The organism is Rhodococcus sp. ACPA4 (assembly GCF_002300185.1).
Classification (GTDB): domain Bacteria; phylum Actinomycetota; class Actinomycetes; order Mycobacteriales; family Mycobacteriaceae; genus Rhodococcus_F; species Rhodococcus_F globerula.
The window spans coordinates 760019-874391 of record NZ_NSDY01000002.1; the positions used below are offsets into that span (position 1 = coordinate 760019).

General features: G+C 61.8%; 115 protein-coding genes and 1 tRNA gene (2 of these 116 cut by a window edge). 54 read left to right on the plus strand and 62 right to left on the minus strand.

All coding sequences use genetic code 11. The features are described from left to right. The 4 genes in view from mgrA to CJ178_RS26795 are tightly spaced (at most 37 nt apart) and all read right to left on the minus strand, a layout consistent with a single transcriptional unit that may run on beyond the window. Positions 1-505: the 5' portion of an L-glyceraldehyde 3-phosphate reductase gene (gene mgrA, locus CJ178_RS26780; RefSeq protein ID WP_095888388.1), read on the minus strand. The gene continues 527 nt to the left of window position 1, outside the view; 505 of the gene's 1032 nt are visible here — the first part of the coding sequence; its start codon is at positions 503-505; its stop codon lies beyond the left edge, outside the window. Between the two features lie 16 nt (positions 506-521). Then, complete coding sequence (locus tag CJ178_RS26785; RefSeq protein WP_033234119.1) at positions 522-1865, minus strand: sensor histidine kinase; 1344 nt, start codon at positions 1863-1865, stop codon at positions 522-524. Further along, positions 1862-2566 (minus strand): response regulator transcription factor, encoded by a 705-nt coding sequence (locus tag CJ178_RS26790; RefSeq protein WP_033234120.1) that lies wholly within the window; start codon positions 2564-2566, stop codon positions 1862-1864. The genes CJ178_RS26785 and CJ178_RS26790 overlap by 4 nt, the downstream gene beginning before the upstream one ends. Before the next feature lie 37 nt (positions 2567-2603). Continuing rightward, entirely contained in the window at positions 2604-3179 is a 576-nt protein-coding gene (locus CJ178_RS26795; protein ID WP_033234121.1) for a TetR/AcrR family transcriptional regulator, read from the minus strand. Positions 3180-3268: 89 nt separating this feature from the next. Between CJ178_RS26795 and CJ178_RS26800 the strand changes: the two genes are divergently transcribed. Continuing rightward, entirely contained in the window at positions 3269-4264 is a 996-nt protein-coding gene (locus tag CJ178_RS26800; protein ID WP_095888702.1) for a hypothetical protein, read from the plus strand. On the opposite strand, the gene CJ178_RS26805 is transcribed toward CJ178_RS26800, so the two are convergent. Continuing rightward, complete coding sequence (locus CJ178_RS26805) at positions 4261-4638, minus strand: DUF952 domain-containing protein (protein WP_095888389.1); 378 nt, start codon at positions 4636-4638, stop codon at positions 4261-4263. The genes CJ178_RS26800 and CJ178_RS26805 overlap by 4 nt on opposite strands. Before the next feature lie 76 nt (positions 4639-4714). On the opposite strand from CJ178_RS26805, the gene CJ178_RS26810 reads away from it, so the two are divergent. Next, positions 4715-5302 (plus strand): TetR/AcrR family transcriptional regulator, encoded by a 588-nt coding sequence (locus CJ178_RS26810; protein ID WP_095888704.1) that lies wholly within the window; start codon positions 4715-4717, stop codon positions 5300-5302. Between the two features lie 10 nt (positions 5303-5312). Then, positions 5313-6662: a cryptochrome/photolyase family protein gene (locus CJ178_RS26815; protein WP_095888703.1), complete on the plus strand. Its 1350-nt coding sequence runs from the start codon at positions 5313-5315 to the stop codon at positions 6660-6662. A gap of 62 nt (positions 6663-6724) precedes the next feature. Here CJ178_RS26815 and CJ178_RS26820 read toward each other — a convergent pair whose 3' ends face one another. After that, entirely contained in the window at positions 6725-7945 is a 1221-nt protein-coding gene (locus tag CJ178_RS26820) for an MFS transporter (protein WP_095888390.1), read from the minus strand. Between the two features lie 111 nt (positions 7946-8056). On the opposite strand from CJ178_RS26820, the gene CJ178_RS26825 reads away from it, so the two are divergent. Beyond that, on the plus strand, positions 8057-8644 hold the full coding sequence (locus CJ178_RS26825; protein WP_095888391.1) for a TetR/AcrR family transcriptional regulator: 588 nt from the start codon (positions 8057-8059) through the stop codon (positions 8642-8644). A gap of 28 nt (positions 8645-8672) precedes the next feature. On the opposite strand, the gene CJ178_RS26830 is transcribed toward CJ178_RS26825, so the two are convergent. Further along, positions 8673-9254, minus strand: a complete 582-nt coding sequence (locus CJ178_RS26830) for a TetR/AcrR family transcriptional regulator (protein WP_095888392.1) — start codon at positions 9252-9254, stop codon at positions 8673-8675. Positions 9255-9339: 85 nt separating this feature from the next. Between CJ178_RS26830 and CJ178_RS26835 the strand changes: the two genes are divergently transcribed. Beyond that, positions 9340-9726, plus strand: coding sequence for a DUF1304 domain-containing protein (locus CJ178_RS26835; RefSeq protein WP_033234126.1), 387 nt, complete (start codon positions 9340-9342; stop codon positions 9724-9726). 307 nt (positions 9727-10033) lie between these two features. Here the strand turns inward: CJ178_RS26835 and CJ178_RS26840 are convergent, their stop codons facing one another. From CJ178_RS26840 to CJ178_RS26875, 8 genes are all read right to left on the minus strand, one after another. After that, positions 10034-10879: a mycofactocin-coupled SDR family oxidoreductase gene (locus CJ178_RS26840; RefSeq protein WP_092806641.1), complete on the minus strand. Its 846-nt coding sequence runs from the start codon at positions 10877-10879 to the stop codon at positions 10034-10036. Between the two features lie 92 nt (positions 10880-10971). Continuing rightward, positions 10972-12888 carry a propionyl-CoA synthetase gene (locus CJ178_RS26845; protein ID WP_095888393.1) on the minus strand — a complete coding sequence of 639 codons (1917 nt, stop codon included), beginning with the start codon at positions 12886-12888 and terminating at the stop codon, positions 10972-10974. 127 nt (positions 12889-13015) lie between these two features. Beyond that, positions 13016-14080 carry a hypothetical protein gene (locus CJ178_RS26850; RefSeq protein ID WP_095888394.1) on the minus strand — a complete coding sequence of 355 codons (1065 nt, stop codon included), beginning with the start codon at positions 14078-14080 and terminating at the stop codon, positions 13016-13018. Continuing rightward, positions 14077-15564 (minus strand): acetyl-coenzyme A carboxylase carboxyl transferase subunits beta/alpha, encoded by a 1488-nt coding sequence (locus tag CJ178_RS26855; protein ID WP_095888395.1) that lies wholly within the window; start codon positions 15562-15564, stop codon positions 14077-14079. The genes CJ178_RS26850 and CJ178_RS26855 overlap by 4 nt, the downstream gene beginning before the upstream one ends. 75 nt (positions 15565-15639) lie before the next feature. Continuing rightward, a complete protein-coding gene (locus tag CJ178_RS26860) occupies positions 15640-16833 on the minus strand; it encodes an ABC transporter permease (RefSeq protein ID WP_095888396.1) in 1194 nt (397 codons plus the stop codon). Further along, on the minus strand, positions 16830-17726 hold the full coding sequence (locus CJ178_RS26865) for an ABC transporter ATP-binding protein (protein ID WP_033234131.1): 897 nt from the start codon (positions 17724-17726) through the stop codon (positions 16830-16832). The genes CJ178_RS26860 and CJ178_RS26865 overlap by 4 nt, the downstream gene beginning before the upstream one ends. Before the next feature lie 35 nt (positions 17727-17761). After that, positions 17762-18298 carry a hypothetical protein gene (locus CJ178_RS26870; protein ID WP_095888705.1) on the minus strand — a complete coding sequence of 179 codons (537 nt, stop codon included), beginning with the start codon at positions 18296-18298 and terminating at the stop codon, positions 17762-17764. After that, on the minus strand, positions 18291-18602 hold the full coding sequence (locus tag CJ178_RS26875; RefSeq protein WP_033234132.1) for a helix-turn-helix transcriptional regulator: 312 nt from the start codon (positions 18600-18602) through the stop codon (positions 18291-18293). Before CJ178_RS26875 ends, CJ178_RS26870 begins: the two co-directional genes overlap by 8 nt. Before the next feature lie 92 nt (positions 18603-18694). Here CJ178_RS26875 and CJ178_RS26880 point away from each other — a divergent pair, with 92 nt between their 5' ends. From CJ178_RS26880 to CJ178_RS26890, 3 genes are read left to right on the plus strand one after another with little or no spacing between them, the layout of a single operon-like run. After that, a complete protein-coding gene (locus CJ178_RS26880; protein WP_095888397.1) occupies positions 18695-19114 on the plus strand; it encodes a hypothetical protein in 420 nt (139 codons plus the stop codon). Positions 19115-19148: 34 nt separating this feature from the next. Beyond that, the gene (locus tag CJ178_RS26885) at positions 19149-19562 is read left to right on the plus strand and encodes a VOC family protein (protein ID WP_092806655.1); all 414 of its coding nucleotides are present in this window, start codon (positions 19149-19151) and stop codon (positions 19560-19562) included. Then, positions 19563-20138, plus strand: a complete 576-nt coding sequence (locus tag CJ178_RS26890; RefSeq protein ID WP_095888398.1) for a TetR/AcrR family transcriptional regulator — start codon at positions 19563-19565, stop codon at positions 20136-20138. It abuts the gene before it with no gap. Between the two features lie 13 nt (positions 20139-20151). Here the strand turns inward: CJ178_RS26890 and CJ178_RS26895 are convergent, their stop codons facing one another. From CJ178_RS26895 to CJ178_RS26905, 3 genes are all read right to left on the minus strand, one after another. Continuing rightward, the gene (locus tag CJ178_RS26895; RefSeq protein ID WP_033234136.1) at positions 20152-20991 is read right to left on the minus strand and encodes an aldo/keto reductase; all 840 of its coding nucleotides are present in this window, start codon (positions 20989-20991) and stop codon (positions 20152-20154) included. A 132-nt stretch (positions 20992-21123) separates the two neighbouring features. Then, positions 21124-22755: an ABC-F family ATP-binding cassette domain-containing protein gene (locus tag CJ178_RS26900; protein WP_033234137.1), complete on the minus strand. Its 1632-nt coding sequence runs from the start codon at positions 22753-22755 to the stop codon at positions 21124-21126. A gap of 65 nt (positions 22756-22820) precedes the next feature. Next, positions 22821-23417, minus strand: a complete 597-nt coding sequence (locus CJ178_RS26905; RefSeq protein ID WP_033234138.1) for a class I SAM-dependent methyltransferase — start codon at positions 23415-23417, stop codon at positions 22821-22823. Positions 23418-23535: 118 nt separating this feature from the next. Here CJ178_RS26905 and CJ178_RS26910 point away from each other — a divergent pair, with 118 nt between their 5' ends. After that, positions 23536-24384, plus strand: coding sequence for an aldo/keto reductase (locus CJ178_RS26910; protein ID WP_092806665.1), 849 nt, complete (start codon positions 23536-23538; stop codon positions 24382-24384). Between the two features lie 68 nt (positions 24385-24452). Here CJ178_RS26910 and CJ178_RS26915 read toward each other — a convergent pair whose 3' ends face one another. Next, positions 24453-25604, minus strand: coding sequence for an NADH:flavin oxidoreductase (locus tag CJ178_RS26915; RefSeq protein WP_095888399.1), 1152 nt, complete (start codon positions 25602-25604; stop codon positions 24453-24455). 106 nt (positions 25605-25710) lie between these two features. Here CJ178_RS26915 and CJ178_RS26920 point away from each other — a divergent pair, with 106 nt between their 5' ends. Together CJ178_RS26920 and CJ178_RS26925 are read left to right on the plus strand one after the other, a co-directional pair. Beyond that, positions 25711-26175, plus strand: a complete 465-nt coding sequence (locus tag CJ178_RS26920) for a MarR family winged helix-turn-helix transcriptional regulator (protein ID WP_033234140.1) — start codon at positions 25711-25713, stop codon at positions 26173-26175. 20 nt (positions 26176-26195) lie between these two features. Continuing rightward, positions 26196-26585: a DUF5313 family protein gene (locus tag CJ178_RS26925; protein ID WP_371851324.1), complete on the plus strand. Its 390-nt coding sequence runs from the start codon at positions 26196-26198 to the stop codon at positions 26583-26585. A gap of 17 nt (positions 26586-26602) precedes the next feature. On the opposite strand, the gene CJ178_RS26930 is transcribed toward CJ178_RS26925, so the two are convergent. The 6 genes from CJ178_RS26930 to CJ178_RS26955 form a co-directional block, all read right to left on the minus strand. Next, positions 26603-27397 carry an MHYT domain-containing protein gene (locus tag CJ178_RS26930; RefSeq protein ID WP_033234141.1) on the minus strand — a complete coding sequence of 265 codons (795 nt, stop codon included), beginning with the start codon at positions 27395-27397 and terminating at the stop codon, positions 26603-26605. Positions 27398-27430: 33 nt separating this feature from the next. Beyond that, the gene (locus CJ178_RS26935) at positions 27431-28018 is read right to left on the minus strand and encodes a GTP-binding protein (protein WP_033234142.1); all 588 of its coding nucleotides are present in this window, start codon (positions 28016-28018) and stop codon (positions 27431-27433) included. After that, the gene (locus CJ178_RS26940) at positions 27999-28370 is read right to left on the minus strand and encodes a DUF742 domain-containing protein (protein WP_095888400.1); all 372 of its coding nucleotides are present in this window, start codon (positions 28368-28370) and stop codon (positions 27999-28001) included. The genes CJ178_RS26935 and CJ178_RS26940 overlap by 20 nt, the downstream gene beginning before the upstream one ends. A 5-nt stretch (positions 28371-28375) precedes the next feature. Further along, positions 28376-28792: a roadblock/LC7 domain-containing protein gene (locus CJ178_RS26945; RefSeq protein WP_095888401.1), complete on the minus strand. Its 417-nt coding sequence runs from the start codon at positions 28790-28792 to the stop codon at positions 28376-28378. Further along, positions 28789-31626: an ATP-binding protein gene (locus tag CJ178_RS26950; RefSeq protein WP_095888402.1), complete on the minus strand. Its 2838-nt coding sequence runs from the start codon at positions 31624-31626 to the stop codon at positions 28789-28791. The genes CJ178_RS26945 and CJ178_RS26950 overlap by 4 nt, the downstream gene beginning before the upstream one ends. A gap of 222 nt (positions 31627-31848) precedes the next feature. Continuing rightward, a complete protein-coding gene (locus CJ178_RS26955; RefSeq protein ID WP_045069796.1) occupies positions 31849-32955 on the minus strand; it encodes an NAD(P)-binding domain-containing protein in 1107 nt (368 codons plus the stop codon). 115 nt (positions 32956-33070) lie between these two features. Here CJ178_RS26955 and CJ178_RS26960 point away from each other — a divergent pair, with 115 nt between their 5' ends. The 14 genes from CJ178_RS26960 to CJ178_RS27025 all read left to right on the plus strand — a co-directional run bounded on the left by CJ178_RS26960 (position 33071) and on the right by CJ178_RS27025 (position 49405). After that, positions 33071-33802, plus strand: coding sequence for an enoyl-CoA hydratase (locus tag CJ178_RS26960; RefSeq protein ID WP_045069110.1), 732 nt, complete (start codon positions 33071-33073; stop codon positions 33800-33802). A gap of 43 nt (positions 33803-33845) precedes the next feature. After that, a complete protein-coding gene (locus CJ178_RS26965; protein WP_095888403.1) occupies positions 33846-34961 on the plus strand; it encodes an MBL fold metallo-hydrolase in 1116 nt (371 codons plus the stop codon). A 68-nt stretch (positions 34962-35029) separates the two neighbouring features. Continuing rightward, positions 35030-37528 carry an HAD-IC family P-type ATPase gene (locus CJ178_RS26970; RefSeq protein WP_239654774.1) on the plus strand — a complete coding sequence of 833 codons (2499 nt, stop codon included), beginning with the start codon at positions 35030-35032 and terminating at the stop codon, positions 37526-37528. Between the two features lie 115 nt (positions 37529-37643). Further along, a complete protein-coding gene (locus CJ178_RS26975) occupies positions 37644-37835 on the plus strand; it encodes an antitoxin (RefSeq protein ID WP_033234149.1) in 192 nt (63 codons plus the stop codon). A 94-nt stretch (positions 37836-37929) separates the two neighbouring features. Then, positions 37930-39591, plus strand: coding sequence for a Na+/H+ antiporter (locus CJ178_RS26980; protein WP_033234150.1), 1662 nt, complete (start codon positions 37930-37932; stop codon positions 39589-39591). After that, positions 39588-40802: a lipase family protein gene (locus tag CJ178_RS26985; RefSeq protein ID WP_095888404.1), complete on the plus strand. Its 1215-nt coding sequence runs from the start codon at positions 39588-39590 to the stop codon at positions 40800-40802. Before CJ178_RS26980 ends, CJ178_RS26985 begins: the two co-directional genes overlap by 4 nt. Continuing rightward, a complete protein-coding gene (locus CJ178_RS26990; protein ID WP_095888405.1) occupies positions 40803-42020 on the plus strand; it encodes a sensor histidine kinase in 1218 nt (405 codons plus the stop codon). 51 nt (positions 42021-42071) lie between these two features. Then, positions 42072-42863, plus strand: coding sequence for a LytR/AlgR family response regulator transcription factor (locus CJ178_RS26995; RefSeq protein ID WP_092806687.1), 792 nt, complete (start codon positions 42072-42074; stop codon positions 42861-42863). Beyond that, positions 42860-43231 carry a hypothetical protein gene (locus CJ178_RS27000; RefSeq protein WP_033234377.1) on the plus strand — a complete coding sequence of 124 codons (372 nt, stop codon included), beginning with the start codon at positions 42860-42862 and terminating at the stop codon, positions 43229-43231. Before CJ178_RS26995 ends, CJ178_RS27000 begins: the two co-directional genes overlap by 4 nt. A gap of 11 nt (positions 43232-43242) precedes the next feature. Next, entirely contained in the window at positions 43243-44994 is a 1752-nt protein-coding gene (locus CJ178_RS27005) for a sodium/solute symporter (RefSeq protein WP_033234154.1), read from the plus strand. Positions 44995-45144: 150 nt separating this feature from the next. Next, positions 45145-45507: a DUF485 domain-containing protein gene (locus CJ178_RS27010; RefSeq protein ID WP_033234155.1), complete on the plus strand. Its 363-nt coding sequence runs from the start codon at positions 45145-45147 to the stop codon at positions 45505-45507. Continuing rightward, positions 45504-47141 (plus strand): solute symporter family protein, encoded by a 1638-nt coding sequence (locus CJ178_RS27015; protein ID WP_033234156.1) that lies wholly within the window; start codon positions 45504-45506, stop codon positions 47139-47141. Before CJ178_RS27010 ends, CJ178_RS27015 begins: the two co-directional genes overlap by 4 nt. Positions 47142-47211: 70 nt before the next feature. Beyond that, positions 47212-47643, plus strand: a complete 432-nt coding sequence (locus CJ178_RS27020) for a type II toxin-antitoxin system Rv0910 family toxin (RefSeq protein ID WP_095888406.1) — start codon at positions 47212-47214, stop codon at positions 47641-47643. A gap of 166 nt (positions 47644-47809) precedes the next feature. After that, positions 47810-49405 (plus strand): substrate-binding domain-containing protein, encoded by a 1596-nt coding sequence (locus tag CJ178_RS27025; protein WP_233364321.1) that lies wholly within the window; start codon positions 47810-47812, stop codon positions 49403-49405. A 6-nt stretch (positions 49406-49411) separates the two neighbouring features. Here the strand turns inward: CJ178_RS27025 and CJ178_RS27030 are convergent, their stop codons facing one another. Both CJ178_RS27030 and CJ178_RS27035 read right to left on the minus strand, forming a co-directional pair. Then, a complete protein-coding gene (locus CJ178_RS27030; protein WP_095888408.1) occupies positions 49412-50320 on the minus strand; it encodes an ABC transporter substrate-binding protein in 909 nt (302 codons plus the stop codon). A 67-nt stretch (positions 50321-50387) separates the two neighbouring features. Next, positions 50388-50660, minus strand: coding sequence for a WhiB family transcriptional regulator (locus tag CJ178_RS27035; RefSeq protein ID WP_051730469.1), 273 nt, complete (start codon positions 50658-50660; stop codon positions 50388-50390). Between the two features lie 116 nt (positions 50661-50776). Between CJ178_RS27035 and CJ178_RS27040 the strand changes: the two genes are divergently transcribed. Continuing rightward, complete coding sequence (locus CJ178_RS27040) at positions 50777-53047, plus strand: ATP-dependent DNA ligase (RefSeq protein ID WP_095888706.1); 2271 nt, start codon at positions 50777-50779, stop codon at positions 53045-53047. Positions 53048-53056: 9 nt separating this feature from the next. On the opposite strand, the gene CJ178_RS27045 is transcribed toward CJ178_RS27040, so the two are convergent. From CJ178_RS27045 to CJ178_RS27060, 4 genes are all read right to left on the minus strand, one after another. Continuing rightward, positions 53057-53518: a flavin reductase family protein gene (locus CJ178_RS27045; RefSeq protein WP_373557494.1), complete on the minus strand. Its 462-nt coding sequence runs from the start codon at positions 53516-53518 to the stop codon at positions 53057-53059. A gap of 74 nt (positions 53519-53592) precedes the next feature. Further along, on the minus strand, positions 53593-53886 hold the full coding sequence (locus CJ178_RS27050) for a hypothetical protein (RefSeq protein WP_095888409.1): 294 nt from the start codon (positions 53884-53886) through the stop codon (positions 53593-53595). 63 nt (positions 53887-53949) lie between these two features. Then, positions 53950-54132, minus strand: a complete 183-nt coding sequence (locus tag CJ178_RS27055) for a hypothetical protein (protein ID WP_033234380.1) — start codon at positions 54130-54132, stop codon at positions 53950-53952. Between the two features lie 131 nt (positions 54133-54263). Next, positions 54264-55346: an iron-containing redox enzyme family protein gene (locus CJ178_RS27060; protein ID WP_095888410.1), complete on the minus strand. Its 1083-nt coding sequence runs from the start codon at positions 55344-55346 to the stop codon at positions 54264-54266. Here CJ178_RS27060 and CJ178_RS27065 point away from each other — a divergent pair, their 5' ends adjacent. Then, on the plus strand, positions 55347-55568 hold the full coding sequence (locus CJ178_RS27065; protein WP_033234163.1) for a CDGSH iron-sulfur domain-containing protein: 222 nt from the start codon (positions 55347-55349) through the stop codon (positions 55566-55568). It begins immediately after the preceding gene. 95 nt (positions 55569-55663) lie between these two features. On the opposite strand, the gene CJ178_RS32905 is transcribed toward CJ178_RS27065, so the two are convergent. The 5 genes from CJ178_RS32905 to CJ178_RS32910 all read right to left on the minus strand — a co-directional run bounded on the left by CJ178_RS32905 (position 55664) and on the right by CJ178_RS32910 (position 57398). Next, positions 55664-55819 carry a DUF6131 family protein gene (locus tag CJ178_RS32905; protein ID WP_092806704.1) on the minus strand — a complete coding sequence of 52 codons (156 nt, stop codon included), beginning with the start codon at positions 55817-55819 and terminating at the stop codon, positions 55664-55666. An 89-nt stretch (positions 55820-55908) separates the two neighbouring features. Then, positions 55909-56106 (minus strand): CsbD family protein, encoded by a 198-nt coding sequence (locus CJ178_RS27075; protein ID WP_033234164.1) that lies wholly within the window; start codon positions 56104-56106, stop codon positions 55909-55911. Positions 56107-56163: 57 nt separating this feature from the next. Next, positions 56164-56427 carry a GlsB/YeaQ/YmgE family stress response membrane protein gene (locus CJ178_RS27080; RefSeq protein WP_045069132.1) on the minus strand — a complete coding sequence of 88 codons (264 nt, stop codon included), beginning with the start codon at positions 56425-56427 and terminating at the stop codon, positions 56164-56166. A gap of 208 nt (positions 56428-56635) precedes the next feature. Further along, entirely contained in the window at positions 56636-57181 is a 546-nt protein-coding gene (locus CJ178_RS27085; protein ID WP_033234166.1) for a Dps family protein, read from the minus strand. Positions 57182-57254: 73 nt separating this feature from the next. After that, positions 57255-57398: a hypothetical protein gene (locus CJ178_RS32910; protein WP_165826319.1), complete on the minus strand. Its 144-nt coding sequence runs from the start codon at positions 57396-57398 to the stop codon at positions 57255-57257. A 367-nt stretch (positions 57399-57765) separates the two neighbouring features. Between CJ178_RS32910 and CJ178_RS27090 the strand changes: the two genes are divergently transcribed. Continuing rightward, positions 57766-58077: a MerR family transcriptional regulator gene (locus tag CJ178_RS27090; RefSeq protein ID WP_033234167.1), complete on the plus strand. Its 312-nt coding sequence runs from the start codon at positions 57766-57768 to the stop codon at positions 58075-58077. Here the strand turns inward: CJ178_RS27090 and CJ178_RS27095 are convergent. Both CJ178_RS27095 and CJ178_RS27100 read right to left on the minus strand, forming a co-directional pair. Continuing rightward, a complete protein-coding gene (locus CJ178_RS27095) occupies positions 58068-58487 on the minus strand; it encodes a hypothetical protein (RefSeq protein WP_230590124.1) in 420 nt (139 codons plus the stop codon). The genes CJ178_RS27090 and CJ178_RS27095 overlap by 10 nt on opposite strands. Positions 58488-58661: 174 nt before the next feature. Next, a complete protein-coding gene (locus tag CJ178_RS27100; protein WP_095888411.1) occupies positions 58662-59741 on the minus strand; it encodes a serine hydrolase domain-containing protein in 1080 nt (359 codons plus the stop codon). A 265-nt stretch (positions 59742-60006) separates the two neighbouring features. Between CJ178_RS27100 and CJ178_RS27105 the strand changes: the two genes are divergently transcribed. From CJ178_RS27105 to CJ178_RS27120, 4 genes are all read left to right on the plus strand, one after another. Further along, positions 60007-60531, plus strand: a complete 525-nt coding sequence (locus CJ178_RS27105) for an NlpC/P60 family protein (RefSeq protein WP_052683592.1) — start codon at positions 60007-60009, stop codon at positions 60529-60531. A gap of 63 nt (positions 60532-60594) precedes the next feature. Continuing rightward, positions 60595-61272: a response regulator transcription factor gene (locus CJ178_RS27110; protein ID WP_033234170.1), complete on the plus strand. Its 678-nt coding sequence runs from the start codon at positions 60595-60597 to the stop codon at positions 61270-61272. Then, on the plus strand, positions 61269-62264 hold the full coding sequence (locus tag CJ178_RS27115; RefSeq protein WP_033234382.1) for a HAMP domain-containing sensor histidine kinase: 996 nt from the start codon (positions 61269-61271) through the stop codon (positions 62262-62264). Before CJ178_RS27110 ends, CJ178_RS27115 begins: the two co-directional genes overlap by 4 nt. Before the next feature lie 74 nt (positions 62265-62338). Continuing rightward, on the plus strand, positions 62339-63796 hold the full coding sequence (locus tag CJ178_RS27120) for a DUF4153 domain-containing protein (RefSeq protein ID WP_095888412.1): 1458 nt from the start codon (positions 62339-62341) through the stop codon (positions 63794-63796). 63 nt (positions 63797-63859) lie between these two features. Here CJ178_RS27120 and CJ178_RS27125 read toward each other — a convergent pair whose 3' ends face one another. Continuing rightward, on the minus strand, positions 63860-66196 hold the full coding sequence (locus CJ178_RS27125; protein ID WP_092806714.1) for an arylsulfatase: 2337 nt from the start codon (positions 66194-66196) through the stop codon (positions 63860-63862). Between the two features lie 206 nt (positions 66197-66402). Here CJ178_RS27125 and CJ178_RS27130 point away from each other — a divergent pair, with 206 nt between their 5' ends. Beyond that, complete coding sequence (locus CJ178_RS27130) at positions 66403-67080, plus strand: TetR family transcriptional regulator (protein WP_033234383.1); 678 nt, start codon at positions 66403-66405, stop codon at positions 67078-67080. A gap of 20 nt (positions 67081-67100) precedes the next feature. Continuing rightward, the gene (locus CJ178_RS27135; RefSeq protein ID WP_033234173.1) at positions 67101-68018 is read left to right on the plus strand and encodes a TauD/TfdA dioxygenase family protein; all 918 of its coding nucleotides are present in this window, start codon (positions 67101-67103) and stop codon (positions 68016-68018) included. Position 68019: 1 nt separating this feature from the next. On the opposite strand, the gene CJ178_RS27140 is transcribed toward CJ178_RS27135, so the two are convergent. The 4 genes from CJ178_RS27140 to CJ178_RS27155 form a co-directional block, all read right to left on the minus strand. Beyond that, complete coding sequence (locus tag CJ178_RS27140; RefSeq protein WP_095888708.1) at positions 68020-68982, minus strand: formylglycine-generating enzyme family protein; 963 nt, start codon at positions 68980-68982, stop codon at positions 68020-68022. Positions 68983-69179: 197 nt separating this feature from the next. Next, entirely contained in the window at positions 69180-69995 is an 816-nt protein-coding gene (locus CJ178_RS27145; RefSeq protein ID WP_233364313.1) for a CPBP family intramembrane glutamic endopeptidase, read from the minus strand. A gap of 354 nt (positions 69996-70349) precedes the next feature. Further along, positions 70350-70422, minus strand: a tRNA-Arg gene (locus CJ178_RS27150). A gap of 197 nt (positions 70423-70619) precedes the next feature. Continuing rightward, positions 70620-71804, minus strand: coding sequence for an ROK family protein (locus CJ178_RS27155; protein WP_095888413.1), 1185 nt, complete (start codon positions 71802-71804; stop codon positions 70620-70622). A 194-nt stretch (positions 71805-71998) separates the two neighbouring features. Between CJ178_RS27155 and CJ178_RS27160 the strand changes: the two genes are divergently transcribed. From CJ178_RS27160 to CJ178_RS27175, 4 genes are all read left to right on the plus strand, one after another. Further along, positions 71999-72241 (plus strand): DUF3263 domain-containing protein, encoded by a 243-nt coding sequence (locus CJ178_RS27160; protein ID WP_033234176.1) that lies wholly within the window; start codon positions 71999-72001, stop codon positions 72239-72241. 63 nt (positions 72242-72304) lie between these two features. Further along, a complete protein-coding gene (locus tag CJ178_RS27165; protein ID WP_033234177.1) occupies positions 72305-72622 on the plus strand; it encodes a WhiB family transcriptional regulator in 318 nt (105 codons plus the stop codon). A 23-nt stretch (positions 72623-72645) separates the two neighbouring features. After that, positions 72646-74043 carry a xylulokinase gene (xylB, locus tag CJ178_RS27170; protein WP_095888414.1) on the plus strand — a complete coding sequence of 466 codons (1398 nt, stop codon included), beginning with the start codon at positions 72646-72648 and terminating at the stop codon, positions 74041-74043. A 25-nt stretch (positions 74044-74068) separates the two neighbouring features. Next, the gene (locus CJ178_RS27175; RefSeq protein WP_095888415.1) at positions 74069-75550 is read left to right on the plus strand and encodes an FGGY-family carbohydrate kinase; all 1482 of its coding nucleotides are present in this window, start codon (positions 74069-74071) and stop codon (positions 75548-75550) included. Between the two features lie 4 nt (positions 75551-75554). Here the strand turns inward: CJ178_RS27175 and CJ178_RS27180 are convergent, their stop codons facing one another. Further along, entirely contained in the window at positions 75555-76271 is a 717-nt protein-coding gene (locus tag CJ178_RS27180; RefSeq protein ID WP_095888416.1) for an HAD family hydrolase, read from the minus strand. 144 nt (positions 76272-76415) lie between these two features. Between CJ178_RS27180 and cycA the strand changes: the two genes are divergently transcribed. From cycA to CJ178_RS27215, 7 genes are all read left to right on the plus strand, one after another. Beyond that, a complete protein-coding gene (cycA, locus tag CJ178_RS27185; RefSeq protein ID WP_033234181.1) occupies positions 76416-77879 on the plus strand; it encodes a D-serine/D-alanine/glycine transporter in 1464 nt (487 codons plus the stop codon). Between the two features lie 122 nt (positions 77880-78001). Continuing rightward, positions 78002-78790 (plus strand): M23 family metallopeptidase, encoded by a 789-nt coding sequence (locus CJ178_RS27190; RefSeq protein ID WP_033234182.1) that lies wholly within the window; start codon positions 78002-78004, stop codon positions 78788-78790. Between the two features lie 151 nt (positions 78791-78941). Next, positions 78942-80447 (plus strand): glutamate-cysteine ligase family protein, encoded by a 1506-nt coding sequence (locus CJ178_RS27195; RefSeq protein WP_095888417.1) that lies wholly within the window; start codon positions 78942-78944, stop codon positions 80445-80447. Positions 80448-80591: 144 nt separating this feature from the next. After that, a complete protein-coding gene (locus CJ178_RS27200) occupies positions 80592-81485 on the plus strand; it encodes a universal stress protein (RefSeq protein WP_033234184.1) in 894 nt (297 codons plus the stop codon). Positions 81486-81636: 151 nt separating this feature from the next. After that, positions 81637-82677, plus strand: coding sequence for an LLM class F420-dependent oxidoreductase (locus tag CJ178_RS27205; RefSeq protein ID WP_033234185.1), 1041 nt, complete (start codon positions 81637-81639; stop codon positions 82675-82677). 168 nt (positions 82678-82845) lie between these two features. Then, positions 82846-83739, plus strand: a complete 894-nt coding sequence (locus CJ178_RS27210; RefSeq protein WP_033234186.1) for a universal stress protein — start codon at positions 82846-82848, stop codon at positions 83737-83739. Positions 83740-83814: 75 nt separating this feature from the next. Then, entirely contained in the window at positions 83815-84447 is a 633-nt protein-coding gene (locus tag CJ178_RS27215) for a response regulator (RefSeq protein ID WP_033234187.1), read from the plus strand. Between the two features lies 1 nt (position 84448). Here the strand turns inward: CJ178_RS27215 and CJ178_RS27220 are convergent, their stop codons facing one another. From CJ178_RS27220 to CJ178_RS27240, 5 genes are all read right to left on the minus strand, one after another. After that, entirely contained in the window at positions 84449-86116 is a 1668-nt protein-coding gene (locus tag CJ178_RS27220; RefSeq protein ID WP_045069158.1) for a sensor histidine kinase, read from the minus strand. A 27-nt stretch (positions 86117-86143) separates the two neighbouring features. Further along, entirely contained in the window at positions 86144-86839 is a 696-nt protein-coding gene (locus tag CJ178_RS27225) for an SRPBCC family protein (RefSeq protein WP_095888418.1), read from the minus strand. 30 nt (positions 86840-86869) lie between these two features. Then, complete coding sequence (locus CJ178_RS27230; protein ID WP_033234188.1) at positions 86870-87202, minus strand: cupin domain-containing protein; 333 nt, start codon at positions 87200-87202, stop codon at positions 86870-86872. 86 nt (positions 87203-87288) lie between these two features. Next, positions 87289-87780: a dihydrofolate reductase gene (locus CJ178_RS27235; RefSeq protein WP_095888419.1), complete on the minus strand. Its 492-nt coding sequence runs from the start codon at positions 87778-87780 to the stop codon at positions 87289-87291. Positions 87781-87782: 2 nt separating this feature from the next. Beyond that, the gene (locus CJ178_RS27240; RefSeq protein WP_045069164.1) at positions 87783-88583 is read right to left on the minus strand and encodes a thymidylate synthase; all 801 of its coding nucleotides are present in this window, start codon (positions 88581-88583) and stop codon (positions 87783-87785) included. Positions 88584-88620: 37 nt separating this feature from the next. Between CJ178_RS27240 and cobF the strand changes: the two genes are divergently transcribed. The 4 genes from cobF (at position 88621) to CJ178_RS27260 (ending at position 92723) form a co-directional block, all read left to right on the plus strand. After that, a complete protein-coding gene (cobF, locus tag CJ178_RS27245) occupies positions 88621-89361 on the plus strand; it encodes a precorrin-6A synthase (deacetylating) (protein ID WP_045069166.1) in 741 nt (246 codons plus the stop codon). A gap of 77 nt (positions 89362-89438) precedes the next feature. Then, positions 89439-90605 carry a GGDEF domain-containing protein gene (locus CJ178_RS27250; protein ID WP_052683593.1) on the plus strand — a complete coding sequence of 389 codons (1167 nt, stop codon included), beginning with the start codon at positions 89439-89441 and terminating at the stop codon, positions 90603-90605. Positions 90606-90649: 44 nt separating this feature from the next. Then, complete coding sequence (locus tag CJ178_RS27255) at positions 90650-91825, plus strand: GGDEF domain-containing protein (protein WP_095888420.1); 1176 nt, start codon at positions 90650-90652, stop codon at positions 91823-91825. Positions 91826-91856: 31 nt separating this feature from the next. Then, positions 91857-92723 (plus strand): Fpg/Nei family DNA glycosylase, encoded by an 867-nt coding sequence (locus tag CJ178_RS27260; RefSeq protein ID WP_095888421.1) that lies wholly within the window; start codon positions 91857-91859, stop codon positions 92721-92723. Here CJ178_RS27260 and CJ178_RS27265 read toward each other — a convergent pair. After that, positions 92716-93591 (minus strand): LysR family transcriptional regulator, encoded by an 876-nt coding sequence (locus CJ178_RS27265; RefSeq protein WP_095888422.1) that lies wholly within the window; start codon positions 93589-93591, stop codon positions 92716-92718. The two genes, CJ178_RS27260 and CJ178_RS27265, sit on opposite strands and share 8 nt — an antisense overlap. An 82-nt stretch (positions 93592-93673) precedes the next feature. Between CJ178_RS27265 and CJ178_RS27270 the strand changes: the two genes are divergently transcribed. Continuing rightward, on the plus strand, positions 93674-94912 hold the full coding sequence (locus CJ178_RS27270) for an MFS transporter (protein WP_095888423.1): 1239 nt from the start codon (positions 93674-93676) through the stop codon (positions 94910-94912). On the opposite strand, the gene CJ178_RS27275 is transcribed toward CJ178_RS27270, so the two are convergent. The 6 genes from CJ178_RS27275 to CJ178_RS27300 all read right to left on the minus strand — a co-directional run bounded on the left by CJ178_RS27275 (position 94909) and on the right by CJ178_RS27300 (position 102456). Further along, complete coding sequence (locus CJ178_RS27275) at positions 94909-95247, minus strand: YciI family protein (protein WP_033234195.1); 339 nt, start codon at positions 95245-95247, stop codon at positions 94909-94911. The genes CJ178_RS27270 and CJ178_RS27275 overlap by 4 nt on opposite strands. Before the next feature lie 63 nt (positions 95248-95310). Beyond that, the gene (locus CJ178_RS27280) at positions 95311-97056 is read right to left on the minus strand and encodes a DEAD/DEAH box helicase family protein (RefSeq protein WP_095888424.1); all 1746 of its coding nucleotides are present in this window, start codon (positions 97054-97056) and stop codon (positions 95311-95313) included. After that, on the minus strand, positions 97056-97946 hold the full coding sequence (locus CJ178_RS27285) for an SDR family oxidoreductase (RefSeq protein ID WP_051730472.1): 891 nt from the start codon (positions 97944-97946) through the stop codon (positions 97056-97058). The genes CJ178_RS27280 and CJ178_RS27285 overlap by 1 nt, the downstream gene beginning before the upstream one ends. Positions 97947-97989: 43 nt before the next feature. Then, positions 97990-99474 (minus strand): carboxylesterase/lipase family protein, encoded by a 1485-nt coding sequence (locus tag CJ178_RS27290; protein ID WP_095888425.1) that lies wholly within the window; start codon positions 99472-99474, stop codon positions 97990-97992. Then, the gene (locus tag CJ178_RS27295) at positions 99471-101015 is read right to left on the minus strand and encodes a carboxylesterase/lipase family protein (RefSeq protein ID WP_095888426.1); all 1545 of its coding nucleotides are present in this window, start codon (positions 101013-101015) and stop codon (positions 99471-99473) included. The genes CJ178_RS27290 and CJ178_RS27295 overlap by 4 nt, the downstream gene beginning before the upstream one ends. A 31-nt stretch (positions 101016-101046) precedes the next feature. Beyond that, positions 101047-102456: a dihydrolipoyl dehydrogenase family protein gene (locus CJ178_RS27300; protein ID WP_095888427.1), complete on the minus strand. Its 1410-nt coding sequence runs from the start codon at positions 102454-102456 to the stop codon at positions 101047-101049. A 98-nt stretch (positions 102457-102554) separates the two neighbouring features. Between CJ178_RS27300 and CJ178_RS27305 the strand changes: the two genes are divergently transcribed. Then, positions 102555-103307 carry an SDR family oxidoreductase gene (locus CJ178_RS27305; protein WP_095888428.1) on the plus strand — a complete coding sequence of 251 codons (753 nt, stop codon included), beginning with the start codon at positions 102555-102557 and terminating at the stop codon, positions 103305-103307. Continuing rightward, positions 103307-104629 carry an NAD(P)/FAD-dependent oxidoreductase gene (locus tag CJ178_RS27310; protein WP_095888429.1) on the plus strand — a complete coding sequence of 441 codons (1323 nt, stop codon included), beginning with the start codon at positions 103307-103309 and terminating at the stop codon, positions 104627-104629. Before CJ178_RS27305 ends, CJ178_RS27310 begins: the two co-directional genes overlap by 1 nt. Before the next feature lie 21 nt (positions 104630-104650). Here CJ178_RS27310 and CJ178_RS27315 read toward each other — a convergent pair whose 3' ends face one another. The 3 genes from CJ178_RS27315 to CJ178_RS27325 all read right to left on the minus strand — a co-directional run bounded on the left by CJ178_RS27315 (position 104651) and on the right by CJ178_RS27325 (position 107438). Next, the gene (locus CJ178_RS27315) at positions 104651-105154 is read right to left on the minus strand and encodes a COG4315 family predicted lipoprotein (RefSeq protein WP_095888430.1); all 504 of its coding nucleotides are present in this window, start codon (positions 105152-105154) and stop codon (positions 104651-104653) included. 190 nt (positions 105155-105344) lie between these two features. Continuing rightward, entirely contained in the window at positions 105345-105788 is a 444-nt protein-coding gene (locus CJ178_RS27320) for a helix-turn-helix domain-containing protein (protein WP_033234389.1), read from the minus strand. A gap of 381 nt (positions 105789-106169) precedes the next feature. Next, entirely contained in the window at positions 106170-107438 is a 1269-nt protein-coding gene (locus CJ178_RS27325; RefSeq protein WP_257013461.1) for a hypothetical protein, read from the minus strand. Positions 107439-107545: 107 nt separating this feature from the next. Here CJ178_RS27325 and CJ178_RS27330 point away from each other — a divergent pair, with 107 nt between their 5' ends. Further along, positions 107546-108358: an FAD:protein FMN transferase gene (locus CJ178_RS27330; protein WP_045069192.1), complete on the plus strand. Its 813-nt coding sequence runs from the start codon at positions 107546-107548 to the stop codon at positions 108356-108358. A 17-nt stretch (positions 108359-108375) separates the two neighbouring features. On the opposite strand, the gene pgi is transcribed toward CJ178_RS27330, so the two are convergent. Then, positions 108376-110031 carry a glucose-6-phosphate isomerase gene (pgi, locus tag CJ178_RS27335; RefSeq protein WP_172935700.1) on the minus strand — a complete coding sequence of 552 codons (1656 nt, stop codon included), beginning with the start codon at positions 110029-110031 and terminating at the stop codon, positions 108376-108378. Positions 110032-110140: 109 nt separating this feature from the next. Beyond that, entirely contained in the window at positions 110141-110449 is a 309-nt protein-coding gene (locus CJ178_RS27340) for a chorismate mutase (protein ID WP_033234204.1), read from the minus strand. 315 nt (positions 110450-110764) lie between these two features. Here CJ178_RS27340 and pcrA point away from each other — a divergent pair, with 315 nt between their 5' ends. Next, positions 110765-113368 (plus strand): DNA helicase PcrA, encoded by a 2604-nt coding sequence (gene pcrA / locus CJ178_RS27350; RefSeq protein WP_245005961.1) that lies wholly within the window; start codon positions 110765-110767, stop codon positions 113366-113368. 76 nt (positions 113369-113444) lie between these two features. Here the strand turns inward: pcrA and CJ178_RS27355 are convergent, their stop codons facing one another. Beyond that, positions 113445-114373, minus strand: partial view of a M23 family metallopeptidase gene (locus tag CJ178_RS27355; protein WP_033234205.1) — the 3' portion only. Its footprint extends 109 nt past the window's final position; only the last 929 of its 1038 coding nucleotides appear in the window; the start codon falls outside the window, past its right edge; it ends in the stop codon at positions 113445-113447.

Genomic DNA, 114373 nt, shown 5'->3' on the forward strand with positions numbered 1-114373 from the left:
TCCCCGCATACAACGCCTTGCCCTGCTGGACGGCGCTGATGAGAGCTCCGGCAGTCTCCTCGATCGGGGTCTCCGCGTCGGGGCGGTGACTGTAGAAGATGTCGACGTAGTCGACACCGAGGCGGCTCAGCGACTGGTCGAGTGAAGCCAGCAGGTACTTGCGTGAACCGCCGAAACCGTAAGGGCCCGGCCACATGTCCCACCCGGCTTTCGACGAGATAATCAACTCGTCGCGATGGGATGCAAAGTCCTCCCGCAAGATCCGTCCGAAATTGGTTTCGGCACTGCCGTACGGCGGGCCGTAGTTGTTGGCCAGATCGAAGTGGGTGATGCCGAGGTCGAATGCGCGTCGTAGCACGGCCCGTTGGCGGTCGATGGGGACGTCGTCGCCGAAGTTGTGCCACAGGCCCAGTGAAATGGCGGGAAGCTTCAACCCGCTCTTGCCGGTACGACGGTAGGGCATGGTGTTGTAGCGATCGGGCTGCGCGACATACGGTTCGGACATTGTTCCTGCCTTCGATTCAGTGGTGCGTTGACAGATCCTTGAGTTCGATCAGCAGTCGTGCACCGCCCAACGGGCTGTCGTGGAACGATGTGCTGCCGCCGTGTATGGAGGCTTGCTGCGCTACCAGTGCAAGCCCCAACCCGGAACCGGTCTGACTCGCAGTGGACCCGCGGGTGAATCGCCCGAACACTGCTTCGCGCTCGTCTACCGGGATACCTGCCCCGTTGTCGTCGACGGTGATGGTGAACTCGGCGGGTGCGGCGGCCCGATAACTCAGCGTGATACGCACTTCGGTGGCACGGCCGTGCCGCACGGCATTGGTGATGGCATTGTCGAGAATCAGACGAATTCCACCTGGGAGTGCGTGAATGCGATACGGCACAGGCGAATCGGCGGCGTCGACGCTCACGCGCAGATCCGGATACAGGCGCATCGCCTCCTCGGCGGCGATATCGCACACTTCGATCAGATCGGTGTCCTTGAAGTCCTCGGACGTGGACAGTTCGCCCTTCGCAAGTCGCTCGAGGTCTCGCAGGGTCGATTCCACCCGGCCTTGAGCGCGGGCGAGATCAACCAGAATCTCTTGTCTCTGAGACTGGTTCAGATCAAGGGTGGACAGCACTTCGATATCTGTGCGCATTGCTGTCAGCGGAGTGCGTAGCTCGTGTGCGGCAGCGGAGGCAAAGTCGCGGGCAGTTGCCAACGCCGACGTCGTGGCAGCTTGTGCGCTGGCGACGTCCTTGAGCATCGACTCTGCTGCTGCCGCAAGCTCGTCCGCCTCTCGGATGCCGGAAACCTGCGTCGCGAGGTCCGGGTCGCGTCGGGCGATCCGGCGGGTCAATTCCACCAGCGGACGCACAGCGGGGCCGCCGAACAACCACCCAAGGGCGGCGGCAGCGGCCACGGCGCCCAGTCCGAAGAAGGCAACCTGACGTTGCTGTTCGACCGTGATGTCGCGAGCTTCTGCATACGGAACTGCCAGTGAGACAAGAGCGTTGATGCCTTCGGCTTTCGAGGTGTATGCGCGGTACTTGGTTCCGTCGACTTCGACGGTTTCCGAACCCGGCGGCAGTTCCGGCAACCGGGTGGGTGTGCTCGACATGACCGTTCCGTCGGTGGCGGTGCGGATCGTCACCGAGAACGCGCCGGCGTCCCCGAACGCTCCGAGGAACGGGCCGGCCGTCGCAGCGTTGGCCACGAGTACCGTCGACGCGGTTTCGAGGCGACGGTCCAACTGTGCCAGGTTGTTTCGTGCGATGGCCAACGCCACGACAGCCCCGAGTGCGAGGACGATGAACGTGGCCCCCAACGCGGCAGCGGCAGCTACTCGGATTCGGAGTGAGTATTGCCGAGGCTTCACGGATTTTCCCGCAGGACAAAACCGACACCGCGCACGGTGTGCAGCAGTCGCGGCGAGCCGCCCGACTCGAACTTGCGGCGAAGATATCCGATGAACACGTCAACGACGTTGGTGTCCGCGACGAAGTCGTACCCCCACACAAGTTCGAGGAGGCGTTCGCGGGTGAGAACGATTCCGGAATTGTGTGCGAGCACTTCGAGCAACTCGAATTCGCGTTTGGTCAACGGGACCTCACTGCCGTCGACGCGAACGCGTCGTCCGGACAGGTCGATGTCGAGATTGCCGACGCGCAAGGTGTTGGCGCCTTCGCCGCGGTCACTGGCCGGGGCATTGCTCCGCCTCAGCATTGCCCGGATCCGAGCGATCAGTTCGGCGAGGACAAAGGGTTTGACCATGTAGTCGTCGGCTCCGGATTCGAGTCCGGCGATCCTGTCGTCGACAGAATTTCGGGCACTCAGCACACAGATGGGGATTTCGTTGCCTGCAGCGCGTAGCGCGGTGACGACTCCGGTGCCGTCGAGTACCGGCATGTTGATGTCGAGAACCACCGCGTCAGGATGCTTGTTCGCGATCACACGGAGGGCGTCGGCGCCGTCGACCGCCGTCAGGACGGTGAATCCCGTAAGCCTCAATCCGCGTTCGAGGGAAGAGCGGACGTCGGCGTCGTCGTCGACCACGAGGATGAGCGGAGTGTCGGTCACCGCCCTATTGTGCCCGCGGGATTGTCAGATTTGGGGATCAGACCGGTAAATCGGTGCCGTCCGGTCGTAGACCGGCCATGAACACCGCGACCAACCTCGGGACCAGGTTCGGCATGGCCTCGTCGGACAGTTCGATTTGTGGGCGGGTCAGTTTGGCCAGGGCCATGACAAATTCGAGGGGTTGAAGATCGGCGCGGACCAGTCCGGCGCTCTGAGCGGCGCCGATTGTCGCGGTCATCTTCGCTTTCGTCACCTCGCGCACTGCCAGAACTTCGGGGGCCAACTCGGTGAAACTATGTTCCACCAGGGCAGGAATGAGCGCACCCAGGCGCAGTTCCACGAGCCGATCCACCAACGTGTGCCACGCGTTTGTCGGATCGGTTGGCATCGCTGTGAGGGCGATGTCCGCAGCCTCTCGGACGTCGGTCAGCGTCGCGACGGCGACCGCGGTCACCAGGTCCTCGCGCGTCGGAAAATTGCGATAGAGCGTGGCTATCCCCACTTTCGCTAGTTCTGCGACCGCGTCGAGGGGGGCGTCGTGCCCACGCTCGGTGAACACCGCTCGTGCGGCGTCGACTATTGCGTTCCTGCGTTCGCGTGCATCGGCTCGCACATTCACCTCCGGTATTGACAGTTCATCATAACCGGAGGAATATCTTCCACAAATAGTGGAGGAAAAACTTCCACTTAGGGAAGGTGATCATGAACGTCGAAGCTGAAGCACGGGATCGCAAGAAGCTGGTGGCCGTGGTGTTGGGCTTGTCCGCCGTGATCGGGCTGATGCTGCTCGCTTTCGTGCTGCCCTCGGTAAACAGTGGCCCGCACGAACTGAAGTTGGGCATCACCGGTCCAGTCCAGGCAACCACGCAGATCAGCGCCTCGCTCGAGGCGACCAAGCCGGGTGCCTTCGACACCCAGAACTTCGCCGATGTCGACTCCCTTCGCGACGCGATTCGCAATCGAGACGTGGTCGGCGGAATCGCCGTCGACGCGACCGGCCCTCACGTGCTGATCGCGACCGCCGGCGGTACGCCGATCGCTCAAACCCTGACCGGGGTGGCCAACGGCCTCTCGGAGGCTTCGGGGGCACAGGTGCCCGTCGAAGACGTTGTGCCGCTGACGGCGGACGATCCGACTGGTGCTGGGCTCACGGCATTGGCCCTGCCGCTGGTGTTCGGAGGAATCATGCCTGCTGTTGTTCTCGTGCAACTGTTTCCGCGCAGTATCGTCAAGCGAGTGCTGGGCGCCGTCGGCGTCGCGGTTGTCGCTGGTTTTGCACTGACTGCCATTCTGCAGTTCGGCACCAATAGCCTTGACGGAAACTACCTGCTCACCGCCCTAACGCTCACCGTGGGTATTTCGGCTATTTCGCTCCCCATTCTGGGGCTCGAATCGCTGCTCGGGATGAAGGGGTTCGCGTTAGGCGCCGTCACGATGATGTTCGTCGGCAATCCGCTCTCGGGGATGGCGACAACGGCGGCGTGGTTGCCTGCGGGTTGGGGTGCGTTGGGGCAACTGCTCCCGCCGGGCGCCGCAGGGGCATCAGTCCGCTCGATGGCCTTCTTCGACGGCAATGGAGCAGGCACACCACTACTGGTGCTGTTGTGCTGGATTGCTGCGGGGATTGCGCTGTGCGTTGCCGCTGGCCGGAAGAAGTCGTCGACGCCGGTAGCCGAACCAGAGGCTGTGCTGGTCTAGCGTGCGTGGGTTGCGTACGGGGTCAGGTCGGGAATCGGCCAGGCCCCGTCAACGCGTTCCACGGCGAGTTCGGCGACCACAGTGTCCTCGTCCATCGGTAGAGGTCGGAGAATTCGAGGCTTTCCGGCCTCCCGTTCGACGTCGATGCCCGCGGAGGCCAGAGCGTCCTCGTCGATGACGGCGACGATCAGCGGCAGGGTCAGGTCGCCGAACACCAGATCGAGCACCGAAGCGAGTGCGTCCGGGGTGGTTGCGCGGATGAATCCCGCCTCGTCGTAACTGATTCCGCGAGTGGAGACCTCATATTCACCGAAGCGCTTGCACGCTTCCCAATCGTCTGCGATTGCGACGTGGACGAGTCGTTGTCCGGTCATGGGGTGCTCCTGTAAGGTTCTAGTTAATGAAACGTCAACGTAGCATTAATTGCGTGGCACCGTAATGGGGGACTTGATGGAGCAACCTCGCCGACGAGGGAGAACCAGTGACGCCGAGCGCGCTGACCGGCGTAACGAAATCCTCGACGTCGCGGTCGACTCGTTTCGGGAAGTCGGCTTTGCGCGAACGACCATCGATGCGATTGCCACGGCGGCCGGCGTCGCCAAGCGCACCGTGTACAGCTACTTCGGCGACAAGTCTGCGGTGTTTGCAGCTGCCGTCGCACGTCAGCACTCGTACGTCGAGAATGCAGGCAGTGGCCAGTCCGACCTTCTCGCAGCAGCAGTGGATATCGTCGTCGCCTTGCACAGCGAAAATTCGATTGCACTGCACCGCATGATGATCGGTGAGGCATTGCAGTTCCCTGACCTGGCGGCAGCGTTCTACGAATCCGGCCCAGCCAAGTCGATTGCCTTCCTGGAAAAGATATTGCTCGATCAGCACGGTGAGGAGGCTGCGCTGTGCGCGGATCAGCTGTACACCTTGCTGCTCGGTGAGGAACACCGTCGGCGATTGCTCGGGATCGCCTCCGAACCGACACCCGAGAAAGCTGGGCAACTTGCTGCTCGGGCGATGGGGTGCGTTCTGGGATCTGATCGGTAGGCTCGACGGGGTGAGCAACTCTGTGGTCTGGTTTCGACGCGATCTGCGGGTAGGTGACCTTCCTACCCTGAGTGCGGCGTCGGATGCCGGCGGTGAGGTGTTGGGGCTGTTCGTTCTCGACGAGAAACTACTCGGACCGGCAGGCTCACCCCGCCAGGATCAACTGTTCGCCAACTTGACGGCGCTCGATCAGCAACTCGACGGACGATTGATGGTTGTTCGAGGTGATCCGGCGGACGTGGTGCCCCGTGTAGCGGAATCCGTTGGCGCCGAAGAAGTTCACATCAGTGCCGACTACGGACCGTACGGCCGGCGGCGCGACGCTGCAGTGGCGGAGCAGGTGGAGTTGATCGCGACCGGTTCTCCGTACGCCGTAGCGCCCGGACGCGTCACCAAGGCCGACGGTGATCCGTACAAGGTGTTCACGCCGTACTTCCGTCAGTGGATGGAACACGGTTGGCGGGGCCCCGCGTCGACCGATACGCAGACCGTTCGTTGGTTCGATCCGAGCGGCAAGGACGGTGGCCCGCGCCGGGTGAAGATTCCCGTGCCATCCGGCTCCGTCAGTGATTTCGTCGGTGAGGCCGGTGCGCTCGAGCAGTGGAAAGAATACTGCGAGAACGATCTTGACCGGTACGACGACGAACGCAATCGGCCCGATCTCGACACCACCAGCCGGATGTCGATTCCGCTCAAGTACGGCACGATCCATCCGCGAACCATGTTGGCAGATCTTTCCAAGCGACTCGGCGACGGCGCTCAGGCTTATCGTCGCCAGCTGGCCTGGCGAGACTTCTACGCAGACATCCTGTTTCAACGCCCCGACAGTGCACGGAAGAACTACGACAACAAGTTCGACCGCTTACGTCACGACGGTGGAGCCGACGCAGACGCCGTCTTCACTGCCTGGTGTGAGGGCAAGACAGGTTTCCCGATCGTCGATGCGGGCATGCGGCAACTCGCGGCCGAGAACTGGATGCACAATCGGGTGCGAATGATCGTCGCGTCCTTCCTGGTGAAGGACCTGCACATTCCGTGGTGGCGCGGTGCGCGGTTCTTCATGCAACACCTCGTCGACGGTGATCTGGCGTCCAATCAGCACGGCTGGCAATGGACAGCGGGGTCGGGAACCGACGCGTCACCGTTCTTCCGGGTATTCAACCCGATTACCCAGGGCGAGAAATTCGACCCAGACGGGAGCTATGTCCGCCGGTGGGTGCCTGAACTCCGGGATGTGCCTGGCAAGGCAGTTCACTCGTTGAAAGCCATGCGGCCGGCGGACTATCCGGATCCGATTGTCGACCATGCGGTCGAACGTGAAGAAGCCCTGCGGCGTTACGGCGAGATCAAGGTGGAGTGAAACCGTCGATCGATCGCTGCCGAAAGAATCAGCAGGGAGAAAATCTACTCGCGAATGGATGGCTACGAGACTTTGCGTTCTCCGGTCATCAACAGTCCGACCAGCGCGGCGGCCGCGAGAACCATGACAAGTGCCCCATAACCGCGCGTCGTATCCACCAAGCCCACCTTGCCGACCAGATAGCCGGCCAGCAATGCCGGAAGGCTGTTGGCCAGGTATGCGATGACGTACACGGTGGACAACAGACCCGCGCGTTCGTGGTTCTCGGCGAGCGGCATGACAGTGAGGATGGTTCCCTGGAACCCCGCTCCGAACCCGATGCCCGCAACGGCTGTACCGGCCAGAATCAGTACCGCAGAGGATGTTTCAGCGCCGACGAGTGTGACGGCCACCCCGAGCACCAGTGCTGTGGTTCCGATCAGCATCACAGTCCGGCCACCGAGTGCGCGGAAGGTGAGCACTGCGGCCGCTCCGAATCCCGTCAGCGTTGCGACCATGACGGCTCCGATGAGAGAGCTGTGAACCTCGAGTGCGTTGCGCGCCAACGCCGGTCCGAGTGAGAGGTAGAACCCGCCCAACGCCCAAACCGCGATCAGGCACGGTGCGGTCAACGCGATCATCGTTCGTGCTTGGCGGGGAACGGCAAGGGTGGGGCGTAGCGACTGCCAGGCTCCTGGCCGTCCGCCCGAGGTTTCCGGCGCGGCCCATACCCCGAGGATTTCGAGAGCGACCAGTACGAGGAGAACCAGGTAGACAGTGCTCGTTGGTCGGGGGAGGTGCTCACTGATGAGGCTCGAACCCACCGCGCCGACGGCAAGGCCGACTGTCGGAGCGACACTGTTGATGATGGACCCGCGGCCGGGAGTGCGTTCGAGGTCGATCAACGCAGAACCCAAAGCGCTGATTGCTGCGCCGGTGGCGACTCCCTGCACGACGCGGGCGATCAGCAGGATCGCCAAGCCGTCGGCCGAGGCGAACAACACGAGCGAGACTGCCTCGAGAGCGAGCGCTCCGAGCAGGACCGGACGTCGGCCGATGTGATCCGACAAGGACCCGGCGGTCAGGAGTGTGGCGAGTAGTGAGAGGGCGTAGATGCCGAAGACGAGCGTCGACGCGAGCGAGGAGAATCCCCACATCTGTTGGTAGTGCTCGTACAGGGGCGTCGGGGTCGCGGATGCGCCCAGGAACGTGGCGATGATGACGGCGATGAGTGTGAAAGCTGCTCCTCGACCGAGGCGCAGGCGTGAGGTGCTCTCGGTCGGTGATGAAACGGTCGTTGTCATTGTCGTGGCGCTCCCGTGCGGGTGGTGAAGACATAAACGCAAATACTTTGCGTTTGGGACGCTACGCTGGGCGATGTCCTAATGCAACATCTTTGCGTTAGGATTGGATTCATGAGTCCGTCCGCAGGTCCGCGCCCCGGTGGCCGCAGCGCGCGCATCCAACAGGCTGTGCACGCGTCGGCGCGCAAGTTGTTGGAACAGCGCGATCGAGCAGAGATCACGGTGCCGATGATCGCGACTGACGCGGGCGTGACCCCGTCGACCATCTATCGACGGTGGGGCGACATCAACGAAGTCTTTGCGGACGTTTCGATCGAGAGGCTGCGCCCCGATGCCGATCCGCGTGAAACGGGTTCGCTCCGAGGGGATCTGACAGTCTGGGCGCAGGAGTACCTCGAGGAGATGTCCGCGCCGGTCGGTCGTGCGTCGCTGCGAGATGTGCTCATGAGCGACGATCAAACGCACGCACCAGATGGCACCAAGAAATTCAAGTGCGCCTTCTTCTGCCGTACGCAGATCGATGTGATACTCGCGCGTTGGCCGGAAGCTGTTGCAGTGGATGGCGATTCGGTGGTAGATCATGTAGTGGCGCCGATCATCTACCGAATTCTGTTCGACCTCGAACCGGTCTCGCCGCAACGAGTTGCGGAATTGGTAGACCAGGCGCTTGCCCTCGAGGCGCGGGTCGCTACGGAGTGACGCGCGTGAGTGATTTTCGAAGAATCTGCTAACCCCAACCGAGAAGCAAGCGGCGTGCAGATTCCAGTGTTGCGCTTGCCTGTGCGGTATCGACCCGGGCCAGAACGAGCGCGCTTACGGTGCAGGAGAGAAGAATTCGGGATCGATCCGCGAGTGTGGCGGCCGTAGCGCTCGGGAATGAGGCTTGTAGCCCACGGCCGATCGCGTCGGAGAGTTCCTGCCGGTAGCTGCGAATCACAGCCGCGACTGCATCGTCGTGCGCGCCGATTCCCGCTGCTGCGTTGAGTAGCAGGCACCCGCGTCTGGGTGAATCAGGTGTCATGGTCGCGATGGCGCCGCGCAGGGAGATGAGGTAGCTGTCAACGGCGTCGGGCGTCGGATTGTCGGTCAGGCCACGCAGACGCGGGCGGATGACATGTTCGAGATACATCTGCACCGCCGAGTCGAATACGCCGCGCTTGTTTCCGAACGAGTTGTAGAGGCTCGACCGACTCAAGCCGGTTGCCGTTTCGAGGTCGGTGAGCGACGTTCCTTCGTATCCGCGAGCCCAGAACACATCCAGCGCTGCGGCAATCGCGCTGGTGGTATCGAACTCCTGTGACCGGGCCATCAAAAGCCACCCCTTTCTGTATCGTTCGGTCCAGTATATATTGGACCGAACGATACAGAATTCGCCGAAACTCAGGAGTCCACCGATGAACGTCGCCGGCTACATCTTCGCGGCACTGGCCGCAGTTGTGCACGTCTACATTTTTGTCCTCGAATCGATCCTCTGGACGGCGCCGAAGACCCGCGCCACATTCGGTGTGAAGTCGGAGGAAGAAGCGCTGACAACAAAGCCGCTGGCGTTCAACCAGGGCTTCTACAACCTTTTTCTGGCGATCGTCTCGGTGATCGGCATTGTCGTCGCAGCAACAGGTTCGGCGTCAGTGGGAATCGCGCTTGTTCTCGCGGGAACCGGGTCGATGGTTGCGGCGGGTCTTGTCCTGATCCTGTCTTCGCCGGACAAAGCGCGTGCCGCGGTCGTTCAGATGCTGTTCCCGGCTATCGCAGTGATCTTGTTGGTGATCCACCTGCTGTAAGGGTGGGACGGTCGGGATGGGTAAAAGATCCGATCCGGTTCGATAATAGGTGGTGAGAGGCTTGCCGCGTTTGTCCGAATCTGAAAAAATACCGCCGATTGGCGCGCACTTTTCCGAGAATGCTTCTATCCTGGTCTTGGGTTTGTTGCGCATCCCACACAAGAGTTTCCTACTTCAGACGAGGAGCGCCTATGAGGTTGCCGACTACTTGTTCTGTTGCTACGAAGGCTTGATCAAGCCGAGAATTGCCCCTGCCGGATGGTGCTCGAGACCCATCCGGCAGGGGCAATTTTGTGTGCCTAGCCGCCTACCCGCCGGCGAACTTTTCCGACGTGCCCAGGTCGATGGGCAACGCGATACCGGTGATTCCGCGTCCGGCAGGTCCCACCAGATAGAACACCGCGTCGGCGATCACCTCGGGATCCACCCACGGATGCGGCAGGAGATTCAGCTTCGACATGATGGGCGCGGTGTCCTCGAGAACCGGGTTTTCCAGATCTGGCCGGAATGCTCGAACCATGGGTTCGTTGTCGATCATCGTGGTGCGCACGTTGCCCGGGTGCACTGAATTGACCCGGATGTCGGCCCAGCCGAGCTCGTTGGCCAATGACTTCGCCAATCCGCGGACGGCATGTTTGGACGCCGAGTAGTGGGCGATGCCCGGCACGCCCCGCAGGCCCGCCATGGAACTGATCAGCACAATTGATCCGCCTCGGTTGCCACTCATGATGTGGGGGATTGAGACCTTTGTGGTCAACCAGACGCCGGTGACGTTGATGTCCATCAATTCACGGAATTCTTCCGGGCTCAGATCCCACGACAACTTCGCTGATGCGGCAATACCGGCATTGGCGATGACGATGTCGAGTCGGCCGAACTTCTCGACACCGGCATCGACCGCTGCTTTGAGCGCGTCATGATCACGGGTATCGGCGACGGAGGCGGAGATGCGTCGGCCCTGCGCCTCTACCAATTTGACGGTCTGAGCCAGGTCCGCCTCGGTAGCCATGTCGTATCCGGCTGTCGCGACCGGTGAGCACAGATCCACCGCGATGATGTCTGCGCCCTCGGACGCGAGGCGCACGGCGTGTGCGCGGCCCTGACCGCGGGCCGCTCCGGTGATGAATGCGACCTGTCCGTCCAATGTGCCCATGTTGATTCCCCTGCCCGTGTGACTACCTGAAACCTAGAACATGTTCATCTTGCGGGTTCTGGCGGTGCCGGGCAGGGGAACCGGAAAATTTGTTATCCGCGAAGGAGTTTCGTCAGATCTTCGAGGACGGTCGCGTCCTCGATGGTGGATGGCACTGTGTACTCCTCGTTGTCGGCGATCTGGCGCATGGTCTTGCGCAGAATCTTGCCGGAACGAGTCTTCGGTAGGGCGCCCACCACTGTTACGTCGCGGAACGTGGCGACGGCACCGATCTGATCGCGGACCCGGGCGACCAGTTCTTTGCGCAGCGTCTCTGGATCGATGTCGACGCCGGACTTGAGTACGACGTAGCCGCTGGGACGCTGTCCCTTGAGTTCGTCGTGGATGCCGATGACGGCGCATTCCGCGACTGCGGGATGGCCTGCGACAACAGCTTCCATGCTGCCGGTCGAGAGGCGATGGCCCGCAACGTTGATCACGTCGTCACTGCGGCCGAGGACGAATACGTAGTTGTCCTCGTCGATGTAGCCGGAATCGCCGGTGAGGTAGTAACCGTCGAAGGTGGAGAGATAGGACTTGACGTAGCGATCGTCGTCGCGCCACAGTCCGGCGAGTGTGCCGGGAGGCAGGGGGAGCCCGATCACGATGTTGCCCTCGGTGCCCGCCTCGACGAGTTCGCCCTTGCCGTCGACGATTTCGACGCGATAGCCGGGGCACGCGACGGTGGGGGAACCGGCCGTGATCGCCATGGGTTCGAGGCCACGAAGGTTTGCGCAGATCGCCCACCCGGTTTCGGTCTGCCACCAGTGATCGATGACCGGCCGGTCGAGAACGCGGGTCGCCCATTCGTACGTGTCGGGGTCGAGGCGCTCACCGGCGGCAAACAGGGTATCGAGCGACGAGATGTCGTACTTGGCAATCTCTTTCGCGTCGGGATCGGCTTTGCGGACAGCGCGGATTGCTGTTGGAGCGGTGAACAGCGCCGAGACCTTGTACTCGGAAATGATGCGCCAGAACGCGCCGGCATCCGGCGTTCCGACGGGCTTGCCCTCGTACATGACCGTCGTGGCTCCCGCGAGAAGCGGGCCGTAGACGATGTACGAGTGGCCGACCACCCAGCCGACGTCGGACGCGGTCCACCACACCTGGCCAGGGGAGATGTTGTAGAGATTCTTCATCGTCCAGGTCAAGGCAACAGCGTGTCCGCCGTTGTCGCGCACAACGCCCTTGGGCTTACCCGTGGTGCCCGAGGTGTAGAGGATGTAGAGCGGATCGGTAGCGGCGACAGAGACCGGAGCAGCCGGCGTCGTGTCGGAGATCAGCTCGTCCCAGTCGAACCACGCTGCGCCACTGGACTTGTAATCGGCCGCCGAACCCGGAATCTGCTCACGATTTTTCACGATGACGGTGTGCGCCGGTGTCGCGGAAAGCTGCAGAGCCTTCTCCACCATCGGCAGATACTCGATGGTGCGGCCCGGCTCGAGGCCACCAGACGCGGTCACCAGGACAACCGGGCCGGCGTCGTCGATACGAGTTGCGAGTTCCTTCGCGGCAAAACCGCCGAACACCACCGAATGCACTGCGCCGATGCGCGCACAGGCCAGCATCGCAATTGCGGCTTCGGGGATCATCGGCATGTAGATGATGACGCGATCGCCCGCCACAACACCTTGGTCGCGAAGCACACCGGCAAACAGTGACACCTGCTCGAGCAGTTCCGAGTACGTGTACGTGGCCTTGGTGGGGACCATCGCGGAGTCGAAGATCAGTGCGGTCTGATCGCCGCGGCCGTCACGGACGTGGCGATCGAGAGCATTGAAGCTCGTGTTCAGCGACGCACCCGGAAACCAGCGGTAGACGGGCGCCGCGGAATCGTCGAGAGCTGAAGTGGGAGCCACATCCCAGTCGACTGCCTGCGCAGCGTCGAGCCAGAACTTTTCCGGCTGGTCCATGCTCTCGCGGTACGCGTCGGCATAGGTGGTGTGGGACGCCGGCTGGCTCTCGCTCATCGATGTGGGTCCTTTCCTCAACTTCGGAACATCTGTGACGGGAAACACCTTAGGCCAGGTAGGGGACAGATTGGGGCTGAGGATGGCCGGGAAGGTTCCTTTGCGCTGGACGGGCTCGATTTGTCGGTCAGTGGCGGGTTTCGAGCGCGGGGTCAGGAGCCGGCGCGAGTTCTGCCTCCTCGCGTCGAATCGTGACGCGGAGTACGGCGAGCAGGAACAGTGAGAGAACAAATCCGGTGAGGGCGCCGAACTGATCTTGGGCAAACAGGAACACCTGCGTCACGAGAAGGTTGACGACGATGGAAGCCCGCAGCAGTCGCAACGCGCGTAGGTAGCGTCCGCGGAACAGGAACCACACCCCGAGAATGACCAGGATTCCGGCGGTAATACTCGACAGCAGAACCACAAGATCGGAGATGTCCTGCGCGATGATCTCCTCGTCGGTCACAAACGCGACGACGACGCTGATCACTGCGCTGAGTGCGTCCAGGACAAAGATTGCCAGCACGACGCGACGGACTATTCGATGGCCGACAAAGGCGTCGAGGCGGGCCGAGACCGAGTTGCGCCACTGTGTGATCCGCGATTCGATACCGTCGCCGGTGGGGGTGTGTGAGTGCAGACCAGCCCTGATCGACCCGGCCAAGTCGGCAAGCGTGGGGTCGCGGACTCCGTCGAGAACGCGCAGTGCATGGTTGTAATGAACGGTATCCAGTTGTCCGAGAGAAAGATCCGACAGTGCTCGGGCGCCGATGGACAGTCGATGGCGGTCGTTCATGCCGCGCCGGATCACCACTTCACGCGCTACCAGGTAGAACAGAACAAAGACGACGTACATGATGGCAATGGCGGGTTGGTAGAAGTAGTTGACGTCGGACGTGACGAACTTGCCGATCTCGTCGATGAACAACCCGAATCCGATGCCGCCGATCAGCGATGCGCGGTCGCGGATTCGACTGCCTTCCGTGATGGCTGTCATGACGATCGCGACCGCCATCAGTAGTCCGCCCCACAGAACATGCGCGATATGCAGTGCACCGCCGCCGATCTGGGGATATCCCATGGCAGCGAGGTAGGCACGGGTGATGAGCACCGTGGCAATCGAGGCGAAGAGGAACACTTCGAAGCGCGCCAGCGCGGCGCGGTCGTAGCTGTGCGTCAGTACGCTCGGATCGGTCGCCTTCGGATTCACCGGGGTACCCCCAAATTACGATAGCGAGAGATCCGCGCAGAAGTTCTGTCGACGGTGGATTCAGTTGCCAGCAAGGCGAGTTCGTGCGAGATTGCCGCCCCGACGCGTTTGGAGAACTCGACGGGTTCGTCTGCCGCATCGGGCCGTTCGGGGATGATGGCGTCGACGATGCCGTCACGTAGAAGGTCCGACGATCGAATTCCCTGGGCCGCGGCCATCTGCGGAGCGTGGGTGATGTCGCGATGCACGATCGCACTGGCGCCTTCGGGTGGCAGTGGGGCGAGCCAACCGTTCTGTGCGGCCAACACCCGATCGGCCGGCAGAAGCGCCAATGCGCCGCCGCCAGTGCCCTGACCGAGAAGCACCGAAACCGTGGGCGTCTTCAGCATCACGAGATCTGCTATGCAGCGGGCGATTTCGGGAGCCAGTCCGCGTTCTTCAGCCTCCTTGGACAGCGATGCTCCGAGCGTGTCGATCACGAGAACCAAGGGAAGTTGTAGTTCTTCCGCCAGTTTCATGCCGCGTCTCGCCTCACGCAGCGCCGCAGGCCCCATGGTGTTCTGGGTTGACTGCCCACTGCGATCCTGCCCGAGCAGGATGCAGGGGTAACCTCGGAACCTGGCGAGCGAGAGCAGGATCGTCTTGTCGGTCTCACCTTGGCCCGTGCCACTGAGCGGTACCTGTTCGGTGGCAGCATGGCGCAGTAGTTGCCGGATACCCGGACGGTCTGCGCGGCGGGACAGCATCACCGACTGCCAGGCCGGAACGTCGGGGATCTCGGGAACATCTGCGGATTCGGGTGCTGACGGCGCCGGGGGATCGCTGAGAACACACAGTGCCCGATTGACCAGCAGGCGAAGACGTTCGACGGGCACCACACCGTCGATGACGCCGTTGCGGTACAAGTTTTCCGACGTTTGAATGCCCTCGGGGAACTTTTCGCCGTACAGCGACTCGTAGACACGTGGTCCGAGAAAGCCCACCAGTGCGCCGGGTTCGGCAATGGTGATGTGACCAAGCGATCCCCAAGAGGCAAATACGCCACCGGTGGTGGGGTTGCGCAGGTAAACCAGATACGGCAGATGTGCCCCCTTGTGGAGTGCAACAGCCGCAGCGATCTTGACCATCTGCACGAAGGCAACGGTGCCCTCCTGCATCCTGGTTCCGCCGGACGTGGGGGAGGCCAGGAGCGGAAGTTGTTCTGCCGTGGCACGTTCGACGGCCGCCGTGATTCGTTCCGCTGCGGCGACACCGATCGAGCCCGCGAGAAAGCTGAAATCGCAGGCGATTACCGCGACCCGACGCCCACGAACGGTGCCGACGCCGGTATTTACCGACTCGTCGGCACCGCTCTTTTCCCGAGCTTTGGCAAGGTCTGCGGCGTACTCCGGGCCGGGATGGACGTCGAGCGGCGCCACGTCCCAGGAGGCGAAGCTCCCTGGATCGAGTACCTGCGCCAGTAATTCCTCGGCCGAGATTCGCACAACACCCTCCGTATCAGGTAAGCACCTTCGCTGCGGACGAACCTACGGGGCGAAGTGCGTGAGTGTGAAACCGGATCAGCGGCCGAAGGCTTCCTTCCACGAGACGACCTTGCCGATGCGAAGGATGGAGCGCTGGTAGATCTTTGCCGCGATCATCGAGAAGATGACGGTCACAGTCACCATCAGCACGATGGTGCCCACGATCTGGAATGGCGTTGCCACACCCGCAGCGATCCGTAGCGGCATGAGGATGGCGGAGAACGGCGGAATCCAACTGAGAACGTTGCTCAGAGTTCCGTCCGGATTTCCGACGGTGGAGAACGCGATACCGAACATCGCCACGATGAGTATCACCAGTGGTGCGGCTGTGGCATTGACATCTTCCTGCCGCGACACCATGGAACCCGCGGCGGCATAGAGAACGGCAAAGAATGCGAACCCGAGAATGAACCAGCCGATGGTGCCGATCAGCACGCCGATCGCGGTTCCGGTCACAGTCAGAAGCCCGGTTGCCAGGCCCGTGCCAACTCCGGCTATCGCGTACGCGGCCAGCTGGAGTAGTCCCACCGCACCGATTCCGAGTACCTTGCCCCACAACAACTGCAACGGCCGAAGCGTCGAAAGTAGCAGTTCGACAACACGACTCGACTTTTCCTCCACGACACCCATTGCCACGTAGGTGCCGAACAACATGATCTGCATGTACAGCAGCGCCACCGCTGCAACGGACAGCGCGATGCGCTGACCCTGCTCGGGGTCTGGCGGATCGAGAGTATCGACGGTGACCGTGGCGGCTGCCGTGGCGTTGGCAAGCTGCGCCGGATCGACTCCCGCCTCGGTCAGCGCGGTCGATTGCGCTTGCTGGGCAACGGAACTCTCGACTACCACTCGCAGGTTGGTGTCGATTTCCTTGTTCGTGACGACGGTGACGCTACCGCCGTCGCCCGGTACGACTGCGAGGTCGAGGTTTCCGTCCTTCACGTCGGTGCGGGCTGCTTGCTCGTCGCTGTACTCCTTCACCTTGACCGGAGTTCCGATCGCGTCGCCGGTGGTGACAAGAGTCTGCGAGAGCGACTGATCGCCCACCACACCGATCGTGGACTTGCTGTCGTCACCGCCGGAGAACAGCGAGATGCCGATGATGCCACCGACAATCGCGATCAGAATGATGATGTTGCTGATCAGGAAACTCTTTTTGGCTATCTGCGTGGTGAATTCGCGCCGCGCGACCAACCCCACAGCGCGGGCCCCACTCAACTGTGTACTCACGCTGCAACCACCTCGCGGAACAGATCGGTCAACGACGGGCGTCGACGGGTGAATTCGTGAACCGGGCCCGTTTTCAGAGCAGCGTGCAGGATCTGCTGATCGTCAGCGGTGGCGTCGACGCTCAGGAGCGTCCGTCCACCGCCGTGGCTGATTGCCGAGACGCCGATGAGGTGATCGGCCCAGCCGGCGGGAGCGTCGGGCGCATGCACTTCGAGCTGGGCATTTCCCTTACCGCGCAACTCGTTCACTGTTCCGATCTCGCGCATACTGCCCCGGCTGATGATGCCCACACGATCACACAGGCGCTCCACCAGTTCGAGTTGGTGGCTGGAGAATATGACGGGCACGCCCGTGCGCGCCTTTTCGACCAGGACTTCACTCATGACGTCGACAGCTACCGGGTCCAAACCCGAAAAGGGTTCGTCCAGCACCAGTACCGCGGGATCGTGAACCAGTGCGGCGGCGAGTTGCACACGTTGCTGATTGCCCAGCGACAACGAGTCGACGGTGTCCTTGACTCGACCGGCGATGTCCAAGCGTTCCGTCCAGCGCTCTGTCGCCGCCCGTGCGTCAGCCTTGGACAGGCCGTGTAATTCTGCGAGGTAGGACAATTGGGTGCCCACCTTCATTTTCGGATACAGCCCACGTTCTTCCGGCATGTACCCGATGGTGCGGCGCACATCGAGGTCGACAGGTTTGCCGCCGAGCCGGACCTCCCCGGAGTCGGCCGCAAGCACACCGAGGGCGATGCGCATGGTCGTCGTCTTTCCGGCGCCGTTACTGCCGACAAACCCGAAGATCTCCCCTGGATGCACCTCGAAGCTGAGGTTGTCGAGCGCAACGACGTCGCCGTAGCGTTTCGAAATGCCGTCGATCGTGAGGGTGGCTGGCATGGTTCCTTCCCATCGGTCGAAATGTTCTACTGCGGTCAGTCTGTGTCGCCAGGTTCCGGATCGGGTTGCGTCCAGGCAATGATCATCGCCGGTGTACATGCGCCGATCAGCATCGCGGTGATTGCCATCCCACCTCCCGAGTACGCCAGTCTCTCTACATTCCACCCCACTGTCGAGGTGAAAATCAGGAATATCGCGACAATGAAGACCAACGTTTGGGTTACGGTCAGCGCGATCGAGCGGGCACTGTTGCGCTGCTGGATCTCCCATTCGTCCAGCGCATCACGTGGCGCGTCGCCCTGACGCCCTGAGACCACTTGTACAGATGTCCACAGGGGCAGAAATACGAAGGTAAGCGGCACCCAGAGCAAGGGCGCCACGGTGGTGTTGAAAAGAAATGCGACTGCCAAGACGATCATCGCGGTGAATACGACGCCGAGCGCGGTCACGAGCACCCGTCGGCGCCGACGGGTTCGCCACTTCGGCAACCAATGCCGGAAAGTTTCCTCTTGCTGCAGGAACTGTCTGGTGCGGCGCGCCTGGTAGCGGTCGATCAGATTTAGTTCAATCAGATTCGTTTGGGACACTGGTCTTTTCGCTCCCTTCGGTGATCCGGCCCGGTCGGTAGACCTCGGTGGACAGGGGGCCGAACTCCGCGCGGGAGAACACCGCTTCCACCGGGAGGTCGAACACGTCGCAGATGCGGAACGCGAGATCCAGGCTGGGGTAGTGGTCGCCGCGCTCGAGCGCGCCGACGGTCTGGGGATTTACATCGACAAGGTGTGCCAACTGCGCCCGAGTCATCTTTCGCTCGGCACGAAGTACACCGATGCGATTGAAGATGGGGAGCGAGGCTCCCCGCCGGACTGGGCTCATGCATCAAAGTGTTGTAAAAACCCAACGTTTTGTCAAGGATTCTGCATTCAGAAGTCATGCCGGCATGTGTCGATCGGATTAGGGTTTGCGATATGGCTACGGATGAATTGGTGCTCGAGAAGTCACATGTTGTGATTCAGGTGCGCGAGGACGGCAGCTACAGCGTGGGGTCGCAAGGCCGGGGCGAGGTCTGGCACGCGCCGATGGAAAAAGGTGCCGTCGTCGGCATCGGGCAGCACACGCCCGGCGACGTCGAGGGTGAATCGTGGTGGGTGGTGTACGGGCAATCCGATCCGCAGGCCGACGTGACGGTTCGCCTCGAGGACGGTTCCCACGTTCCGGTACTGCGTATCGGCGACATCTTCGTTTGTGAATGGGTGAGTGTGCCGCAGCGGGCGTTGCTATATCGATCGGATCGTCCGGTGGAGTCTCAGCTGACCAACTTGTCGGTGCTCTTTGCCCGTCCGCGGTTCATGCCCAACGCGCCGTTCCCGGAGAACGATCGCCTGTAGAGATTGTTACGGTACGTACTGTACCGTTTAGAAGATGACGTCCTGGCCCGCAGAACTTCCCGTTGTTCAACTGCGCATTGCGCGCCCTACCGATCGGCTTGCCGAGGTAACTGCCTTCTATCGCGATTGTGTGGGCTTTGCCGAGTTGTATCGATTTGCCGGGCATGCGGGATACGACGGCATCATGCTGGGGCTGCCTGATGCGAGTTATCACCTCGAATTCACTACTCACGAGGATGGCAGTCCATGTCCGGCGCCCACCCGCGACAATCTTCTGGTTCTGTATTTCACCGGCGAGTCTGCGATGTACGAGGTGGTGCAGCGGTTGGGTGAGGCCGGGCATGAACCGGTCGAGTCCGAGAATCCGTACTGGATCGAGAACGGCGGCATGACCTTCGAGGATCCCGACGGATGGCGCCTGGTCCTCATGCCGCGGCCGGTGCTCTAAATGGTGCGCACGCGTGACGACCGTATCGACGACGCCGTCATTACCGCAGCTTTGGAGTTGTTGGCAGAGAAGGGTTATGCCGAGCTGTCGATCGGATCCGTCGCATCGAGAGCCGGTATTCACAGGCCCGCGATTTACCGGCGATGGCCGTCCAAGCGGCATCTGGTTGTCGATGTTGTTGTCGGACAGATCGGTATCCATCCGACGCCGGATACCGGCGATCTTCGCGCCGATCTGATCGCCGGCATCACGACTGTGGTTGTGGGACTGCGGGACACCGTTGTCGGCTACGTGCTTCCAGCGCTGGTTGCGGACCTGGCGGCAGACCCGGAACTGGCCAGCACTTTCCGTGAGTCCTTCTTCGAGCCGCGACGCAATTCCACTGCGGCAGTGCTGGAATCGGCGCGCGCTCGGGGCGAGATTCGTGAGGACTTCGACCTGGGTTTTGTGCTCGACGCACTCGCAGCACCAGTCTATTACCGGGCGCTGTTCCGGCATCTACCCCTGGACGTGCACCTTGCGGAGCAGGCGGTCGATACGGTCCTGCTCACATTGGCACCGCGCGAAGAATCGTGATTTCTTTTTCGGCTCAGTTCAATTCGAGCGGATCTGGACCGACACGAGTGTCCGTGTTCAGCGCGTCGATTGCTGCCGACTGATCGGCGCTCAGAGCAAAGTCGAAGATATCGGCGTTGTCGCGCATGCGCTGCGGTGTCACTGTCTTCGACAGTACGGTGTGGCCCTGTTCGATGTGCCAGCGCAAAATGACCTGCGCCGGCGATTTGCCCAGTGCCGCAGCGATGTCGACGATCGTCGGATCATCGAGGATGGTGCCCTGGCCGAGCGGGCTCCACGCCTCGATCTCGATACCGCGGTCTTGTGCATCTTTCCGCGATGTGTGCTGTGCCAGCCTGGGGTGCAGCTCGATCTGGTTGACGGCGGGTGTGATCGAACTGCGCTCTGCCAGTAGATCGAGGTGCTCGGGGAGGAAGTTGGAGACGCCGATTGCTCGGGTACGTCCGGACGCGAGGATTTCCTCGAACGCCGCCCAGGTCTGCGCGATCAGGCCCTTGCCCGGCGCCGGCCAGTGGATCAGGTACAGGTCGACGTAGTCCAGGCCGAGCTTGCTCAAACTGGTGTCGAACGCTGCCAGCGTGCGGTCGCGGCCCTGATCGTCGTTCCACAACTTGGTGGTGACAAACAGTTCTTGTCGGGGGATGTCGGAGCCTGCAATTGCGCGGCCGACGCCGGCTTCGTTTCCGTAGATCGACGCGGTGTCGATGTGGCGATATCCCAGGTCGAGGGCGGTAGCGGTGACATCCTCGGTCTGCTCGTCCGGAACTTGGAACACGCCGTATCCGAGTTGCGGAATGGTGATCGGTTCGCCGGTGGTTCCGTGGGTCAGTGTGCGGTCGGGTATCGACAACATCGTGGGTGCCTTTCGAGACTCGAGGTGCAGTGACGGCCTTCTGGGCCGCAGCGACCTATGCCGCGCATGCAACTATTGCGTGCGCCGGATAAATAGTTGCACACGCGTGTTGTCTGCGCAAGCGCGGGACTGCTACTCCTCGAAAAGTTGCCCGTCGTCCATACGCCACTTCCGGGTGCTGCGAGTGGAACTGAGCATCCGGCGATCGTGAGTGACAAGAAGCAACGTGCCCTCGAAGGATTCCATTGCCTGCTCGAGCTGCTCGATCGCCGGCAGGTCGAGGTGGTTGGTGGGCTCGTCGAGCACGAGCAGGTTGACCCCGCGGGCCTGGAGCAAAGCCAGTGCCGCCCTGGTTCTTTCGCCGGGGGAGAGGGACGCTGCCGACCGCAGCACGTGATGCCCGCGTAGACCGAATTTGGCGAGGAGAGTACGGACGTCGGCGTCGGGCCACTCCGGAACCTGGGCACCGAAAGCCTCGACCACCGGCTGATCACCCTCGAACAGCCCTCTGGCCTGATCGATTTCGCCGATAGCGACACCGGATCCGAGGGAAGCGATTCCCTCGTCGGGAGTGAGTTTGCCGAGCAGGACATTCAACAGGGTGGTCTTACCGGCGCCGTTGGCGCCGGTGATGAGAATGCGGTCACCCCAATCGATTTGCGTCGTGACGGGTCCGAAGGTGAACTGGCCGCGGGTTACCTTGGCGCCGTTGGTGGTTGCGACCACAGATCCGGATCGGGGAGCGGCCGCGATTTCCATGCGCAACTCCCATTCCTTGCGAGGCTCCTCCACCACGTCGAGGCGCTCGATGCGGCGCTGAGTCTGACGGGCTTTGGCCGCTTGCTTTTCTGTCGACTCGGTACGCAATCCGCGGCCGATCTTGTCGTTGTCCTTGGCCTTACGGCGCGCATTGCGTACGCCGTGTTCCATCCAGTTGCGCTGCATCTGGGCGCGATCTTCGAGTTCGGACCTGGTGCCCGCATATTCTTCGAACGCCTCGCGGGCGTGCTGGCGGGCAATCTCACGCTCAGCAAGGTACGACTCGTACCCGCCGTCGTAGACGGCGATATTCTGTTGTGCCAGATCAAGTTCCACGATTCCGGTGACCGTGCGCGAAAGGAACTCGCGGTCGTGGCTCACCACAACAAGGGCCGCTCGCGTTTCTGCGACAAAGCGTTCGAGTTGCTCGAGGCCACGCAGATCGAGATCGTTGGTGGGCTCGTCGAGCAGCAGGATGTCGTAGCGAGAAAGCAGCAGCGACGCGAGGCCGGCGCGAGCCGCCTGACCACCGGACAGCGCCGTCATGTGTGCATCGAGGGGAACTCCGAGGCCCAGTTCGTCGACAACTTTTTCCGCGCGTTCCACCAGGTCTGCGCCGCCGAGTGTGAGCCAGCGCTCGAGCGCCGGCGAGTACAGGTCTTCCGCGGAATCCGCGAGGGTTTCCGCAGCGGCGTTCATGACGTCTTCGGCGTGCGTGACTCCGGTGCGTCGGCCCAAGAATTCGAGAACGGTCTCACCTGCGATGCGGTCGGGTTCCTGCGCCAGGTAGCCAACAGCGGCGTCGGGTGGGCTGAGGGTGATCGACCCCTCCACATCAGCGGTTCCGGTTCCGGCCAGCGCTGTCAGGAGCGTCGACTTGCCCGCGCCGTTGGCGCCGACAAGTCCGATGACGTCGCCGGGGGCGACGGTGAGATCGAGATCGGAGAACAGGGTGCGTTCTCCCCGGGAAGCTGAGAGTCCGCTGATGCGCAGTGTTGCAGTCACAGGTGAAGTATCCCCTGTGCTGTGCGCCTTTCTTAACCGCGGGCGGTGAAGAAAGGCGCACAGCGTCAGCGTCGCACCAGGTGATACCAGCACGGATGGGCCGCACGGGCAGGCAACGGCGCATCGGCCATATCGGCCGGATCACTCGACACCATGGTCCAGCCGTCGAAAGCTCGGGCGACGTCGTCCTTCGACACGCCATGCGGCATCGGCCATCGATGGCCTGGACTGAAGGCGAACATGATCAACGACGCTTCCGGTGCTGTGACGGCATTGACGGACTCCGCGTATTCACCGCGCTCGTGATCGTTCAGGCCGTGGAAGCATCCGATGTCCAGGACCAGCATGTGACCCGGGTCGACTGCAATGTGCAGATCGGTTGCGTCCTCATGCAGGAACCGAATGTTCGAGTGGGCCTCGCGGGCCCGGATCCGTGCTTTGTCCAGAGCTTCCTGCTCGTTGTCGACTCCGGTGACCTGCCAGCCACGCTTTGCCATGTCGATGGAGTGCTTTCCGGTTCCGCATCCGATGTCGAGGGCGCGCCCGTTGTCGGGGACGGGGATAAAGTCGAGTAGAGCGGACAGTTGGGTGTCAAAACCTCGCCGGGTGTGCTCCCACGGAGTCACTCCCACTTTGTAGGCGAGATGGTAGGGAAGATTCATCGCCGTCCCTTTCCCTCGAGGAGATTTCAAGGCGTGTCTTCCAAGGTAGACGGGGTTTTAGGGCAGGACAAGGGGGCATGCGCGGGAACACTCCACCGGTTTGCCGCGTTGACTGGGTATGACCGAACCACAAGACGTGACCACTGTTCCGAGCATTGTGTTGGCCGACGGCAAGGCCATACCCGCTTTGGGATTCGGTGTCTTCCAAGTGCCGGACGACCAAACTCGAGACGCCGTATCAACCGCCTTGCAGGCTGGTTATCGAAGTATCGACACCGCCAAGATCTACGGAAACGAGGCCGGTGTCGGGCAGGCGATTGCCGAGTCCGGTATCAACCGCGAAGACCTATACATCACCACCAAACTGTGGAATGACGATCAGGGATACGAGTCGACGCTGGCGGCATTCGACGCGAGCCTCGAGCGACTCGGCCTCGATTACCTCGACCTCTACCTGATCCACTGGCCGGTGCCGTCGCAGGACCTTTACGTCGACACGTTCAAGGCATTCCAGAAGCTCAAGGCCGATGGTCGGGTGCGGTCGATCGGTGTTTCGAACTTCACCGTCGACAACCTCGAACGGGTGATCGGGGAGACGGGTGAGGTGCCGGTCCTCAACCAGATCGAATTACACCCCAAGTTCAACCAGTCCGAACTTCGCGCCTTCCATACCGGCAAGGGGATTGCCACCGAGGCGTGGAGTCCGCTCGGCCAAGGCACGCTGCTCACGGATCCCGTCATCACCGCGATCGCCGACGCCCATGGCGTGACCGCCGCTCAGGTTGTCATTCGTTGGCATCTGCAGATCGGCAATGTCGTGATTCCCAAGTCGGTGACACCGTCGCGTATCAAGGAGAACTTCGACGTCTTCGGATTTGCATTGACGCCGGACGAGATCAATGCCATTGGATCACTTGATGATCCGGCCGGTCGAATCGGTCCGAACCCGGCGGTGTTCGGGAGCTAGATCAACGAATACTGCAATAAGGCAACGGCACTCCCACTATCGAGTGGGAGTGCCGTTGCCGTGTCGGATCAGTTCAGATGTGTGCGGTGCTCTGCGGTGAAAGCGATGTGTTCATCGGTGCGTCCGGTGCGGAGTTTCTCCACCCACTCGGGGTCGGCGAGAAGTGCGCGCCCGATGGCGACCATGTCGAATTCGCCGTCCTCGTACTGAGCTTCGAGACGCTCCAGTCCGGTGACATCGGATGCCGCGTCGGCGGTGAAGGCCGTGGTGAACACAGAATCGAGCCCGATGGATCCGACTGTGATGGTGGGCAGGCCGGTCAGCTTCTTCGTCCAGCCGGCGAGTCCGAGTTTGCTGTCGTCACCGCCCAGTTCGGCGAACGCCGGCTCCCAGTGTCGCCTCGTCGACGGGTGCAACACATCGACTCCCGCATCGACCAGCGGAGCGAGGATGCGCCCCAGTTCCGCCGGACTCTGGGCGATCCGAGCGTCGTACTGACCGGACTTCCACTGCGAGAAACGGTAGACGATCGCGAACTCGTTTCCGACAGCCTCTCGGATGGCAGCGACAACCTCAGCCGGGAAGCGAGTTCTGGCTTCGAGCGATCCGCCATATGTATCTGTGCGGACATTTGTTCCAGCCCAAAGGAATTCGTCCAGTAGGTAGCCGTGCGCGCCGTGTAGTTCCAGGCCGTCGAATCCGGTGCTCTGTGCGTTGAGGGCGGCATCGACCCAGGCCTGCTTCAGTGTTTCGAGATCAAACGTGGTGAATTCTCGTCCCAAGCGCGTGCCGTCGAGCGCCAATCCGGACGGGCTGACGGTCTCGACCTCGGGATTGAGGCGGGAGTTCTCGCCGCGCTCGACACCCAGATGCCAGAGTTGCGGAATGATGGATCCGCCCTCGGCGTGGACGGCGTCGACAACCGAGCGCCAGCCGTCCAGGCTCGAGTCGCCGTAGATGCGCGGAACTCGGGTATGCGGGCCGGCGGCGGGGTCCGGGATGTACGTGCCTTCGGTGATGATCAGGCCGACACCACCGGCTGCTCGACGACGGTAATACTCGGCTACGTCGGCTCCGGGAATTCCGTCGGGCGAGAACGCGCGGGTCATCGGGGCCATGGCAAAGCGGTTACGCAACGAGAGTGATTTCACCTCGAAGGGCTGGAAGAGGCCGCGCAACGCGGAGGCCTCGGGGGCGTTCGAAGTGGGGGAAAGAGTCACAGGTCTGTTCAACGTGGCGGCCTCGACGACTATTCCGGGTTATGGCAGTCGATATTAGTTAGTGCAGTATTAGTTATCGCACTAACTAATCTGTTACGGTGTACTCATGACCACGCAGGAGTCGCTCACCGATCCGCTGGCACTCGACCGCCAGGTGTGTTTTGCGCTCGCCGTTGCGAACCGGGCCGTGCTGTCCGTATACCGTCCATTGCTCGAGCCGATGGGCCTCACGCATCCCCAGTATCTCGTGATGCTGGCGTTGTGGGGGAAGGCCCCGATGGCGGTCAAGGAAATCGGGCAAGCATTGCAACTCGATTCGCCGACGCTGTCACCGCTGCTCAAGCGTCTCGAGGCGTCCGGGCTGATCACGCGAACGCGGAGCCGGGCTGACGAGCGCCAACTCGACGTCGATCTCACCGAAGCTGGTGCAGCTTTGCGGAGCGAGGCGGAGAAGATTCCGCCGGCAGTGGTGGAGAAGCTTGGTGTGGGACTAGCTGAACTCGAAGAACTTCACACGGTGCTCACGCGTGTCAATGAAGCCGCGTTGCGTGCTGGAGCACTAGACCAATGAAAGGTAAGGATATGTCTACCGTGCCCGCAGGAAAACAGCGCACGTCACCGAATCCTCTTCAGTGGCTTGGCTATTCGTTCGGTCGCAAGTTGCCGGATTCCATGCAGGAATGGGTGCGCAACGATCTGATCGGCGATTGGGCGGTGCCACGTCACCTCGTCCGCAGCATGGTGCCGTTCCTGCCGGTTTTTGCGGTTTTCATGCTGTTCCCGGGCCCGTGGGCGCTGCGAGCGTCCATGGTGCTTCTCGGAGTATTGCTGGCGTTGTTCTATTCCGTTTCCTACATGGCGCAGAACAGGTCTCGTCGACTCGAACGCCACGGCCTGCCCGCGGATCTGGAAAACCCGAAAAAGGTCACGCGTCACGACGCCGAAAAGGCCGCATACGACAAGCTGTACGGCCACAGTTAGTCGGGGCCGTACGAACTTCAGTCCCTAGTTGCGAATTCGCGTGCCTCGAATGCCAGATCGTCTGCAGCGGAATCCATGCGGGCGATCTCGCGATCAGGCACCGTCAGGACGGCGACGATCGGCACTGCCATCGCAAGAAGTCCGATGACAAAGACGGGGAAGAGGAACGCGAACACCTCGAGCCCGACGGGTGCGGGGGCGGACGTGTCGTGGACAACCTGCACCGCTGCCATACCGGTGTAGTGCATGCCGACCACGGCGACACCCATGATCACACCGGCGATCAATCGCATGACGGTGGATTCCATCACCATCGTGAACCACAACGCGGCGGTGCCGGCCACAACGGCGATCACCAGTGACAGTGCGACGAAGTACATGTTGTAGTTGATCTCACCCTGAAATCGCAAGGCCCGCATACCCGTGTAGTGCATGATGTTGACCGCGATGCCGACGAGGAAGCCGGCGGCCAGGAGCCGAGACCAGCGGAATTCTGTGCCGACGATCAACAAGCCGACAAATACTGCGGTCACGGACATCAGCGCCGAAATGATCGTCCAGGTCAGACTGTAGCGAATGGGACTGCCGGGCACGGCAAACCCGAGCATTGCGATGAAGTGCATCAACCAGATACCGACACCGCCGATGGACAGTGCGCCCATGAACAACCAGCGCAAGCGAGCTGCCGGGTGGGTGGCCGCCGCGCCGTGTCGGGTGCATGCCAATCCGATGACCGATCCCGAGACTGCAACGGCGAACGCCAGTCCGAGCAGCCAGATTCCCATCGAGAAATGGTGCATTTCATCCGACATGCCAGTTCCTTAGGTTTGTTGTTGTCAGAGGTGTCAGTACAGTGCTGCGGCCGCGATACGTTCGAGCGCGTACTCGGTGATCGTGATCAAGGCCTGCTTCGCAGATTCCCGGTTACGCGCGTCGATTTCGATCATCGGGACGCGGTTGGGCAGCGCGAGAGCCTGACGAAGATCACTCGCGGCGTGGATCGGAGCTCCGTCAAAACGGTTGACTGCCACGATGAACGGCAATCCGCGTGCTTCGAAGAAGTCGACAGCGGCAAAGCTGTCTTCGAGGCGACGTGTGTCGACGAGGATGACCGCTCCGATGGCGCCGGTGATGAGGTCGTCCCACATGAACCAGAACCGTCGTTGACCCGGTGTGCCGAACAGGTACAGGACCAAATCGTCGGCCAGCGTAATGCGGCCGAAATCCATTGCAACTGTTGTGGTGTCCTTGTTCGGTGTCGCGCCGAGGTGGTCGATGCCGTCACTGGCGTCTGTCACCAATGCTTCGGTGCGCAGCGGCACGATCTCGGAGACCGTCCCGACAAGGGTGGTCTTTCCGACACCGAAGCCGCCGGCGATCACGATTTTCGTCGAGGTGACGCGAGATGATGCGTCAGAGTGCCCGAAGTCCACTGAGGGTCCTTTCGATCAATTCGCGGCGCTCGATCGCAGTCGCATCGCTTCGCAGAGTGGCTTGTACTTCCAATGCCCCGGCGACGATCAGATCCGCCACCAGGACTCGGGCCACCCCGATCGGAACACCAAGGTGTGCACCGATTTCCGCGATGGAGATCCGCTGCTCGCAGAGGGAGACGATCGAGGTGCGAATGTCTTCAGGTGCAAGGCGCCCAGCGACGGCATCCTCCATCGTCGCGACAATCGCTTCGATGGGGAGGTCGATGGACGGCTGAGTCCGACCTTCGGTGAGCGCGTATGGACGAACCAGACTCGGTTCGGGGTCAACGCGTTCGGGGTGATTGGACATGAGTATCAAGAATCCCGACCCGAACGAGCGGCAATGTCCATCGTCGGGCCGACTCGGTCGACCAGAGTTGCCATTTCGTACCCGATCTGACCGATATCGCATCCCGCAACGGCCAGCGCGGCCAGGTAGGCGCCGCTGCCGACGCCCATCAGCAGTAGATAACCGTGCTCCATCTCGACAACTGATTGCAGGACGGCTCCGCCGTCGAACAACCGTGACGCACCGGCGGAGAGACTGGCGAGTCCCGAAGTCACAGCGGCCAATTGGTCAGCTCGATCGAGCGGAAGGTGGGTGCTCGCAGCACTCAACAGTCCGTCGGCCGAGACGATGATCGCGTGGCTCACTCCCGGTACGTCGCGGGCGAAACCCGAAACCAACCAGTCGAGTGAGCGAGGAGTCTCTTGGGCTCCGGCTGAATTCACTGTTCTCCTTCATCGTTGCGCACATTCGCACCACTGGGCGTGGTCGACCCGACAGTATTCTCGGTGCTACGACGCCGTCCGCGACTGACGCCGGACTGGTAGTCGCTCCACCCGCGTCTGACGTTCTCCGGATCCGTGCTCTGGCGGTGAGTGCCCGAGCGCAATGGTGCATTGGTGCCGCCGACAGTGCCGGGAACCAACCTCGCACCACGATCACGGATGGGTAGACCGGAGTCGGCGATTCTGGTGACAGGCAATTCGAACGACGCCCGGGCCGCAAGCCACCCCTGGTCGGCTTCTGTTGTCCAGGCGACTTCACCTGTGGCAGAAGCTGTCCCCGCTGTCGGGTCGACCAGCCACTCGGACACCATGCGGGCGTAGATCGGTGATGCTGCCGGGGGAGCGGAGACGGGCGCATCGGAAGGTTCCGTTGCGCGTGCGCCGGTACGTGGTGGGAAACCGTCGCGCGCTCGAGAGGAGAAGAACGCCGCGGTGTTGGTCGGGGCGGTGGAGTTGAGTCGGTGCCTCGGTGCCGGTTCGGTGATTGGCTCCGGGGCAACAGTTTCCGCCGGAGCGACGAAATGCTCGGCAGGTGATGCACTCGGTTCGGGCGTCGGCGCCGCTGTGACGGGATCGCCGATTCCGGCTGCCCCGCTGGCACCTGGTGTGCGACGCGGCAGCCCGATCGGTTCGACAGGGGCGCTGGCGCCGAGTTGCGCGGTCACAGTTGTGGGAGCGCCTCCGACGGGCGTCGGCAGGACCGCCCTGACGGTGTTACCAGGCTGACGCTGCGGAAGTCCCGCAGCGGACATGGTGGGTGCTTGCGCGCCCATCGAATATGTCTCGGCCACTGTGGGTTCGGGAGCGCGCACAGGCTGAGCCGATAGCGGCGGAGCCTGGACGGGAGCAGCATTCCTGGCCGGGGCACCCTGGTGGGCCGGACTAGTGAACGGTGCAGTCACTGTGTCAGACGGATGCGCTTCGAGCAGTGCCGCGGGCAGGAGGATCGAGGCGGTGATGCCGGCGCGGTCGGGTGCATTGCCGGTGGGCCGCAGTCGAACGGAAATGTTGTGTCGCATACTGATCCGGCTGATGACGAACAGTCCCATGTGCCGGGCAGTGTCCGGCGTCATCTCGCCGCCCGAAGCCAGGCGCCCGTTGGCGTCGACAAGATCCGCGGTGGACATTCCCAGTCCCAGGTCGGCGACCTCCACGAGCATGGAGCCGTCGTTGGTGCGGGCCGCGTTGATGGTCACGGTCGACTCAGGCGGTGAGTATCGCAGCGCGTTGTCGAGGAGTTCGGCGACAATGTGTACGACGTCTGCGCTGGCTTGCCCGCTGATGACGGCGGACGGAATCTGACCGAGCCCGACGCGAAGGTAGTCCTCGACTCCGGAGACGGAGGCGCGCAGAGCGTCGGCAAGCTGGATCGGCGCGGTTCGACCGCGTCGACTTTCGGTGCCGGACAGGATGAGAAGGTTCTCGCCGTTGCGTCGCATTCGGGCCGCGATGTGGTCGAGGCGGAATAGGTTTTCGAGGCGCTTCGGGTCGTCTTCGTCCTGCTCGAGTTGCTCGATCAGGCCGAGTTGCTGTTCGACGAGGGACTTGTTGCGCCGTGACAGCGTTTCGAACATGTCGTTGACCTGGCGTCGCAGGGTTGCCTGTTCGCCTGCCAGGCTGATGGCCTGCCCGTGCATGTCGTCGACTGCGCGGGCAAGCTGTCCGATTTCCTCGTGAGTGTGGACGGGTACACGGGGGATTTCGAGGTCGCTGATCTTTTCGCCGGAGCGGATTCGTTCGATGGCCTCGGGCAGTCCGCGTCGTGATGCTTGCAGTGCCGCGAACCGGAGACGTCGGATGGGATCGACCAACGAGCGACTGATGATCAACGCGACCACGAGTGCGGCGAGGACAGCGGCGAGAACCAGGGCAGTGTCGCGCAGAGCTGCAGTTCGGGCAGTGTTGGATTCGGCGGTCACGCTGGTGCCGAACTGTTCGACGGCTGCGTCGGTGACCTCGTCGTACTGGTCGCTACTGGTTTGCAGTCCGATATCGACCTGACTGCTGAGCGGGGACGAGGACGAGGTGGCGCCGATTTCGGCGATGCGGCTCTGTGCGGACGAACGCAGCGCGTTGACGGCCACTGCGGTCGGTGAGCTGTCCGATTCGTCTGGTGGTAGCACCTTGTCGAGTGCCGCTAGCTCCACGCCGGCGGTGGTGGCAAGCGCGGTGCGTGTTTGTTGATCGAGGCGGCCGGAGCCGAACAGAACGCGCTGATCGGACAATGCCCGACGTGCTTCCCACAGGGACGAGAACTCGCCGCCGCGCTGACGCAGAATGGGGCGCTGGGATGTATTGATGACGTCGGTGAATGCGCTCGAGATGTTGGTGGACACTTCATTGACGAGTGTGACGAGCCGTGCCGGTGCAACTGCGCCCGCTGCCACTTCGTCGACGATGAATGTGCTGTCTTCCAAAGCTCGGGTGACTTTGTCGTTGAGCACGTCGTCGGCCTGGAACGAGCGGCCGGCGGTGACAAGTTCCTGCATCGAATCGTTCACTGCCGTTGTGGCAGTCGTTGTTTCAGTGCCGGAAGAGGATGCGACTGCGAGGTCGTACAGAGCTTCCTCGAGGTGGAGGGCTGCGGGTACTGCGAGCACTCGTTCGGATGAGGAACTGAGCCTGGAGGCCTCGGCCAGTTCGGCCTGGATCCGGAAGGCGCCGAGTACGACGGCGATGAGCATCGGAACGGCAAGGACCGCGACGACCTTCCAACCGAGGCGCCACTCGCCGATCGACCACCAGGAGGTTGCTGTGTGTGCATCGTGTTTCATGCGGACCGCTTCCCCTTCATATTTGCCCCCTCGCCCAGTCCCCCGGATGGGTCACTGCGCGCACTCCTTCGAGCGCACGCAATCGAAGAAAGGTTAGCTGAACGGTAACAGACCGATCCGTGACAGGCTAGGCGTATGCCGGATTCCGGACCTTGGGCCGAAAATGTCCTGTCTGATCAGCTAAAGGACGAATCGGGCAAACGTAGCCAAATGGAAGCTGGATCAGCGAAGTTCGAGAAAGGACGTCAACTCGGCTGCAGCTGCCTGGCCGGCGCGGTTCGCGCCGATCGTCGACGAGGAGGGCCCGTAGCCAACCAGATGCACACGAGGATCGGAAGCCACCTGAGTTGCGAGGCGACCGCTCATCTCGATTCCGCCGCCGGTCCCACGCAGTCGAAGCGGCGCCAGGTGGTCGAGCGAACTCCGAAACCCAGTGCACCACAAGATGACATCGGCATACACGGTTGTGCCGTCGGCCCATCGCACCCCGTCCGGAAGGATCTCCGAGAACATCGGTCGTCGCGTCATCACGCCACGTTCGCGTGCCGCACGAATGGCAGGCGTCACCGGAAGGCCGGTGACCGACACGACCGACCCTGGCGGCAAACCGCGTCGTACTCGGTCCTCGACCATGGCGACGGCATCCCGACCGATCTCCGGGGAAAACGGTTCGTCGCGGAACTCCGGTTCGCGACGCGTCACCCACGTGGTGGTCGTTACCTGTGAAATCTCGTCGAGCAATTGCACCGCGGAGATGCCACCACCGACAACAACAACATGTTTGCCCGCGAACTCGTTGGCCGAGTAGTAGTCCTTGGTGTGTAATTGGCGCCCACGGAACGACGCGGCACCACGGTAGTAAGGAATGAACGGGCGCTCCCAGGTTCCGGTCGCATTGATCAGCCCGCGGGCCGCGTAGACGCCGTGGTCGGTCTCGATCCGCAGACGTTCCTGCCTCGGACACACCACTCGCGTATGGACGGGTCGGTGGACGGGCAATTCGAATTGCTTCTCGTACAACTCGAAGTAATGGGGTACCGCAACCGACGCCGGTACCTGCTCGGCGTCGGTTCCCGTTGTTTCCGCGAACGACATACCCGGGAGATCGTGAACTCCGTTGACGGTGCTCAAGGTCAGGCTCGGCCACCGAAACTGCCAGGCACCGCCGGGACCGGCTGCGTGATCGAGCACGACAAATCCCGATTCGGGTAGAACAGAGAACTTGCGGAGGTAGTACGCCGCGGACAATCCGGCCTGGCCGGCGCCGATCACCACGATGTCGACATCGACGCTCTCGCTGCGTCCCTCGTCACTATCGTTCGTACTCATCGGTAATCTAACCTCCTGATGCGCAGAACTCTGCGGTGAGAGAACTACGTGGTCGGCAAACTGCATTCGGATCAACCCTTGCGCACGAGCCTTCCAGAAAAGAAAGTGAGCGGACATGATCGGGACTTCCCGTGACGGCAATGTCGTGACCATCGAATTGCAGCGTCACGAGCGTCGCAACGCGCTCAGTGCGGAACTCTGCATCGCGATCAAGGACGCAGTGAATGCCGCCGTCGCCGATCGCGCTCACGTCATCGTGATCACCGGCCAGGGGTCCGCATTCTGCGCCGGTGCCGACCTGTCCGGTGACGTGTACATGGAAGGCTTCACCGACCGACTTTTCGAGATGCTCCGCTCGATCGACACGGCGCCGATCCCGGTGATCGCCGCGGTCAACGGTCCGGCCATCGGTGCAGGCACGCAGCTGGCCATTGCCTCCGACCTGCGCGTTGTCGCCCCGGCTGCGCGGTTCGGCATTCCAGCGGCGACGCTGGGTGTGTCTGTCGACAAATGGACGATGCGACGGTTGGCGTCACTCGTCGGCGGTGGCCCCGCTCGCACCGTTCTCCTCGGCATCGAGCAGATCGGCGCCGAAGAAGCATTCAACCGCGGACTTGCCAACAAGATCGGCACCCTCGACGACGCCCAGGAATGGGCGCACCGCATCGCCAACCTCGCACCACTGTCCTTGCGTCATATGAAGATGGTCCTCAACGACGACGGAACGATGGAAGAACAGTCGCCCGAGCAGCTCGACGCACTGCACGCCGCGTGGCTCAGTGACGACGTGCAGGAAGCCCGCGCCGCCCGCATCGAAAACCGCCCACCGGTCTTCAAGGGCAAATAGTCGCGTCCCGCTCCGAAGGCAAATAGTCGCTAGTCTGGGCCCAATGAAGACGACGACGCTTCTCGGTGCTGCCGCGATCACCGCGGCAGCAGGATGGATAGCCCGCGCCGCATGGGGAATCCCGACGCAGATCGGGGCGTCGCGCAATGCGGTGCAACCCTATGCGGCGATGTCACCGCGATATCGGAATCGTCAGTTCCACAATTCGGACCCCAGCAGCGTGCTCGTGCCGGGCACCGATGCCGGGATGGCAAAGTCGTTGCTCACCCGCGGTTCGACGGGTCGGCCTCGCGCGCCCATCCCGTTGGCGACGCCGCTCGCACCGGCTCAGGCCGGGGGAGCAGCTGTCACCTGGTACGGGCATTCGAGTGTCCTCGTCGAGGTCGATGGCTACCGGGTGCTAGCCGATCCCGTGTGGAGTGAGCGTGTATCACCTTCTGCCACAGTCGGTCCCGCGCGTATGCATGCCGCTCCGGTGGCGTTGGCGGACCTCCCGAGCGTGGATGCGATTGTCATCTCCCACGATCATTACGACCACCTCGACATGGAGACGGTCAAGACTCTGACCCGCACCCAGGCGGCGCCCTTTGTGGTGCCGATCGGGATCGGCGCGCATCTGCGGCATTGGAAGGTGCCGGAGAACCGCATCGTCGAATTGGACTGGGACGAGTCGACGACTATCGGTGACCTGGTGCTTACCTGCACCGAAGCTCGACACTTTTCCGGGCGAGGTCTTGTCCGCAACGCGACCCAGTGGGCATCGTGGGTGTTTGCCGGGCCGAAGCGTCGGGTGTTCTTCGGAGGGGACAGCGGATACACACCGCGGTTCGTGGAACTCGGCACCACGTACGGGCCTTTCGACCTGACCCTCCTGCCTGTCGGCGCGTACGACGTGCGGTGGCCGGATATCCACATGAACCCGGAAGAAGCGGTTCAGACCCATGCGGATCTCAACTGCGGCGACCCCACGCGCGGGGTGTTTGTTCCGATTCACTGGGCTACGTTCAATCTGGCATTCCACTCGTGGTCCGAGCCGATCATCCGGTTGACCGAAGCTGCCGCCGATGTCGGCACGACGGTGGCGGTGCCGATGCCGGGTGGACGGATCGATGCGCTGTCCGCGCAACCGCCGACAAAATGGTGGATTCCCCTGGGGTAACCGATCGACTCGAGGCGGCGATCGGAGTCGGACCCGGTTTTGTCTCGGCGAGTGCGTAATCTTTGACCATGGCTCACGAGCACATCGGTTCAGAAGGCACGGCGACCTCGATCGCGACAGACGGTGACGGGGATGCCGTCGACGTTGTCCGGGGCCTGACCGCAGATCAAGTTGCGTCGCGGATCGCGTCGGGGCAGACCAACGACGTACCCGATCGGGCGTCTCGTTCGGTCAAGGACATCGTTCGCGGCAATGTGTTCACGAGGATCAACGCGATCCTGCTGGTGCTGCTGGTGATTGTTCTGGCAACCGGCTCCGTGATCGACGGAATGTTCGGACTGTTGATCATCGCGAACAGCGGTATCGGCATCATTCAGGAGATCCGCGCCAAGAAAACGCTGGACGCCTTGGCGATCGTCAGTCAAGCGAAGCCCATGGTCCGGCGTGACGGTATTGCTGTTGCGTTGGCCCCCAAAGATGTTGTGCTCGATGACATTATCGAATTGGGTTCGGGCGATCAGATTGTCGTCGACGGCGAAGTGGTGTCGTCGTCGGCGCTCGAAGTGGACGAGTCGTTGCTCACCGGCGAAGCCGATCCGGTACACAAGATCGTCGGTGAGTCGATACTCTCGGGCAGTTTTGTCGCCGCGGGCAGCGGCGCGTATCGCGCCACCAAGGTCGGGGGCGACGCGTATGCCGCGAAGCTCGCGGAAGAGGCCAGCAAGTTCACGCTCGTTCATTCGGAACTGCGCAGCGGCATCGACCGCATTCTGAAATTCATCACGTACCTGATGATCCCGGCTGGTGCGCTGATCATCTACAACCAGCTGTTCTCGAGCGGTGAGTCCCTCGGTCCGGCTCTGAACGGCATGGTCGCGGCCCTCGTTCCGATGGTCCCCGAGGGCCTGGTGCTCATGACGTCCATCGCTTTTGCCGTCGGCGTCATTCGATTGGGCAAGCGGCAGTGCCTCGTTCAGGAATTGCCCGCGATCGAGGGGCTCGCTCGCGTCGACGTCGTGTGTGCGGACAAGACGGGAACCCTGACCGAGAACGGTATGCGGCTATCGGAGTTGAAACTCGCCGACGGGTCTGCCGACGAGTCGGTGATCAAGGCCGCGCTCGCCGCGATGGCTGCGTCCGACCCTCGGCCGAACGCCAGTGTTCTGGCGATCCGTGAGTCCCTGACCGACGACGCAGGCTGGGGTGAAGCTACATCGGTGGCACCGTTCTCGTCTGCGAAGAAGTGGAGCGGGCAGTCGTACGGCGTCCACGGCAACTGGGTGCTCGGTGCTCCGGACGTGCTGCTCGATCCGTCGTCGGAGATGGCGCGTCTGGCAGAAGAAGTCGGTTCAAGCGGACTTCGTGTTCTCATGTTGGGCAGCAGCAACCTGCCGGTCGACGACAGCGACGCTCCGGGCGTCGTGACACCGGAAGCCTTGGTTGTCCTGGAGCAGAAAGTTCGCCCGGACGCGCAGGAAACGTTGGAGTACTTCGCAAGTCAACGGGTAGCCGTCAAGGTCATCTCCGGTGACAATGCCGTGTCCGTCGGTGCAGTGGCAGGTTCGCTCGGACTCGAAGGCGGCGATCGACCGATCGATGCGCGTGAGCTTCCGAGCGATCAGGAGAAACTGGCCGACGTACTTGACGGCGCAACCACCTTCGGACGCGTTCGCCCGGATCAGAAGCGAGAGATGGTTGCGGCCTTGCAGTCTCGCGGCCACACCGTCGCGATGACCGGCGACGGGGTCAACGACGTCCTGGCCCTCAAGGACGCCGACATCGGAGTCTCGATGGGATCCGGCAGTCCCGCGACGCGCGCTGTCGCTCAGATCGTGCTGTTGGACAACAAGTTCGCGACGTTGCCGTACGTGGTGGCCGAAGGCCGTCGAGTGATCGGCAATATCGAACGTGTCTCCAACCTGTTCCTGACCAAGACCGTGTACTCGGTGGTTCTCGCTTTCCTGATCGGAATCACCGGTGTGCTGTCGAAGATGCTCGACTTCGAACCGCTGTCGTACCCGTTCCTGCCGCGCCACGTCACCATCGCGGCCTGGTTCACGATCGGTATCCCCGCGTTCATTCTTTCGCTGGCACCGAACAACGAACGGGCCCGTTCCGGCTTCGTGCCACGCGTGATGCGACTGGCTTTGCCGTCGGGAATCATCATCGGCGTCACCACCTTCATCGCGTACGTGCTCGCGCACCGTAATCACGATCTGACACCTGAGCAGGAAGGCACCACTGCTCTGATCACGTTGATCATGATCGCGCTGTGGGTACTGGCCGTCGTTGCGCGACCGTACGTGTGGTGGAAGTTGGTGCTGATCGGTGGTTCAGTCGCCGGCTACCTGATCTTGTTCGCGTTGCCGTTCACCCGTGAGTTCTTCAAGTTGGATCCGAGCAATGTGGCAGCAACTACACTCGCGATCACTCTCGGTGCGGTAGGCGTCGTATTGGTGGAGGTGTCCTGGTGGGTCAGTGCCCGGTTGCACGGTGAGAAGCGAAAGCTGTTCACCACGCCGGACGATCTGCCCGGGGAACACCATCACGCGGAGGCGCAGAAGTAGTTTCCAGCCCCCCACCTTGATGGCGCCACATCGTTCGACCTGTGAGAATCTATGTGTGTGCGGAGGTTCTACTTTCCGCAGCAGGATGTGCATGAGCACCGGGAGAGGACACAAAATGGGTTTCTTGGACAACGTCAAGGGTCTGGTCGAGAAGGGCCAGGAACTTGCCTCGGAGAACTCCGACAAGGTTCACGACGCAATCGACAAGGTCGCCGACATCGCCGATAACAAGACCGGCGGAAAGTACGGCGATCAGATCGACAAGGCAGCCGAGGCTGCCAAGAAGGCTGTTCCCGAAAAGGAGTAGCCCGCCAGCAATCAGGAGCCCACACCTCGACGAGGTTGTGGGCTCCTGTGCGTCCGCTGGGTGACTTGTCAGTCTGGGCGGGCACAATGAACGGGTGAACTTCACCTGGATTCTGCTGGTCGTCATCGCCGCCATCGCAGTGACAGGGCTGGCGAACCGCCGAAATCTTCAGGCGCCTCTGGTTCTGGTAGCTGTGGGTTCGGTCGCGTCGTTCATCCCGGGAATGCCTCGGCCCGAACTCGATCCACACGTCATTCTGGGTGTAGTACTTCCGCCGTTGCTCTATTCGGCTGCGCTGAAATTCTCGGTGGCGACGTTCAAACGCAACCTCGCGGCGATCTTGCGTCTGGGTGTCGGGATGGTCCTCGTGACGGCCTTCGTGGTCGCCTTCTTCGCCGAATGGCTGGTTCCGGAATTCACGATCGGTGCGGCACTGGTGCTCGGCGCGGTGATCGCACCCACCGACGCGGTCAGCGCCGTGGCAGTGGGACAGAAACTCGGATTGCCCAAGCGCGTCATCGCAATTCTCACCGGTGAGGGTCTGGTCAACGACGCTACTGCGTTGACGTTGTTCACCGTCGCCGTCGCCGCGGTGACAGGTACTCGGATCGCCACGGATTCGCCGTTGCTGTTCTTCGCCTACGAAGTGGTCGGCGGAGTAGCAATCGGCCTGGTTCTTGCATTCATCGTGAAATTCGTGCGCGCTCGGATGTACGATTCGCCGCTCGAAACGGGTTTGGGCCTGGTACTTCCGTTTGCCGCGTATCTAGCCGCGGAAGAACTCCATGCGTCGGGTGTTCTCGCGGTTGTGGTCGCGGGCTTGGTGATCGGGCACTATTCGACGGATGCCTCGATCATGACGAGGCTGCAGGAACGGTCCGTCTGGTCGAGCCTCGACACGCTACTCGAGATGTTCGTCTTCGCCTATATGGGCCTGCAGTTGAGCTTCGTGATCGACGATGTCGTCAACGACGGTCTTCCGGCGGTCAACGTAATCCTGTACGGGCTCGCGGTGTTGGCGGTGGTCATCGTGATCCGGCCGCTGTGGTTGTTCCTGAGCTACTCCCGGGTGCGATTCGGAATAACGTTGCGCCGTGGGCAGCGTCAGAAACAGTTGACGTGGAAACAGAACGTAGTCGTGTCCTGGGCCGGGATGCGCGGCGTGGTCACACTTGCCGCGGCCGGCGGTATTCCGTTTGCACTCTCCTCCGGTGAACCGTTTCCCGGCCGCGGTGTCATCCAGGCGATCGCCTTCATCGTTGCGGTGGGAACGCTGCTCCTGCAAGGTTCCACACTGCCGTTCCTGATCCGCAGACTGGACGTTGCCGATCCCTACGAACAGTTGCGCACGCAGGAGCAAATGGAGTTGGCGCGCACCATCTCTCGTCAAGCCGGTGAGAAAGCGCTGGCCGACGTGGTGGCCAGTCCACCGCCAGGCGTCGCCGGCGCCGAACTTCAGGCAATCATCGAACGCGTGCGACGCTCGATGCAGGCCAGACTCCAAGTGCAGGAGACGGACGAGAACAACGATCGCGATACGGCAATGTGGAATGCGGGTGCATTGTTCGACAAGTTTCGGCATCAGTCGTTGCGTACACAGCGCATGGCGTTGATTGCCGCGAGGGACGACGGCGATCTCGACGACGAGGTATTGCGTACCGTGTTGGAGAGTCTTGATCTCGAAGAGGCTGCAGCTGAGGAACGGGTACGGCGCCGCCGCGCTCGCGCGGCGGCCGGAGGGGATGGCACAGCATGAGTGCACGACTGCGGCACGTGATCTGGGGGACGCTCGCGGCGAGTGCCCTTGTGGTGAGTTCGGCCTGTGGATCTGCAGGAACCGAGGAGACAGCGGGAACGCAGACGCAGTCCACCACATCTGTCGCGCAGGCTCTGCCCGCCCCGGTGAGCGCAGCACGCGGCGTTGTCTTCGAGGACCAACCGTTTGCGACAACCGCTGCCGCCGGAGCGAGCGCCCGGAAGATTCTGTACGGCTCCACATCCGGCGTCGACGGTCGTGAAACACAGGTGTCGGGAACGGTATTCACCCCACCCGGAACTCCTCCCGAAGGTGGCTGGCCCATCGTCTCCGTCGGCCACGGCACCACGGGAATCTCGGACGATTGTGCACCGTCAACTTCGCCGACGCTCCTCGGAGCGATGGGGCTGGTGGAGCCGCTGCTGAACGCGGGTTACGTTGTTGCGGTCTCGGATTTCGAGGGGCTCGGGACTCCTGATCCGCACCCGTACCTGCAACCGGATACCGCCGCCTACAACGTGATCGACGCGGTGCGCGCGGCACGCAACATCGTGCCGGACACGTCGGACAGGTGGGCCACGTTGGGACTCTCGCAAGGTGGTCAGGCGTCGTGGGCAGCTGCGGAGAAGGCAGGCGAATACGGGGACGGGCTCGAATTTGTCGGTGCGGCAAATCTTTCGCCCGCGGCCGACATCTCGCCGATCATCACCAGTGGGGCGGATGTGAATCTGTCACTGCCCCAACAATTGTTGCTGCCGTACGTTCTCGAGGGTCTGTCGCTGTCCCATCCGGATCTCGAGCGTGACGACTACGTACACGGAGCGTTTGCGGAGAATTACGAACTGCTGTCGTCGTGCCTCACGGCCAGGGCGCCCGAGAAGTTGTCGTTGGTGGGGAAGGTGACGCCGGCCGATACGCGCCCGGCTACTGACGCCGATGCCGATCGAATTCACGGCTGGCTGAGCGACATCGCGCTGCCGCGTGGGCAAGCGAGCGGCCCGATGTATGTGGTGGTCGGGGCAAACGACAACCTGATTCTCCCCGAGTGGACCGAGGCAGCGGTGGCCCGGGCTTGTTCGGACGGCGACGTGATCGAGTTCGTGTCACGGCCCGGGGAGGGGCATGCCGACGGCCGGGCCGTTCCCGGCGCCGTTCAATGGATTCAGGATCGTTTCAGCGGCGTACCTGCGCCCACTACCTGCGGGGCCTAGATGAGTCCGACGGTCGCGATCCTGTTTGCCTGCGTGGTTGCCCTTCTCAGCGCGGCTCTGGCGGCGGTCTGGATGCGGACCAGACGCGAGGTCACCTCACCCACCGAACGAGCGGTGCACACGGCGCTGCATACGGCTTCCCTTGCCGCGCGGCCACTTCGGCGCGGACTCGACAGTGAATCGGCTGCCGAAGCGGCACCTCACTTGCGTGAATTGACCGGCGCTCGAGGTTTGGGCATCACCGACGCGGCGGGAGTTGTGCTGGCGTGGAACGGGCCGCACGAATCGATGGCCGAACAATTCCACGATGCGGCACTGCGGTCGATCGAAGGTGAGCGCCGAGTACTCGTGACCCATTCGGACCTGGTGCGGGGCAGTCACGATCACGCGGTGCGTGCCTTGATCGCCCAGCCGCTTCTCATCGAGGACAGCGGCGTTGTCGGGGTATTGGGGATCGTGACGACGGAGGACCCATGGCCCGGCATGCTCGGCGCGATCACGGAGGTCGCGCGCTACGCGTGCAGCCAAATCGAACTTGCGGATCTCGATGCGTCGCGGGCGCGTCTCGACCGAGCGGAAGTGCGGGCACTGCGCGCGCAGATCAGCCCACATTTCATCTACAACGCACTCAATACCGTGGCGTCGTTCGTTCGTACCGATCCGCCGCGGGCGCGTGAGCTGATCCTCGAGTTCGCCGATTTCACGCGCTACTCGTTCCGCTCGGCGGGTGAGTTCACCTTGCTTGCCGACGAACTGCGCAACATCGATCGCTACCTGACTCTCGAGCGGGCCAGGTTCGGTGATGCCCTGGACGTGCGACTGCAGGTGGCGCCCGAAGTGCTCAACGTGGTCCTGCCGTTCCTGGCGCTGCAACCACTGGTGGAGAATGCCGTCCGGCACGGTATCTCCGGCAAACCGGAGGGCGGCACCATCAGCATCGTGGCGGCAGACGAAGGCCCGGACTGCGTCATCAGCGTCGAGGACGACGGCGTCGGTATGGACCCGGACATGCTGCGGTTCGGTTCCCTCGACGCCATCGAATCCGGGGCCGGCCGCCCCAGCGCCCGGGAGGCCGCGCACGTGGGTCTGGCCAACGTCGACGATCGCCTGCGTGCGGCGTTCGGCAACGATTACGGCCTGGTGGTGGAGACCGCGCCGGGAGCCGGAACCAAGGTCAGCATGCGCGTGCCCAAGTTCAAGCAGGGCATTCGGGTGTGATCGGCGGCTTTGTGGGTTCGGTGCGGGTAACCGTGGGAATATGGGTGTGCTGTGAATGAGACTGACATAGGTGCCCAACTGACCGTGCTTGCCGTCGACGACGAAAAACCGGCGCTCGACGAGCTGGCTTTCCTGCTGCGCGCGCAAGAATCGGTGGCGCACGTCCACACTGCGTCGGATGCAACGACGGCGCTGCGGATCCTTCGTGACGGTGGCATCGACGGCGTTTTTCTCGACATCAACATGCCAGGACTGGACGGTTTGGAACTGGCCGGGATTCTTTCCAATTTTGCGACACCGCCGCCGGTTGTCTTTGTGACCGCACACGACGATCGGGCAGTGGCCGCCTTTGATCTCGGTGCGGTCGACTACCTTCTCAAGCCGCTGCGCGAAGAGCGGCTGGCGCAGGCGGTGAGCCGAATCGTGGGTCGCGCGGGGCGTAATCAGGCGGGCGCACAAGCCGATGCCGCACCCAGCGACGAAGTGATTCCGGTGGAACTCGGCGGCGTCACGACGCTGGTGCAGCGCTCGGCGGTGGAATGGGTCGAAGCCGACGGAGACTACGCGCGGTTGCATACGGCGGGTAAGTCGCATCTGGTGCGGATCCCGATTTCCACCCTCGAATCCCGTTGGGCCGATGCGGGTTTCCTGAGGGTTCACCGTTCGTACCTGGTGTCCCTTGCCTTGGTGACCGGAATTCGCACCGTCGGGAGTGGTTTGGTGGTGACTCTTCGCCCACACAGCGGTAAGCCGCCGGTGGAGTTGCCGGTGAGCCGTCGGCATACCCGCGAGTTGAAGGATCGGTTGGTGCGCACCCCCAAGCAGAGTTGGTTGTCGCGGTGAGTGGGCACACCGATCCGCCTGCGCGTCAGCGGGTGGTGCTGGCGCAGCGTCACGGCGCCCGCATCGTGCGTACCCGGGTAGAGGTGCAGGAACAGACCGAGGTCGGCGACGCCATGATCCGGGGTCTGGTTCGTGCTCAGTTGGGCCTGGCGATCCGGCTGGCTGTGGTCGTAGCCGGATCATTGTGCGCGATACCGCTGTCGACCATGCTTTTTCCGGCGCTGTCGGATTACTCGGTGTGGGGGATCAGGCTTCCGTGGTTGGTGATGGGCGGCGCCGTGTTGCCCTTGTTGCTGATCACCGGGTGGGTGTTCGTGCGTCGGGCTGAACGCAACGAGCAGGACTTCACCAATCTCGTGGACGACTGAGCGCGGGCGCTGTGGGTGGGCAATCGATTCCGGTGTTGACGGTGTTGGGCATCGTGGCGGCGGCAGTGGCGACGGTTGCGATCGGAATCTACGGAGTGCGGCTTTCTCGCACCACGTCCGACTTTCTGGTTGCCTCCCGCACGGTGGGGCCGCAGTGGAATGCCACGGCGATCTCAGGTGAGTACCTTTCTGCTGCGTCCTTTCTCGGTGTTGCCGGTCTGGTGGCGAAGTACGGGGCGGACGCGTTGTGGTACCCGATCGGGTTCACTGCAGGCTATCTGGCGCTACTGCTTTTCGTAGCAGCACCACTCCGTAGATCGGGCGCGTACACCGTTCCGGACTTCGCTGAATTCCGTTTGGGTTCACCGCGTTTACGTAAACTGGCAATGCTCGTGGTTGCGATGGTGTGCATTCTCTATCTGATTCCGCAGTTCCAAGGGGCCGGTCTGACCCTCAATATCCTTCTCGGCGTGCCGAGTTGGATCGGTGGGGTTGTGGTCGGGGTGATCGTCATCGCCAACGTCGTCGGTGGCGGCATGCGATCGATCACGTTCGTTCAGGCATTCCAATACTGGCTCAAACTGTCTGCGGTGGCGATTCCGGCTGTGGCACTGGCCTTCTACTTCTTTGCTGACGAACATGACGTAGGTGCTCCGGCGCCGCCGACGGTCAGCGAGCAGACCACCGTGGACATCACCACCGATGTTGTGGTGCAGGTGGCCGAACCGGTGACAGTGCAGGGAGGAACGGTGGATGGTCGCTCGGCCACGGGCAGTGTTGTCCTCGAGCCGGGCGAGCACACCCTCGGCGAGGGAATGTCGATGGTTCTGGAAGCCGGTGCAGCCGTTCCGGTGGTAGCCGGGGCGCCGGCGCACAATTCGGATTGGATCACGCCCGGTTGGGGATTCGGCGGTCCGCACCCGACGTATCAGGTGTATTCGCTGATGCTCGCGACCTTTCTCGGGACGCTCGGATTGCCGCACGTACTGGTGCGGTTCTACACCAATCCGGACGGGCGGACGGCGCGACTGACGTCGCTGGCCGTCGTTGGTCTTGTTGGCGTCTTCTACTTTTTTCCGGTCCTGCTCGGAGTGTTCGCTCGGTTGTACGTTCCGCAGTTGCTGATCACCGGAACCTCCGACGCTGCAGTGCTGCTGTTGCCAGGTTCGGTGTTCTCGGGGTGGGGCGGGCAGTTGCTGGCAGCGCTGGTGGCGTCGGGCGCGATTGCCGCGTTCCTCTCCACGTCGTCTGGTCTGCTCGTGAGCATCGCCGGTGTGATCAGCACCGACGTCCTACGAGGCCGGATACGCGATTTCCGGATCGCCGCCCTTCTGGCCGGTGCGATTCCGCTGGCCATGTCACTTGCCGTGGTGTCGGTCGATCTCTCGATCACCGTCGGGTTGGTATTTGCCGTTGCCGCGTCGACGCTCTGCCCGTTGCTCCTGCTCGGCGTCTGGTGGCGCGGATTGACCGCGGTCGGCGCCGGCGCAGGCATGGTGGTGGGCGGCTTTGTAGCCGGGACGGCAGCAACGGTCGCGATCCTCGGCGGATTGTCGGAAACGGTGTTGAGCGGGTGGCCCGCTGCGATCTTCGCGTTTCCGGCCGCCGTCAGCGTGCCGCTCGCGTTCGCCACGATGGTTGTTGTCAGTAAGGCATCGAGCAAGCAGATACCTGCGGATATAGCGCGGATCTTCACTCGTATGCATGCTCCCGAGCGTCTGGACATGGGTTCCGACCGCGAGGACGAGCTGCGTCAGCCCTGATTTCGGCGTGCCGCTGGTCGCGCTTGGACGACCGTTCAGCGCACGACTCGACAGCTCACCGTGTGAGCGCCACCACAGCCATTTCATGTGACTCCGATCTCACTAACGTCTGGACGTAGTTCACTTCACACGCGAGGCGAGGAGCCGGCAGTGTCCACAGCAGAAGTCAGTGAGGGGTCGCCGCAAGAGCGGCGGACCCCGGATGCCCAGGCATTCATAGACATGCAAGCAAGTCCCGAGTTCCAGGAACTCCGGACGCGCCTGCGCAAGTTCGTTTTCCCCATCACTGCATTCTTTCTGCTCTGGTATGCGGTGTACGTCCTTCTGGCGACCTACGCCCACGACTTCATGGCGACCAAGGTCATCGGCAACATCAACCTCGGCATCATTCTCGGCCTCGGACAGTTCGTGACGACGTTCGCGATCACTGCCTGGTACGTGAAGTTCGCCGGCCGCGAACTCGACCCGCGTTCTGCTGCTATCCGTGACGAGCTGGAAGGCCCCGTATCGTGATCACCACACTCGCCGCGTCCGGGACGGATGTGGGAAACCCCGTCTTCAACATCGCGATCTTCCTCGCGTTTGTCGTCGGCACGATGACACTCGTCATTCGCGCCAGCCGCACCACGAAGAAGGCATCCGACTTCTACACCGGTGGCGGGCAGTTCACCGGTCCGCAGAACGGTTTTGCCATCGCCGGTGACTACCTTTCGGCTGCCTCCTTCCTCGGGATCGCCGGGGCCATCGCCGTTTACGGTTACGACGGCTTCCTCTACTCCATCGGCTTCCTTGTCGCGTGGCTCGTGGCCTTGCTTCTGGTCGCCGAATTGCTGCGCAACACCGGCAGATTCACGATGGCCGACGTATTGAGCTTCCGCCTCAAGCAGCGCCCGGTGCGTATGGCCGCGGCGATCTCCACACTTGCTGTCTCGCTCTTCTACCTGTTGGCCCAGATGGCCGGTGCCGGTGGACTTGTCGCGCTGTTGCTCAACATCGAAGGTAAGACCGGTCAGGCAGTCGTGGTCGCGATCGTCGGCGTGCTGATGATCGTCTACGTCTTGGTCGGCGGTATGAAGGGCACCACCTACGTGCAGATGGTCAAGGCCGTTCTGCTGGTGGCCGGCGCCGGAATCATGTTCGTGCTCGTGCTCTTCGCGGTCCGGGGTAACTTCTCCCAGCTCCTCGCGGATGCGCAGAACGTGGTCAGTAACTCCTCCAACGAAGCTGTTGCCGGTCGCGACATTCTTGCGCCGGGCGCAAAGTACGGGCTGACCGGGATGACGCAGCTCGACTTCATTTCTCTCGGAATCGCTTTGGTGCTCGGCACTGCAGGCCTGCCGCACGTGCTGATGCGCTTCTACACCGTCCCCACCGCCAAGGAAGCTCGCCGTTCCGTCACTTGGGCGATCGCACTGATCGGCGCCTTCTACCTGTTCACGCTGGTGCTCGGCTACGGCGCAGCCAAGATGGTCGGACCCGACGTGATCCTGGCTGCTCCCGGCAAGGAGAACTCTGCGGCACCGCTGCTGGCCTTCGAGCTCGGCGGCACGATCTTCCTCGGCATCATCTCGGCCGTGGCTTTTGCCACCATCCTCGCGGTGGTCGCCGGTCTCGCGATCACGGCATCTGCGTCGTTTGCTCACGACATCTACGCCAGTGTCATCAAGCGCGGCAACGCAACCGAAGAACAGCAGGTTCGGGTTTCACGCATCACCGTTGTCGTGATCGGTGTCATCTCCATCGTTCTCGGTATCGGCGCCATGGGCCAGAACATCGCCTTCCTGGTGGCTCTCGCCTTTGCTGTTGCGGCCTCGGCGAACCTGCCGACCCTGCTGTACTCGCTCTTCTGGAAGAAGTTCAACACCACGGGTGCGCTGTTCAGCATCTACGGCGGTCTGATCAGCTGCTTGACGCTGATCGTGTTCTCCCCGGCCATCTCGGGCAAGCCGTCGTCGATGCTCCCGAACTCGGACTTCGCGTGGTTCCCGCTCTCCAACCCCGGCATCGTCTCGATCCCGCTGGCATTTGCCCTCGGCATCATCGGTACCTACATCGGGCGCAACAAGCCCGAGGATCCGGCCAAGCAGGCCGAGATGGAAGTTCGTTCCCTCACCGGCGTCGGCGTCGAGAAGGCTGTCGATCACTAGGGGCGCAGCCCCCGTGCGCCTTTCTGGTACCTCCGGTAACCAGAAAGGCGCACAGCGCTATTGTCCCACCATGGCAAAACTCACAGTGACGATCGACGTCCCCCTTCCGCCGCAGGAAGTGTGGGACAAGGCATCAGATCTCAGTGGCTACGAGAATTGGCTTGTCGTCCATGACGGTTGGCGAGGGGAACTTCCCGAACAGTTGGGGGTGGGAACCGAGATCAGCTCAGTTGTCACGGTGAAAGGCCTGCGTAATCGTGTGCGCTGGACCATCAAGAAGTACGACGTGCCCTCGGCGTTGTCGCTCAAGGGTGACGGCAAGGGCGGGGTCAAGCTGGGGCTCGAACTCGACGTCAAGGCCAAGGGCACGGGTTCGGAGTTGGCGTTGACCGTCGAACTCGGTGGCGCTCCGCTTTTCGGACCCATCGGTTCCGGCGTTGCTCGGGCACTCAAAGGGGATATCGAGCAGTCGTTGGCGCAGTTCGTTCGAATCTACGCTTGAAATTTCGCAAGTAGTTACTTTGCGGCAAACATGAGTTAGGATTCTTTTCGGCGGGATAAACCGGGCATAGGTTTGTTATGAACCTGGTGCTCCGCCGGAGAGGATTCCGCACATGTCTGGTCGTCACGGCTCGTCCGGGGTACCAACAGCGTCTATGCCGCGATCGGTGAAAGTACTGGTTGGAGTGCTGTCGGTGGTTGCCGTCGCAGGTTCCGCGGCGTTTGCCGTCACCTTCAGCAATCTGGGGGAGGATGCTCCGACGGTCACGCCTACCGCCGCGACATCGGAGTGCACACAGACCGACAATCTGGTGGTAGCAGTTGATCCGTCCATTGCCACCGGCGTCGAGGCGGTAGTGGCGACGATTGATCCGGAAAAGCTCGGTTGCGCATCGTTCACCGTGGTGTCCCAGGACTCGGCTCGAACCTACGGGGATCTTGCGCTCGGCGGTTCCGGTCCGGCGATCTGGATACCCGATTCGTCAGAATGGCTCGACAAGGCCGGGGCGGCTGGTCGTTCCGTCTCGAAGGTCAGTGAGTCGGTAGCGTCCACACCGGTGGTCACGGTGTCGAAATCCGGTGAAACTACCAGTCCGGCAAGCTGGCTCGACGTCCTGGCAGTTCCAGGACTGCATATCGGTGATCCGCTTTCCAGCGCTGTGTCCAGCGCACCCATCGTTGCCGCGTTTGCCGAAACTCAGGCGCGCGGCGGCGATACCGCGTCCATCTCGGCCGCATTGGTTCCCGTGGCACAAGCTCAACTCGGGAATGTGAAGGAAGCCGGTTCGACCATCCGCATAGAAAAGGTTGCCGCGGACAGCGGAACCGCGGTCACCACCGAACAGACGTTCATCGCGTACATGGCCGCTCATCCCGACGCTCGGTTGACCGCCGCAGTGCCGACGTCCGGCACGGTGTTCATGAATTACCCGATGGCGCTGACCGGAGAATCGACTGCACTGCCGGCCGCGCAGGTTCTCGCCGACGCACTCACGTCTGCTAGCGGCCGCACAGCCTTGTCCGGTCTGGGTTTTCGTGCAGCGGGCAACGAACCGTTGCCGAGCGGCGGCGTCGGGATTATCACGCCGTTGGTTCCGAGCGATCCGTCTGTGGTGGCCACAGCGCTGGCGCGCTACGAGATTCTGTCCCGGCCCTCCCGCGCATTGGCGGTTGTCGACGTCTCCGGCTCGATGGACTACATGGAGGGCGGCGTTACCCGAATGGCCGCTACGGCGCAGGCCGGCGACATCGCGATCCGAATGTTCCCCGCCAATGCACAATTGGGTCTGTGGGCCTTCTCGATCGACCTCGGCGACGGCACCGATTACCGCGAACTCGAGCCTGTTGCGCGCATGGATGCGCCCGAGGGCGACACCGATCATCGGACCAAACTTCTGTCTCACGTCGACGAGCTACCGTCACTTGTCGGTGGCGGAACTGGGTTGTACGACAGTGTTCTGGCGGCATTTCGTCAGATCCAGAGCACGTATGACCCGTCGTCGATCAACTCGGTCATTCTCCTGACCGACGGGGCCAACGACGATCCGTCCGGTATCTCGCGGGAGGAGTTGCTCGACACTCTTGCACGCGAGCGCGATGCCGCCCGTCCGGTACCGATCATCACCATCGGCGTCACCGGCGATGCGGATACCGAAGTATTGAAACAGATTTCAGCAGTCACCGGCGGAAACAGTCACTTCGCACCCACACCCGCCGATATCCCCAAGGTGTTTGTCGGCGCGATCAGCGGCCGTGGCAACTGATCGGATCTAGTCGAGGATCTTTGCGTCCGCAGTATCGGTGATCCATTCGGTGGCAAGAGCTTCGAGGGTTCCGTCGGCATACAGTGAGTCGACTGCGGCCGACACACACGCGGTAAGTGGACTGTTCTTCTCGAGGACGGCACCGAAGAACTCGGTGACGGCGTTCGGCCGCGGAAACTGTCCGACGATCACGGACTGTGGCAGTTCGGTCTCCGTGATGTGGAATCCGGTGGGAATGTCGACAACCAGGGCGTCGATCTCGCCGGCCGCCAATGCGGCCTTGGCTTCGTCGGTGTTGGCGTAACTGCGCGGCGGGGTTGACGGACTGATGGTCTCGGTGATGGCAAGCAGGCTGGTCGACCCGGCCTGTGCGCCAAGTCGGTACTGCGTCAGTGAATTCAGATCCGTGGCCTGTGCAGCGCCGTTGTTCTGCAAGGCAATGACCGACTGCGCCACCGCGTAGTACGGCGAGCTGAAATCGACGGACTCGCGGCGATCTCCGGAAATCGTGAACTGGTCGAGCGCGAAGTCGAAGTCTTTGCTGCCAGGCTTCAGCGCGTCGTTGAATGCGACGCTCGTGAACGTGACCTGATCGGGGTTGTAACCAAGTTTCTCGATCACAGCGCGGGCCACTGCACCCTCGAATCCTTGCCCGTTCGACGGATCGCCGTCGTGAAACCAGGGCTCGTACGACGGCGAACCGGTAGCGATGGTGAGTGTGCCGTCGTTGGTGGTCGTGCCACTGCCCGGACCGCATTCCGTCACGGCTGCAGTGGACGGAAGCTTGGTGAAGGCCTCGGGAATGCTGGTGGTGGTTTCCGGGACTGCAGCGGCGCTCTCAGGCTGAGTGGAGCATGAACCCAAGAGGATCGCGGAGGCGAAGATTGCAGTTACGGCAACGCAACGTCGTGGCATAGGCACGTTGCCATCTTGCCTGTATGTCCGGTATCGATGTGATCGGGGTCTTGTACCCGGCCAATTTTCAGGCTGCTGAGCGACGGAGAACGAGGCGTTCCGTTGGTGTCGTTCCTCCCCAGACGCCGTGTGGTTCACCGGTCTCCAGTGCAAAGTTCAGGCAGTCGTTGATCACCGGGCAGCGGAAGCACACCTGCTTGGCCGTTTGTTCGCGCGCAAGCCGATTGCGCCCGCGTTCCTCGCCGGGTGAATAGAAAACCGCTGGATCAACGGACTTGCAGGTTGCGAGCATGCGCCAGTTGTTGTCCACACACAGTTCCGACATGTGCTGCGTTGTCATCGTGGTTGTCCTTTCGGCTCGAGCCTCAGTGTGGCCGGTGAGGGTTGCGCGAGGACAGGGTTCCGATCGCAGCGATTTCTACTGCCGGATCACGGGCGCTGCAGCACAATGAAGAGATGGCGACGACTGATCGGGGCCAGATCACACTCGATGGCATAACCGTGCCCGTGACCAATCTCGGGAAGGTGCTCTATCCCGAGAGTGGAACCACCAAAGCCGAAGTCATCGACTACTACACTCGAATTTCCGCAGTCATGATTCCCCATGTCGTCGGTAGGCCGGGAACGCGGAAACGTTGGCCGAACGGGGTGGACGGTCAATCATTTTTCGAGAAGAACCTTGCATCGTCGGCGCCGGATTGGCTGACCCGCGCGTCATTACAGCATTCCGACCGAGTGGTCACGTATCCCATTTTCGATTCAGTTGCTTCGCTTGCCTGGCTCGGTCAACAAGCAGCCCTCGAATTACATGTTCCGCAATGGCGATTCGACGGTTCCGAGCGCGGGCCCGCAACCCGATTGGTGTTCGATCTCGACCCGGGGGATGGCGTCGGGCTGGCTGAATGTGCCGAAGTGGCCCGTTCCATCCGGGATCTTGTGGGGACGCTGGGCTGGACAGCGTATCCCGTTACCAGCGGAAGCAAGGGTATTCATCTCTATGTGCCGCTCGATCGGCCGCTGGACGGCAGTGGTGCGTCGACCGTCGCCAAGCAGATCGCGGTGGGACTCGAGAAGATCCATCCGGATCTGGTGACAGCGACGATGGCGCGAAATGTTCGAGCCGGCAAGATATTTGTCGACTGGAGCCAGAACAACGCGGCCAAAACCACAATCGCTCCGTACTCGATGCGTGGGCGTGCCCAGCCTTATGTTGCCGCGCCGCGCAGTTGGGACGAACTCGACGACCCGAAGTTGCGACACTTGCTGTTCGACGAGGTTCTCGAACGCGTTGATTCCGGCGGTGACTTGTTGGCTGCTCTCGACCCTCCCGTGGTGCAGCAGGATTCGTTGACACGATATCGAAACAAGCGTGCGGCAGACCGGACGCCGGAGCCGGTACCGGATTCTGTTTCCCCCGGCGCGCTCGGCAATTCCTTTGTGATTCAGGAACATCACGCGCGACGCCTGCACTACGACGTTCGGCTCGAACGTGACGGTGTGCTGGTGTCGTGGGCAGTTCCGAAAGGGGTACCCACCACCGCGGGGGAGAACCGGTTGGCTGTCCACACCGAGGACCATCCGCTCGAGTACGCCACCTTCTCCGGCACGATCCCCAAGGGAGAGTACGGCGGCGGATCGATGACGATCTGGGATTCCGGCACGTACGAGACCGAGAAGTGGCGTGACGACGAGGTGATCGTGCGCTTGGACGGGAACCGAGTGCGGGGCAGATTCGCGCTGATTCGGACCAAAGGTGACCAGTGGCTGATGCATCTGATGAAGGATCAGAAATCCAGCTTCGGAATCGAGTTTCCGAAAGGGATCGAACCGATGCTCGCGACGCCCGGATCGCTCGAGGGTCTGGATGAGGACGAGTGGGCATTCGAGGGTAAATGGGATGGGATACGGGTGATTCTCGAATTTCATTCGGGCGTACTGTCGCTCCGCAGCCGAGCCGGTAACGACAAGACCGGCGACTATCCCGCGCTGGCTGGACTTGCTTCGGTTCTCGACGGCCACGAGGTGGTTCTCGACGGTGAAGTGGTGTCGTACAACGCGGAAGGTGTCACCGATTTCGGGGCTTTGCAGCGCGGCGGCGAACCCGAGTTTCTGGCTTTCGATCTCCTGTATCTCGACGGAGTTTCCCTGCTGCGCAAGTCGTACACCGATCGTCGGACTGTGCTGAGTGCGTTGGCCGCGAAGGTCGGCGATCTCACCGTGCCACCCCAGATCGACGGAACCCCGGCGAACGCGCTGGAGGTGAGCCGCGAATCCGGCTGGGAGGGGATTGTCGCAAAGCGTCGCGCCTCGGTGTACCTGCCGGGGCGGAGGGGTTCGAGTTGGATCAAGGTCAAGAACTGGCGCACACAAGAGGTAGTGATCGGCGGGTGGCGCACGGGTCAAGGCAATCGGGCCCGGGGGATCGGCGCACTTCTCATGGGAATTCCGGGTGAAGACGGGTTGAGTTACGTCGGCCGGGTGGGGACCGGCTTCACCGACCGCGACCTGGAAACATTGCTGGCGGTACTGGAACCCTTGCAGCAGAAGGAAAGCCCGTTCGAAGATGATGTTCCGACGGAGGATCGCAAGGGAGCGGTATGGATCCGTCCCGAACTGGTCGGTGAAGTGCGGTTCATGGATTGGACCGCGAGTGGTCGCCTGCGGCACCCCAGTTGGCGGGGGATGCGGGAGGACAAGTCGCCGACGGACGTGCGGCGGGATACGTAGGGGGAAACGCTATTCGTGTCCGGGCTCGAGGTCGCGGACGTCGGTGTAGGTGACAACCGTACCGAGATCGCCAGGTGCAGAGCCTGATTCGGGATCCAGTAGGGAACCTACGTGGTCTCCGAGAGGGATGCGGTCGATAATGCGTCCGCTGAACCATGCGGAGGACTCATCGAGTATCGGGAGTTCATGGGGGCCAGGATGCCAGGCGCAACGCGCGAACTTGTCGATATCGTCGCCGGTGGATCCCCCGAACAACGTTGCCAATTCGATGTGATCCCTCGGGATGACGTGGACAGCAAGAAATTCCGTCGTCAATGCTGTGTGGAACGTGTGATTCTTGTTCGACAGTCCAACGAGAAAACGCGGAGGAGCGATACTGACCTGAGATGCAAAACCGACCAGACATCCGGACCGCTGGTTGCCCTCGCCGGTGGTGACGACAAACATCGGGTAGTCGAGTTCGCCGACCAGTGTGTCGAATGCGCTTGTGCCGTTGTCGTCAGAGTTGCCGGGTGCTCCTCGAGTCCCGTTGGGGCGTTTGCCGATCAATGACCTTCCTGATCCGTGAGGTTATGGCCTTCGAGGCGCTTGACGCGTCGTCGCTCGAGAAGGACGGCGGCTACGCCCAGCGCGAGGGACACAGCGCACACTGCGCCGGCGATCAATGCCCATCCCTGAAAACCGTAACCTAGTGCCACCAAGGTTAATCCGAGCGTGGCGAGCGCAAGCCCGATGAGAAGGTACCCGGGGTAGTTCCGTCCGTCGGCGATCCCTTCGCCTACGTGAGATCGATTGGTATGTGCGTCGTCGACGGGTAGGTCGCCGTTTGTTTCAGCCACTGTGTTCTCCGTTCTCGGAAGTCAACCCCGAAGGCATTTCGGTGTGTATATCTGTGTTGCGCTCTACCCGTTGTGCGGATCGGTCGCTGGTCCGTGTGTTGTTGCGCCGCCTTCGCCGGACCAGGGTTGGTCGCCTGACGGATCGGATTGGACGTCGCTGTCCGCATTTTCGGAACCTGAATCGGTTGTGACGGTTTCGACATCATCAGGTGAAACGTCGCCTGAGTTTTCTTGTTTGCCGGTCATCATGCCTCCTGGGTTCATCTCGACGGGAAATCGAGGGAGCGACCTACCGATCGCACCAGAAAAAGCTAATCTGCATCCGTGGAAACAGATAATATCATGTAAGCGTTCAAATTCTGAGGTTGCCGGGCCGCTTACCGGGGTGAACTGCGCAGTGAAGTCTCACCGCGGTCCCAGCAACCGGTGATGTGTTCGGCCAGCAGGTCGTCGAACGCCAAACATGAAGCGGCGCCGAACAGAATGTCGCTCCCCATGGTGGGGTCCTGCTCCGCTAGCTTGCCGGCGAGATCGCGGACTGCGATCTGTTCGTGAACGGAGTCGGCTTCTACATGCTCGTCGTAGAACAGTGTTGCCCGCGAGCTGAAACCTAGGCGACGCAGCCCGGCGCTGTAGTTCTTGCTGGGAAGCGACGACGTGGTTTCCACTGCGCACAGATGGCCGATCAACGCCCCGAGCAGCCGACGATGAAATCCGAAGAGCGAGAGCACATTGAGGCTCGCAAGGGTCACTGCCGGAACGACGTCGAGATAGTGTGCGTACCGATCCGACAGTCCGAGTTCGCGCATGGTGTTGGCAAAGAGGGTGGAGTGCATCCTCTCCAATCGCCCGCCGCCGTACTCGTCGGCTTGGACTTCCACCAGCGCGGCTTTCGGGGCTCCGGCCAGACGCGGAATTCCCAACGTGTGAACATCGGATTCTCGTAGCTGGTTGAGCGAACGGTGGATGAGTACCTCTTCGAACTGTTCGGCACTGGCGTCTGTCGCCATGAACTTGGACATGCTCGGCCCGGTCGACGGCGCGGTCATCGCCCATAATTGTGAGACGACGTCCCCGGCGTCGAGAGGTTGGGCTTCAAGATTTCGGGATGCGACGATCGAACGGACTGCTGCCTCGAACGACGACTCCAGCGCGGCCCGTCCTGCGAGAAGATCGAGGTTCCATTCCCATTCGTCAGACACTCCGGCGAGTCCCTGAAGGTGTAGTTCGTACAGCAGCGTCAGCGACAGTTGTGCGTCGTCGTCGAACACGATCGATGTACCATCGTGCTCTCCGGCCGCACTCCGAGCGGCGGCGGTGAAGGCAGCAGGGTTAGCGTCGGATCCAGACAACAGTGCAATCAGCAGTTCGCTGACCTGTCCTCGCGCGGAGGGGATCGGCATGCGAGTGCCGGTTGCCAGTGCTTGCGATGGTGTTAGATCAATCCGTGTGGAGGACATATGAACTCCGATTCCGATCCTGGGGGCGACGATTCCGCTGTCACGATCACTGTATGCCCAGACGGGCCACTACTGGTTCGAGGTCCGGCGACGCTGGTCGACGCCGACGGCAACCCGATCAGCCGTGAACGTGCAACGGTGGCGCTGTGTCGTTGCGGTGGCACAGCGATACCTCCCTTCTGCGACGGTACCCACAAAAAGAGAAAAGTTCGACGTTCCTGAGTGGCTGAACCCGGTTTTACGGCAAACGCCCGGCGGGGCGTTTACCGATCGGGAGTGATCGGCGAACGCGCCACCGGGCAGGTTAGCGGGGTGGATCAATACCAGACTTTCCGGCCGCCCACCGCGCGACCCGTAGCGCCGAGGAGCGACAAGACCGCGCCGACGACCACCAAAATGATGCCGACCGTAGTCAGAATGCTGATTGACGTGAAGTAGCCGACCAGTGCCAAGATAATGCCGAGAACAATCATGGTGAATCCTCATCTCCGATGCGTAGGAAGTTGCCGTGATTTACGGACTTCCGCTATCTGTTCACTGGCGGCGGCACCAGTGCATCCGCTCAGTTGGTGAACTTGTTCTTGATATCGCTTGCAGCATCCGAGATATCGTCACCGACCTGTTTGGTCTTGCCTGAGACCTGATCCTTGGCGCCCTCGGCGGCAAGATCGTCGTTGTCGGTCTTGTGTCCGACCTTCTCTTTTGCCTCGCCGATGAGTTCCTCGGCCTTGTGCTTTGCCTTGTCGATGAAATCAGCCATGGTTATCGTGATCCTTTCGGGTAGAGATTGATTCGAGTCGTTCTGGATCTGGGAAATTCACCGTCGGCCGGTGACGGCCTTGACCAGGAAGAGCAAGATCACCGCGCCGAGTACACACGTGAAGAAGCTGAATATCAGGCCACCACCGTTGACGTCGACACCGAACAATTTGAGAAGGAATCCGCCGATCAGACCGCCGATAATGCCGACGACGATGTTCAGCACGATTCCCATGGAGGCATCGGTTTTCATGATCTTGCTGCCGATCCAGCCGGCGAGTCCGCCGATGATGATCCAACCGATGATGCCGAGTCCGAGCACAGTGAGTCTCCTTGTGACAATTGGATTCCAAGTGACAGTGGGATTCCGAGATTGGGGATTCCACGATTGAGGTCATCTTGGACCTTTAAAAAAACTGAGGTCAGAGGGAAGTGATAGCTACAGCCCCGAGCAGTGTTCCCACTACTATCGATCCGGCCAACAGTCGTTGCTGCAGTTGGAATATCCGAAGTTCGCGTTTGGTCACGGTTCAGGCTTTACGGGCCTTGTCGGCGGCGTCGAGTTCCGTCGAACTTCCCTCGTGCACAAGGTTTCCGCCTGAGTTCTCCAGATGAGCCCGGACGAACCATTGGAACTTTTCCAGCTGCGCTGTCTGACCGATCAACATGTCTTCGGTGATGGGATCGATCTTTCCGACCGAGTCGATCGCGGCCCGGGAATCGGTGATGACGCCGGTGTACACGAGGTCCAACGCGGCGAGGTGTGCGCGAGCGTCGTCACGTCCGACTGAATAGTCGTCCCACGAGCGGTCGGCTTCGATAGCGCCGGCGGTTCCCTTCGGGGAGTTCCCGAGTGCGGCGATGCGTTCGGCAACGTCGTCCGCGTAACCACGGACCAAATCGACTTGGGGATCGATCATTTCGTGTACGCCGATGAAATTAGGGCCTACGACATTCCAGTGAATGTGCTTGAGGGTCAGGTGTAGATCGTTGTACGCGCTCAGGCGTTCCTGCAGAACTGCGGCTACGCGCGCGCCGTCGTCGGTGCTCAGTCCCGGGATCGTGAATGTAGACATGTATCTTCCTCTCGTCAGAGTGCCGAGCTGTGTGCTGCTGCGGCACAAATACTTTCGGATCGTGTCTGTCGATTCAGTTGATGCTTCCGGCCAGGTCCTCGGTTATCGGATCCCCGAACATCATGGCGATTCGAAGTTTGAGTTCCGGCGTGGCCAAGGTCGAGCTACCGGAGTTGATCTCGCCGCTCGGTGCGGACGGGATGTCGATCGTCGTCATCTTGCTCCTGCGGTCTAGGGGTGTAAGTAGTGAGAATCGGGCGATCCGCTTCTCGTCAGCGCCGTGTTCTGCGCCTCCCAACACCCAAATCTGTCTGCAATTTGATACGCATGTTCTCGTCAGGACGTACTAAAATCTATACCAGCCGACGCAGATAATTAGCAACCCCAGAACGAGCGGATCGACTCCAGTCTGAATCAGTCAGGTGATCAAATGGCCGCCCTGTACAGGCGAAATGCCGAAAGTCCTGAATTTGAAAAAATCTTCGGCCCCGATCGCCGATATGAAATCTATGCTCCCGCGAACAGATTCGTTGCCTGGAAGTGCTAAAGTCGTGGAATCGCCGATTGGGTCGAGGAGGCTTGCAGTGACATTAGAGCCACACACGCGCTCACGGCGTGGCGTTTACGGCATCTCGGTGATGTCGGAGTTATCCGGAGTCGGGCCACAGACGTTGAGACTGTACGAGCGACGAGGACTCCTGACGCCTACGCGCACCGGTGGTGGAACTCGCCGGTACAGCGAATCAGATCTGGAGACGTTGCGTCGCATCACCGCGTTGATCGACGACGGAGTCAATTTGGTCGGAGTTCGATTGATTCTCTCGCTCGAGGCCGAAAATTCAACTCTTGCGGCGAGGATCGCTCAGTTGAGTGAATCTGCTGACGGTCAGGCCTGATCGCCGCGTGAGTCGGCGTCGGTCGCTTCAGTGCGGTTGTTATCGACGTCAGTCGCTTCAGTGCGGCTGATATCCCCGAAGTCTGCATCGGCGACGATCTTGTTTCCGCCGGCTTCGAGGGACGCGAGGGCGGAATCGAAGGCGTCGATGAGCCACTGGTTTGTTGCTTCGGTGAGCAATTCATCCGGCGCGCCGTCGATATCGGCCTGGAAGAAGCGAACCAACCAGGTTCCACTGATACCGGGTTCGTTCGACAAACCGTGAGGAGTGTTTGTGGCAACGACGTAGCGGTTGTACTCGAGATCTACCCGAATGGCGTACGCGTCGTCCAGATGCACGATGTTCGCCGGTCGCTGCGTGGCTGCTGCCAGCGCGATCAGCGCATCGTTGTAAATTTCCGCGTACTTCACAGTGAGTGGAATGGTCGGCCTATCTGTTCGACGTAGCCCATGCAGCACAGCACGGCAAGGATAAAGACGGTTCAACGCCCATACCAGGCACGGAACTGAAATTCATCCTATCCCAGACACCTGTCGGCAGATTCCGGAGGTATCGGGCGCGCCCAACGACCGGCCGGCAGCTGTTCAGGGGCACAGCGCGTGAGAGAGCATGGCCACTATGTCCGGTTGTTCCTTCGGCGTCGAGGTCAGCGTCACGGTGTATGCGCCATCTTCCGTTGCACCGGACAGTGTGTAGTAGCCGTAGATTCCACCGCTTTGTCCGATGTAGGTAACCCCGCAGGGCAGTTCGGTGGATCCGACTCCCAAGCCGTAGCCCAGGCCTTCGGCTTCGGTGGCACCGGCGTGTGGGGTGGTCATCTCGGTGAGTTCGTTCTCCGGCACGATTCTGCCGCTCAACAAGGCCCGCCAGAAGGTGTTGAGATCCTTGCCGGTAGACACCAGGGCACCTGCTGACCAGGGGATGGACGGTTCGATCCGGGAGACATCGGTGCGCCCGCCGGGTAGATCGGCATATCCGGTCATGTGCTCACCTCGGATGTCTCGTTCACCCGGTGGTGGGAGATAGGTGTCCTCGAGTTCCAGTGGTTCCAGAATCCGAGTGCGCAGCTCGTCCGCGTAGCTTCGGCCGGTCACAGCTTCTACGAGCATCCCGAGAACTATGTAGTTGGTGTTGGTGTAGCGAAAAGCTGATCCGGGCTCGAACTGCGCGGGCTTGCTCAAAGCGATGGCCACAGCGTCGGCTGGCGTGAGCGTGCGATTTTCGTTCGCAGCCACCCATTCGTCGGCGTTGGGTTCGCCGGCGAACTCGGCTAACCCGCTGCGATGTTGCAGTAGGTGCCGGACGGTGATGGTGTCACCCGGCACAAGTCCTGGGAGGTAGCGCTGGACCGGTGCATCGAGGCCGACCTTGTCCTGCGCAACCAGTTGCAGCACGAGTGCTGCGGTGAATGTTTTTGTCACGCCGGCGATCCGGACTCGGTAGCGAGGGCCGATCGAATCGCCATTCGTCTGGTGAGGCACACCGCTGGTCAGAACCGTAGTGGTCGAGTTGTCGTCGAGCGTGGCAATCGAGCCGACTGCGCCCGATTTCGTGAGCGAATCCAGATCCGATTGAACCTCGACGGTCCGTTGGAGCGTCGCGCATCCGACAAGTGCCATCGAGGTCGCAACTACGGCAATGGTGGCCAAGACGTGTGAGCGCATGAGTCGAATCTAAGGATCTTTCGGCTCGCGGGAATCCAGGAAATCCCGGATCTTTCCCCTGATCTTTCTCGGGCGCCAAGGACTGGGCTGTCTGGGACTGGGCGGGGACAAAGGGCCTCATTCTGCATAGGGTTGCCGATTCTTGTCCGAATTGCCCGAGATGATCGTTAGCATCCGAAGGCCACATGCTCATTTCAGATCCGACCAGTTCAACGCTATTTCGGTGCGATGGCCGCACCGCAGTACCTCAACGAAGGACGGTTGCATGAGGAAGTCGACACTGCGCAGGGGAACGGTTGCAGCCCTGCTGACCGGAAGCGTTCTGGTCCTGACTGCAGCGCCCGCTCTCGCGGAACCGGGAAGCGCCGGTAGTACCGGCAGTACCGGGTCACTGGGCAGTATGGGCAGTATCAGCAGCGGATCTGCGGCCCTTCCGATCCCCAGTCCCGCAGGTTTGATCGCTTTGGCGGCGGCCACCACCCAAACCGGAAAGCCATACCAATGGGGTGGCGTCGGACCGAACTCGTGGGATTGCTCCGGGCTGGTGCAATGGGCGTTCCGGCAGGCCGGCGTGAATCTACCGCGGACCAGCCAAGAGCAAGCCCGTGTGGGACAAGCGGTTCCGCGGTGGGCACTAGTTCCCGGCGACGTCATCACGTTCTATCCCGGCGCAACGCACGTCGGAATCTACGCGGGCTTCGGAATGGTCTTCAACGCGTACGGCGTCGGAGTTCCCACGGGTCTGACCCCCTTGGCTGATCTCCCGATCAACAACATTCGACGGTTCTAATCTGCACAAAACCTTCACAAGTCCTCCCAGGTTCATCCACGTCGGGCTAATACAGTCAGTTCCATGAGTCAGCGAAAAGTGCTCGTGGTCGACGACGAAGTCAGCATCTGCGAATCGATTGCCGCGCGTCTGCGCGCCGAGGGATTCGACGTGGAGATGGCATTCGACGGACCCAGTGCTGTCGCGCGGTGCGCCGAGATCAATCCGGACCTGGTGGTTCTCGACGTGATGATGCCTGGATTCGACGGCCTCGAAGTGTGTCGTCGAATCCAGGCCGTACGAGCTGTGCCCGTGCTGATGCTCACGGCGCGCGCCGACGAAACCGACATGGTGATCGGTTTGGGTGTCGGTGCTGATGACTACCTCAGCAAGCCGTTCAGCATGCGGGTGCTGGTTGCGCGGGTACAGGCGCTGCTCCGGCGTGCTGGTCGTCCCTCGCAGCCGCTATCCGATCTCTTGGAGTTCGGTGACGTCGTGATCGACCTGACCGAGCGTCGGGTGCGCCGCGACGCGCAAGAAATACACCTGACGCGGACCGAATTCGATCTGATCGTGTATCTGGCAGAGCGACCAAGAGCCGCGATTCCCCGCGAGTCGCTGCTCGAGGAGATCTGGGGATGGGGCGAGGGGGCGGGGAGTCGCACCGTCGACTCTCACGTCAAGGCGCTACGACGCAAACTGGGGTCCTCGGTGATCCGAACCGTTCATGGCGTCGGCTACGCGTGGGACGTGCCGCGATGAGCGTCGTCGACCGGCTATTTGCGCGGTGGCCACGACCGCTCGACCCGATGCGGTCCTTCAAGGTGAAGGTCGGGTTGTTGGTTGTCGCCGCATTGTTGTTCGCTTCCGGTGGTTTCTGGCTGACATCGCAACAACCGTTTCGATTCGCGCTGTTGACGGCATTGTTTGTTGCCCTGGGTGTTACGCAGGTGCTCGCACACGGAATGACGTCACCACTTCGCGAGATGACGGCAGCGGCCAAGGCTATGGCGCGTGGCGACTATTCCCGTCGAGTGCGGGCGACATCGCGCGACGAAGTGGGCGAACTTGCAACGGCATTCAATCGAATGGCCGAGGATTTGGGTGCCGACGACAGGTATCGCCGCGAGCTGATCGGCAACGTGTCGCATGAGTTACGCACGCCGATCACCGCTTTGCAGGCGATGCTCGAGAACATTGTCGACGGTGTGCAGGATCCGAATCCGGAGACGATGCGTTCGGCTCTCGCTCAAACAGAACGTCTCGGTGCTCTGGTGGACGATCTGCTTGATCTCTCGAAACTCGAGGGTGGTGCAATGCCGTTGAATCCCAAGATGTTCGAGATGAAGCCGTTCCTGGACGAATTGATGTCGCAGCGTAGGGGAGGCGTCGTCATCGATGTGAGCCCTGCTTCGCTGAGCATCTCGGCCGATCCGGATCGCCTGCATCAGGTCGTGACCAACCTGCTGGACAACGCAGTTCGCCACGGCGGCAACGACGTACACGCAGTGATTCGCGTGCGCAGAGATACTGCGCACGCCGTCGTGATCGATGTCCATGACGACGGCCCGGGGATCGAGCCGGCTGCACGCTCCGAGGTCTTCGACCGATTCATCCGAGGGGGTTCCACGGACGGTGGCACCGGCCTTGGGCTTGCCATCGCGAAGTGGGCCGTCGAATTACATGGCGGCACCATTGCCGTTGTTGATGCGCACGCTGGGTGCTGTATTCGAGTGGTACTGCCGCAGAACTGAATTAACCGATTATCGACGGCGCGCCCCAAACGGGGTCCGCGCCTGATTTGCCGATCCTGAAAGTAGGTCTGATAATGACTGCTCCGGTTGCTGTTGCACCAAAACCCAGTGCGCCTGCCCCACTGGTGCCACGCGTATGGCGTCGAGATCGGACGTCCATTCCTACGCGTCCGATGCTGATCGGATCGGCAGTGGTGGGTGTTCTTGCCGCCCTGATCCTCGATGTCGACACCATCGGGGTTGCCTACGCGATCGTGTTTGTCGGTGTCACGGTAGTTGTCGGGCTCCTCACGCCGCCACGGTTGACTCCGATTCAATGGGGAGCCTGCGCCGGCGCACTTGCGCTGTTCGGTGTGGCTGCGGTCCGCGGTGCGGGATGGCTTGTCTTTGTGTGCCTGGTGGCAGCGTGGGTTGTGTTCACCTGGGCGTTGATCGGTGGCCGGACGTGGACAGGCATCGCGCTGGGAACGATCATGCCGTGGCGCGCTCCACTACGGGTGATGCGCTTTGCCCGGCGGAGAAACGCGAGACCCGGCGCAGCGCTGCGAGTGCCGGCCGTTCGTGTGGTGGCCGTAGGTGCCGTCAGCGTCGCAATGCTCCTGATCTTCGGATCTCTTTTTGCCAGTGCGGATCCGGAATTCGCGAAGTTCTTCGACGGCGCCGCTCCCTCGATTCGAGTCGATGAAACAATCGCTCACCTGTTGATCGGGGTATTGGTGGCTTTCGGGACGCTCACGGCTGTGTATCTACGGCGCCGAACGCCTGACGTCGACGCGCTTGCTCCCATGCCGGCGTCGCCTCTGCCATTGTGGGAGTGGGTGGTGCCGCTCGCGATGCTGAACGTGCTGTTCTTGGGATTTGTTGCGGTGCAACTCAAGACGCTGTTCGGCGGCGACAAACACGTCCAGGTCACCGACGGTCTGACGTATGCAGACTATGCGCGTCAAGGATTCTGGCAGCTGATGATGGTGACGGTGCTGACGTTGTTGGTGATCGCGGTTGCGGTTCGGCGTGTAGATCGCGATGATCGCCGATCGAGGGCACTGGCCCGGGGGCTGCTTGGCGCGCTGTGCACGTTCAGCCTTGTCATTGTGGCGTCGGCCGTTCATCGAATGTGGTTGTACGAGAACCAGTACGGATTCACGAGGCTGCGAGTGAGCGTCTTTGCCGTCGAACTGCTGCTCGGGCTGGTCTTTGTCTTGCTGATCATCGCGGGAGTGCGGATGTCGGGCGCGTGGCTGCCGACGGCTGTACTCGCCATGGCCACTGTGGGCTTGCTGGGCTTTGCGTTCTTCAACCCTGATGCGTACATCGCGGAGAAGAACGTCGAGCGCTTCGAGCAGGGGAAGAGCATCGACGTGAACTATCTGAGCACGCTTTCGGTCGATGCCGTTCCTGCACTTGATCGACTGCCGGAGCCGCAGCGCAGTGATTCGCTGTGGTACCTGAAACAGGAACTGCGCGGATCCGAAGATTCGTGGTGGGAGTTCAACAGTGCGCGCAAGCAGGCCAGGGAGATCCTGTTCGGATAGCCGCGCGCCGATTGTGCAGCCGCAGAGGTAGTTACCCCTGCGGCTGCACAATTGCCCTGCGGCCTAGTGCACGGCCAGCGAAATCTTCTCGCGCTCCTGCGCGGACACAACATCACGCGTCGGAAGCAAGTCGATGGTCACGCTGTTGAGTTTGCCGCCGTAGCGGAACGTGCCCTTCTCCGCGAATTCCTCGGAAACCGGGCTGCCACGGTTGATTCCGATATCAAGCTGCTCGTTCATGCTGAAGATCGCCCGGGTAGTCTTGTCGACCCTGCCCTCCGCGACAACCTCGCCGTCGACGCGCACCGTCGCGAGACCGCCTTTGCCGATACCACCGCCGTCGTAGTCGAAATTGACCGAGACTTCCTTGGCGTCGGGGGACAGGGGCTTCTCGGCGCGCACGAAGGTACGGCCACCACCGCTGAAGTTGTAGCAGTACACGGGGACGGAATCGATGATGTACAGAGCGAATCCGCCGAACCGGCCACCGAGGCTGACAAGCATGCCGTCGGCGACGCTGCCCAGGTTGGCGGTCAATGCGTACGAGCGGTTGAAGAAGTTGGGTGCTGCCTTCTCGACCAGCCCGTTCATGTGCGGGTACAGCGTCAGCGATTTGCGGCCCATCATGGGATGCGGCGGACGTGATTCCGGTGTCGAATGCCGTCCGACGGTACGGTCGTCGAGAGGCAGCACCTGGTACTTGGCGGCCTCGACCAGGAACTTTTCCTTGAGTCGCGCGAGGATCTCGGGATGTTCGTCCGCGAGGTCACGGGCCTGCGACCAATCGACCGTCGTGTCGTACAACTCCCACTTGTCGTCGCTCAGCGACGTCAGTTCCAGTCCGTGCGTTGCCATCAGCCACGGGGCACGGTGCGCGGTGACTGCGGTCCAACCGTGATCGTAGATGCCGCGGTTTCCGAAGATCTCGAAATACTGTGTGGTGTGCCGCTCGTCGGCCGCTGGATCATCGAAGGTGTAGTTCATCGCTACACCCTCCATCGGTTTCTGCGTTACACCGTCGACGCTTGTCGGAGCCGGGATGCCGGCAGCTTCGAGGATCGTCGGGGTGATGTCGACGCAATGGTGCCACTGTTCACGGATGCCGGGATTCTCGATTCCCTTGGGCCAGTGCGCGATCAGCCCGTTGCGGGTTCCGCCGTAGTGAGAGGCAACCTGCTTGGCCCACTGGTACGGGGTGTCGAGCGCTAGTGCCCAGGCAGCCGGGTAGTGCGGATAGCTGGTTTCGGTACCCAGTTCGTCGTACCGGGCGAGCACGTCTGCGGTCGCGGTCTTGTAGCCGTTGAGCCCGGCGAGGTAGTTGAACGAACCCTCCATGCCGCCTTCGGCCGAGGCTCCGTTGTCACCCATCATGTAGAGGACGAGGGTGTTGTCCAGAACGCCCATGTCCTGCAGGCGATCCACCAGTCGCCCGACCTCGTCGTCGGTGTGCTCGAGGAACGCGGCGTACAACTCCATGAGCCGGGCCGAGACCTTCTTCTGGTCGTCATCGAGCTCATCCCAGTGTGGAACGCCCGGTGCCCACGGAGCCAGGACGGTATCCGGCCCGACGACGCCCAGTTCCTTCTGCTTTTCGAGAGTGATCTCTCGCTGGCGATCCCATCCGTGATCGAATTCGCCGACGTACTTGTTCAGGTAACTGTCCGGAACCTGAAGGGGCGCATGGCACGCGCCGAAGGGGAGGTAGCAGAACCACGGCTTGTCCGGGTCCATGGTGTTGACGCCCTCGACCCACTCGATTGCGTGATCGACCAGATCCTCGGAGAGGTGATAGCCCTCCTGTGGCGTCTTGGGCAGGTCCACCATCGTGAAGTCCTCGTAGAGAACCGGTGTGAACTGGTCGGACTCGGCGCCCAGAAAGCCGTAGAACTTGTCGAACCCTTCGCGTACCGGCCAACGATCGAACGGCCCCGCCGCTGTGGTCTCCCAGGTCGGAGTCTGGTGCATCTTGCCGAAAGCGCCCGTAGCGTAACCATTTCCCTGCAAAATGCGAGCAACGGTGGCCGCCGAGGCAGGCCGGGTTCCGTTGTATCCGGGTGCGGCGTTTGCCATCTCGGAGATGACACCCATGCCGACGCTGTGATGATTGCGGCCCGTCAGAGTGGCGGCTCGGGTTGGTGAACACAATGCGGCAGTGTGGAATCGGCTGTACTTGACCCCGGTGTCTGCCAGGCGTTCAGCCGTCGGGGTACGGCACGGGCCACCAAAAGCGGAGGGGGCGCCGAATCCGACATCGTCGATCATGACGAGCAGAACGTTGGGTGCCCCGGCCGGCGGGCGAATTGGCTCTGGCCGGGTGAATGGCACCTTCTGGTCTCGGTAGTCGACGGATGCGGCGACGTTCGGCGTCTCGGGGATGATCGGGATGGAATGACGATTCACAAGTGGGCTCCTGGCTGTATCGAGGCCGAGAATTAAGTAGATGACTTAATCTGCAGCGTAACTCCCGATGTCGCATTCACTGGCAAGTTCTCGTTGAGTGGGATTCCGTCCCCGCTGTGTGCGCCTTTGTTAACCCCCGGCGGTCAATAAAGGCGGACGGCAATTGGGGTTGCAGTTTTAAGGCACTGACTTATATGCTCCATCTCATGCCCAGCTCGTCAGATGCCAAGAGTGCAATGATCGCCGTCGCAGAACGCATGTTTGCCGAACGTGGCATTCACGAGGTGTCGATGCGCGATGTCGCGGCAGCAGCGGGGCAACGCAACAACTCTGCGGTTCAGTATCACTTCGGTGGTCGGGACGGCTTGGTGCTGGCAGTGTTCCGGTATCGGATGGGTCAGATCAACATTGCGCGTCTGACGTACCTCGACGACATCGACTCGAGTGGGCGTACGGATACGGTTCGAGCTTTGGTCGAGGCGTTCATTTACCCTCTTGCAGATTTCCTTGCCACTGCCGACGGATCGAACTATGCGCGGTTCATCGCCAGGGTCTCGCCCTCGGTCGATACACAAAGTGTCGAGTTCCGTGAGGTCAGCGAGGCGAACAACGAAGTTGTCTCGCGGCTGACACGGGCACTGAACCACCTCTCGCGTCGTGTCGCTGTCGAGCGGATCGACCTGATGTCCAACATGACCGTCGCCGCGCTTGCTGTTTTCGAGCAGCGGCGTGAAGAGGGAAATCCCGTGGTGAAGGCGGATTTCGACACAACTGTCGACCATCTGGTCGACCTCATGGTGGCGGCACTGCTGGCTCCGCAGAGTGAGCACACACGAACCCGAAGCAAGATCGCGCAGTCCACTGACGCGCGAGTCAACACGTAAATCGAAACGGAGCTATTTTCATGGCTGCACTCACGTCGTCTCGTACAGTTCAAATCGGCAATCACACAATCGAATTCGGTCCTCGCGGGATGCGTCGTAATCCCGAAGGTGTCGAGTCGATGCCGTACGAGCGTTTCACTCTCACCCCGGTCACACCGTTCATCGGCGCTGAGATCAGCAACATCGATCTGCGTGATCCGTCGGCCGAGCAGATCGACGACGTCCGTCGTGCATTGCTCGAATGGAAGGTTGTGTTCTTCCGCGACCAGAACATCTCGAGTCTCAATCACCGTGACTTTGCCAGCAATTGGGGCGAACTCGAAGTTCACCCACTGCTCCCGCAGGGTGAAGTTCCGGCCGTGGTTCGATTCGAACGCGGCGAGGACAGCCCAGGCACCGAAAACATCTGGCACGTCGACGTGACCTGGACGAAGACACCGCCGCTAGGCTCTGTCCTGCGTGCGATCGATGTTCCGCCGGCCGGTGGCGACACCCTGTGGGCCGACATGGGCAACGCGTTCGATTGCCTTCCTGACGAGGTCAAGGAGCTGATCGACGGACGCGAGGCGGTCCACGACTTCGTTCCGTCCTTCGGCCGCAGCATGTCACCCGAAAAGCTCGAGAAGATGAAGGAGCAGTACCCGCCGGTCCTGCATCCGATGGTGCGCAAGCACCCCGAGACGGGCCGCAAAACGCTGTTTGTGAACAGCCTCTTCACCACGCATATTCCGGACATGGATCCGCAGGAAGGCAACGACCTGCTCAACCTGCTGTTCGCGCAGGTCAAGGTTCCGGATTTCCAGTGCCGTTTCAAGTGGGCAGCCAATTCCATTGCGTTCTGGGATAACCGGGCAACGCAGCACTACGCGGCCAGTGACTACTTCCCGCATCGACGGATCATGGAGCGCGTCGCGATTCTCGGCGACGCACCCTTCTGATCTACTCCTGCGGAATTCGCACGACGCACCGGAAGCCGACGTGGCAGGTCGAGGACTCTTCGGACTCGCTCTGCCGCGCGGCCGGCCGGTAGCGCAGGCAGTAGTTGGGTGCACACAGATGTGACCCACCTTTGATAACTCGCAGCGGATAGGTCTCTCCCGCAACGGTTTCCGTTGCAAGCTCGGCGCGCGGATTGCGAGGGATGCAGCACGAGGTCGCCGGTGCCAGATTCTTGGTGCTGTGGGCGTGGTCGGACGTGTAGTGATCCGCTGTCCATTCCCAGACGTTGCCGGCCATATCGAGGAGGCCGTAGCCGTTTGGGCGGAATTTTCCAACGGGAGCGGTGCGTTCGTAGCCGTCTTCGAGCAGGTTCTCCCACGGGAACTGGCCTTGCCACACGTTGCCACCGGGCTTTCCGCCAGGAGAGTCCTCGTCGCCCCACACGTAAGCCTTGCGGTCGAGCCCACCGCGCGCCGCGTACTCCCACTCCGCTTCGGTGGGAAGTTCCTTGCCGGCCCACTGGGCATATGCCTGCGCGTCGAAGTACGACACGTGTGTCACGGGATGTTTCTCGCGACCACCGACATTGCTGCCCGGGCCCTCCGGGTGGCGCCAATCCGCGCCGGGTGTGAAGGTCCACCACTGGGTGTAGTCGTCCAAGGAGACCGGTCCTGGCGGTGAGTGGAAGACCAGAGAGCCAGGCACCAGCAGTGCCGGGTCGGCATCGGGGTAGTCGGCAGGATCGGGCGCGCTCTCCGCAGTCGTGACGTGTCCTGTTGCTTTGACGAATCGGCGGAACTCGGCCACGGTGACGGCCGTCGTATCCATCCAGAAACTGTCGACGCTCACCTGGTGAACGGGGCGTTCTTCCGGGTAGAAGTCCTCGGAACCCATCCAGAAGGTTCCGCCCGGGATCAAAGACATGTTCTTCGGGGGAGTACTCATGGCGGCTGAGGGCGTCATGGTTTCAGCATGACATGCGGCCCGGAATGGGTGAAACGAGAATCCCATCTGGTGCCCTCGTCAGGATTTGAACCTGCGACCCTTCCTGTCGCGGGTTCAAAATTGAATGCAGGCAGTTTAGGCGGCGAGGGAGACGGACAACTCGCGCTGGAGTGAATCGGTATGGATCCGGTGCGCCGCGTCAGGGAAGGATCTGTCTAGGTACTGGATGCGATCGTCTGATTGTCGGTGGGTTGTGAAGGTTCGATCTTGTGCCGTTTGACGAGTAGGACGATGGCGATGATGGGGTAGGCCAGGATTGGCGCGAAGGCGCCCACGTACGACGTTTGGTCCAACAGGATGATGCTGCCGCTGATGAGAGCAAAGTCGAAAAGTCCGTGGAGTACGGAGTTCAGGGCGTTACTGCCCGAAACTCGGCGTGTGAGGTAGAAGAAGTATCCAGCGAGGCTGACAATGATTGCTTGTGGGACAGCGGAAGCGCCGTGTCCGAAGACGTTGGAGAGGTGGACGGCGCCGAAGATGAGACTGGACCACAGGGCTACCTGGCCTTCGCGGAGTCCGTGGTTGCGCAGCATGGTCACTCCGATGCCGCGGAACATTCCTTCTTCGCCCCAGCCGACGAATTGCGTGGCAATTAGTAGGACAAGGACAAACAGCCAGCCTTTCTCTGCGAGTGCGCTGTAGTCGATGCCCACGAGGATCGCGACGAGCAGGATGGCAGGAACGACCCACACCCAGCGGTTCACCGGTCGGTCATCCTTGAGCACTGGACGCCACCAACCCAGAGCTGCGATGACGCCGTAGGTAAAGATGAGGGCGAGTCCCAAGGGGATCACCATCGTGAAGATGACTCCACGGGTGGTTAGTGTGTCGTCCTCGTTGCTCCAACCCGCGATGAGGCGGCCGCCGAACTGAATAATTGCCAGGTACGCGATGACGATCACTGCGAAGGCGACGTACGAGAGTTGACGCCCGGAGATGCGAGGCTGACCCTCGTGCTTGTGTATGTCCACTGCCCAATGTTAGAGCGCAGATTGATTTGACGCGGGCTGACCCGCTCGGCAGGTCACGCCAGATTCGCCCCTTGTTGATCCGCCCAGAATTGCTCGTTATGCCGGGCCGGTAAGGCTGCCACGACCGAAAAGCCCCATCTCTCTGGCGCGGGATGGGGCTTTTTGTCGTGCAGTCCGAACTACTCGTCCACTCTGGCGACCGCAGGGAGGAACGCTCGAATGATCCCGTAGTTTGCCCGGAATTTCGATCCATCGCGAATGATCAGTTCGCGTCGTTTCAACTCGTTGAGATCTCGGGTTAGGCGGAGTTGCAGGTCGCGCACATGTTATGACCTGGATGAAAGGGCATAAATGTGCCCTCGGCAGGATTCGAACCTGCGACCCTTCCTTTAGGAGAGGAATGCTCTATCCCCTGAGCTACGAGGGCGGGGAGCTCATCCGTAAAGCATGAAAACCGTGTTGTACTGCGGTTTTCGCTTGCCGGTTGGGCTGGTGCCGCTACTTGACCGGTTGGCGTTGGGCCTTGGGCGTCGTAGCTGCGGTAGTCAGTGTAGCGGCACAACCCATACGGCGCGAAGCCGACAGGCGCCCGCAGTATTGGACCTGCGCGGGCGGCGTCGAACCTCAGCGGGCGGCGCCGGCAATCCTCAAGTCGATTTCCCGCGGACTCAGGAGATTGTCGAGTACCAGGACGGCGCACCCGAGGATTCCTGATTGCGCCCCGTGGCTGACGGACACGATGTGCAGTGAGCGTGTGGCGAGTGCAGTTGCGTTGCCGTAGACCGATTCTCGAAGTCCGGCAAGGAAGAGTTCGTCGGCTTCGGCCATGTCGCCGCCGATGACAAGCACTTCCGGGTTGAGGAGATTGACAGCGCCGGAGATCACGTCGCCGATGAGCCGTCCGCTGGTTCGGATCAATCGGCGCGCTTCTCCGTCGCCGTCGAGGGCCAGTCGAACGACGTCGCGGACGTGGCCGACGTCCCGGCCCTGGGCTTCGAGTGCATGCACGAGAGCCCAACCGCTGGCGACGGTTTCGACGCAACCCACGTCGCCGCACCGGCATTGGACATCCTTGGCGGCAGCGGTTTTGGTGTGCCCGATCTCGCCGGCGGCGCCGAGTGAACCCCGTTGCAGTACACCGCCGAGAACGATGCCTGCGCCAAGGCCGGTTGAGGCTTTGATCATGAGTAGATTCGGTGCGCTTTCACGCCTTTCGCTGAGTTCCGCGAGTGCCATGACGTTGGCGTCGTTGTCGGCGAACAACGGCGCGTCTGTGACCGATGCAAGGTAGGGAGCAAGGGCAACACCGTCCCAGCCCGACATCATCGGTGAATCGAGACTGGCTCCGGCTGCGACGTCGACCGTCCCGGGGATGCTGAGCCCGACTCCGATGACTTCGGAAGGCGGGCGGCCGATTCGGGCCAGCAATGACGTCAGGTGATCGGCGATCTCAGGCATCAGTTCGTCGGGCCCGACGCCCACCGATTTGTCGATGTCTTCCGCGGTGAGGATGGCGCCGGACAGGTCTGTGACGGCCAATTGCGCACGCGAGCGGCCGATCGCGACAACCAGCACCAATCCAGCGGACTTGTCGAACGTCAAGGTGGCAGGCGGACGGCCACCTGTCGATGGGCCTTCGTCGTCGTCCGCGATCAGGCCGATCGACTGCAGCGCGCTTACCCGGGCAGACACCGCGGTCCGGGAAAGTCCCGTGAGTTTCCCGATTTCGCTTCGTGTGGTCGCGGAACCTGCGCGGATCAGCGAGAACACCTCGCCGGCTGTGGCGGGAGTGATGGGCGGTCGGGTCATACCTTCTATTCAAGCATTCTCTCAGCGTTACTTCAGGATGCAAAAGATTTATTACTTTAGTCTTCTGAGGACGTAAGTAGGTATTGTGAAAAAGCAGAAGTGCGCATAGGCTGTGTCTTGACTCACTGGGCACCGCGTTCTCGGGTGGGTCGCAGTACGAGGTCAGAGGGCGCACGAACCTAGGGGAGAACCCGATGAGTCGCACCGACACGCAGAACGAGATTGTCGACTTCGCGCGTAAATGGCAGAAGTTCGACGGCGGACCGGACGAAGACATCTTTGTCACCTTCGGTCTGGAGCCCCACGAGTACTTCCGGAGATTGAAGAACATCCTCGACAACGGCAACGCCGCACTGGATCCCCCTGTGGCGAGCGAACTCGCCACGGTGTGTGCGCACCGGTTGCGTCAGCGAGACGTCGAGTTGATCGGCCAGTAGGCCACCCACATTCTTCTTCATCGCTGAATCAAGTCCACAGAATCAAGAATTGAGGTCGCCATCATGCACAAGCACCTTCCGATGCCGAATCCGACAACTGAAGTGTGGGACTGGCAGATGCAAGGAGCGTGCCGCGGGCACGACTCGGCCGTGTACTTCCACCCCGACGGTGAGCGTGGGCATGCCCGCGAGAACCGCGAACTCAACGCAAAGAAGATCTGCTCCAGCTGCCCGGTTCTTCAGCAGTGCCGCGAACATGCGCTGGCTGTTCACGAGCCTTACGGCATCTGGGGTGGAATGACGGAGACCGAACGCGCAGAATATGTGCGATCGCTGCGTAAGCGCAGCAACCGAATGCCCGCGGTCGCAGTCGCGAGCTGAAGGTCCTTCAGAGAGGACACGCTGTGACGCTCGTAGCCGGTATCGATTCCTCGACTCAGTCGTGCAAGGTCATTGTCCGTGATGCCGATTCGGGTGAATTGGTCAGAGAGGGACGCGCGACGCATCCTGCAGGCACCGAGATCGACCCGGCGCGGTGGTTGGAGGCCATGGACAGCGCGATTGCTGCTGCGGGCGGACTGAACGACGTCGCCGCGGTGTCTGTGGGCGCGCAACAACACGGCATGGTGTGTTTGGACGGCGACGGCGATGTAGTACGACCGGCGTTGCTGTGGAACGACACTCGTTCCGCGCAGGCTGCGAGCGAACTTGTCGACGAGCTGGGCGGTCCACAGGCGTGGGCCGACGCCGTAGGAGTTGTGCCGGTAGCCGCGATCACCGCGAGCAAGCTGCGCTGGCTTGCGGATCACGAACCCGGCAATGCGGATCGTACTGCAGCAGTGTGTCTTCCACACGATTGGCTGTCTTGGAAATTGGGCGGCGCCGTCTCGCTCGACGCGCTTGCCACCGACGCTGGTGACGCGAGCGGAACGGGGTACTTCGCGGCCGCGACGCGCGAGTACCGGATGGACCTGCTGTCGCTGGCCTTCCGAGATCGAACACCACAGGTTCCCCGGGTTGCGGCGCCGAACGAGAAGATCGGTATCACTCGATCCGGCGCGGTCATCGGACCGGGGACTGGTGACAATGCCGCGGCCGCACTGGGTTTGGGGGCGATTCCCGGTGACGTGGTCATTTCGATCGGAACGTCCGGTGTCGTGTCTGCTGTTTCGGCCGCGCCGACGCACGATTCGAGTGGCAATGTTGCCGGTTTTGCCGACGCCACCGGACTGCACCTGCCGCTTGTGTGCACACTCAACGGCGCGCGGATTCTCGATGCGACCGCGTCCATTCTCGGCGTCGATCACGACGAACTGTCTCGTTTGGCATTGTCCGCCCCGCTCGGGAGTGACGGCCTGGTGATGATTCCGTACTTCGAGGGTGAACGAACCCCCAACCGTCCCGACGCGACCGGGGCTGTGCACGGGTTTCGGCTCCAGAATTCGACGCCGGCGCATTTCGCGCGCGCCGCAGTCGAAGGGCTCCTGTGCGGCTTGGCCGACGGCGTCGACGATTTGGTTCGTCAAGGCGTCGAGGTGAAGCGCGTTCTCCTCGTAGGAGGCGGAGCGAAGTCTCGCGCTCTCTGTGAGATTGCGCCGGCAATTCTCGGAGTCCCGGTTGTGATACCCGATCCTGGTGAATATGTTGCGGAAGGCGCATGCAGGCAAGCTGCCTGGACGCTGCTCGGCGGCGAGCGTCCACCGGTATGGACAAAACCGGAGGAGAGGCGCTTCGAGGCTGCACCGGCGCCGCAGGTTCGGGAACGTTACGCATCGCTGCGCGAGCTCACCGAGGGTGTGTAGAGGCCAACTCAGCTAGGGTTCTTTCGTGGACTTGTTGGTAGGCATGGACATGGGAACGGCCAGCAGCAAAGGGGTTTTGGTCACCCCGGACGGCGTGGTCCTGGCAACCGAGCAGATCGACCATCAGATCTCGATGCCCAGGCCCGGGTGGGCCGAGGTGGACGCCGAGAAGATGTGGTGGTCCGAGGTGTGTTCGATCTCCAAACGTCTTGTGGCACAAGTTCCCAGATCTGCCAACGTTGCAGGTGTCTGTGTCAGCGGTGTTGGCCCGGCACTTGTGTTGTGCGACAGTGAACTTCGACCCCTTCGTCCGGCCATTCTGTACGGAATCGACAGTCGAGCATCCGCAGAAGTGGCCTCGCTGACCGAATTATTCGGCGAAAAGGCAATACTCGATTGTGGTGGCAAACTTCTCTCGAGTCAGGCCGTCGGGCCGAAGATCGAGTGGGTGCGCATCCATGAACCGGAGATTTTTGCCGCGGCGACTCGGTGGTACGGGTCGAATTCGTACATCGCCGCAAAGCTGACCGGTGAGTATATCCAGGATCATCACACGGCCAGTCAGTGTGATCCGCTCTATTCGGTCCGAGACTTCAGCTGGAAATCCGATTGGCTGGATCGTGTTCTCGGCCATCTCGAGTGCCCTCGATTGGTGTGGCCGAGCGATGTTGTCGGATTGGTACATGCTGATGCGTCCGAGCAGACCGGACTGCCCGTCGGGACGCCCGTTGTCGCGGGAACGGTCGACGCATTCTCCGAGGGATTCAGTGTGGGCGCCCGTCATCCCGGTGATCTCATGTTGATGTACGGATCAACGATGTTCCTGGTTCAGATACTCGAGAAGTTTCAGAGCAATCCGGCACTGTGGACAACCGCGGGCGTTCAGAAGGACACCTTGGCACTTGCTGCCGGAACATCCACTGCCGGAAGTCTGATCGAGTGGCTTCACAAGCTCACCGGCGATGCACCATTCGAGCAGTTGCTCGCCGAGGCCGCGGCCGTGCCCGCCGGCGCCGAAGGGCTGTTGATCCTGCCGTACTTCGCCGGCGAACGTACTCCCGTGTTCGACCCCAAAGCCAGAGGCGTCGTTGCCGGACTGTCATTGCGACACGGCCGGGGGCATCTGTTTCGGGCCACCTATGAAGGTATTGCCTTCGGAATCCGCCAGATACTCGAAATGTTCGGTGACACAGATGAACCCGTCCGGCGCACGATCGCGGTGGGAGGTGGCGTCAAGAGTCGCGTCTGGACACAGGCGATCAGCGACATCACCGGACACACGCAGTTGGTTCCGACTCAGACCATCGGCGCCAGCTACGGCGACGCTCTGTTGGCTGCGATCGGGACCGGACTTGTTGCGCCGGATACCGATTGGACGACTCTGTCGCACGAAGTAGTGCCGAACGCAGCCAACCGGGCGATGTACGAGGATTTGTATCAAACGTGGTTGACGCTGTATCCGTCGACGCGGGAACAGATCCACGCTCTCGCCCAGTTCGACTGCTGATCGCTCAGATCAGCCCGAACTTCCGCACCGCGTCGAGTAGCGCATGCGGACGTTCGGACGTCGGCAGTGGATCGACGAGAGCGAACTGGCACCCGATATCGCGTGCGGCGCCATCGGCGACTTCACTGTCTCCGATCATCAAGGTCTGGGCCGCGTCCACGTCGAGTTGCGCAAGTGCGTGCTCGAATATGGCAGGTTCGGGCTTGACCGCACCCACCTCGAAGGACAACACGAACTCGTCGACCCACACGTCCCAGCCGCGGTCGACAAACGCCGGGCGGATGTCGAAGGCGATGTTGCTCAAGACTGCGGTGCGAATGCCCTTCTCCGACAGTGACTTCAGTACCTCGCCGGTATCCGGGTACGGAGTCCATCGATCCGGGTCCACGAGCAACCCGTACAGCGCTTCGGCGCGACCGAGATCTGGCATACCGGACTTGCTCAACACGTCGAGGTAAGCCTGACGGTGCAGCTTCGGATCCCGGTCACGGTTCTCCCACGCGTACAGTCCCGCTTCGTCCATCTCGACGGTTCGCCCGACCGGAGCGGTCATCCGGCGCATCAGCTCGGTTTGAGCGTGCACGTCCATCGGCTCGCCGGCGTGATCGACAAAATGTTCGGCCCAGTCGGAATCTTCCTCGAGCCGGAAGAGCGTCCCCGAGAAGTCGAACAATGTTGCGGCGATATGCCCGTTTCGGGAGTCGGTGCTGTCAGTGTTCACCGACCAAGGTTATCGGCGCAGGGTTTCCGATGCGCAGTATGCGGCGGGGCGCGCGTACTTTGGGAGGGCACATTTTCCGAAGTTCGTGTCGAAGGGCAGTGTTCGTCGCTCTCGGCCCGCGCCGAATGACCAGGGGGATTCTCCGTGTCCGACCACGTGAACCACGTTGACCGAAGCAAATCGGCGGGTGACGACCCCCACTTGTCGCGTCAGCTGTCCAATCGTCACATCCAGCTGATCGCGATCGGCGGCGCCATCGGCACCGGCCTGTTCATGGGTTCGGGCAAGACGATCTCGCTGGCCGGGCCGTCGGTGATCTTCGTGTACATGATTATCGGCTTCATGCTCTTCTTCGTCATGCGGGCGATGGGGGAGTTGCTGCTCTCCAACATGTCCTACAAGTCGTTCTCCGACTTCGCTGCTGATCTCCTGGGGCCGTGGGCGGGATTCTTCACCGGCTGGACGTATTGGTTCTGCTGGATAGTCACCGGCATCGCGGACGTGATCGCGATCTCGGGCTACTTCAAGTACTGGTGGCCTGGGTTGGCCGCATGGATTCCGGCGCTGCTGACCATCGCTGCATTGCTCCTTCTCAATCTGCCGACGGTGAAGGCGTTCGGTGAAACCGAGTTCTGGTTCGCGCTGATCAAGATCATCGCCATCGTCAGCTTGATCATCGTCGGCATCGTGATGGTCGTCTCCGGGTTCACCGCGCCCAACGGCGCCACCTCCGGCGTCGACAATCTCTGGAACGACGGCGGCATGTTCCCGACCGGCTTCATGGGGTTTGTCGCGGGCTTCCAGATCGCAGTGTTTGCGTTTGTGGGTATCGAACTGGTGGGTACGACGGCGGCCGAGGCCAAGGATCCGGAGAAGAACCTCCCGAAGGCCATCAACTCCATCCCGATTCGTGTGCTGCTGTTCTACGTGGTCGCACTGACCGTCATCATTTGTGTGACGCCGTGGCGTGAGATCCAAGCGGACAAGAGTCCGTTCGTCGCGATGTTCACGCTCGCCGGCTTGGGTATCGCCGCGTCGGTCATCAACTTCGTGGTGCTGACGTCGGCGGCATCGTCGGCGAACTCGGGCATCTACTCGACCTCACGCATGGTGTTCGGCCTGGCTCAGGAGGGCGACGCACCGAAGGCCCTCGGCAAGCTGAACTCGCGCAAGGTCCCCGCGAATGCCCTGATGTTCTCGTGCATCTTCCTGCTCGCGTCGTTGATCCTGCTGTTCTCCGGTGACTCGGTGATCGAGGCATTCACCGTTGTGACCACAATCTCCGCACTGCTCTTCATGTTCGTGTGGACGATCATCCTGGCGAGCTACCTGGTGTACCGGAAGCGTCGCCCGCACCTGCACGAGGCGTCGAAGTTCAAGATGCCAGGCGGCATCGTGATGTGCTGGGTTGTGCTGGCTTTCTTCGTGTTCATCTTGTGGGCGCTGACCACCAAGGACGACACGCTGCAGGCGCTGCTCGTCACCCCGATCTGGTTTGTCGCACTCGGAATCGCGTGGGCGATTATTCGTCGCCGGCCCGCGCACCGCGCGCGGTACGAGGCATTCCGGGCAGAACTGGATGCGAGTCGACAGACGGACGAAAAATAGTTTGGTCAAGAACGTGTAACGGTGGCGGTTTCCTTGATCAAACTGTTACATTCGTCGGCAAGACAGAGGAGCGGGCTTCGTTCGAGGACTGCTGCAGGCCGACGACTGACAGGGTAAAAACTGTGGGAGACCACCACCGCACGGACAATTCCATTGCTGCATTCGAGATCGATCCTGACGCAGCGAGTGGACGTCACCGCGTTCCGTCGGCTGGCCCGGGCGCAGGCGTCAAGGCTGGTGTTGTAGCTGCAGCCACGGGCGCACTGCTCGTCGGCGCAGGTCAGATGGGTGCAGGCACCGCAGCGGCAGCCCCGGCCACCCAGAACATCGCCGGATTCGAGATTCCGCAGGGATTGCTTCCCGAGGGCATCGAGATCCCAGCCGAGCTGTCGAATCTTGGGCTCCCGCCGGCGGCGGGCATCGAGGTTCCCGAACTTCCCGACCTCGTGGCACAGGTGAACGCACAGGTGCAGCAGTTCACCGGCTCGTTCAACCCGGTTTCGTCGAACAGCGGCACCGTTCAGCCTGTTTCCGGAACGCTCACCTCCACGTTCGGTAACCGTTGGGGCGCGCACCACGGCGGTCTGGACATCGCGGCCCCGATCGGAACTCCGGTTCTCGCGGCAGCATCCGGTCAGGTCATCGACGCCGGTCCGGCCTCGGGCTTCGGTCTCTGGGTGCGCATCCAGCACGACGACGGCGCAGTCACCACATACGGACACGTCAACGACTACCAGGTTGCAGTGGGCCAGCGCGTAGCCGCCGGCCAGCAGATCGCTACCGTCGGTAACCGCGGCCAGTCCACCGGCCCGCACCTGCACTTCGAGGTTGCGGAAAACGGCGCCAAGGTTGATCCGGCCATCTGGCTGAAGGCGCGCGGCGTGGCAGTGACCTGGGTGGACAACTCGTAGGGAAAATCTTTTGCGGACCTGCAGGGCATCGGAGTTAATTCCGGTGCCCTGCAGTCTTTTCATGCTCGGTTCGGGTTGTGGTCGGGAGTCGGCCGGTTAGCCTTGCGGAAGACGACCTTCGGTGGTTGATCGCGAAGGAGGGGGATCGGATATGGGCGCAGAAGTTCAAGCACGAATGTTCACGAGGGCCGACCGGCGGGTGTTCCGCAAGAAGGTGCGATTGTGCGTCGACGCCATGAAGCAGATGCTCGATCGCGGCGACTTCCGGGACGCAGTCGAGAAACCCGACCCGTTGCTGGGAATGGAGATCGAGTTCAACCTCGTAGCCGGCGACATGCTGCCGGCGATGTCCAACCTTGCAGTGCTCGACGCCATCGACGACGATGCGGTGTTTCAAACGGAGCTCGGGCAGTTCAACGTCGAGATGAATGTCGAACCTGGCCCACTGACCGGCGACAACACATTCGAGCTCGAAGAAAAACTGCGCAGTTCACTCGCGATCGCGGACGCTCGCATCCATGAGCACGACGCCGAGATGGTGATGATCGGGATGCTGCCGACGCTCCAGCTCGAGCACCTCGACCGCGAGTGGATTACCGCGAATCCGCGCTACGAATTACTCAACGAGCAGATCTTCGCAGCGCGTGGTGAAGACATCGAACTCGACGTAGAGGGTGTCGCACTTTCCGGTGGGCCAGTGGAAGTGCTACGCGCCGATACCAATTCGGTGGTTCCCGAGGCGGCCTGCACGTCGATGCAGTTGCACCTTCGGGTTTCTCCCGAAGAGTTTGCGCCGCACTGGAACGCGGCACAGTGCCTGGCCGGGCCGCAGGTGGCGCTGGCCGCCAACTCGCCATTCCTGGCAGGCAAGGCGCTGTGGCATGAATCTCGGATACCGATCTTCGAACAGGCCACGGACACCAGAACACTCGAACTCAAGAATCAGGGAGTGCGACCACGCGTCTGGTTCGGGGAACGCTGGATACATTCGGTTCTCGATCTCTTCGAGGAGAATTCGCGATACTTCCCGGCGCTGCTACCAGACGTCTCCGATGCGGATCCCCTGGAGGTTCTTGCGGCAGGCGGAATTCCGGAGTTGAAAGAACTCCAGATGCACAACGGAACCGTCTACCGCTGGAATCGTCCGGTGTACGACTGCTCGGATGGCAAGCCGCACTTGCGGATCGAGAATCGAGTGCTGCCGGCCGGGCCCACCGTACTCGACATCATGGCAAACGCCGCGTTCTACTACGGAACAGTGCGGGCGCTCGTCAACGCGGATCGCCCACTGTGGTCGCAGATGTCTTTCCATGCCGCAGAAGAGAACCTGCACATCGGCGCCAAGCACGGGCTGGACGCAATGCTGTACTGGCCGGGCATGGGCTGGGTCGGTGCGGACGAATTGATCCTGCGACGGCTACTTCCCCTTGCAGACGAAGGCTTGGCCGACTTCGGGTTGTCGAGTGCAGCGCGTGAGAAGTACCTCGGCGTCATCGAAGGCCGGTGTCTCAACCGGCAAACCGGTGCGGCGTGGCAGCGGGGACGCGTCGTCGCCGGTGAGTCCGCAGGACTCGATCGAACTGCCGCTCTTGCCGAGATGATGCGGGCATACATTGAAAACATGCGCAGTGGTAATCCAGTTCACTTGTGGGACTGATTCGGGCTCGCTAATTCAACTCCCCATCAACAGTTTCGGGGACCTTGGTCATCGAAACAGGGATGGATTCGACCCGGAAACCATGTCGTAATTGCGATGGTTAGAGTGGAAGTGGCTCGATTACTTCTTACGGAAGGTGGGCACATGAGTTCACGCGAACACAACAATGTCGTCGTCGGAATCGACGGATCGGACACCGCGTCGACCGCGCTCCGGGAAGCTGCGAAAATTGCCGCGCAGCGAGAATTGCGTCTCGATATCATTCACGCGCTCGACTTTGCGCCGTACGGATTCGGCGGCCCGTACATCGACGCGGGTGGCGTGTACGAGTGGGTGGAAGAGGCCGGAAAAGCCGTACTCGGCGACGCCGAGAAGTTTGCCGCCGAGGTCGCCCCGACGGTCACCGTTCACACCGAGATGGCCATCGGTAGCCCGACGCAGTGGCTTCTCGAGAGTTCCGCGAAAGCCCGTCTGGTCGTCGTGGGAGCATCGTCGTCCGGAAAAGCCGCCACCGCGGTACTCGGCAACACCGCCGTCGGTGTCGCGAGCCACGGCAAGTGTCCCGTCATCGTTGTGCGCGAACGTGACGGCGTCGTACCGTCCGATGGTCCCGTCGTAGTGGGCGTAGACGGCAGTGCGCTGAGCGCGCAGGCTGTGGGTGCGGCATTCGAGGAAGCGGCGTTCCGCGGCGCAGAACTGGTAGCCGTCCACGTCTGGAGTGACCTCGGAACAGCAGCGTTCGAAGATCCCCGCGCTGCCGCGCTGGCACCGGCATCGCTCGAGGAAGAAGAGCATGCGGTATTGAGCGAGAATCTTGCCGGATGGTCCGAGAAGTACCCTGACGTCGTGGTTCGCCGTGAGATCTACCTCGACAATCCGCGTGGCCGCCTGCTCGAGTGGTCGGCTCGGGCGCAGCTCGTCGTTGTCGGTAGCCGAGGCCGCGGCGGATTCCGCGGAATGCTCCTGGGATCCACCAGCAACACACTGATCGCTTCCGCGCAGTGCCCGGTGATGGTGGTTCGTCCCGAAGATTCCTGATTTCTCGATGCGCCTGTGAGAACCTGCCCCGTTCATTTCGGTCACCGAATATGACCGGGGCAGTCACATGAATACGGCCTCATGTTCCGTAGTGTTCAGGGGGAGGTGTGCCTGGCGCACACATGGCAATCGTGAGGATTGGGGTTAGAACGTGCGCATCGGAATGGGTTTGAACTACAGCGGCGGATTCGCCGAGACTGTCGAAGAAGTCGGTGACCTCGAAAAGGCCGGTCTGGACATTGCGTTTGTCCCGGAGGCCTACTCGTTCGACGCGGTCAGCCAACTCGGATACCTGGCCGCGAAGACGACAACCATCGAACTTGCCTCCGGCATCTTCCAGATCTACACCCGCACGCCGTCGCTTACCGCGATGACTGCCGCCGGCCTCGACTTCGTCTCCAACGGACGATTTGTCATGGGCCTTGGCGCGTCCGGCCCACAGGTGATCGAAGGTTTCCACGGCGTCAAGTACGACGCCCCTCTCGGCCGTACTCGCGAGGTCGTCGAAATCTGCCGCCAGGTATGGCGTCGGGAAAAGGTCGAGTACCAGGGCAAGTACTACCAGGTGCCGCTGCCCGCCGAGAAGGGGACCGGTCTGGGCAAGCCGCTCAAGCTCATCAACCATCCCGTTCGCGAGCGCATCCCGATCCTCATCGCTTCCCTCGGCCCGAAGAACGTCGAACTCACCGCCGAGATCGCGGAAGGGTGGGAGCCGATTTTCTACCACCCCGAGAAAGCAGCAAGCGTGTGGGGAGAGCCCCTCGCCAAGGGCAAGGCGAAGCGCGACCCCAGCCTCGGTGAACTGCAGGTGTACGCGTCCCCGGCGCTGGCCATCGGCGACGACGTCGACCACATGCTCGACTGGGTCCGTCCCAGCATCGCCCTCTACATCGGCGGCATGGGAGCCAAGGGAAAGAATTTCTACAACGATCTTGCCGTCCGCTACGGCTACGCCGAAGCCGCCGAGAAGATCCAAGATCTCTACCTTGCAGGCAAAAAAGAAGAAGCCGCGGCAGCAGTGCCGGACGACCTCGTCCGTGCAGTCTCGCTGATCGGTCCCGAAAGCTACGTCCGTGAACGCGTCGCCGCATTTGCAGAATCCGGCGTCACCACCCTCAACGTCACCCCGCTGGCGGCTGATCGTGCCGGACGTGTCGGCCTGATCGAGAAGTTCCGGAACATTTGTGATTAACCGCTGTGCGCCTTTATTAACCCCCCGCGGTTAATAAAGGCGCACAGCAGATGTCCGATTCGGGACCCGCCGTAGCGGATAAAACGTATTTATCGCACTTGGGCAATAGTGTGGGAGCAATAGTGTGGAGGCAGATAGAGTTCTGTAGTCGATCCTGAAGGGACGAAAATGAGTGCAATCCAACCAGTTGTCGTAGCTGTGGACGGTTCCGAGGCGGCGTCGTCGGCCGTTGTGTGGGCCGCACGCACCGCCGCTGTGTTGGGGCGTCCGCTGCATATTGCAACGGTGGTGCACATTCCGGCCTTCTATTATTCCGAGCCGTATCTGGCCGAGAGTTTCAAGGACGAACTGCGACGCACTGCTCGTGCCAGACTCGACAGCGCCAAGATCCTGGCCCACCAGAGTGTCGACGGTGATCTCGAAGTAGTCACCGAACAACTCGACGGCAGTGTCTCCGATTCATTGATCGAATTGTCCAAACGCGCATACATGGTTGCCGTAGGTCCGCGTGGGCACGGCGAATTCACCGGACTTGTCGTCGGTTCGGTGACGGTATCGATTGTCTCGCACGGTGAATCGCCCGTGGCAGTCGTGCGCGGGCGGACGCTGGACGGTCAGCCGCCCACTCAGGGACCGGTTGTTGTCGGTGTCGACGGCTCCGAAAACAGCATCGAGGCCATCGAGCACGCATTCGAGCAGGCGTCGGCGCGCGGCGCCACGCTGATCGCCGTCAACGTGTGGAGCGACGTGAGTGTGCAGCCTTCACTGGGCGCCACTCCGGACGACCCGTTGTGGAGCAGCATCCAGACCGGCGAAGAAGTAGTTCTGGCAGAGCAGTTGGCCGGATTCACCGAGCGATACCCAGACGTTGTGGTCGAGCGTGTAGTCGCGCGCGATCGCCCGGTGCGGGTTTTGAGCGAGTATGCCGAGACTGCGCAGTTGGTGGTGGTCGGTAGCCGCGGACGTGGTGGCTTCACCGGAATGCTTCTGGGCTCGACCAGTCGCGCACTTCTGCACACCGCAGATTGCCCCGTGTTGATCGTGCGCCACAGCAAGAACTGACACGGCTGGAACTGACACTCGTCAACTGACACCACAGTTGTTTCGATCGGCAATAGATTCTTGAAAGAGGCTTAGATGACTACGCGCGTGTTCCTGGTCGACGATCACGAGATCGTCCGACGCGGACTGTTCGATCTGCTCGGCGGCGTCGAGGATTTCGAGGTGGTCGGGGAAGCGTCGTCGGTAGGGGAGGCGATGGCCGTTATCCCCAAGAGCAATGTCGATGTCGCGGTTCTGGACGTGCGACTGGCCGACGGCAACGGCGTTGAATTGTGTCGCGACCTTCGCTCGATGCTGCCGAACCTGCGGTGCCTGATGTTGACCTCGTATGCGGACGACGAAGCGCTGCTCGACGCCATCATGGCGGGCGCGTCCGGCTTTGTGCTGAAGCAGATTCTGGGCACGGATCTTGTTGCGGCGGTACGCACCGTCGGCTTGGGTGGATCGCTGCTCGACAGCCGCGCCACCGAAGCGTTGATGGCGCGAATCCGCAGCGAACGCACCGCAGATCCGCTGGCGGAACTCTCCGATCAGGAACGCGCGGTATTCGACCTCATCGGTGAGGGCCTGACCAATCGAGAGATCGGCGCGAGGCTGTTCCTCGCCGAGAAGACGGTCAAGAACTACGTGACCCGTTTGCTCTCGAAGCTGGGTATGCAGCGCAGGACTCAGGCTGCCGTGCTGGCAACCGAGCTGCGCAACAAGTAGTTCAGGGCTTCCGCCGCCTCAGCGGTACCCGCCACACCAGGCGGGTGCCGTTCGGGCTGCGGTTGCCGATTGTGCATGTGCCACCACAATGTTCAGCGCGGCGCTCGAGATTGTGCAAGCCGCTCTTGTGGACGCCGACGGGGATACCTTTGCCGTCGTCGTCGATGGTGATGGCAAATTCGAGGTCGGCGGTCACGGAGATGGTGATCGTGTCTGCCTGGGCATGTCGCAGAACGTTGCTCAAACCCTCACGAAGCACGGCTTCGGCATGGGGGTGGATTCCGGCTTTCACGAGTGTGTCGATCGCTCCGGAGAACTGAACGCTCGGGGTGACTGCTGATTGTGCTGTGGCGTCACCGATTACGTCGAGGAGGCGTCGGCGCAGGCTGGTCGAGTCCGCGGTCGCGGGTGTCTGGAGATCGAAGATGGTGGTGCGGATTTCGCGGACGGTTTGGTCCAACTGCTCCAGCGACCGGGTGACGATGGCACGCGCGGAGTCGGGAAGATCGGAATCGGGCAAGGTGCTCTGCAGGCTCATGCCGCTGGCAAACAGACGCTGAATGACGTTGTCATGCAGGTCACGCGCAATGCGGTCGCGATCTGCCAGAACCGACAGGAGACGCTGTCCACGTTGTTTCTCGTCGAATTCGATAGCTACAGAGCCTAATTCGGCCATCGACTCGATCCGGGTGAGTTCGTCCGAATCCCAGTGAGTGCTGGCGGAATCCGACGTGAGCAGTAATGCGCCCACCACGCCGGATGCAACCGTCATCGGGGCCAGCACCGCGCTACCCGCTGTCGGGACCAAGTCGAGCAGCGAGCCCAATTCGGTGAATACGTGCAACCGTCGAGTCTGCCGAATGACGTCGAATGGATAGAGGCTCGCCGGGACTCGGACTCCCCGCGATGTCGGCCGGGCGCTGACCGCGGTGTGTACCTGCGCGTAGCCGTTCTCGCAGATCAGCACGATGACATCGTCGATGCCGGTCAACTCGCGCACACGGGTGGCGAGCAGTTGCAGACTGTCGTCGAGCGAATCGCCCGCCAGCAATCGTGACCGGATGGCAGACATTGCGGTGAGCCATCTTTCACGGGTCCGAGACTGCTCGAACAGCCTGACGTTCTCGGCTGCGATACCGGCGGCGATGGCAAGCGCTTCGAGGATGACCTCGTCCTCCTCGGTGAACTCTGCCGCACCACGTTTCTCGGTGAGATAGATGCTGCCGAAAACCTCACCGCGCATCATGATCGGCGCGCCCAGGAAGCTGTCCATCGGCGGATGATTGGCGGGAAATCCGACAGAGGCGGGGTGGGCGCCGAGATGCGGAACACGCAGAGTCTTGGGATCGTTCATGAGGACGCCGAGCACGCCGTGGCCTTCCGGGAAGTGTCCCATCGTCTGCCGCAGCGGTTCGTCGATGCCCTCGTACACGAATTCGGCCAGCCCACCGCCCGGTGCCCGCACGCCCAATGCCCCGTAGTTGCAATCCAATACAGTGGTTGCCGCAATAATGATGCGCTGCAGCGTGAGATCGAGATCAAGCCCGGAACCGACAACAAGCACTGCTTCGAGAAGTCGGTGGAGCGTCGGGATGTCAGCCTTGGAGTCGGCCAGACGCTCGAGTACTTCGGCGAAATTGCGTGTCGGGTTGCCCGAAGAGTCGATCATGCTCGAAGCATATCGCTCCCAGTGTGGTCACTCTTGGCGAGATCGGCCGTCCCACCACTGCTTCCAGTGATGTTCGATCTCGTCGAACTCGTCCGCGCTGAGATCGTAAGTGGCCAGAATGATCTGGAGTTCCTGCTGGGCGCGGTACGGAACCGTCGGCTTTGCCGCGACCACCAACAGTCCGGGACCAAGGTCTTCGATTGTCACTCCTGTTTGCAGCGCGCTGACGAAGTCGACAATGCCGTCGGCGTAATCGCCGGGAGCAAGCGTGGCGGTGTAACGCCCGCCGGCTTCCACAGGAAGGTGCCCGAGTCCGAGGATCGAGGCTGCGGATTCACCCGGAATCAGTGGGCCGTCGAGGTAAATTGTTCTGCGCTCGGCCAATCCGTGATGTTCGACGCCGAACTTCAAGAAGTGCAGAAATGTGGTCCAGCCCTCCGTGATGTCCTCGTACCATTCGTCGTCGGGTACCTGCGGCGGACGCGTCATCCGGACAATGGTTCTGCCGCCCTGGTCGATCAAGGCGAAGCGATCACCGTTACCCAGTTCGAGGGTGTGTGCGTCAGGGTCTGCGACCGCGGTGCCGTAGATCTGAGTGATTTCGTCGTCGAGTCCGTCGTAGTCCCACCCGAACCAGCGCCGAATCAGCGAAGGATCGCGCAGCGCCGGCCACAGCACGGACGGCGCTGCTGCGATGGACACCTCGATCACCGTTTCGTTCACGGGGAACACGCTACCGGGATCAACCGTCCGTCAGCCCTTCATGGCGACTGTCAGCAGAAAAGCAACGTCTTCGAGCGCTTCGACACTGTGCCGGTGGGCCGGAATGGTGAGGAAATCGCCAGTCGACCCTTTCCATTCGTCGCTACCGCACACGAGGTTGAGTTTTCCACTCAGGACCAACAGCGTTGCTTCGCCGGGACTGTCGTGTTCTGCGAGGCTCTTGCCGGCGCTCAGCGCGATCACGGTCTGTCGCAGGCTGCGTTGGTGGCCACCATAGACGGTTTGTGAACTACGACCGCTGGTTGCCGACGCAGCCAGTTTCAATTGTTGACGGGCGAGGGCTGTCAGTGACTTCTTGTCCATCGAAGACCTCTCGGGTAGCGCGATCATCTCGGTTTCTCGAGTATGACCGACAGGCTGGTGAGGTGCCTCGTTATTGGCGGAAGTGGTCAGCGAGTGTATTCGAGCCAGCGGAAGCGCAACCCGGTCTTCTCCGACGTGTGCCAGGGCTCGTCGGACGTGAGGTTCCAATCGGGGCCGATCTCGGGAGCAAAGGCTTCGCCGGTGATATCGAGATCGATCTCGGTCACCAAGAGACGCGTCGCGAATGGCAGTGCAGCCGAATATATTTGCCCTCCGCCGACAACAAAGAGGTCGCCGTCAGGCAAGGCCAGCGCGTCGTCGAGGCTGGGTGCGGCTTCGGCTCCGTCCGCTGCCCACTCCGAATTGCGGGTGACAACGATATTGCGGCGCCCACTGAACGGCCGGAACTTGGGTGGAATGGAATCCCAGGTCAACCGGCCCATGATCACCGGATGCCCCATGGTGACTCGCTTGAAGTAGGCCATGTCCTCCGGCAGTCGCCACGGAATCGTGTTGCCTGCACCGATGACACCATTGTTCGCCTGAGCCCAGATGAGGGTGACTGCGCGATCATTCATGATCAGACCGCGACCGGAGCCTTGATAGCAGGATGGTGCTGGTAACCGACTATTTCGACATCCTCGAAGGTGTAATCGAAGATGGAATCGCGCTTGTTCAGTTTCAGAATCGGAAGGTCGAGCGGGGTCCGGCTGAGTTGTTCGGTGACCTGATCGACGTGGTTGTCGTAGATATGGCAGTCGCCGCCGGTCCAGATGAATTCGCCGACGTCGAGACCGGCCTGCTGCGCCATCATGTGTGTGAGCAGGGCGTAGCTGGCGATGTTGAAGGGAACACCCAGGAACATGTCGGCACTACGCTGATACAACTGGCACGAGAGTTTGCCGTCGGCGACGTAGAACTGGAAAAACGCGTGGCACGGTGCGAGCGCCATCTGCGGAATGTCGGCGACGTTCCACGCGGAGACGATGATCCGACGCGAATCGGGGTTGGATCGCAAGGTTTCGAGAGTTTGCGTGATCTGGTCGATGTGCTCACCCGACGGGGTGGGCCAACTGCGCCACTGGACGCCGTAGACCGGGCCCAGTTCACCGTTCTCGTCGGCCCACTCGTCCCAGATGGAGACGCCGTGTTCATGTAGCCACGCCACGTTGGAGTCGCCGCGCAAGAACCACAACAGTTCGTTGACAATCGACTTGAGGTGCACCTTCTTGGTGGTGACCAGGGGGAAACCGTCGGCAAGATCGAATCGCATCTGGTGACCGAAGATGCTGCGAGTGCCGGTGCCGGTGCGATCGGCTTTGGGGGTGCCGGTCTCCATCACGAGTTTCAACAGGTCTTCATATGCGGTGGAGACAGTCACGGGACACAGTCTAGGGCACGCACGATAGCCTCGTTCAATGCGTGAACTCCTCGTGATCGGCGTCGGCGCCGGTGACCCCGACCAAGTGACGATCCAAGCTGTCAAGGCCATGAACAGGGCAGATACGTTCTTTGTGATCGGTAAGGGGAGTGAGAAGCAGGATCTCGTCGACTTGAGGACCGGGATTCTCGAAGAACATGTGACCGGTGAATACCGCGTCGTCGAGATAACCGATCCCCCGAGAGATCGGACACCTTCGGACTACGAAGGTGTTGTCGACGACTGGCATGACCGTCGAGCGTCCATCTTCGAGGAAGAGTTTGCGGCCGAAGCCGGAGTCGGCGCGATTTTGGTGTGGGGTGACCCGTCGCTCTACGACAGCACCTTGCGCATCGTCGAACGAGTGCTCGCGCGCGGCAACGTCACATTCGACTACACGGTAATTCCCGGTGTCACGAGTGTGCAGTCTTTGGCGGCGCAGCACCGCATCGTGCTCAACCGCATCGGCGAATCGATACACATCACCACTGGGCGCAAGCTCGCCGAAGGATTGCCGGACGGCATCGACAACGCCGTCGTGATGCTTGACGCGCACTGCACGTTTACCGAGGTTGCCGGGGATGACGTGGAAATCTGGTGGGGCGCGTACCTGGGCACACCGGACGAAGTGTTGATTGCCGGTAACCTGCGTGAGGTAGAAGACGACATCGTGCGTGTGCGGGCGGAATTGCGTGAGAAGCACGGCTGGATCATGGATACGTATCTCGTTCGTCGCTAGACCGCCGCGCTGCAGGCGGTAAGTATTTACCCAGGTGAAGTGCAACTGTCGGCGGACCGGCACCCTATGATTTGCCCATGACATCGTTCGGGGCGGATCGGTCGCATGAGATCCTGCCTGCCCCGCGCGAACGCGATCAGTCAGCACTGCGGTCGGCAATCGCTCTTCTGGTGCAGTGGTTTCGACGGCCGGATCAGTTCGACAGTTTCACCCGATACCTCGCGTCCAAGGGGCTGGAGGTGGCGGTGCGCCTGATCGTGATCGCGTCGTGTGTGTCGGTGGCGGTTGCCATGTTGTTGCTGCGTTTCAGCGAAGCGGGCGTCCACAACCAAGTCACGAGTGTCATCAACGCGGGGATCATCGCCGGGACCGTCGCGATGATTGTGCTGTTCAGTCTTCTGCCGGCACTGACCCGTAAGTGGTCGTACCTGTTTGTCGCGTACGCGGAGCTCGGCGTAGTGATCGGTGTATTTCTGAACCGCGATCCGTTTATCGGTTTGATCCAATGCATCGTCTTCGTTTTGGTGGGCGGCTATATCGCGTATTTTCACAATGCGCGACTACAGGCTGCGCACATGGTTCTGTCCGGCGTGGTTCTGGTGCTTGTCGCTCGTCAGGTGGCCGTTTACGAGGATCCGGCGTTGGCGATCGCGTTGTCGTTGGTTGTCGCCACGAGCATCGTGGTCATTCCATTTGCCTGCCAGTTCGTGCTGTCGATCCTGGGTTCGGACGCCGAGAGTTCGGATGTGGATCCGCTGACCGGCCTGCTGAACCGGCGCGGACTACAGCGGTCGGTCGAAGAATGGGGGGTCACCGAAGCGAACTCCCGCGGATTGTCTTGTGTCGTGGTGATCGTCGATGTCGACAATTTCAAGACTGTCAACGATTCGTACGGACACGAACAGGGCGATATTGTCCTTCGCGAGTTCGCGGTGAGGCTACGTCGATGTGGAAGTAATCACGCTCTGTTCTCGAGATTCGGCGGTGACGAGTTCGTGTTGGTCGACATGATCGGCAAGCGCGCCGAACTCGAACTCGAGGAGAATCTGCGTCGGCACATGCGGTTGCCCGACAACGTTCCGGTGGTCACGACCAGCATCGGAATCGCAATTCCGTCGACTTCGACGTCCAGTTATGTCTCGGAAGTGGAACTCGCGGGATTGTTCCGACTCGCTGACGCTGCTATGTATCAGGCAAAGGCGTCCGGGGGTGACCGGGTCATCGTCACCCACACGCAATTGTGATGATTGTCGGATAGCGGAAGGTCGTGCAGGCTTATCCTGTTCGGGTGGGTGCAGCGGTCGATGACGGACATTCGGGTAGCAAAGCTACCGAACGGCCGTTTTCGTCTGCCGCGTTGCACCGAGTCGCGCCTCTGCTCGTCGACTGGTATCGACGCCCTGACCAATTCGAGTCCTTCACACGTTATCTCGCAGACAAAGGGCTGACCGGCGCATCGAGAACATTGGTTGTCAGCTCGTTGCTTCTGGTAATCGTCGTGATGTTCTTGACCAGATTCAGTCCTGCGGGTCCCACTACTCACGGGGAGCGCACCGCCAACCTCGTGATCATCGTCCTGACGGCGCTGATGGCCGCGATTCTCGCGACCAGAGGCAGGTTGGAGCGATCCTGGTCCTACGTGTTCGTGATTTATTCGGAAATTGGGATTGCCGCAGCGCTGGTGCTGTACTCGAATCCGCTAGCAGCATTGGCGCACAGTGTGATGTTCTCCGTGATCGGCGGATACATCGCCTTCTTCCACAACGCGCGCATGCAGACTCTGCATCTGTTGTGGGCGTCCGTCGTGGTTATCGGAGTTGTCGCGCGCATCGCCTATATCGAAAAGTACACCGATGTTCCGTCGTTGATCGCCATGGTCCTGTTGGTCGGCGCGGCCATCTACGCGATCCCGTTTGCGTGTCAGTTCGTGTTCTCGATTCTCGGAACCGATGCCTTGAAAGCGCAACATGACCCGCTGAGCGGACTCTTGAACAGACGAGGGTTGGCCGACGAGGTCGGATTGATGTTGCATCGGCCATTCGAGAGTTCCACCAATTTGGTTGTCGCAGCGGTGGATATCAATCGATTCAAGACGATCAACGACGAGTACGGGCACGACGTCGGTGATGTTGTGATCGAGAAGGTTGCCGCGAGACTGACACAGTCCGCCAGTCCATCTGCGTTGATCGCGCGCATCGGCGGTGACGAGTTCGTTCTCGTGGATCGGTGCGACGATCAGGAAATCGACAGTCTCGCAGAGTCCCTGCGAAACATAACCGTCACCGGTCCCGAGCATCCTGTTGTCGAGTTGAGCGTCGGAATTGTCGCAGCGACTGGTCCGTTCGGATCCCCGGATCGTGCGATTGCCGTCTACGGAACACTCCTCCGAAGCGCGGATCAAGCAATGTACGCGGCCAAAGCGCGACAGGAACACGCCGTGGTGGTGCTGCGAAATCTGCAGTGAGTTTGTCGGTATTCGGCGCTAGTGTGATGCCATGCCTGAACTGCCCGAGGTTGAAGCGCTGGCGGGATTTCTCCGCGAACACGCAGTGGGCGCTGTGGTCGGCCGCATCGACATTGCCGCATTGAGCGTGCTCAAGACCTTCGATCCGCCGATTGCTGCATTGCAGGGCCGAGACGTGACCGGCGCAGCCAGATTCGGTAAACATCTTGGGCTGGACTGCCATGGGCTCTGGCTCATCACTCATCTGTCGCGTGCGGGATGGATGCGGTGGCAGGACAATCCGTCGTCGACGCCACCAAAACCTGGCAAAGGCCCGTTGGCGCTTCGAGTTCATTTCTTCACGCCGGAGGGGCTCACTCCTGCTTGCGATCTCACCGAAGCCGGCACGAAAAAACGCCTGGCAGTGTGGATAGTGGCGGACCCGCTGGAGGTGCCGGGGATCGCTCGTCTGGGACCCGACGCCATGGCCGTCACCGAAGCGGAATTTGCCGAGATACTTGGTGGTACCTCCGCCCGGATCAAGAATGCGATAGTCGACCAGTCTCTCCTCGCCGGCGTCGGGAATGCCTACTCCGACGAAATCCTGCACACGGCACGGCTTTCCCCGTTCGCGACGTCTTCTCGTCTTACCGCAGAACAGATAACAACGCTGTACGACGCCATGCGAGCCGTGCTGGCCGATGCCGTCGAGCGATCGGTTGGACAGGACGCGGCACGGCTGAAGGGTGAGAAGCGATCGGGAATGCGGGTCCACGCCCGCACCGGTTTGCCCTGCCCCGTGTGTGGTGATGTGGTGCGCGAAGTGTCTTTTGCCGAGCGATCCTTCCAGTACTGCGCAACCTGCCAGACCGGCGGAAAACCATTGGCAGACAGGCGAATGTCGCGGCTGCTCAAGTAGTGAACTGATCGGAGAGGAGTGTGACGAACTCCCGGGCCAGTGACGATGAGTGGGCCGGGTCGGTAATGGCATGGACGACCCGGTGCGGCGCATCGGCGATCGGCACACAGACCAATTCGGGATGCTCGGCGCTCATCGACTCCGGCAGCAAGCCGACGCCCAGGCCGTTGACTGTCAGGGAACAGATGAGGTCGACGGAATTCGCTTCGTACGTGCGTCCCCGCGGAACCCGCGATTCCGCAAATGCCTGATCGGTTTGGACCCGGGCCTCGCTGCCCGACGCGAAGTCCACGAGCGGGACGTCTCGCAGATCGTCGAGTCGGATGGACGGCAGTGTGCTGAAAGGGTGACCGTCCGGAACAAACGCGGCAGTCGACTCGCTCCACAACGGGGTGGCCGAGAGCGTCTTGGGTAGTCGCCCAGGCGCCAAGCCGACAATTCCTACGTCGATAGCCCCCGATCGAACGCCGTCGATCACTACCTCGCTGCCGTAGGGGCGCACCGTCACATCGATGCCGGGGTGGCGCTGCGTCAGAGCTGCCAGTGCCTGTCCGACGTCGACGCGGCCCGCTGAGGAAATGACGCCGACAGTGAGTCGAACCTGCTCGACGTTGCTTCCCGAAACGTCGCTGACCAGTCGCGACACGGCACCGAGTACGTCTCGGGCTCGGGAGACGAACACTTCGCCCGACTCGGTCAGCCCGACATTGCGGCTGTTTCTTTGGAAGAGTTCGACACCGAGCTCGCGTTCGAGATCCCGTATCTGAGTGCTCAACGCCGACTGTGACACGTGGAGTCGAAGTGCCGCTCGACTGAAGTGCCTGTCCTCCGCAACAGCGAGTGCGTAGCGGATGTGCCGAAGTTCCATGACACCAATCTATCTGTTTTGAGGATTGATTCTGCAGATCTATCTATTGGACTGCAATCGGATGGCGGTTCATGCTTGAGCAATGATTTCTCACGACACGCGTCCACGGCTTGGACTACCGATAGTGCTGCTCATGGCGGCAGCAACGGGTCTGTGCGCGGGTGGCAACTACTTCAACCAGCCGCTTCTCGATTCCATCGCGGAACATTTGAATGTGTCGCCGTCAACGGCGGCTGCCACGGTGACTATCGCCCAGGTGTCGTACGCGCTCGGTTTGGTACTTCTGGTGCCGGTAGGTGACATGGTCGACCGACGCAAGCTGACGGTTGGTCTGATGCTTCTGGCAGCACTCGGTCAAGCGGTCAGTGGATTTGCTCCGAACTTCGCCACCCTGGCCGTGGGAATCGCTGTTGCCGGTGTGTTTTCGGTTGCCGCGCAGGTTCTCATTCCGTTTGCCGCATCACTCGCCGAACCGCAGCGGTCCGGCCAGGTGGTCGGCACGATCATGAGTGGCCTGCTGATCGGAATTCTGTTGGCACGCAGCGTTGCCGGACTGCTCTCCGGGCTGGGCGGATGGTCGACGGTGTACAAGGTGGCAGCGGTGTTGATGGTGGTCATGGCTGTTGCGCTGTGGCGATCCCTGCCCACGGACGCCGGCCCACGGCCGAAGGTGAGCTACCTCGCGACCCTGCGTTCGCTCGGGAGCCTGGCAAAAACCCTGCCGCGGTTGCGTACTCGCGCCGCCATGGGCGGGCTCGCCTTTGCTGCGGTCAGCACGGTCTTCACCACCATGGCATTTCTCCTGGCCGGCGAATTCGGGTACAACGACACGCAGATCGGCCTGGTGGGATTACTCGGCGTGGCGGGAGCGTCGATGGCCACTGTCGCCGGGCGGTTGGCTGATCGTGGCAAGGCCCAACTTGCCACCGGTGGCGCCCTGGCCGTCCTGCTGTTGTGCTGGTTGCCTTTTGCCGTGGGTGGCACCCACCTCGTGTGGTTCCTGATCGCCTTCCTGCTCGCCGATCTTGCGCTGCAAGGAGTGCATGTCAGCAACCAGAACATCATCTACGCCCTCATCCCGGAAGCGCGGTCGCGTGTCAATTCCGTCTACATGACGACTTACTTCGTCGGCGCTGCCGTCGGGTCGGCCGTGGGATCTGTTGTCTGGAAGGGGTATGGATGGTCCGGCGTGTGCATCGCCGGCCTGGCATTCTCCGTCGCCACGGTAGCGGTGTGGATGGTCGACCGGCGGTTGGATGACCCTGTGCGCCTTTCTGGTAGCGCCCACTACCAGAAAGGCGCACAGGGCCGGAGGCTCTAGCTGGCCGGGTCGTACCCGAACTCGCGGAGCTCCTGCGAGCAACGGCAGGCCACTGCGATTTTCCTCGCCCACTCGACCGCGTCCTCGCGCGTCGGCAGCTCCAGCACGGTGAACCCGCCCGTGAGTTCGCTGCCCGGATAGATCTCGGTGCTCACCGACCCGTCGGCGGATACCAGCACGGGATCGACTTCCCCGTCGATTCCGCCGCCGAATACGTAGACGCCGGCAGCCTTCGCCTCCTCGATCACAGCGTGGGATTCGGCGGAGACGATCGGGAACTCCTCGTCGGTGAGCACCAGCGCTTCGCTCGGGAAGGAGATGAGGTATTTGGTCATGTCTCGATGGTGCCCCGCGGACGGGGCGGACATCAAGGGTTGCATCAACGGCACCGAGTGCGTCTAGCGCTCGGCAGTAAGGACATCAGGCTCGAGCCATTCAACGCCGAGGAGTTCGGCGAGACTGCGAAGGCCCGACTGGTCTCCACCCTTCAAACCGGTTACCGACTGAAGATTACGCAACATCGTTGTTGCAACATCCTCTTCCTTGGTGCCGACGCCAAAAGGGATGAGCCACGGGCACGTTTGGTAGTCGCGGTGTGATCGACCAAAAGTCTGCTCGGCGGCAATACCGGAGTACCGGGGTTGATGGAAGATCCCGGTGCGAGGCAGCGGTGACGCGTGAGTGCCGTCCGGCAATGCCTCGTTGGCATGCAGTGAGATGGACGTCGTGACGTTGAAAACGACAACGGGCGCCTCGCCGCGTTGGAAGCGAAGGCGTTGGTGCTCCTTGTCGGTGACCGCGCCAAAAATCTTGGCAACGGAAATCCCCGAGTCTTCGATCATCTCGACCAGCGGATCGCCCGCTGTTGACACGAATTCGACGGCCACCAGCACCTGCTTTCCTGCCTTGACCTGAGCCTGCGCCCACTGAGCGGTGGATTCGGCGCGGATCATGCCGGCCTTCTGCCGGTATCGCAGAACCAGCGCGCGGCCGCGAGCAATGTTGCGGCTTTTACGTGCCAATCCCATTTCGTACGCGTACTCGGCCCACTCCGTCTCGTACTGCGCGCGTTGAGAGGGCGTGAGGTCGATAGGCATACCGTCGAGTGGGACCGGACCCCACGGAGTTCGGCGATGAATCATCAACGGAGGCTTACTGTTCGACAACCATCCTCGGACGGTTTCCAGAGCGCTCGCCTGTAGAGTCGGTGATTCCTTGGCTTCGGCGCTCCACGTCCACTTGCCGTACGACTTATCCAGTGGGAGGCCGGATTCGAGTAGCCTGGCGCCTAAGTCCGACCAGTACTCCGACGGCTCGTTGTGTAGCTGCGCGAAAAGTGGTGCGAGATAACGCTGATCGGCAGGAGTGTGACCAGGCGTTGCGGTCACCGACAGGACAAATGGCGACTGATCGTGACTGTTGGGGAAGCGGGCAACCTTCTCGAACGCCGCTGTGCGCTGAGTGTCGTTGCTGTACAGCTGGGCTTCGTCGGCAATGACAACCCCGAATGTGTACTTGGGGCGGCCGTTGCGGGCAATGAGCTTCTTCAGTTGATCGGGAGACATGATCAACCAACGGAATCCGCCGTCGCCGACGGAAGCAATGGAGTACCGCCAATGCGGGATGGTGATCTGAGCGGGTCGGTCGACGAGGACCAGGATGCTGGACTCGCCGCGTTCTTCGGCAATTGTCTTGGCCGCCATGATCGCAATGAGTGTCTTGCCCAGACCTGCGTTGTCGGCCAACAAGAAACCGCGTCGGCCGGCGCGGGCGGCGTCGACTACCGCAGCGGCCCCCGAAACCTGAACAGGTCTCGGTATTTTAGGCGCCGACGTCGGACGTTCTCCGGCGCCGCCATTGATGTCGTCCTCTACCCACTGCTGGTAGGAGAAGGGGAGCGCTTTGAACGACAGTAGTTCTGTAGGAAGTTCGCTGCCCACCCAGGCATAGCTCTTCCATTTCTTCACGAACTGTGCGCCCGGCGCCGCAGTCCGGAACGGGACGTCGAGGAGCCAGACACGTTCACCCGGGCCTGCGGTGGGAACGTCCGGAGTTGTAGCTGTCTTTCGGGTGGGCGCCTTTCGTGTAGCTGTCTTTCGGGTGGCTGGCTTACGTGTTGTTGCAGTTCGCTTGCGGGGTGGCATCAGGCGTCGGTACCGGTTTCGTCAGTGTTGAGATCATTGCCGAGATCACTGGTGAGGAGTTCGCGCAGCGTCAACGGGGGGCGTCCGGTGATGTCTTCCACCGCAGTGCTGATGACAGCGAGTTCTCCGTTTGCGATGGCGGTGTAGGTGGACACCCAGGCGTCAACTTCCCAGTCCGGTGCGTTGTACGACGCGCGGGATGCATAGGCCTCCTCGACGGTTTCTTCGTGGTAAACCGTCTCACGCCCGGTGACGTCGGTGATGATCGCTGCCACCTCGGCGAGGGTGAGCGCTTCCCGACCGGTGAGGTCGTAGGTTCGGCCGACATGCGCGTCGGGATCGGTCAGTACCGACGCGGCGACGCGGGCGATGTCCGATCGAGCAACCGCGCCGACCGCGCCATTGCCGGCCGGGCCCCGGATGACACCGTCAGCGCCGGCCATAGCGGGAAGGAAGTCGAGGTAAGCGCTGTCGCGAAGAAAGGTGAAAGACATTGCGGTGGAACGGATATGTTGCTCAGTGGCCCAGTGATCGCGGGCCAACGTGAAGGTGGCGTCCGGTGCTGCGCCGAGGTACGAGGTGTAGACGATGTGGCGCACGCCTGCGGAGACGGCAGCGTCGATGAAGGTGCGGTGCTGATCGAGACGGTCGGCACTCTCTGCTGCCGAGACCATGAACAAGATGTCGATGCCGTGCAGGGCCGCGGCGGCGCGATCGTGATCGGAGAAGGTGGCCTCAGCGCTCTCCGTACCGGGTAACTGGGGGAGTCGGCTGATCGAACGCGCGATCAGCCTCAGCGGAATACCGGACTCGGTGAGGATGCGAGCGACCTCCCCGCCGATGTGGCCAGTGGCGCCGGTGACGGCGATGGTGCGTGAACGCTCGGACATGGGAACCCCTTCGTTCTTGGTGTGTGTACATCTTGCCCTGTTGTCAGCGTCGGTGCTCGTATCCGATCCAGGCTCGTCGACGGTCGCCGAGTGGATCGCTCTCCACTCGGCTGATGCGGTCGAAAATCATGGTTCTCCGCTGGGCGCTCGTGTACACGGGCCACTCGGTACCCGGGCTACCGGTTCTCGCGAAGTTGATCCAATGTTCTTGCATCGCTTCGGTGACCGTCGCCAGGGACCGACGCCCACCGATCGCGGTCAGCGCACCGGTGAGGGCGTCCGATCGCCCGAACACGGCAAACAGTTCTGTGGCGTGGGTGGCGCCAAGTCCGACCAGGGTGAGGATGCGCGGCGCAAAATCGTAGCGGTAGCTGTACGTGGGGGCCACGTCGCAATGTCCTTGTGCGCACAGGACCATCGGTTCCCAGAATGTGATGTCGCCGCCGATGTCTGCGGCGGCGTAGCGGTGCGGATACGTCGGATAGGCGGCGAGTGCGCGGGCCTTCACGTCGGCCGAAACGTGCGAGAACATTTTCTCGATGCGGGCAGGATCGGTGGGAAGAATGTTGAGGAAACGTGGAAAGATTCTGCCCTCGTGGAGATTTGACCCGAGTATCAGTGGCACGGGATGAGATTTTCCGGCGGCAAAGACGTCCAGCGGATGTTCGGGGAGGACGTCGTCGCCCACAACAGGCGCGAAAGCACGGGTACCAGGTTCCTCGTCAGCGCCGCGACGCACAAGTTCGTCGCCGACCTCGACGAGCCGACGAACCGGTACATTTCGTAGCCAGGCCGCGGGTGTCTTGGTCGGGGCTCCGGCAATGTCGAGGAATTCGCGTGCCCACCCGTGCGCGCGTTCTTTTCCGTATGCCGAAGCTGCCGGCGGGCTTTGAGCGATGGCGCGGGCAAACAACCCTCGCGTAGACGGTGTTGTCATCACAGTGGTGACGGCATTTGCGCCGGAGGATTCACCGAAGATTGTGACGTTGTCAGGGTCACCGCCGAACGCCGCGGCGTTTCGCTGGACCCATTCGAGTGCCGCAATCTGGTCACGTAGCCCGATATTCGAGTCGAATGAGTGCTCCGCAGTGGAGAATTCACTGAAATCGAGGTAGCCGAGCGCGCCGAGGCGGTACTGGACGGAGACGTAGATGACATCGCCACGTTCCACCAACGACGTTCCCCAGTACATCGGCGCCGACGGATTTCCGCCGTTGTACGCGCCGCCGTGAATGAACACCATCACGGGACGTGGGGTAACACTGGCCGACTCGGGCGCAAGAACATTCACGAACAGACACGACTCGTTTTCGGTGCTCTTACGCTGTGGTGCCGGTGAATCGAACTCGGTGGCCGAGCGGGTTCCCGCCCACGCCGCAACTGGTTGCGGTGCGAGAAACCGCGCCGACCCGATCGGCGGAGCAGCGTAGGGAATGCCGCGCCAGGTGCGGAGTCGACCAGTGCGGGTCTCGAGGTAGCGGCCCCGGATCTTTCCCGAATCGAGTACTACGTCAAGGTTGTCGGTCACGAAGAAACCTGATTCGGTGCGTAGTTGCGGTAGCCCGCATATCCGGACCAGGCGCGTCGTTGCTCGGCGCGCGGATCGGTGTCCACGCGAGAGATCGCGTCGAAGATCATCGTGTGACGCTGCGCGGCGTAGCTCGGCCAGTCACTTCGAGGTGCCGCATGCTGTGCGAAGTGCAGCCAATGTCCCTGCATCGCCTCGGTGACGGCGCTGAGGCCTCGCCTGCCACCAGGAACTGTGAGGCCACGGCCGACTGCGCTGTCACCGATACCGAATACCGCAAACATTTCGAAACCGTGAGTGGCGTCGAGACCGACCCATCGCATCAGTGGTGGCGCAAAGTCGAAGCGGTAGGCGTACGTGGGTGCGTACTGCGCGTGTGCCTGCGCCAACTCGACCGACGGATGCCAGAAAGTCACGTCGCCGCCGATGTCGATTGCAGTGTCAGTGCTCGGGTATCCCGGATATGTTGCAAGGATTCGATTTCCGGCTGCGGGATCGGTGAGGGCGAACATCCTCTCGATTCGCGCGGGAGTTGTCGGGAGCCCGTCGAGGAACTTCGGGAAGAGCGTGCCCTCACGCTTGTTGGTGCCGATGATCAGCGGAACCCGATGTGCCAGGCCGCGACTGCACGCCTCCGCCGGCGGGTGGGGAAGAAAATCTCCGTCGACACTGGGCCCGAACGGATGGAGCCCTGGTGTAGCAGCAAGAGCTTCGGCTCCCAGGCGGGCTCCGGCGCGGCCCAATTCACGAGCCGACGTAAGACGCAGAGCCTGGTCCGGGGTGGCGTCGGAGCCCAGAATGTCGATGAACCGTCGACCCCATTCGCGTGAGAGTGACTGGTTGGCAACAAGATCCGGTGCCGGGCTCTCCGCTATGGCGGCCGCGAACAATCCTTTGGCCGCCGGCGTCGCCAGCAGGGTGGTGACGGCAGTGCCGCCGGCCGATTCGCCGAAGACCGTCACTCGATCGGGGTCGCCGCCGAATGCTGCAATGTTCCGCTGCACCCATTGCAATGCGGCCACTTGATCACGAAGCCCGAGGTTGGCGTCGAAATGATGCCGAGGAGTGGAGAATTCGGTGAAGTCCAAGAAACCCAGAGCACCCAGTCGGTAATTGATCGATACGTACACGATGTTGCCGCGGGTGACGAGCGAGCGCCCGGAATAGATGCCCGTCGCCGAGGTGCCAATGGTATTGGCGCCCCCGTGGATGAACACCATTACCGGAAGGGGCTCGCGGCTAGGGTATTCGGGGGCAAGAACATTGAGTGTGAGGCAGTCTTCGCTGCTGGGGTGATACTTCCCGGGAGCCAGCGCCAAGCCCTTCTTGTTCTGGACCGACGCATCGCCGAATACCGAAGCGTTCCGCTCACCACGCCAAGGCCGCACTGGTCGTGGCGCTTGCAGCCGCAAAGCTCCGACCGGGGGACGCGCGTAAGGAATGCCTCGCCACGCACGGAGTTTGCCCACCCGCGTGCCGCGCAATGTTCCGTCAGCTGTGCGTACGAGTAGACCTGGATTCGTCGGTGCGTCTGCCGCCATAGTCGCGACTATACGTAACTTCTGCCCCCGATTACCGCCGTGCCTCCAACAACCTGAGCCATACTTCGCTGACCGTCGGATACGACGGCACCGCATGCCATAACGTGTCGAGCGGGACCGCACCGACGACGGCAATTGTTGCTGCGTGGAGCAATTCCGAGACATCCGGACCGACGAAGGTTGCCCCGACGATTACGTCGGCACCACGGTCGATCACCAGTTTCGCGCGGCCTTCGTAATTGTCACGGAGCAGCGAGGATCCCGCGACGGCAATGTCGATCTCCACGACCTCGACGTCGATACCGTCTGCCCTGGCCTGCTTTTCGGTGCGCCCCACCCATGCTGCTTCGGGCGAGGTGAATACCACCTGTGGAACACGGCCGCTGTCAGCGGAGGCGATGAACCGTGGGTCGACCAGCGCGCGTCCCGCTGCTCGTGCGGCGATCACATCGCCGCACACTCGGGCCTGGTACTTACCCATATGGGTCAGCGGTGACCGGCCGTTGATATCGCCGACGGCATAGAGCCATTCGCCCTGTGCACACAGGTGATCGTCCGTCGGAACGTACGCACCATCGGTCAAACCGACGGACGACAACCCCAACTGCGCCGACGTCGGCGCACGGCCCGCGGCAACAATCAGTTCGTCTACCTCGATCACGCCGGAAGAGGTGTCGATCGTGACTGGCCCACCGTGAATGTTCCCCTCGCCCGTATCCCGGGCATCGGGGCGCGATACGGAATGGACGGTAGTCCCGAAACGCACGTCGGCTCCCTGTGCGGTGAGATGACGCGCAACCATGTCTCCGGCAAACGGTTCGGCAGATTTCAGCACTGCGTTGCCCCGTACCAGCAACGTCACCTCGGCGCCGAATGACAACAACCACGTCGCGCACTCCGATGCGACGACACCGCCGCCGATGACGGCAACACGCCGCGGAACTTCGTGGAGATTGGTGGCGTCGCGTGACGTCCAAGGGAGCGCAGCCCGCAGTCCGGGTGTGTCCGGGACCGACGCGGTTGTTCCGGTGGCAAGTACGACGGCCTGGCGGGCGAAGAGTGTGCGGGTGCCGTCGACAACAACGGTCCGCTCGCCGTCCAGAACGCCGTGGCCTTTGATCACGTCGATACCGGCGGACTCGGCCCACTCGACCTGCGAGGAATCGTCGTGGTTGTGGGTGAAGGAGTCACGTCTGGCCAAGATCGCGTCGATGTCCGGCGGCGCGGCGGATACACCTGGCAACGCGCCCGCGTCGTCGAGCACCTGCCCTGGCCTCAGGAGCGCCTTACTCGGCATACACGCCCAGTACGAGCATTCACCACCGACCAGTTGGTGCTCCACGATGGCAGCGGTACGGGTGCTTCCGGCTATTGCGTAGGCCGCGGCGTTTTCGCCCGCCGGTCCGCCGCCGATGACTATGACATCGAATTCTTCGGTCATCGCTCTACGGTATGCCGATCGGGTGGTGATGTGCAGGGTAACCGGTTTGTCGACTGACAGTCCGGTGTATCGACCCAGTGGTGGTTACAGTGGCAGCCATGACGCGGCAGAAGATTCTGATCACCGGCGCAAGTTCGGGTCTCGGCGAAGAAATGGCACGAAGGTTCGCAGCACGGGGACGCGATCTGGCTCTATGCGCCAGGAGAACCGATCGGCTCGACGCTCTCCGGAAGCAATTGCTCGCCGAGTATCCAAGGATCACAGTTGCGGTGGCAGGGCTTGATGTCACAGAACATGATTCCGTTGTCCGAGTGTTCGGCGAACTTCGCGACCAACTCGGTGGGCTCGATCGGGTGATCGTCAATGCCGGTCTCGGTAAGGGCGCCAAGATCGGTACCGGTAAGGCACACGCGAATCTTGCGACAGCGCAGACGAACTTCGTAGGCGCACTGTCACAGTGCGAGGCCGCACTCGAGATATTCCGCACGCAGAACGCCGGGCACCTTGTACTGGTGTCCTCGATCAGTGCAGATCGTGGACTTCCCGGCACCAAAGCCGCATATTCAGCGAGCAAAGCCGGGGTGGCCGCGCTCGGTGAGGCTCTCAGTATCGAACTGGCGCGCACGCCAATTCGAGTAACCACCCTGCTGCCAGGTTTCATCAAGACGGACATGTCGGCGAGTGCCGGCGACGATTCTTCCTTGATGGCTGAGCTCGACGAGGGCGTCGATGCGATGGTTGCGGCCATCGAAAAGGAAGTGACACGAGCGGCGCTTCCCGGACTGAAATGGCAGGGAATCGATGCTGCACTGCGGTTTCTGCCCAACTCGGTGACGGCGAGGTTCGTCTGATGAGTATCCACAAGTCGAACGGCAAGCCGCGCGTTGTCATTGTCGGCGGCGGATTCGGCGGCCTCTACGCAGCCAAGAAGTTGAAGAAAGCCGACGTCGAAGTAGTTCTGATCGATCGCGGAACCAGTCACGTGTTTCAGCCGTTGCTTTACCAGTGTGCAACCGGGCTCCTCTCCGAAGGCCAGATCGCGAGCCCACTTCGGCACCTTCTGGAAGACCAGAAGAATACGAATGTAGTGCTGGGCGAAGCAAAATCCCTCGATGCCGAAGCTCGGCTGCTGACCGCAAGCAGATTCGACGGTTCGACATTCGACCTACCGTACGACTATCTGATCGTGGCGGCCGGCATGCGGCAGTCGTACCACGGCCAGGACGACTTCATCAAATGGGCGCCCGGAATGAAAACGCTGGACGACGCGCTGGCCATCCGCCGCAGTCTCATTGCCGCGTTCGAAATGGCCGAATCTCTCCCCACTGCCGAGGAACGGCGTCCGTGGTTGACGTTTGCCGTTGCCGGCGGCGGACCGACCGGGGTCGAGATCGCGGGGCAGATACGCGAATTGGCGATGCACGCGCTCACCAACGAATTCAGGTCGATCGACCCGGACGAGGCGCGAGTGCTCCTCTTCCACGGTGACGATCGAGTGTTGCCGTCGTTCAATAGATCGCTGTCCGCAGCTGCCGCACGCACTCTCGCGAAGATCGGCGTCGAAACGCATCTCGGCGTGCATGTCACCGACGTCGGTGAAACCGAGATCGAGACCACCGACAAGAAGACAAAAGCGAAGCAGCGCTACGAGACCCGCACCATTCTGTGGACCGCCGGTGTCGAAGCAGTGCCGTTTGTCGAAGCGCTCGCCTCGGCGCTCGGCGTCAAGCAGGTCGGCGGCGGCCGCATCGACGTCGAGGCCGACCTGACCGTGCCAGGCCACCCGAACATCTGGGTCGTCGGCGACATCATGTCCCGGGACAAGTTGCCCGGTGTCGCCGAAGTGGCTATGCAGGGTGGACGCTACGCGGGGGCGCAGATCGCTGCCCGCGTCGAAAACGGCCGACCGAACGGAAAGCCCTTCAAGTACCGCGATCTCGGTACTGCCGCCTACATTTCGCGTCGCCACGCACTCCTGCAGGCCGGACCGATCCGGATGTCGGGCTTCATCGGCTGGGTGTCGTGGGGAGTCATTCACATCGCGTTCCTCGCGGGTTTCCGCAACCGCGTCAGCACGGCACTGAACTGGGGTGTCACCCTTGCGTCGAAAACTCGCCGGGAACGCGCAATCACATTCGGCGACCCGGAAACCGCACGGCAACCGTACAACTGAGCGATCTGTCGCGGGATCCGACTACTCCGTGGTGAAGACGGGATTCCCGAATTCGTCGATCATGAACCACAGACTACCGACGGCCTGCCCCAACATGTCGCCGGGCACTTCATCGTCCAAGTATCGGTAGACCGGCTTGCCGTTGACCGTCACCTGGAACGAACCGTCAGGTCCCGGTACGGTACCGAGCGCCGCGTTGATCCCCTCGGTCACCGGAGAATCGGTGACAGACGTGACGGCAGGCCAATGCCGGAGGCAGCTCTCGTCGCACGAATCCCCGGTCGGGTGCTCCTCGTCCGGGTCGTAGATGTAGACGGTCATACCTTCGCCGTCGACGGCAATTGTTCCCAGTGGAGACTCGGCAGTCTTCAGTAGCACCGCGTCGGCTGCGGCCGGCGGCGACAACGATGTCGGCATCACGGTGACGTTGTCCGCATCGGTGCCGGAGTCGGTGGCGTCGTACGAACAGCCGGACGCGGCAAGTGCGGCACTGGCCACAATCGCGAACAACCACTGTCTGCGCATGATCGCTCCATTCGAAGGTGGGCGCTACTGGCAGTGGGGGATACCCGCGAAGGGGCCACGGGAAACGTAGATCTTCCCGCATACTGTCACCGGATGTTCGACGTTGGTCGCGGCATTCACGGGGATGCCAGTTGCAGTTGTACTGCAACAACTTTCGGTATAGATGCAGCGCTGCCGCGTCGAATGGTGATCAGGCGCGTGGCTGTGGCGCAGTGTAGGTAATGCAGTCCGGCGGGACGGATGGCAGGCCTTCGGAGGACCTGAGCTTCTCGGCAATCGAGGAAAGCAGGCTCTGTGACTCGGGGGACAGATCTACGGCTTTACGTGTGAGGGAACGTAATTCGTTGTCATAGAATTCTTCCGCAACCGAACGGTCCTCATCGGGGATCAGTTCCGGATCATGGCGAGGGGTAGGTGCAAAGAAGTACTCGGCGTCGACTCCGAAGAAGTCGGCGAGTGCCAGCACTACCTGCTCAGACGGGTTGGTTCGAACGCCACTGCGCAGCTGCGAGAGATACGGTGTGGAAATTCGGCAGCCACGTTGGGAAAGTGCGTCTACAACTTGCGCATTGGTCAATCGGGGAGGTGTTACGGGGTACAGGGCGTTCAATCGTTCTCGGAACGAATCTGCCACGGTTCCTCCCATTTCCACGGTTCCTCCCTTCGCTTGTGACGTGTGCGCCACAATGTGCTGCATATTTCTGCGATTGCATAGTTATGCGAAGCAGATGTCACATAGTAGACGACTCAAAATTGGATGTTTAGAAATGAGAGTGCTTTTACCTGGGGATATTTGGGTTTTCCGGCTCTGAAAGCGTTTGCGGACAGTGTGATTTGCGACGCGAACTGACCGTTCGTTATCAGAATATTAAATCAGTACCTTCCGGGCGGTTTGTACTGATTTACGCTCTTATGCAGCTGATTTGGCTAAGTTACCGGCCAGTCTCTTGTGCGAGCATACCTTTCGGCTCTGCCAAGGCCTCGAACGGCGAGTTCGCTTGGAGGGAAATGAGCGCTACCAGGGGTGAGCGAAGATGCCGAATTTTTCGAGCGTGTTGCAGGCCAGCGTGCGCAGCGCCTGATTATCGGCCGATACGAAGCTCACCAGCGACAAGGTGTACGTGGCGTGGTTGCGACTGAGGTATCCGGAGACTCGAGTTGATGTGTTGTCCAGTTGAGCGGCGCTCGCTCCAGGATGCACCGCGCGGAGGGCAAGCCCCGTAGTCCGGTGCCCCTCGAACTGGTCGATGTCGACCGTACCGATATTGGAGCACAAGGCATCTCGCTGACCAGGTCCGTCGGCAAGTCGATGAGCGACTCGGTCGGGGACGACCTGCAGGAGTTCGGCCGGGAAGCCTGCCGGACTCGACATCGGAGGAGCCTCGAACGCGTCACGGCACAATGTGCGAATCTGCGCGATAGTGGTGGAGGGGGTCAACGGGATCGCGACCATCGCGACCGAATTGTCGACGGAATTGTCTCCCTGGTCAGTGGTACGCACGTTCATCGGAACGCTGAGCGTGACTGCGGCGGTTCTGTTCTCGGCTCGCGCTAGCTCGCCGACACAGGCCAGGAACAAGCTGTTGGCGGTACCTCCGGAAGACGTTGCGACGTCATCCCATTGGTCCCGGTCGATTTCCAGAACCGCGGACGTTACCGAGTGTCGCTGGAAGCGCCGAGTGGCGGCGGCCGGTGCGGTGAAGCCGCGGAGTTCGGCTCTGCGCGCCGGACTGACGATCAATCCGCCCACCGCACGGGTGGTTCCGCGCAGAACGCGGCCAACGGTCGAGCGCGCGTCGGTGATATCCGAGTGGCCGGTGTGATCGATCGGCGGTGACGGTTTCCGCTGCATCGCGTCGCTGAGGGCGCCGATCAATCCGCGGGCGTCGGCAAGGACATGGGAACACGTCACGGAGACGACGGTTCCGCCGTCTGAATCGTAGGTCGCGGCGATGCGCCACCCCGGACCTCGTTCCGGGTCAACCGAGAGGAGGGCCGCAGCGTCGGCCCACTCGATCACCGAGTCGGCGGCGATGGGCTCCGAACGAAAACTGAGAGGGTAATGACGCGGGTCGGCGATGAATTCGGGCCGGGCGCCCGGAATTCGCGGCCTGCGCACGCGTCGGCCGAGCGGCCCGGACGCCACCCGTACACACAACTGCTCGAGCTCACTCGGATCGACGATGCTGTCGGTGCGCCATACGCCCTGCATCACGATCGGCAAGCCGAGACCTCGGTGGGTCCACAGAAACATCTCGTCGACGACACTCAAGCGAACTCCCACCCCAGCAGTGTAGGCGTGGCACGTAGAGGACCTGCGGTTTCTGGCGGCGTACCCGCGAATCGGCGCATACTGGTTGTTACGCCGCGTGGTACGAAGGGCAGGCTGACATGGTCAGTGTCGAGAAGTGGGCTATGTGGGATTCCGCTATCGAAGTGGATGTCACGGAGGGTGCTGCACTGCCCACAGCACACGCGCTGATCGCTGCCGCCATCGAGGACACCGAAGCGCTGTGCGATCTCGGGCGCGGCGACGCCGAAATTCATGCCGTCAATCTGGCTCAGGGGACGCCGGTGAAAGTGACCCGGCGAATGTCGTCACTGTTGCGTTCGGCGCTGTGGGCGGCCCGTATGACGGCCGGTGAGGTGAACCCGCTTGCCGACAACTTCTCGGAGGACGACTCGATTCCGCCGGTCCACCCGACCCCTACATTCGAGGACGTGCAACTCGACGGCGACGTCGTGTACGCGCCGTGGGGAGCTTCGTTCGACATCACGGGAGTGGCAAAGGCGGACACCGTCGATCGAGCCGCGCAAACTGTTGCGGCAGAGCTGCAATGTGGTGTTGCGGTGCGGATCGGCGACGTACTTGCCACTGCGGGGCACGCTCCGGCCGGTGGTTGGCAGATTCCCGTTCCGGGCGGCGAGGACGTCGAACTGGCCAACGGGACGGCGATTGCCACTGCGCACGCCGCCGAACCGCCTTCGTGGCAACCGCACCAGGATCGTCCGTCAACAGAATGGGCGCAGGTGTCGGTGATTGCCGACGACGCAGTGTGGGCGTACGCCGCCAGCCGTGCGGCGCTCGTGCGGGGGATAAGCGCCATCAAATGGGTTGAGCAGCAAGAACTTCGAGCTCGATTGGTGGATCAGTCCGGGCGTGTGTACACCACCGAGAATTGGTTCGGTCCGGACGCCGCCTGAGCATTCGAGCCAGTTGCTCAGGCCCGGCCGCGCTGCTTGCGGTACCAGTTCACCAGGGCGTCGGTCGAGGAATCGCCGAGATCGCTCGGAGCCTCGGCCGACGAGAGTGCAGGCCCCAGTTCCAAAGCTTGGGTCTTGCCGAGTTCGACCCCCCACTGATCGAACGGATTGAGCCCCCACACAGCACCTTCGACAAAAACCTGATGCTCGTAGAGTGCGATCAACTGCCCGACCACCGACGGTGTGAGCTCCTTGGCCAGGATGGTGCTGGTGGGTCGGTTACCCGGCATCACCTTGTGCGGCACCAACTCCGGGGGTGTTCCCTCTGCCGCAATCTCCTCAGCGCTCTTGCCGAACGCCAACACCTTGGTCTGAGCAAAGAAGTTACTCATCAGGAGGTCGTGCATCGAACCTGTGCCGTCAGCCGTGGGCAGATCGTCGGTGGACTCGGCAAAACCGATGAAATCGGCAGGCACCAACCAGGTGCCCTGATGGAGTAGTTGGTAGAAGGCGTGCTGGCCGTTGGTTCCTGGTTCGCCCCAGAAGATCTCGCCTGTCGAGGTTGTCACCGGGGTGCCGTCGGAGCGGACGGATTTGCCGTTCGACTCCATGGTCAGCTGCTGCAGGTAGGCCGGAAAGCGCAACAGGTCATTGGAATACGGCAACACGGCGCGGGACTGTGCACCGAAGAAGTTGGAGTACCAGAGGCCGATCAAGCCGAGAATCGCCGGCGCATTCTCCTCCAGCGGTCGGGTGCGGAAATGCGTGTCGATCTGGTGGAAGCCGTCGAGGAACTCGGCAAAGCGAACGGGGCCGACCGCACACATGACGGAGAGGCCGATGGCGGAGTCGACCGAGTAGCGGCCACCCACCCAATCCCAGAATCCGAACATGTTTACGGTGTCGATCCCGAACGCGGAGACTCGCTCGGCGTCGGTGGACACCGCGACAAAATGCTTGGCGACGGCGGCGACGTCTTCGCTACCCAGACCGGCGAACAGCCAGCGCTTTGCCGCCGTTGCGTTGGTCAGGGTCTCGAGTGTGGAGAACGTCTTTGATGCCACGATGAACAAGGTGGTCTCGGCATCCAGGTCGGCCAGCTGCCCCACCAGATCCACGGGATCGATGTTGGAGACAAATCGGAGGCTGATGCCCGCGTCGGCGTAATGCCGCAGTGCTCGGTACACCATGACCGGCCCGAGATCCGATCCGCCGATACCGATGTTGACGATGGTGCGGATGCGCTTTCCCGTGAATCCGGTCCACTCGCCGCTGCGAACACGATCGGCAAAGGCGCCCATCGACGTCAGAACCTCGTGAACATCGGCGACGACGTCCTGGCCGTCGACAGTGAGGGATGCATCAGCAGGGAGGCGCAGTGCGGTGTGTAGCACCGCCCGATCCTCGGAGGTGTTGATGTGATCACCCGCGAACATTGCGTCGCGACGCTCCTCGACGCCGGCCTCTCGAGCCAGCGCGATCAGCAGGTCGAGAGTCTCACGACTGACACGGTGCTTGCTGTAGTCGATGTGGAGATCACCGGCGTCCACCGTCAACTCGGTTCCGCGAGCCGGATCCTCGTCGAAGAGTTCCCGAAGGTGAACGGCGTGGAAATCGGCGTGATGAGCGCGCAGTTTCTGCCAGGCTGATGTTCCGGTGATGTCAATGCTCACAGTCATCGACTTTAACGGCCCGGTCTGGAAACTTCTGGATGAGTCTCGGCGGCACCCTGGCCTGCTCCGATCAGCCGGTCTGCGAGCAGGGCGGTGCGAGCTGCGGGGCTTAGTGTCCCAGGCGTCCGCGGCCGAGACGCAGGAGCAGCATTGCGAGCGTGTGACCTTCCTGGCCCAGCTCGTTGAAACGCTCGAGCACCTTCATCTCACGACTGTGAACCAGGCGCGGCCCCCCTGATGCCATCCGGGTACGACCGATGATCTGTGAGACCTCGGAGCGGCGCTTGATTGCTGCCAGGATCTCGGCGTCGAGACGATCGATCTCCTTACGAAGTTCGTTGATCTCAGCTTCGCTGCGCGGAACGTCGACGTCGGTCGGAGTGGAGTTTCCCTCGGGTGCCGTTGCCTGCGTGCTCATATGTATTCGTCTCCTCTTTCTACTGCGTGGATCGTGTTCTCAGCTCGGGTCGTTACCGATCCAGCGCCCTGACGAAAAATGCCCCGGATCCGAGTCGGACCAGAGGCAGGTGAGCTGTTCGAAGACTTCACGAGCACCGCGGTCCGGCGCTCGTAAAGTAGTGCCACCGCGCACCGACACTGCGGCAATCGCAGGTGGTTGCGGTGTTGCACAGGCTCAACATAGCGTCCAGTTTGCCATGTTCGGCATCCCAGTTCCAAGTGCCGCCACCGCACTCACACTCTTGTCGGTGGACGCCGGTAGCGTGGACAGACGATGAACATGTATCCAGCAGTCGGTGAGCAGGGCAGTCTTGACGGGCGAGACGGTCTTGACGGGCAGGGCAGTCTTTACGCGCAGGGCGGTCTCTTCGAGCACGATCACGATGGGCCCCAGCACGGTCATTCTGCCCAGCACGGTCATTCTGCCCAGCCGGGTGGCCGAGGTTCCGACGAGCTTCTCGAGGGTCTCAACCCGCAGCAGCGCGAAGCCGTGGTCCATGCCGGTTCACCGCTGCTGATCGTTGCCGGCGCAGGCTCGGGCAAAACCGCAGTGCTGACGCGCCGCATCGCATATCTGTTGGCCGAGCGTGGTGCCACTCCGGGGCAGATCCTTGCCATCACGTTCACTAACAAGGCTGCAGCCGAGATGCGTGAGCGCGTCGCGGCATTGGTCGGGCCGCGGGCCAACAGTATGTGGGTGTCGACGTTCCACTCGAGTTGTGTTCGCATTCTGCGCGCTCAGGCGGCGTTGCTTCCTGGGCTCAACTCCAACTTCTCCATCTACGACTCGGATGATTCGCGCCGGCTCCTGACGATGATCTCCAAGGATCTCGAGCTCGACACCAAGCGTTTCACGGCCAGATTGCTTGCGACGCACATCTCGAACCTCAAGAACGAGTTGATCGACCCAGAGGAAGCAGTCGCGGCCGCGGACAAGGATCCCGCGGAACTGCCCCGCCTGGTTGCGAAGGTGTACGGGATTTATCAGCAGCGCCTGCGCTCGGCCAACGCGCTCGATTTCGACGATCTCATCGGCGAGACTGTGGCTCTGCTTCAGAACTTCCCGCAGATCACGGAGTACTACCGTCGGCGCTTCCGTCACGTCCTCGTCGACGAATACCAGGACACCAACCATGCGCAGTACATGCTGGTTCGTGAATTGGTCGGCGGCGCAGGCGAATCCGACCATGCGGTGGCGCCGGCTGAACTGTGTGTTGTGGGCGACGCCGATCAGTCCATCTACGCGTTCCGCGGTGCCACCATCCGCAACATCGTGGAGTTCGAACGCGATTACCCCGACGCCCGCACGATTCTGCTCGAGCAGAACTACCGTTCGACGCAGAACATCCTCTCGGCTGCCAACGCCGTCATCTCCAAGAACACGGGGCGACGCGAGAAGCGGTTGTGGACCGATTCCGGTGAAGGCGAATTGATCGTCGGATACGTTGCGGACAACGAGCACGACGAAGCATCCTTTGTCGCCTCCGAGATCGACCGACTGGTCGAGAACGGTGACGCAAAATTCTCGGACGTCGCAGTGTTCTACCGCACCAACAACTCGTCGCGTGCGCTCGAGGAAATCTTCATCCGCCTCGGTGTGCCGTACAAGATCGTGGGCGGCGTCAGGTTCTACGAGCGCAAAGAGGTTCGCGACATCGTCGCTTACCTGCGGGTACTCGCCAACGAGGACGACACGGTGAGCTTGCGTCGAATCCTCAACACACCGCGCCGCGGAATCGGCGACCGCGCAGAGGCCTGTGTCGCAGTGCATTCGGAGCATCGCAACATCAGCTTTGCTGCCGCGTTGCGGGATGCGGCGGAAGGCAAGGTTGCACTGCTCAATACGCGTTCGCAGAAGGCGATCGTTGCCTTCCTCGACATGATGGACGGGCTGCGCACCTTATTGCCGGCCGAATCTTCCGACGGCAGTGAGTCTTCCGAGCTCGGCGATATCGGTGAAGTGGCCGAGGCCGTGCTCGAACGTAGCGGCTACCGCGGCGAACTGGCTGCCAGCAGTGATCCTCAGGACGGCGCCAGGCTTGACAACCTCAACGAACTTGTCAGTGTGGCAAGAGAATTCAGTTCTGATGCGCGAAATGCTGCCGGACTGATCGACCCGGACGACGAAGAAACCGCAGCGATGCGCGAAGGTGAACCCGATCCAGGTTCGCTGGCAGCGTTCCTCGAACGAGTGTCGTTGGTGGCCGACGCAGATCAGCTGCCCGACTCCGACGAAGGTGTTGTCACCATGATGACACTGCACACCGCCAAGGGCCTCGAATTCCCCGTCGTCTTCGTAACCGGTTGGGAAGACGGTCAATTCCCGCACATGCGGGCCCTCGGCGATCCGGCAGAGCTCTCCGAGGAGCGACGCCTCGCCTACGTCGGGATCACCCGCGCGCGGCAACGGTTGTATTTGACACGTGCGATCATGCGCTCCGCGTGGGGTCAGCCGATTCAGAACCCCGCATCACGGTTCATCAGCGAAATTCCCGAGGATCTGATCAACTGGCGCCGCGAAGACCCGGGCACCGGCGGCGGGTTCGGAAGCGGTCGACCCGGTTACGGGGGCGGTCAGGGCTATGCCGGCGGTCAGGGTTATGGCGGTGGCTACGGCAATCAGGGTGGCCAAGGTGGCCGCGGGTACGGCAACACCTCTCGAAACGACTCTCCCGCACCAAGTTTCGGTGCTGCGCGAGGACGGAACAACAACCTGGTTCTTGCCGTCGGCGATCGGGTCAGTCACGACAAGTACGGACTGGGCACAGTCCTCGAGACCAAGGGCACTGGCCCGACCGCAACAGTCACCATCGACTTCGGCAGCGCAGGCAAGGTGCGTCTGATGCTCATCGGCGGTGTTCCGATGGTGAAGCTGTAGGGGCAAGAAGCTCTGGAAAGACTTTCGGCCCGCACCAGAGAAAAGGTGCGGGCCGAAAGTTTCGGTTGTGGTGAGCTCAGTCCTGCTCGATACCCAGGCTGATACCGCGCGAGGCGAGCCAGGGGAGGGGATCGATCTTGTTCTCGCCGGCGAGATGAACCTCGAAGTGCAGGTGCGGGCCGGTGGAGAAGCCGCGGTTGCCGACGGTGGCGATCTGATCGCCGGCCATGACCTGCTGGCCGACGGTCACTACCGAGGTGTCGATGTGTCCGTACACGGTGATGGTGCCGTCGGCGTGCTGCAGGCGAACCCACATACCGAACCCGGAAGCCGGGCCGGAGTCGATGACGGTGCCGTCGGCGACTGCGACGATGGGCGTTCCGATGGGTGCTGCGATATCGACACCGGCATGCAGGGTGCCCCAGCGGCTACCGAAGTTCGAGGTGAAAGTTCCGACAGCGGGGAGGACGAACAGGGGGCGTCGGGCAGCGGCTTCGCGGGCTGCGCGCTCTTCGCTGAAACGCTGTCCCTTGGCGAGGAGGTTACTGAACTGCGACAGGTCGGTCGGGGCGGCGACGTTGAGCACCTGGGGTGCGTCGGCTGCCGTGGTGGAGGACGCTGCGGCGGTGGGCGCGAACTGGGCTGCCTGTGGCTGTGCGGTGGTTCCGATGGTGGAGGACTGGTCGGCAAGTGCGACGTCCGAGTGCCCGACTGCATTGCCCGAGCCGTTGTCGACTACTGCCTGTCCCGCTGCGACTACCGCGCCGGCTGCGACTGCAAGAACTGCGGCGCGACCTTTGAGTGCGGAGGGCGGGGTGGGGATGCGGTGAGCGCCGGTGCGACGAGCCGGGGAGGAGACATCTGCAGATGCCGGTGGCGTGAAGGTCGAGATGCTGTTCACGTCGGACTCGACGGTCTCGAAGTCTGCCGGGTAGGCGTCTACCGAGTCGGAATCTGACGACGTGGAGGATGCGGAGCGAGTGAACATAAGGGAAGAAATCTCAG

Bases quoted from the DNA above. Each gene is read 5' to 3' on its own strand.
- CJ178_RS26800 (WP_095888702.1), top strand. From the start codon at position 3,269: ATGAACGTCGAAGCTGAAGCACGGGATCGCAAGAAGCTGGTGGCCGTG.
- CJ178_RS26805 (WP_095888389.1), bottom strand. From the start codon at position 4,638: ATGACCGGACAACGACTCGTCCACGTCGCAATCGCAGACGATTGGGAA.
- CJ178_RS26810 (WP_095888704.1), top strand. From the start codon at position 4,715: ATGGAGCAACCTCGCCGACGAGGGAGAACCAGTGACGCCGAGCGCGCT.
- CJ178_RS26820 (WP_095888390.1), bottom strand. From the start codon at position 7,945: ATGACAACGACCGTTTCATCACCGACCGAGAGCACCTCACGCCTGCGC.
- CJ178_RS26825 (WP_095888391.1), top strand. From the start codon at position 8,057: ATGAGTCCGTCCGCAGGTCCGCGCCCCGGTGGCCGCAGCGCGCGCATC.
- CJ178_RS26830 (WP_095888392.1), bottom strand. From the start codon at position 9,254: ATGGCCCGGTCACAGGAGTTCGATACCACCAGCGCGATTGCCGCAGCG.
- CJ178_RS26835 (WP_033234126.1), top strand. From the start codon at position 9,340: ATGAACGTCGCCGGCTACATCTTCGCGGCACTGGCCGCAGTTGTGCAC.
- CJ178_RS26840 (WP_092806641.1), bottom strand. From the start codon at position 10,879: ATGGGCACATTGGACGGACAGGTCGCATTCATCACCGGAGCGGCCCGC.
- CJ178_RS26845 (WP_095888393.1), bottom strand. From the start codon at position 12,888: ATGAGCGAGAGCCAGCCGGCGTCCCACACCACCTATGCCGACGCGTAC.
- CJ178_RS26865 (WP_033234131.1), bottom strand. From the start codon at position 17,726: ATGCCAGCCACCCTCACGATCGACGGCATTTCGAAACGCTACGGCGAC.
- CJ178_RS26875 (WP_033234132.1), bottom strand. From the start codon at position 18,602: ATGAGCCCAGTCCGGCGGGGAGCCTCGCTCCCCATCTTCAATCGCATC.
- CJ178_RS26880 (WP_095888397.1), top strand. From the start codon at position 18,695: ATGGCTACGGATGAATTGGTGCTCGAGAAGTCACATGTTGTGATTCAG.
- CJ178_RS26885 (WP_092806655.1), top strand. From the start codon at position 19,149: ATGACGTCCTGGCCCGCAGAACTTCCCGTTGTTCAACTGCGCATTGCG.
- CJ178_RS26890 (WP_095888398.1), top strand. From the start codon at position 19,563: ATGGTGCGCACGCGTGACGACCGTATCGACGACGCCGTCATTACCGCA.
- CJ178_RS26895 (WP_033234136.1), bottom strand. From the start codon at position 20,991: ATGTTGTCGATACCCGACCGCACACTGACCCACGGAACCACCGGCGAA.
- CJ178_RS26905 (WP_033234138.1), bottom strand. From the start codon at position 23,417: ATGAATCTTCCCTACCATCTCGCCTACAAAGTGGGAGTGACTCCGTGG.
- CJ178_RS26910 (WP_092806665.1), top strand. From the start codon at position 23,536: ATGACCGAACCACAAGACGTGACCACTGTTCCGAGCATTGTGTTGGCC.
- CJ178_RS26920 (WP_033234140.1), top strand. From the start codon at position 25,711: ATGACCACGCAGGAGTCGCTCACCGATCCGCTGGCACTCGACCGCCAG.
- CJ178_RS26930 (WP_033234141.1), bottom strand. From the start codon at position 27,397: ATGTCGGATGAAATGCACCATTTCTCGATGGGAATCTGGCTGCTCGGA.
- CJ178_RS26940 (WP_095888400.1), bottom strand. From the start codon at position 28,370: ATGTCCAATCACCCCGAACGCGTTGACCCCGAACCGAGTCTGGTTCGT.
- CJ178_RS26950 (WP_095888402.1), bottom strand. From the start codon at position 31,626: ATGAAACACGATGCACACACAGCAACCTCCTGGTGGTCGATCGGCGAG.
- CJ178_RS26955 (WP_045069796.1), bottom strand. From the start codon at position 32,955: ATGAGTACGAACGATAGTGACGAGGGACGCAGCGAGAGCGTCGATGTC.
- CJ178_RS26960 (WP_045069110.1), top strand. From the start codon at position 33,071: ATGATCGGGACTTCCCGTGACGGCAATGTCGTGACCATCGAATTGCAG.
- CJ178_RS26965 (WP_095888403.1), top strand. From the start codon at position 33,846: ATGAAGACGACGACGCTTCTCGGTGCTGCCGCGATCACCGCGGCAGCA.
- CJ178_RS26970 (WP_239654774.1), top strand. From the start codon at position 35,030: ATGGCTCACGAGCACATCGGTTCAGAAGGCACGGCGACCTCGATCGCG.
- CJ178_RS26975 (WP_033234149.1), top strand. From the start codon at position 37,644: ATGGGTTTCTTGGACAACGTCAAGGGTCTGGTCGAGAAGGGCCAGGAA.
- CJ178_RS26985 (WP_095888404.1), top strand. From the start codon at position 39,588: ATGAGTGCACGACTGCGGCACGTGATCTGGGGGACGCTCGCGGCGAGT.
- CJ178_RS26990 (WP_095888405.1), top strand. From the start codon at position 40,803: ATGAGTCCGACGGTCGCGATCCTGTTTGCCTGCGTGGTTGCCCTTCTC.
- CJ178_RS27020 (WP_095888406.1), top strand. From the start codon at position 47,212: ATGGCAAAACTCACAGTGACGATCGACGTCCCCCTTCCGCCGCAGGAA.
- CJ178_RS27030 (WP_095888408.1), bottom strand. From the start codon at position 50,320: ATGCCACGACGTTGCGTTGCCGTAACTGCAATCTTCGCCTCCGCGATC.
- CJ178_RS27035 (WP_051730469.1), bottom strand. From the start codon at position 50,660: ATGACAACGCAGCACATGTCGGAACTGTGTGTGGACAACAACTGGCGC.
- CJ178_RS27040 (WP_095888706.1), top strand. From the start codon at position 50,777: ATGGCGACGACTGATCGGGGCCAGATCACACTCGATGGCATAACCGTG.
- CJ178_RS27055 (WP_033234380.1), bottom strand. From the start codon at position 54,132: ATGACCGGCAAACAAGAAAACTCAGGCGACGTTTCACCTGATGATGTC.
- CJ178_RS27060 (WP_095888410.1), bottom strand. From the start codon at position 55,346: ATGTCCTCCACACGGATTGATCTAACACCATCGCAAGCACTGGCAACC.
- CJ178_RS27065 (WP_033234163.1), top strand. From the start codon at position 55,347: ATGAACTCCGATTCCGATCCTGGGGGCGACGATTCCGCTGTCACGATC.
- CJ178_RS32905 (WP_092806704.1), bottom strand. From the start codon at position 55,819: ATGATTGTTCTCGGCATTATCTTGGCACTGGTCGGCTACTTCACGTCA.
- CJ178_RS27075 (WP_033234164.1), bottom strand. From the start codon at position 56,106: ATGGCTGATTTCATCGACAAGGCAAAGCACAAGGCCGAGGAACTCATC.
- CJ178_RS27085 (WP_033234166.1), bottom strand. From the start codon at position 57,181: ATGTCTACATTCACGATCCCGGGACTGAGCACCGACGACGGCGCGCGC.
- CJ178_RS32910 (WP_165826319.1), bottom strand. From the start codon at position 57,398: ATGACGACGATCGACATCCCGTCCGCACCGAGCGGCGAGATCAACTCC.
- CJ178_RS27100 (WP_095888411.1), bottom strand. From the start codon at position 59,741: ATGCGCTCACACGTCTTGGCCACCATTGCCGTAGTTGCGACCTCGATG.
- CJ178_RS27105 (WP_052683592.1), top strand. From the start codon at position 60,007: ATGAGGAAGTCGACACTGCGCAGGGGAACGGTTGCAGCCCTGCTGACC.
- CJ178_RS27110 (WP_033234170.1), top strand. From the start codon at position 60,595: ATGAGTCAGCGAAAAGTGCTCGTGGTCGACGACGAAGTCAGCATCTGC.
- CJ178_RS27115 (WP_033234382.1), top strand. From the start codon at position 61,269: ATGAGCGTCGTCGACCGGCTATTTGCGCGGTGGCCACGACCGCTCGAC.
- CJ178_RS27120 (WP_095888412.1), top strand. From the start codon at position 62,339: ATGACTGCTCCGGTTGCTGTTGCACCAAAACCCAGTGCGCCTGCCCCA.
- CJ178_RS27130 (WP_033234383.1), top strand. From the start codon at position 66,403: ATGCCCAGCTCGTCAGATGCCAAGAGTGCAATGATCGCCGTCGCAGAA.
- CJ178_RS27135 (WP_033234173.1), top strand. From the start codon at position 67,101: ATGGCTGCACTCACGTCGTCTCGTACAGTTCAAATCGGCAATCACACA.
- CJ178_RS27140 (WP_095888708.1), bottom strand. From the start codon at position 68,982: ATGACGCCCTCAGCCGCCATGAGTACTCCCCCGAAGAACATGTCTTTG.
- CJ178_RS27155 (WP_095888413.1), bottom strand. From the start codon at position 71,804: ATGACCCGACCGCCCATCACTCCCGCCACAGCCGGCGAGGTGTTCTCG.
- CJ178_RS27160 (WP_033234176.1), top strand. From the start codon at position 71,999: ATGAGTCGCACCGACACGCAGAACGAGATTGTCGACTTCGCGCGTAAA.
- CJ178_RS27165 (WP_033234177.1), top strand. From the start codon at position 72,305: ATGCACAAGCACCTTCCGATGCCGAATCCGACAACTGAAGTGTGGGAC.
- CJ178_RS27195 (WP_095888417.1), top strand. From the start codon at position 78,942: ATGGGCGCAGAAGTTCAAGCACGAATGTTCACGAGGGCCGACCGGCGG.
- CJ178_RS27200 (WP_033234184.1), top strand. From the start codon at position 80,592: ATGAGTTCACGCGAACACAACAATGTCGTCGTCGGAATCGACGGATCG.
- CJ178_RS27210 (WP_033234186.1), top strand. From the start codon at position 82,846: ATGAGTGCAATCCAACCAGTTGTCGTAGCTGTGGACGGTTCCGAGGCG.
- CJ178_RS27215 (WP_033234187.1), top strand. From the start codon at position 83,815: ATGACTACGCGCGTGTTCCTGGTCGACGATCACGAGATCGTCCGACGC.
- CJ178_RS27220 (WP_045069158.1), bottom strand. From the start codon at position 86,116: ATGATCGACTCTTCGGGCAACCCGACACGCAATTTCGCCGAAGTACTC.
- CJ178_RS27230 (WP_033234188.1), bottom strand. From the start codon at position 87,202: ATGGACAAGAAGTCACTGACAGCCCTCGCCCGTCAACAATTGAAACTG.
- CJ178_RS27235 (WP_095888419.1), bottom strand. From the start codon at position 87,780: ATGAATGATCGCGCAGTCACCCTCATCTGGGCTCAGGCGAACAATGGT.
- cobF (WP_045069166.1), top strand. From the start codon at position 88,621: ATGCGTGAACTCCTCGTGATCGGCGTCGGCGCCGGTGACCCCGACCAA.
- CJ178_RS27250 (WP_052683593.1), top strand. From the start codon at position 89,439: ATGACATCGTTCGGGGCGGATCGGTCGCATGAGATCCTGCCTGCCCCG.
- CJ178_RS27260 (WP_095888421.1), top strand. From the start codon at position 91,857: ATGCCTGAACTGCCCGAGGTTGAAGCGCTGGCGGGATTTCTCCGCGAA.
- CJ178_RS27265 (WP_095888422.1), bottom strand. From the start codon at position 93,591: ATGGAACTTCGGCACATCCGCTACGCACTCGCTGTTGCGGAGGACAGG.
- CJ178_RS27270 (WP_095888423.1), top strand. From the start codon at position 93,674: ATGATTTCTCACGACACGCGTCCACGGCTTGGACTACCGATAGTGCTG.
- CJ178_RS27275 (WP_033234195.1), bottom strand. From the start codon at position 95,247: ATGACCAAATACCTCATCTCCTTCCCGAGCGAAGCGCTGGTGCTCACC.
- CJ178_RS27280 (WP_095888424.1), bottom strand. From the start codon at position 97,056: ATGCCACCCCGCAAGCGAACTGCAACAACACGTAAGCCAGCCACCCGA.
- CJ178_RS27285 (WP_051730472.1), bottom strand. From the start codon at position 97,946: ATGTCCGAGCGTTCACGCACCATCGCCGTCACCGGCGCCACTGGCCAC.
- CJ178_RS27295 (WP_095888426.1), bottom strand. From the start codon at position 101,015: ATGGCGGCAGACGCACCGACGAATCCAGGTCTACTCGTACGCACAGCT.
- CJ178_RS27300 (WP_095888427.1), bottom strand. From the start codon at position 102,456: ATGACCGAAGAATTCGATGTCATAGTCATCGGCGGCGGACCGGCGGGC.
- CJ178_RS27305 (WP_095888428.1), top strand. From the start codon at position 102,555: ATGACGCGGCAGAAGATTCTGATCACCGGCGCAAGTTCGGGTCTCGGC.
- CJ178_RS27310 (WP_095888429.1), top strand. From the start codon at position 103,307: ATGAGTATCCACAAGTCGAACGGCAAGCCGCGCGTTGTCATTGTCGGC.
- CJ178_RS27315 (WP_095888430.1), bottom strand. From the start codon at position 105,154: ATGCGCAGACAGTGGTTGTTCGCGATTGTGGCCAGTGCCGCACTTGCC.
- CJ178_RS27330 (WP_045069192.1), top strand. From the start codon at position 107,546: ATGGTCAGTGTCGAGAAGTGGGCTATGTGGGATTCCGCTATCGAAGTG.
- CJ178_RS27340 (WP_033234204.1), bottom strand. From the start codon at position 110,449: ATGAGCACGCAGGCAACGGCACCCGAGGGAAACTCCACTCCGACCGAC.
- pcrA (WP_245005961.1), top strand. From the start codon at position 110,765: ATGAACATGTATCCAGCAGTCGGTGAGCAGGGCAGTCTTGACGGGCGA.